The organism is Streptomyces sp. NPDC057253, from assembly GCF_042669125.1.
In the GTDB taxonomy this organism is placed as follows: Bacteria; Actinomycetota; Actinomycetes; order Streptomycetales; family Streptomycetaceae; genus Streptomyces.
Window position 1 is genome coordinate 1 of sequence record NZ_JBHUXV010000019.1, and the last position, 110235, is coordinate 110235.

The 110235-nt window shown below is 71.7% G+C and carries 108 protein-coding genes and 4 pseudogenes (1 of these 112 only partly in view); 44 read left to right on the forward strand and 68 right to left on the reverse strand.

The window, feature by feature from the left end:
- Positions 1 to 43: 43 nt before the first annotated feature.
- Entirely contained in the window at positions 44 to 877 is an 834-nt protein-coding gene (locus ACFULQ_RS13045; RefSeq protein WP_383542204.1) for a PIG-L family deacetylase, read from the reverse strand.
- Between the two features lie 154 nt (positions 878 to 1031).
- Positions 1032 to 1637 (reverse strand): TetR/AcrR family transcriptional regulator, encoded by a 606-nt coding sequence (locus ACFULQ_RS13050; RefSeq protein WP_383542207.1) that lies wholly within the window; start codon positions 1635 to 1637, stop codon positions 1032 to 1034.
- Between the two features lie 106 nt (positions 1638 to 1743).
- Between ACFULQ_RS13050 and ACFULQ_RS13055 the strand changes: the two genes are divergently transcribed.
- Positions 1744 to 2697 (forward strand): NAD(P)-dependent oxidoreductase, encoded by a 954-nt coding sequence (locus tag ACFULQ_RS13055; RefSeq protein ID WP_383542209.1) that lies wholly within the window; start codon positions 1744 to 1746, stop codon positions 2695 to 2697.
- An 18-nt stretch (positions 2698 to 2715) separates the two neighbouring features.
- Here the strand turns inward: ACFULQ_RS13055 and ACFULQ_RS13060 are convergent, their stop codons facing one another.
- The 3 genes from ACFULQ_RS13060 to ACFULQ_RS13070 all read right to left on the reverse strand — a co-directional run bounded on the left by ACFULQ_RS13060 (position 2716) and on the right by ACFULQ_RS13070 (position 7301).
- On the reverse strand, positions 2716 to 5685 hold the full coding sequence (locus tag ACFULQ_RS13060; protein WP_383542212.1) for an aminotransferase: 2970 nt from the start codon (positions 5683 to 5685) through the stop codon (positions 2716 to 2718).
- 49 nt (positions 5686 to 5734) lie between these two features.
- Positions 5735 to 6175, reverse strand: coding sequence for an Lrp/AsnC family transcriptional regulator (locus tag ACFULQ_RS13065; RefSeq protein WP_383542215.1), 441 nt, complete (start codon positions 6173 to 6175; stop codon positions 5735 to 5737).
- A 160-nt stretch (positions 6176 to 6335) separates the two neighbouring features.
- The gene (locus ACFULQ_RS13070; protein WP_383542218.1) at positions 6336 to 7301 is read right to left on the reverse strand and encodes a pirin family protein; all 966 of its coding nucleotides are present in this window, start codon (positions 7299 to 7301) and stop codon (positions 6336 to 6338) included.
- A gap of 136 nt (positions 7302 to 7437) precedes the next feature.
- On the opposite strand from ACFULQ_RS13070, the gene ACFULQ_RS13075 reads away from it, so the two are divergent.
- Together ACFULQ_RS13075 and ACFULQ_RS13080 are read left to right on the forward strand one after the other, a co-directional pair.
- Complete coding sequence (locus ACFULQ_RS13075; RefSeq protein ID WP_383542221.1) at positions 7438 to 7941, forward strand: MarR family winged helix-turn-helix transcriptional regulator; 504 nt, start codon at positions 7438 to 7440, stop codon at positions 7939 to 7941.
- Positions 7938 to 8384 (forward strand): MarR family transcriptional regulator, encoded by a 447-nt coding sequence (locus ACFULQ_RS13080; protein WP_383542223.1) that lies wholly within the window; start codon positions 7938 to 7940, stop codon positions 8382 to 8384. Before ACFULQ_RS13075 ends, ACFULQ_RS13080 begins: the two co-directional genes overlap by 4 nt.
- Positions 8385 to 8391: 7 nt before the next feature.
- Here the strand turns inward: ACFULQ_RS13080 and ACFULQ_RS13085 are convergent, their stop codons facing one another.
- Positions 8392 to 9786, reverse strand: coding sequence for a PepSY-associated TM helix domain-containing protein (locus ACFULQ_RS13085; RefSeq protein ID WP_383542226.1), 1395 nt, complete (start codon positions 9784 to 9786; stop codon positions 8392 to 8394).
- A gap of 120 nt (positions 9787 to 9906) precedes the next feature.
- Here ACFULQ_RS13085 and ACFULQ_RS13090 point away from each other — a divergent pair, with 120 nt between their 5' ends.
- Complete coding sequence (locus tag ACFULQ_RS13090; RefSeq protein ID WP_383542229.1) at positions 9907 to 10554, forward strand: peptide deformylase; 648 nt, start codon at positions 9907 to 9909, stop codon at positions 10552 to 10554.
- On the opposite strand, the gene ACFULQ_RS13095 is transcribed toward ACFULQ_RS13090, so the two are convergent.
- Positions 10551 to 11981 (reverse strand): dihydrolipoyl dehydrogenase family protein, encoded by a 1431-nt coding sequence (locus ACFULQ_RS13095; RefSeq protein WP_383542232.1) that lies wholly within the window; start codon positions 11979 to 11981, stop codon positions 10551 to 10553. The two genes, ACFULQ_RS13090 and ACFULQ_RS13095, sit on opposite strands and share 4 nt — an antisense overlap.
- A 144-nt stretch (positions 11982 to 12125) precedes the next feature.
- Here ACFULQ_RS13095 and trxA point away from each other — a divergent pair, with 144 nt between their 5' ends.
- Positions 12126 to 12512 carry a thioredoxin gene (gene trxA, locus ACFULQ_RS13100; RefSeq protein WP_383542235.1) on the forward strand — a complete coding sequence of 129 codons (387 nt, stop codon included), beginning with the start codon at positions 12126 to 12128 and terminating at the stop codon, positions 12510 to 12512.
- Between the two features lie 9 nt (positions 12513 to 12521).
- On the opposite strand, the gene ACFULQ_RS13105 is transcribed toward trxA, so the two are convergent.
- From ACFULQ_RS13105 to ACFULQ_RS13120, 4 genes are read right to left on the reverse strand one after another with little or no spacing between them, the layout of a single operon-like run.
- Entirely contained in the window at positions 12522 to 13958 is a 1437-nt protein-coding gene (locus ACFULQ_RS13105) for a benzaldehyde dehydrogenase (protein WP_383542237.1), read from the reverse strand.
- A gap of 30 nt (positions 13959 to 13988) precedes the next feature.
- A complete protein-coding gene (locus ACFULQ_RS13110; protein ID WP_383542239.1) occupies positions 13989 to 15167 on the reverse strand; it encodes a 4-hydroxybenzoate 3-monooxygenase in 1179 nt (392 codons plus the stop codon).
- Positions 15168 to 15187: 20 nt separating this feature from the next.
- Complete coding sequence (locus ACFULQ_RS13115; protein WP_383542242.1) at positions 15188 to 16228, reverse strand: LacI family DNA-binding transcriptional regulator; 1041 nt, start codon at positions 16226 to 16228, stop codon at positions 15188 to 15190.
- 48 nt (positions 16229 to 16276) lie between these two features.
- Positions 16277 to 16957, reverse strand: coding sequence for a TetR/AcrR family transcriptional regulator (locus tag ACFULQ_RS13120; RefSeq protein ID WP_383542244.1), 681 nt, complete (start codon positions 16955 to 16957; stop codon positions 16277 to 16279).
- A gap of 99 nt (positions 16958 to 17056) precedes the next feature.
- On the opposite strand from ACFULQ_RS13120, the gene ACFULQ_RS13125 reads away from it, so the two are divergent.
- Positions 17057 to 17620 (forward strand): NAD(P)H-dependent oxidoreductase, encoded by a 564-nt coding sequence (locus tag ACFULQ_RS13125; RefSeq protein WP_383542247.1) that lies wholly within the window; start codon positions 17057 to 17059, stop codon positions 17618 to 17620.
- A 123-nt stretch (positions 17621 to 17743) separates the two neighbouring features.
- On the opposite strand, the gene ACFULQ_RS13130 is transcribed toward ACFULQ_RS13125, so the two are convergent.
- Positions 17744 to 18649 (reverse strand): LysR family transcriptional regulator, encoded by a 906-nt coding sequence (locus tag ACFULQ_RS13130; protein WP_383542249.1) that lies wholly within the window; start codon positions 18647 to 18649, stop codon positions 17744 to 17746.
- 117 nt (positions 18650 to 18766) lie between these two features.
- Here ACFULQ_RS13130 and ACFULQ_RS13135 point away from each other — a divergent pair, with 117 nt between their 5' ends.
- Entirely contained in the window at positions 18767 to 18973 is a 207-nt protein-coding gene (locus ACFULQ_RS13135; protein WP_383542251.1) for a hypothetical protein, read from the forward strand.
- Here the strand turns inward: ACFULQ_RS13135 and ACFULQ_RS13140 are convergent.
- Together ACFULQ_RS13140 and ACFULQ_RS13145 are read right to left on the reverse strand one after the other, a co-directional pair.
- On the reverse strand, positions 18970 to 19851 hold the full coding sequence (locus ACFULQ_RS13140; protein WP_383542254.1) for an LLM class F420-dependent oxidoreductase: 882 nt from the start codon (positions 19849 to 19851) through the stop codon (positions 18970 to 18972). The two genes, ACFULQ_RS13135 and ACFULQ_RS13140, sit on opposite strands and share 4 nt — an antisense overlap.
- A gap of 84 nt (positions 19852 to 19935) precedes the next feature.
- The gene (locus tag ACFULQ_RS13145; protein ID WP_383542256.1) at positions 19936 to 20907 is read right to left on the reverse strand and encodes a TerC/Alx family metal homeostasis membrane protein; all 972 of its coding nucleotides are present in this window, start codon (positions 20905 to 20907) and stop codon (positions 19936 to 19938) included.
- A 246-nt stretch (positions 20908 to 21153) separates the two neighbouring features.
- Between ACFULQ_RS13145 and ACFULQ_RS13150 the strand changes: the two genes are divergently transcribed.
- Positions 21154 to 22137, forward strand: a complete 984-nt coding sequence (locus tag ACFULQ_RS13150; protein ID WP_383542259.1) for an alpha/beta hydrolase — start codon at positions 21154 to 21156, stop codon at positions 22135 to 22137.
- A gap of 271 nt (positions 22138 to 22408) precedes the next feature.
- On the forward strand, positions 22409 to 23440 hold the full coding sequence (locus ACFULQ_RS13155) for a helix-turn-helix domain-containing protein (protein ID WP_383542261.1): 1032 nt from the start codon (positions 22409 to 22411) through the stop codon (positions 23438 to 23440).
- A gap of 18 nt (positions 23441 to 23458) precedes the next feature.
- Here the strand turns inward: ACFULQ_RS13155 and ACFULQ_RS13160 are convergent.
- Together ACFULQ_RS13160 and ACFULQ_RS13165 are read right to left on the reverse strand one after the other, a co-directional pair.
- Positions 23459 to 23707: pseudogene (locus ACFULQ_RS13160) on the reverse strand (hypothetical protein); the annotation flags it as partial.
- 25 nt (positions 23708 to 23732) lie between these two features.
- Positions 23733 to 24266: a 2'-5' RNA ligase family protein gene (locus ACFULQ_RS13165; RefSeq protein WP_383542264.1), complete on the reverse strand. Its 534-nt coding sequence runs from the start codon at positions 24264 to 24266 to the stop codon at positions 23733 to 23735.
- A gap of 135 nt (positions 24267 to 24401) precedes the next feature.
- Between ACFULQ_RS13165 and ACFULQ_RS13170 the strand changes: the two genes are divergently transcribed.
- The 3 genes from ACFULQ_RS13170 to ACFULQ_RS13180 all read left to right on the forward strand — a co-directional run bounded on the left by ACFULQ_RS13170 (position 24402) and on the right by ACFULQ_RS13180 (position 26536).
- On the forward strand, positions 24402 to 24860 hold the full coding sequence (locus ACFULQ_RS13170; protein ID WP_383542267.1) for a MarR family winged helix-turn-helix transcriptional regulator: 459 nt from the start codon (positions 24402 to 24404) through the stop codon (positions 24858 to 24860).
- Between the two features lie 134 nt (positions 24861 to 24994).
- On the forward strand, positions 24995 to 25261 hold the full coding sequence (locus tag ACFULQ_RS13175) for a hypothetical protein (RefSeq protein ID WP_383542269.1): 267 nt from the start codon (positions 24995 to 24997) through the stop codon (positions 25259 to 25261).
- 81 nt (positions 25262 to 25342) lie between these two features.
- Positions 25343 to 26536 (forward strand): CaiB/BaiF CoA transferase family protein, encoded by a 1194-nt coding sequence (locus ACFULQ_RS13180; RefSeq protein WP_383542272.1) that lies wholly within the window; start codon positions 25343 to 25345, stop codon positions 26534 to 26536.
- 37 nt (positions 26537 to 26573) lie between these two features.
- Here the strand turns inward: ACFULQ_RS13180 and ACFULQ_RS13185 are convergent, their stop codons facing one another.
- On the reverse strand, positions 26574 to 27281 hold the full coding sequence (locus tag ACFULQ_RS13185; protein WP_383542274.1) for an SDR family oxidoreductase: 708 nt from the start codon (positions 27279 to 27281) through the stop codon (positions 26574 to 26576).
- A 102-nt stretch (positions 27282 to 27383) separates the two neighbouring features.
- Between ACFULQ_RS13185 and ACFULQ_RS13190 the strand changes: the two genes are divergently transcribed.
- Positions 27384 to 28247, forward strand: coding sequence for a helix-turn-helix transcriptional regulator (locus ACFULQ_RS13190; RefSeq protein WP_383542277.1), 864 nt, complete (start codon positions 27384 to 27386; stop codon positions 28245 to 28247).
- Between the two features lie 37 nt (positions 28248 to 28284).
- Complete coding sequence (locus ACFULQ_RS13195) at positions 28285 to 28887, forward strand: GNAT family N-acetyltransferase (protein ID WP_383542280.1); 603 nt, start codon at positions 28285 to 28287, stop codon at positions 28885 to 28887.
- On the opposite strand, the gene ACFULQ_RS13200 is transcribed toward ACFULQ_RS13195, so the two are convergent.
- Positions 28874 to 30934, reverse strand: coding sequence for a beta-galactosidase (locus tag ACFULQ_RS13200; protein WP_383542283.1), 2061 nt, complete (start codon positions 30932 to 30934; stop codon positions 28874 to 28876). The two genes, ACFULQ_RS13195 and ACFULQ_RS13200, sit on opposite strands and share 14 nt — an antisense overlap.
- Before the next feature lie 269 nt (positions 30935 to 31203).
- Positions 31204 to 32247, reverse strand: a complete 1044-nt coding sequence (locus ACFULQ_RS13205; RefSeq protein ID WP_383542286.1) for a LacI family DNA-binding transcriptional regulator — start codon at positions 32245 to 32247, stop codon at positions 31204 to 31206.
- Between the two features lie 277 nt (positions 32248 to 32524).
- Here ACFULQ_RS13205 and ACFULQ_RS13210 point away from each other — a divergent pair, with 277 nt between their 5' ends.
- Entirely contained in the window at positions 32525 to 33202 is a 678-nt protein-coding gene (locus ACFULQ_RS13210) for a LuxR C-terminal-related transcriptional regulator (RefSeq protein WP_383542288.1), read from the forward strand.
- Between the two features lie 105 nt (positions 33203 to 33307).
- Here ACFULQ_RS13210 and ACFULQ_RS13215 read toward each other — a convergent pair whose 3' ends face one another.
- The 6 genes from ACFULQ_RS13215 to ACFULQ_RS13240 form a co-directional block, all read right to left on the reverse strand.
- Positions 33308 to 34414: an NAD(P)/FAD-dependent oxidoreductase gene (locus tag ACFULQ_RS13215; RefSeq protein ID WP_383542290.1), complete on the reverse strand. Its 1107-nt coding sequence runs from the start codon at positions 34412 to 34414 to the stop codon at positions 33308 to 33310.
- A gap of 130 nt (positions 34415 to 34544) precedes the next feature.
- Complete coding sequence (locus ACFULQ_RS13220; protein WP_383542292.1) at positions 34545 to 34970, reverse strand: DUF3224 domain-containing protein; 426 nt, start codon at positions 34968 to 34970, stop codon at positions 34545 to 34547.
- A 50-nt stretch (positions 34971 to 35020) separates the two neighbouring features.
- Entirely contained in the window at positions 35021 to 35935 is a 915-nt protein-coding gene (locus tag ACFULQ_RS13225) for a YceI family protein (RefSeq protein WP_383542293.1), read from the reverse strand.
- 43 nt (positions 35936 to 35978) lie between these two features.
- Entirely contained in the window at positions 35979 to 37046 is a 1068-nt protein-coding gene (locus tag ACFULQ_RS13230) for a maleylacetate reductase (protein WP_383542296.1), read from the reverse strand.
- A complete protein-coding gene (locus tag ACFULQ_RS13235; protein ID WP_383542299.1) occupies positions 37043 to 37912 on the reverse strand; it encodes an intradiol ring-cleavage dioxygenase in 870 nt (289 codons plus the stop codon). The genes ACFULQ_RS13230 and ACFULQ_RS13235 overlap by 4 nt, the downstream gene beginning before the upstream one ends.
- A 48-nt stretch (positions 37913 to 37960) precedes the next feature.
- Positions 37961 to 39700 carry an FAD-dependent oxidoreductase gene (locus ACFULQ_RS13240; RefSeq protein ID WP_383542301.1) on the reverse strand — a complete coding sequence of 580 codons (1740 nt, stop codon included), beginning with the start codon at positions 39698 to 39700 and terminating at the stop codon, positions 37961 to 37963.
- A 165-nt stretch (positions 39701 to 39865) separates the two neighbouring features.
- Between ACFULQ_RS13240 and ACFULQ_RS13245 the strand changes: the two genes are divergently transcribed.
- The 3 genes from ACFULQ_RS13245 to ACFULQ_RS13255 all read left to right on the forward strand — a co-directional run bounded on the left by ACFULQ_RS13245 (position 39866) and on the right by ACFULQ_RS13255 (position 43877).
- Positions 39866 to 41578 (forward strand): sigma-54-dependent Fis family transcriptional regulator, encoded by a 1713-nt coding sequence (locus tag ACFULQ_RS13245; protein ID WP_383542304.1) that lies wholly within the window; start codon positions 39866 to 39868, stop codon positions 41576 to 41578.
- Positions 41579 to 41811: 233 nt separating this feature from the next.
- Positions 41812 to 42933: a PP2C family protein-serine/threonine phosphatase gene (locus tag ACFULQ_RS13250; RefSeq protein ID WP_383542307.1), complete on the forward strand. Its 1122-nt coding sequence runs from the start codon at positions 41812 to 41814 to the stop codon at positions 42931 to 42933.
- A 41-nt stretch (positions 42934 to 42974) separates the two neighbouring features.
- Positions 42975 to 43877 (forward strand): sigma-70 family RNA polymerase sigma factor, encoded by a 903-nt coding sequence (locus ACFULQ_RS13255; RefSeq protein ID WP_383542310.1) that lies wholly within the window; start codon positions 42975 to 42977, stop codon positions 43875 to 43877.
- Positions 43878 to 44295: 418 nt separating this feature from the next.
- On the opposite strand, the gene ACFULQ_RS13260 is transcribed toward ACFULQ_RS13255, so the two are convergent.
- Complete coding sequence (locus ACFULQ_RS13260; RefSeq protein WP_383542313.1) at positions 44296 to 45036, reverse strand: SDR family oxidoreductase; 741 nt, start codon at positions 45034 to 45036, stop codon at positions 44296 to 44298.
- A 179-nt stretch (positions 45037 to 45215) separates the two neighbouring features.
- Between ACFULQ_RS13260 and ACFULQ_RS13265 the strand changes: the two genes are divergently transcribed.
- From ACFULQ_RS13265 to ACFULQ_RS13295, 7 genes are all read left to right on the forward strand, one after another.
- Complete coding sequence (locus ACFULQ_RS13265; protein WP_383542316.1) at positions 45216 to 47345, forward strand: nitrate- and nitrite sensing domain-containing protein; 2130 nt, start codon at positions 45216 to 45218, stop codon at positions 47343 to 47345.
- 136 nt (positions 47346 to 47481) lie between these two features.
- Entirely contained in the window at positions 47482 to 48459 is a 978-nt protein-coding gene (locus ACFULQ_RS13270; protein WP_383542320.1) for an aldo/keto reductase, read from the forward strand.
- Between the two features lie 120 nt (positions 48460 to 48579).
- Positions 48580 to 49083 carry a MarR family winged helix-turn-helix transcriptional regulator gene (locus ACFULQ_RS13275; RefSeq protein WP_383542322.1) on the forward strand — a complete coding sequence of 168 codons (504 nt, stop codon included), beginning with the start codon at positions 48580 to 48582 and terminating at the stop codon, positions 49081 to 49083.
- Positions 49084 to 49206: 123 nt separating this feature from the next.
- The gene (locus ACFULQ_RS13280; RefSeq protein ID WP_383542325.1) at positions 49207 to 49845 is read left to right on the forward strand and encodes a DsbA family protein; all 639 of its coding nucleotides are present in this window, start codon (positions 49207 to 49209) and stop codon (positions 49843 to 49845) included.
- A gap of 9 nt (positions 49846 to 49854) precedes the next feature.
- Positions 49855 to 50661: an MBL fold metallo-hydrolase gene (locus ACFULQ_RS13285; protein WP_383542329.1), complete on the forward strand. Its 807-nt coding sequence runs from the start codon at positions 49855 to 49857 to the stop codon at positions 50659 to 50661.
- A 2-nt stretch (positions 50662 to 50663) separates the two neighbouring features.
- Positions 50664 to 51074 (forward strand): nuclear transport factor 2 family protein, encoded by a 411-nt coding sequence (locus ACFULQ_RS13290; protein WP_383542332.1) that lies wholly within the window; start codon positions 50664 to 50666, stop codon positions 51072 to 51074.
- Between the two features lie 41 nt (positions 51075 to 51115).
- Entirely contained in the window at positions 51116 to 51469 is a 354-nt protein-coding gene (locus tag ACFULQ_RS13295) for a VOC family protein (protein WP_383542335.1), read from the forward strand.
- A 71-nt stretch (positions 51470 to 51540) separates the two neighbouring features.
- Here the strand turns inward: ACFULQ_RS13295 and ACFULQ_RS13300 are convergent, their stop codons facing one another.
- From ACFULQ_RS13300 to ACFULQ_RS13335, 8 genes are all read right to left on the reverse strand, one after another.
- Positions 51541 to 51972: a tetratricopeptide repeat protein gene (locus ACFULQ_RS13300; RefSeq protein ID WP_383542337.1), complete on the reverse strand. Its 432-nt coding sequence runs from the start codon at positions 51970 to 51972 to the stop codon at positions 51541 to 51543.
- Between the two features lie 34 nt (positions 51973 to 52006).
- Positions 52007 to 53113, reverse strand: coding sequence for an LLM class flavin-dependent oxidoreductase (locus ACFULQ_RS13305; protein ID WP_383542339.1), 1107 nt, complete (start codon positions 53111 to 53113; stop codon positions 52007 to 52009).
- 112 nt (positions 53114 to 53225) lie between these two features.
- Entirely contained in the window at positions 53226 to 53693 is a 468-nt protein-coding gene (locus ACFULQ_RS13310) for a MarR family winged helix-turn-helix transcriptional regulator (protein WP_383542341.1), read from the reverse strand.
- A gap of 44 nt (positions 53694 to 53737) precedes the next feature.
- On the reverse strand, positions 53738 to 55168 hold the full coding sequence (locus ACFULQ_RS13315; RefSeq protein WP_383542344.1) for a GH1 family beta-glucosidase: 1431 nt from the start codon (positions 55166 to 55168) through the stop codon (positions 53738 to 53740).
- A 108-nt stretch (positions 55169 to 55276) separates the two neighbouring features.
- Positions 55277 to 56293 carry a LacI family DNA-binding transcriptional regulator gene (locus ACFULQ_RS13320; RefSeq protein ID WP_383542346.1) on the reverse strand — a complete coding sequence of 339 codons (1017 nt, stop codon included), beginning with the start codon at positions 56291 to 56293 and terminating at the stop codon, positions 55277 to 55279.
- 109 nt (positions 56294 to 56402) lie between these two features.
- Positions 56403 to 58061, reverse strand: coding sequence for an NAD-dependent malic enzyme (locus ACFULQ_RS13325; RefSeq protein ID WP_383542348.1), 1659 nt, complete (start codon positions 58059 to 58061; stop codon positions 56403 to 56405).
- Between the two features lie 93 nt (positions 58062 to 58154).
- A complete protein-coding gene (locus ACFULQ_RS13330; RefSeq protein ID WP_383542351.1) occupies positions 58155 to 59807 on the reverse strand; it encodes an amidohydrolase in 1653 nt (550 codons plus the stop codon).
- A gap of 21 nt (positions 59808 to 59828) precedes the next feature.
- Positions 59829 to 61334, reverse strand: a complete 1506-nt coding sequence (locus tag ACFULQ_RS13335; RefSeq protein ID WP_383542354.1) for an APC family permease — start codon at positions 61332 to 61334, stop codon at positions 59829 to 59831.
- A 355-nt stretch (positions 61335 to 61689) separates the two neighbouring features.
- Here ACFULQ_RS13335 and ACFULQ_RS13340 point away from each other — a divergent pair, with 355 nt between their 5' ends.
- Together ACFULQ_RS13340 and ACFULQ_RS13345 are read left to right on the forward strand one after the other, a co-directional pair.
- Positions 61690 to 62430, forward strand: coding sequence for a TetR/AcrR family transcriptional regulator (locus ACFULQ_RS13340; protein WP_383542357.1), 741 nt, complete (start codon positions 61690 to 61692; stop codon positions 62428 to 62430).
- Between the two features lie 633 nt (positions 62431 to 63063).
- Positions 63064 to 63969, forward strand: a complete 906-nt coding sequence (locus ACFULQ_RS13345) for a hypothetical protein (RefSeq protein WP_383542360.1) — start codon at positions 63064 to 63066, stop codon at positions 63967 to 63969.
- Here ACFULQ_RS13345 and ACFULQ_RS13350 read toward each other — a convergent pair.
- Positions 63962 to 64162, reverse strand: coding sequence for a hypothetical protein (locus ACFULQ_RS13350; RefSeq protein WP_383542363.1), 201 nt, complete (start codon positions 64160 to 64162; stop codon positions 63962 to 63964). The genes ACFULQ_RS13345 and ACFULQ_RS13350 overlap by 8 nt on opposite strands.
- A gap of 146 nt (positions 64163 to 64308) precedes the next feature.
- Between ACFULQ_RS13350 and ACFULQ_RS13355 the strand changes: the two genes are divergently transcribed.
- Genes ACFULQ_RS13355 through ACFULQ_RS13365 form a run of 3 tightly spaced genes read left to right on the forward strand, consistent with a single transcriptional unit; the run spans position 64309 to position 65841 of the window.
- Positions 64309 to 64671, forward strand: a complete 363-nt coding sequence (locus ACFULQ_RS13355) for an ArsR/SmtB family transcription factor (RefSeq protein ID WP_383542366.1) — start codon at positions 64309 to 64311, stop codon at positions 64669 to 64671.
- Positions 64655 to 65176 carry an SRPBCC family protein gene (locus tag ACFULQ_RS13360; protein ID WP_383542369.1) on the forward strand — a complete coding sequence of 174 codons (522 nt, stop codon included), beginning with the start codon at positions 64655 to 64657 and terminating at the stop codon, positions 65174 to 65176. The genes ACFULQ_RS13355 and ACFULQ_RS13360 overlap by 17 nt, the downstream gene beginning before the upstream one ends.
- Positions 65176 to 65841, forward strand: a complete 666-nt coding sequence (locus tag ACFULQ_RS13365; RefSeq protein WP_383542372.1) for a dihydrofolate reductase family protein — start codon at positions 65176 to 65178, stop codon at positions 65839 to 65841. The genes ACFULQ_RS13360 and ACFULQ_RS13365 overlap by 1 nt, the downstream gene beginning before the upstream one ends.
- Positions 65842 to 65848: 7 nt before the next feature.
- Here ACFULQ_RS13365 and ACFULQ_RS13370 read toward each other — a convergent pair.
- Positions 65849 to 66159 (reverse strand): annotated as a pseudogene (locus ACFULQ_RS13370) (alpha/beta hydrolase); the annotation flags it as partial.
- A 182-nt stretch (positions 66160 to 66341) separates the two neighbouring features.
- Positions 66342 to 67685, reverse strand: a complete 1344-nt coding sequence (locus ACFULQ_RS13375) for an MFS transporter (RefSeq protein WP_383542374.1) — start codon at positions 67683 to 67685, stop codon at positions 66342 to 66344.
- 204 nt (positions 67686 to 67889) lie between these two features.
- Between ACFULQ_RS13375 and ACFULQ_RS13380 the strand changes: the two genes are divergently transcribed.
- Positions 67890 to 68870: a LacI family DNA-binding transcriptional regulator gene (locus ACFULQ_RS13380; RefSeq protein ID WP_383542377.1), complete on the forward strand. Its 981-nt coding sequence runs from the start codon at positions 67890 to 67892 to the stop codon at positions 68868 to 68870.
- 96 nt (positions 68871 to 68966) lie between these two features.
- Here the strand turns inward: ACFULQ_RS13380 and ACFULQ_RS13385 are convergent, their stop codons facing one another.
- The 6 genes and pseudogenes from ACFULQ_RS13385 to ACFULQ_RS13410 all read right to left on the reverse strand — a co-directional run bounded on the left by ACFULQ_RS13385 (position 68967) and on the right by ACFULQ_RS13410 (position 75356).
- Positions 68967 to 69164: a hypothetical protein gene (locus ACFULQ_RS13385; protein WP_383542380.1), complete on the reverse strand. Its 198-nt coding sequence runs from the start codon at positions 69162 to 69164 to the stop codon at positions 68967 to 68969.
- A 160-nt stretch (positions 69165 to 69324) separates the two neighbouring features.
- Positions 69325 to 69807: pseudogene (locus ACFULQ_RS13390) on the reverse strand (ATP-binding cassette domain-containing protein); the annotation flags it as partial.
- Positions 69804 to 71552 (reverse strand): dipeptide/oligopeptide/nickel ABC transporter permease/ATP-binding protein, encoded by a 1749-nt coding sequence (locus tag ACFULQ_RS13395; RefSeq protein ID WP_383542383.1) that lies wholly within the window; start codon positions 71550 to 71552, stop codon positions 69804 to 69806. The pseudogene ACFULQ_RS13390 and the gene ACFULQ_RS13395, both read right to left, overlap by 4 nt.
- Entirely contained in the window at positions 71549 to 72490 is a 942-nt protein-coding gene (locus ACFULQ_RS13400) for an ABC transporter permease (RefSeq protein WP_383542386.1), read from the reverse strand. Before ACFULQ_RS13400 ends, ACFULQ_RS13395 begins: the two co-directional genes overlap by 4 nt.
- Before the next feature lie 9 nt (positions 72491 to 72499).
- Entirely contained in the window at positions 72500 to 74056 is a 1557-nt protein-coding gene (locus ACFULQ_RS13405; protein WP_383542389.1) for an ABC transporter substrate-binding protein, read from the reverse strand.
- A 292-nt stretch (positions 74057 to 74348) separates the two neighbouring features.
- Positions 74349 to 75356, reverse strand: coding sequence for a LacI family DNA-binding transcriptional regulator (locus ACFULQ_RS13410; RefSeq protein ID WP_383542392.1), 1008 nt, complete (start codon positions 75354 to 75356; stop codon positions 74349 to 74351).
- Between the two features lie 243 nt (positions 75357 to 75599).
- Between ACFULQ_RS13410 and ACFULQ_RS13415 the strand changes: the two genes are divergently transcribed.
- The 7 genes from ACFULQ_RS13415 (at position 75600) to ACFULQ_RS13445 (ending at position 80437) form a co-directional block, all read left to right on the forward strand.
- Positions 75600 to 76376 carry an alpha/beta hydrolase gene (locus ACFULQ_RS13415; RefSeq protein WP_383542395.1) on the forward strand — a complete coding sequence of 259 codons (777 nt, stop codon included), beginning with the start codon at positions 75600 to 75602 and terminating at the stop codon, positions 76374 to 76376.
- A gap of 105 nt (positions 76377 to 76481) precedes the next feature.
- Complete coding sequence (locus tag ACFULQ_RS13420) at positions 76482 to 76667, forward strand: hypothetical protein (protein WP_383542397.1); 186 nt, start codon at positions 76482 to 76484, stop codon at positions 76665 to 76667.
- 112 nt (positions 76668 to 76779) lie between these two features.
- The gene (locus tag ACFULQ_RS13425) at positions 76780 to 77148 is read left to right on the forward strand and encodes a BlaI/MecI/CopY family transcriptional regulator (protein ID WP_383542399.1); all 369 of its coding nucleotides are present in this window, start codon (positions 76780 to 76782) and stop codon (positions 77146 to 77148) included.
- Positions 77145 to 78059: a M56 family metallopeptidase gene (locus tag ACFULQ_RS13430; RefSeq protein ID WP_383542401.1), complete on the forward strand. Its 915-nt coding sequence runs from the start codon at positions 77145 to 77147 to the stop codon at positions 78057 to 78059. Before ACFULQ_RS13425 ends, ACFULQ_RS13430 begins: the two co-directional genes overlap by 4 nt.
- A 143-nt stretch (positions 78060 to 78202) precedes the next feature.
- Entirely contained in the window at positions 78203 to 79231 is a 1029-nt protein-coding gene (locus ACFULQ_RS13435) for an NlpC/P60 family protein (protein WP_383542404.1), read from the forward strand.
- A 102-nt stretch (positions 79232 to 79333) separates the two neighbouring features.
- The gene (locus ACFULQ_RS13440) at positions 79334 to 79693 is read left to right on the forward strand and encodes a hypothetical protein (RefSeq protein ID WP_383542406.1); all 360 of its coding nucleotides are present in this window, start codon (positions 79334 to 79336) and stop codon (positions 79691 to 79693) included.
- Between the two features lie 66 nt (positions 79694 to 79759).
- Complete coding sequence (locus ACFULQ_RS13445; protein ID WP_383542408.1) at positions 79760 to 80437, forward strand: DUF3105 domain-containing protein; 678 nt, start codon at positions 79760 to 79762, stop codon at positions 80435 to 80437.
- A gap of 63 nt (positions 80438 to 80500) precedes the next feature.
- Here the strand turns inward: ACFULQ_RS13445 and ACFULQ_RS13450 are convergent, their stop codons facing one another.
- Positions 80501 to 82105, reverse strand: coding sequence for a multicopper oxidase family protein (locus ACFULQ_RS13450; protein ID WP_383542411.1), 1605 nt, complete (start codon positions 82103 to 82105; stop codon positions 80501 to 80503).
- A gap of 92 nt (positions 82106 to 82197) precedes the next feature.
- Positions 82198 to 82629: a DUF6153 family protein gene (locus ACFULQ_RS13455; RefSeq protein ID WP_383542414.1), complete on the reverse strand. Its 432-nt coding sequence runs from the start codon at positions 82627 to 82629 to the stop codon at positions 82198 to 82200.
- 182 nt (positions 82630 to 82811) lie between these two features.
- Here ACFULQ_RS13455 and ACFULQ_RS13460 point away from each other — a divergent pair, with 182 nt between their 5' ends.
- Positions 82812 to 83735 (forward strand): DUF5134 domain-containing protein, encoded by a 924-nt coding sequence (locus ACFULQ_RS13460; RefSeq protein ID WP_383542417.1) that lies wholly within the window; start codon positions 82812 to 82814, stop codon positions 83733 to 83735.
- Positions 83736 to 83755: 20 nt separating this feature from the next.
- Here ACFULQ_RS13460 and ACFULQ_RS13465 read toward each other — a convergent pair whose 3' ends face one another.
- The 11 genes from ACFULQ_RS13465 to ACFULQ_RS13515 all read right to left on the reverse strand — a co-directional run bounded on the left by ACFULQ_RS13465 (position 83756) and on the right by ACFULQ_RS13515 (position 94427).
- Entirely contained in the window at positions 83756 to 84616 is an 861-nt protein-coding gene (locus ACFULQ_RS13465) for a F510_1955 family glycosylhydrolase (protein ID WP_383542420.1), read from the reverse strand.
- 141 nt (positions 84617 to 84757) lie between these two features.
- Positions 84758 to 85438, reverse strand: coding sequence for a DUF305 domain-containing protein (locus ACFULQ_RS13470; protein ID WP_383542423.1), 681 nt, complete (start codon positions 85436 to 85438; stop codon positions 84758 to 84760).
- A 94-nt stretch (positions 85439 to 85532) separates the two neighbouring features.
- Positions 85533 to 85997 (reverse strand): hypothetical protein, encoded by a 465-nt coding sequence (locus tag ACFULQ_RS13475; RefSeq protein WP_383542426.1) that lies wholly within the window; start codon positions 85995 to 85997, stop codon positions 85533 to 85535.
- 108 nt (positions 85998 to 86105) lie between these two features.
- Positions 86106 to 87527 carry an NADH-quinone oxidoreductase subunit N gene (locus ACFULQ_RS13480; RefSeq protein WP_383542501.1) on the reverse strand — a complete coding sequence of 474 codons (1422 nt, stop codon included), beginning with the start codon at positions 87525 to 87527 and terminating at the stop codon, positions 86106 to 86108.
- 5 nt (positions 87528 to 87532) lie between these two features.
- On the reverse strand, positions 87533 to 89041 hold the full coding sequence (locus ACFULQ_RS13485; RefSeq protein ID WP_383542429.1) for a NuoM family protein: 1509 nt from the start codon (positions 89039 to 89041) through the stop codon (positions 87533 to 87535).
- A 5-nt stretch (positions 89042 to 89046) separates the two neighbouring features.
- Positions 89047 to 90897, reverse strand: coding sequence for an NADH-quinone oxidoreductase subunit L (locus ACFULQ_RS13490; RefSeq protein WP_383542431.1), 1851 nt, complete (start codon positions 90895 to 90897; stop codon positions 89047 to 89049).
- Positions 90894 to 91199: an NADH-quinone oxidoreductase subunit NuoK gene (gene nuoK, locus ACFULQ_RS13495; protein ID WP_383542433.1), complete on the reverse strand. Its 306-nt coding sequence runs from the start codon at positions 91197 to 91199 to the stop codon at positions 90894 to 90896. Before nuoK ends, ACFULQ_RS13490 begins: the two co-directional genes overlap by 4 nt.
- Positions 91196 to 91759, reverse strand: a complete 564-nt coding sequence (locus ACFULQ_RS13500) for an NADH-quinone oxidoreductase subunit J (protein ID WP_383542434.1) — start codon at positions 91757 to 91759, stop codon at positions 91196 to 91198. The genes nuoK and ACFULQ_RS13500 overlap by 4 nt, the downstream gene beginning before the upstream one ends.
- Positions 91760 to 91769: 10 nt before the next feature.
- Positions 91770 to 92714, reverse strand: a complete 945-nt coding sequence (locus ACFULQ_RS13505) for an NADH-quinone oxidoreductase subunit H (RefSeq protein ID WP_383542437.1) — start codon at positions 92712 to 92714, stop codon at positions 91770 to 91772.
- Between the two features lie 4 nt (positions 92715 to 92718).
- Positions 92719 to 94053, reverse strand: coding sequence for a hypothetical protein (locus tag ACFULQ_RS13510; protein ID WP_383542440.1), 1335 nt, complete (start codon positions 94051 to 94053; stop codon positions 92719 to 92721).
- Positions 94054 to 94076: 23 nt separating this feature from the next.
- On the reverse strand, positions 94077 to 94427 hold the full coding sequence (locus ACFULQ_RS13515; protein WP_383542442.1) for an NADH-quinone oxidoreductase subunit A: 351 nt from the start codon (positions 94425 to 94427) through the stop codon (positions 94077 to 94079).
- An 86-nt stretch (positions 94428 to 94513) separates the two neighbouring features.
- On the opposite strand from ACFULQ_RS13515, the gene ACFULQ_RS13520 reads away from it, so the two are divergent.
- Positions 94514 to 94732: a heavy-metal-associated domain-containing protein gene (locus tag ACFULQ_RS13520; RefSeq protein ID WP_383542445.1), complete on the forward strand. Its 219-nt coding sequence runs from the start codon at positions 94514 to 94516 to the stop codon at positions 94730 to 94732.
- Between the two features lie 154 nt (positions 94733 to 94886).
- Here ACFULQ_RS13520 and ACFULQ_RS13525 read toward each other — a convergent pair whose 3' ends face one another.
- From ACFULQ_RS13525 to ACFULQ_RS13545, 5 genes are all read right to left on the reverse strand, one after another.
- On the reverse strand, positions 94887 to 96188 hold the full coding sequence (locus ACFULQ_RS13525) for an MFS transporter (protein ID WP_383542449.1): 1302 nt from the start codon (positions 96186 to 96188) through the stop codon (positions 94887 to 94889).
- Positions 96185 to 97309 (reverse strand): PLP-dependent cysteine synthase family protein, encoded by a 1125-nt coding sequence (locus ACFULQ_RS13530; protein WP_383542452.1) that lies wholly within the window; start codon positions 97307 to 97309, stop codon positions 96185 to 96187. Before ACFULQ_RS13530 ends, ACFULQ_RS13525 begins: the two co-directional genes overlap by 4 nt.
- Before the next feature lie 138 nt (positions 97310 to 97447).
- On the reverse strand, positions 97448 to 97801 hold the full coding sequence (locus ACFULQ_RS13535) for a hypothetical protein (RefSeq protein ID WP_383542454.1): 354 nt from the start codon (positions 97799 to 97801) through the stop codon (positions 97448 to 97450).
- 215 nt (positions 97802 to 98016) lie between these two features.
- Positions 98017 to 98472, reverse strand: a complete 456-nt coding sequence (locus tag ACFULQ_RS13540) for a hypothetical protein (protein WP_383542456.1) — start codon at positions 98470 to 98472, stop codon at positions 98017 to 98019.
- 199 nt (positions 98473 to 98671) lie between these two features.
- Positions 98672 to 99919, reverse strand: a complete 1248-nt coding sequence (locus ACFULQ_RS13545) for a DUF418 domain-containing protein (RefSeq protein ID WP_383542458.1) — start codon at positions 99917 to 99919, stop codon at positions 98672 to 98674.
- Positions 99920 to 100117: 198 nt separating this feature from the next.
- On the opposite strand from ACFULQ_RS13545, the gene ACFULQ_RS13550 reads away from it, so the two are divergent.
- Both ACFULQ_RS13550 and ACFULQ_RS13555 read left to right on the forward strand, forming a co-directional pair.
- A complete protein-coding gene (locus ACFULQ_RS13550; protein WP_383542461.1) occupies positions 100118 to 100786 on the forward strand; it encodes a response regulator in 669 nt (222 codons plus the stop codon).
- Positions 100783 to 101910 carry a sensor histidine kinase gene (locus ACFULQ_RS13555; RefSeq protein ID WP_383542464.1) on the forward strand — a complete coding sequence of 376 codons (1128 nt, stop codon included), beginning with the start codon at positions 100783 to 100785 and terminating at the stop codon, positions 101908 to 101910. Before ACFULQ_RS13550 ends, ACFULQ_RS13555 begins: the two co-directional genes overlap by 4 nt.
- Before the next feature lie 82 nt (positions 101911 to 101992).
- On the opposite strand, the gene ACFULQ_RS13560 is transcribed toward ACFULQ_RS13555, so the two are convergent.
- The 6 genes and pseudogenes from ACFULQ_RS13560 to ACFULQ_RS13585 form a co-directional block, all read right to left on the reverse strand.
- Positions 101993 to 102676 (reverse strand): response regulator, encoded by a 684-nt coding sequence (locus ACFULQ_RS13560; protein ID WP_383542466.1) that lies wholly within the window; start codon positions 102674 to 102676, stop codon positions 101993 to 101995.
- Positions 102677 to 102788: 112 nt separating this feature from the next.
- Complete coding sequence (locus ACFULQ_RS13565) at positions 102789 to 103457, reverse strand: potassium-transporting ATPase subunit C (protein ID WP_383542469.1); 669 nt, start codon at positions 103455 to 103457, stop codon at positions 102789 to 102791.
- Between the two features lie 5 nt (positions 103458 to 103462).
- Positions 103463 to 105574: a potassium-transporting ATPase subunit KdpB gene (gene kdpB / locus ACFULQ_RS13570; protein ID WP_383542472.1), complete on the reverse strand. Its 2112-nt coding sequence runs from the start codon at positions 105572 to 105574 to the stop codon at positions 103463 to 103465.
- Positions 105571 to 107235 (reverse strand): potassium-transporting ATPase subunit KdpA, encoded by a 1665-nt coding sequence (gene kdpA, locus ACFULQ_RS13575; RefSeq protein ID WP_383542475.1) that lies wholly within the window; start codon positions 107233 to 107235, stop codon positions 105571 to 105573. The genes kdpB and kdpA overlap by 4 nt, the downstream gene beginning before the upstream one ends.
- 8 nt (positions 107236 to 107243) lie before the next feature.
- Positions 107244 to 107333: a K(+)-transporting ATPase subunit F gene (gene kdpF, locus ACFULQ_RS13580; protein WP_009326374.1), complete on the reverse strand. Its 90-nt coding sequence runs from the start codon at positions 107331 to 107333 to the stop codon at positions 107244 to 107246.
- A 226-nt stretch (positions 107334 to 107559) separates the two neighbouring features.
- Positions 107560 to 108219 (reverse strand): annotated as a pseudogene (locus ACFULQ_RS13585) (amino acid permease); the annotation flags it as partial.
- 144 nt (positions 108220 to 108363) lie between these two features.
- Between ACFULQ_RS13585 and ACFULQ_RS13590 the strand changes: the two are divergent.
- Positions 108364 to 108885, forward strand: a complete 522-nt coding sequence (locus ACFULQ_RS13590) for a hypothetical protein (protein WP_383542478.1) — start codon at positions 108364 to 108366, stop codon at positions 108883 to 108885.
- A gap of 53 nt (positions 108886 to 108938) precedes the next feature.
- Positions 108939 to 109283: a hypothetical protein gene (locus ACFULQ_RS13595; protein WP_383542481.1), complete on the forward strand. Its 345-nt coding sequence runs from the start codon at positions 108939 to 108941 to the stop codon at positions 109281 to 109283.
- 131 nt (positions 109284 to 109414) lie between these two features.
- Here the strand turns inward: ACFULQ_RS13595 and ACFULQ_RS13600 are convergent, their stop codons facing one another.
- A protein-coding gene (locus ACFULQ_RS13600; RefSeq protein WP_383542484.1) for a hypothetical protein crosses the window boundary here: on the reverse strand, positions 109415 to 110235 show its 3' portion. 565 nt of this gene lie beyond the right edge of the window; 821 of the gene's 1386 nt are visible here — the last part of the coding sequence; its start codon lies off the right edge, out of view — the gene reads right to left on this strand; the stop codon is at positions 109415 to 109417.

Genomic DNA, 110235 nt, shown 5'->3' on the forward strand with positions numbered 1-110235 from the left:
GAGGGACGGGGCGGGCCCGGCACGCGGGCCCGCCCCTCGCTGTTCAGCGCAGTCCGGCGAAGAGATCGTTCTCGGGCAGGGGCGCTCCGGTGGTGTCCCGGACCCGTACGAAGGTCTCCGTGCCCATCAACTCGCCGAACGTCTCCCTGCCCATCTTGAGGAAGAAGATGTTCTCGCCCTGGCTGGCGTGCGCGGCCAGGGCGTCGAACTTCTGGTCGCTGTACGCGGTGGTGTCCACCCACGTGGTGATCTCTTCGTCGGGGAGACCGATCTCGGCCTGCGCGGCCGCCTCGGCGGGGTCCGGCTCCGGCACGTCCTCACCGGACTCGCGCAGGAACTCGCCGAACCGCCGCATCGCCGAGTGGGGCATCGTCGTCCAGTACACCTTGGGGGAAAGGTCGGTCATCTCCAGCGCCGCCATCGTGATGCGGTGGGCCTGGATGTGGTCGGGGTGCCCGTAGAAGCCGTTCTCGTCATAGGTGACGACCACGTCGGGACGGTAGTGCTCCATGAGTTCCGCGAGTCGGGCGGCGCCTTCCTCCACGGGGGTCCGCCAGAAGGATCCGGGGGCGTCGTTGGTCGGCCAGCCCATCATTCCGGAGTCGGCGTAGTCCAGCATCTCCAGGTCACTGATCTTGAGGACCTCGCAGCTGTCCTCCAGTTCACGGTGACGCAGCGCCGCGACCGCCGCCGGATCGTGCCCGGGCTCGCCCGGCTTGACGCCCCCCGGTCCGTCTCCGCAAGCGCCGTCGGTACAGGTCACGAGGACCGTGCGGACTCCTTCCGCCGCATACCGTGCGAGAACCCCGCCGGTCCCGGTGGCCTCGTCGTCGGGGTGGGCGTGCACGGCCATGAGCGTCAAGGGCCGGTCGGTCATGAGAACAGTCCTCCTGCAGGAAATACGTCGTACGTCTCGCCCGCTGCAACCGTGCCGACCGAGTCCCCTGTTCCCGACGTGACCGCGCAACCGCCATGACGTCCGACCGCCCGACCGCTCCACCGCTCCACCGCTCCACCGCCCGACGGTCAGGTCAGCCGTTGCGCGTCACCTCCGTCACCGCCGCGTCCAGCAGCGGGGCAAGCTCTCGCGACACCGTCGTCAGAGCCCGGACGTCCCGCTCGGCGCGGACGAGGAGGATCGCCCCCTCCAGGGCGCTGAGCATGAGCGTGGCGAGCGCGGGCGCCCGTTCCTCCGGTACGCCCATGTCCACCAAGGCGGCCGCCACCGAGCCGTGCCATTCGGCGAAGGCGCCGGCCACGGCCTGTCGGGTGGAGTCGACGCTCTCGGCGCAGTCCGCGGTGGCGGCGGCGACCGGGCAGCCGGCCGCGAAGCCGGACGTCTCGTACTCGTCGGTCCACTGACGCACCATCTCGGCGAAGAGCCCACCCGGCGTCGGTGTCGGCAGGGCGGCCAGGAAACGGGCGACCCGTCCCGAGGCATACCGGCCGGCCCAGCCCACGGCCTCGTTGACCAGCTGTTCCTTGCCGCCGGGGAAGTAGTGCTGAAGCGAGCCGCGCGGCGCCCCGGCATGCGCGGCGACGTCCCGCATCCCGGCGGCCGAGACCCCGCCGCGCCGGAGCAGCTGGGCCGCGCTGAAGACCATCCGCTCGCGCGGACCGCGTTCGGACACCGCCATGTCCGGCCTCCCGCTCCTCGATCCGTTGAAGCCTCACTCTATGACCGCCGTCATAGACACAGCTACTATGACCGCTGTCATAGTCCGATGGAGGCGGTGGAGCGTCATGGCGCACGTGGGTTTCGTCGGACTGGGGGTCATGGGGCAGCCCATGGCCCTCAACCTCGCACGCGCGGGGACCCCGCTGGTGGTCTGGAACCGCTCTCCTGCCAGGTGCGCTCCCCTGCTCTCCGCAGGTGCCGAGGTCGCGGCGAGCGCCGCCGAGGTCTTCGAGCGGGCCGGAACGGTGTTCCTCATGCTGGCCGACGAGACCGCCGTCGACGCGGTCCTGGGGCGTGGCACCCCGGACTTCCCGGGACTCGTGGCCGGCCGCACCGTCGTCCACATGGGCACGACCTCGGCGGAGTACTCGGGCAGCCTCCAGGACGACATCCGGGCCGCGGGCGGGCGGTATGTCGAGGCACCGGTGTCCGGTTCCCGGGTTCCGGCCGAGCAGGGCGAACTGGTGGCCATGCTGGCGGGCGACGGGGACGCGGTGGCGGCCGTACGCCCGCTGCTCGCGCCCATGTGCCGGGAGGCGTTCAACTGCGGGCCCGTCCCGGACGCCCTGTTGACCAAGTTCTCGGTGAACCTGTTCCTGATCACCCTGGTCACCGGTCTGACCGAGGCGTTCCACTTCGCCGAACGGCAGGGGCTGGACGCACGGCTGCTCCGGGACGTCCTGGACGCGGGTCCGATGGCCAGCGCTGTCTCCCGGATGAAGGCACCCAAGCTGCTGGCCCGCGACTTCGCCGTGCAGGCCGGGGCGGCGGACGTCCTGAAGAACAACCGCCTGATCGCCGAGGCCGCCCGCAAGACCGGCGTCGCCTCCCCGCTCCTCGACGTGTGCCACGCCCTGTTCACCGAGACCGTGGAGCAGGGCCACGGCGACGAGGACATGGTCGCCGTACTGCACGCCCTGGAGACCCGCACCGCCGTGGGCGACGGGGACCGACAGGGCCGACGGCCCGACGCAACCCGGTCCGAACCGCACGTACCGCGGGCCGCGTGGCCGGACTGATGTCCCCGGCGTGCGGCGTCAGCGGAAGTGGCCGAGCTGAGTGAGGGCCAGGTCGAGCATGTCGGCGAAGAAGTCGGCCGCGGTGGTGTCGATGCACAGCGGCGGCTTGATCTTGAGGATGTTGAGGTGGTCCCCGGTGGGCTGGACGATGACGCCGAGGTCCAGCATCCGGTCGCAGAGTTCGGCGGTCTCCTCGGTGGCGGGTTCCAGGCCGACGCGGTCCCGGACGAGTTCGAGGCCGAGGTAGAGGCCCGAGCCGTGGACGGCGCCGATGATGCCGTGGCGGTCGGCCAGTGCCTCCAGCCGGCTCTTCAGATGGCCGCCGACACGCGCCGCGTTGCCCTGGAGGTCCTCGTCGCGCAGGGTGTCCAGGACGGTGAGGCCTACGACGCTGGAGACGGGGCTGCCGCCGGTGGAGGAGAAGAAGTACCCCTGGTCGCGGTACCGGTCCGCGACCGCCCTGGACGTGATGACGGCGCCGAGGGGGTGGCCGTTGCCCATGGCCTTGGCGACACAGACGATGTCGGGCACGACCTGCTGCTGCTCGAAGCCCCAGAACCAGTGGCCCAGGCGGCCGTATCCGACCTGCACCTCGTCGGCGACCGCCAGCCCGCCATGACGCCGTACCGCCGCGTACACCTGGGCGAGATAGCCGTCGGGAAGGGCGACTCCGCCGGCGTTGCCGTAGAAGGTCTCGCCGATGAACGCTCCCGCCGGGCGGCCGGCGGCGGCCAGTTCGTCGATCACCTGGGCGGCCTCGGGTGCGTAGCGCACGGCGTCCGGCCCGCGATGGCGACCGCGGTAGGAGTTGGGCGAGTCCACGGTGTGCACCCAACTCGGCCGGGTGGCAAGGGCGTTCGGGTTGTCCTGGAGCGAGGTGGAGACCGCGTCGGAGGCGTAGGTCCAGCCGTGGTACGCCTCGCGCAGCGCCACCACGTCCTGTCGGCCGGAGGTCCCGATGGCCAGGCGGAGCCCCAGATCCACCGCCTCCGAACCGGAGTTGACGAGGAACACCGTGTCCAGGGGGTCAGGGAGGAGCGCCGCGAGCCGCTCGGTGAACTCCACCACGGAGGCGTAGTGGAAGCGCGAGTTGGTGTTGAGCCGCCGCAACTGCCGGGAGACCGCCTGCTCGACGCGCGGGTGGGCGTGGCCCAACGGGGTGACGTTGTTGACGATGTCGAGGTACGACCGGCCGTCGGTGGACAGCAGATGGTGGCGCCAACCACGTTCGATGCGGGGTGGGTCGGCGTAGTAGTGCTCCTGCACGGTGGCGAACGCGGCGGCACGCCGGTCGAGCAGGTCCTCCCCGTGCGTACGGCCGGATGCGGCCGGGAGGCCGAGGAGCGGAGCGGGATCGGCGGTGAGCGCGAGCCAGCCGGCGGCGTACTCGGGACGCACCAGGCGCGGGGCGGCGGGGCCGTCGGCCTCGCGCAGCGCCACGTGGACCGCGGCACCGGAGGTGAGGTGGGCGATGTCCTCGCCCACCTGCACCGTCGCACCGGTGGTGACCACGGGCCCCACCTCGCGGGGGAAGGTCAGCGACAACACCTGCGCGTCGTAGGTGAGTTCCACGTGGCCCGGCGTCGCGGCGAGGACCTTCCCCGCGGCGGGCGCCTGCACCACGGCGTCCCGGCCGAGCCAGAGGTCGATTCCGGTGGGCACGGTGGGGGCGGACATGGCCGACAGCGCCGGTGTCCCGGTGAGCCGCGCCCGGGCATACCGGGTGGCGACGGCGGCCGCTCCGTCCGCGAGCGCGGAGGCGACCAGCCGGGCCTCGGTGCCGGTGTCCGTCCAGGCACCGTGGTCCATGGAATCGGCGTCGGTGGACAGGTCGAGGACAGTGATGCCGGTGGCGGCGAGATCCCGCAGAAGAGGGCGCACCGGCGCACCGACCTGCGCGGCGCGGGCAGGCACGTCGGCCGTGCCGGTGGCGTCCCTGATGAGGCGGTTCATCACCGGCAGGGGCAGCGAGGTGGCCTGTTCGAAGATGCGCCATTCGCGGTCGAGCGCTGCCTTGGCGTAGGCGTTGTCCTCGTCGACGGCTGCCTGGTGGCGCCCGCTGGCCACCAGGACGGCGGCACGCAGGACCACGAGCGGCCACACCGCCTCGGCCTCCTCGCAGGAGAGCGGGCGAACGGCGTGGAAGGCGCGGACGGCCGGCAGCACATGGTGCGGCTCCATACCGTCGTGATGGAGCATCGAGGACAGTGACACGGCGAGCTCACCGACCGCCCAGCTCAGGGTCACGTCACCGAAGTCGATCACCCCGTCCGGCAGGGGCGGACGGCTGTCGGGACGGCGGATCAGGTTGTCGTCGGTGAGGTCCAGGTGCACGGCCTGCGACGGCAGGGCGGCGGCGAGCGTCTGGACATGTGCCCAGGCCTCGGCGGTCGCGGTCCGGACGGCGGTGCGCCGGTCGGGTTCGTCGATGTGCCCGGCCAGCTTGGCGACGACGCGATCGGCGTGCTGCGGGTCCCACTGGAGCACGCGATCGAGGCCCGGGTGCCGGAAGTCGCGCAGGGCGGTGCTGACCTTTCCGACGATCGTGCCCATGGCCGCCACGGTGCGGGGGGACAGGTGCCGTGGCCCCGAGAGCGTGCCGCCTGGCAGGTAGCGCAGCAGACGCGCGGTGGCCGGACCGCTCCCGGTATCCACCGTGGTGCTGCGCGGGGAGCCGTCGGGACGGCGCAGAACCGTGGCGATGCGCAGGTCCGGGCAGGCCGAGGCGATCAGGTCGGCTGCCGCGTCCTGGGCTTCGATCTCCACGGTGCCGAAGGCGGGGTTGGCGATCTTCAGAACCGCCGCGGGCGTGCCGTCCTCGGCATGCAGCAGGAAGTTGGCGTCCTGCTGGCTGCCCAGCGCCTGCGCGCGAGCGGTGATGCCGAGGTGTCCGGCAGCGATGAGTTCGGCTTCGGCCGCTGTCGTGCGGGGCGCGGGAAGGGCGCCCTCGGTGAAGAAGTCGATCGTGCGGTACTCGTCGGGCTGCATGCGGTTCCTCGGCTGGTGCGGGCGAACAGGGCTCGGACGCTCGGACGTCTCAGTCGACGTGCCACAGGAAGCGATGCGTGTGAATCGCGAAGTAGGGGAAGTTGGCCACGGACACGACACCCTCGACGGGCCGCACGACGTCGTTGACGAAGTCCAGGAGATCCCGGGGCTGAGGGCACACCACCTCCGCGAACAGGTCGAAGCCACCGGCCGTCAGGACCGTGTACACGACCTCGTCGTGCCGGGACAGTTCATCGGCGACCGCGCGGGAGTCCCCGTCGATGCGCAGACCCAGGAGTGCCATCGCCTGCTGGCCCAGCGTCATCGGGTCGGTCACTCCGACGACCTGGACCGCCTTGGCGTCGATCAGCCGCTGCAACCGGAGCCTCGCGGCCGAGGGTGACAACCCCACCTTCGGCCCCAGATCGGCGTAAGGAATCCGGCCGTCGACCTGTAGCTCCCGCAGGATCGCCCGGTCGATGTCGTCCATGCAGCATCTCCCTCTCCTGCGTGAACGGCAGGCGTTGCACTTGTTTCAAGCACGATGCCGGAAGCATGTGCTCGATTCAAGCGTAGGGACGATGGAATCGAGCGAATCGAGTGGGCGGGAGCCATCGAAGCAGTCACCCGGACTCAACCATCACCGCAGGTCAGCGCACCCTCCCTCGCGGCTTCAGCCCAACCGGCGGCAGCTCCGGCGCCGGCAGCGGAGCGCCGTCGTACCCCTTCACCTCGCCGAAGCGGGACCCCGTCATCCAGTCCGCACGCGCCTGCTCGATCTCCGCCTGGGACCGCCCGATCCAGTTCCAGAACATGACGAGCTCCTCCTCGAACGGCTCGCCGCCCAGGAGCATCAGGCCCGCGTCCGACTCGGCGCGCAGCGGGAGTTCGGTGCGACCGCAGCCGAGGTAGAGCATCGAGCCGGGCAGCACCGGCACCCCGTCCACGTGGGTCTCGCCGGACATCGCCAGCACGGCGTACTCGAAGTCCGGTTCCAGCGGCAGGCGTACGTCCGCGCCGCCGGCCAGGGTCAGGTCGGCGCCGACGATGGGGGTGTACGCCGTGCCGGGTGAGCGGGCGCCGTCGAGGTCGCCCAGGATGAGCGTGGCCGTCAGCCCCGGCGCCGTGATCTGCGGCAGCTCGGCGTGGTGCTCGAAGCGCGGGTCGGTGTGGCGGTGGCCGTCCGGGAGGGCGACCCAGAGCTGGGCGCCGTGCAGGAAGCGGGCGTGGGACTTGGGGCTCTCCTCGGAGTGGCTGATCGCGCGCCCTGAGGTCATCAGGCCCAGCTCACGGGGCCGGATCGTCTGGAGGCTGCCGGTGGAGTCGCGGTGCAGCACCTCGCCCTGGTGCAGCCAGCTCACCGTCTGGAGGCCCATGTGCGGATGCGGGGGCACCTGCATGCCGGGCTCGTCGGCGATGTCGTCGGGACCGTAGTGATCGACGAAACACCAGGCGCCGACCATCCGGCGGCCCAGGTTGGGCAGCAGTCGGCGCACCTCGCTGGACTCACCGAGCTTGACGCGGCGAGGGCTGAGGAGTTCGCGCACGGGTTCCGCCACCACGAAGCCGCGGCCACCGCACAGGGCGGGAACCGCCTCGCGATCAAGATTGCTCATACCGCCCAACCTAGCCCCGTGCGGCGTCTCCCGTCAGGCCGTCCCCCAGGCCGTCCCGCGGTCCGACGACCCGGGCGCGGGGGCGGACCATCGTAAACAGTAGCCATGGACATAGTAGCCATGTACTGTATCGAGCATGAGCACGACTCCCGAAGGCGCGAGCCCCGGTTTCCTCGTCTGGCGACTGTCGATGAAGTGGCGGGTCGCCGTCGACCGCGCGGTGGCCCCGCTCGGCCTGACCCACGCCCAGTACTCGCTGGTGGCCTCGCTGTACGGCATGCAGCGCGCCGGCGAACGGCCCAGCCAGCGACGCCTCGCCGACCACACCGGCCTCGAACCGCTCTACGTCTCCAAGCTCGCGCGCTCCCTGGAGAGCGCGGGGCTCCTGGAGCGCACCCGCGACCCGCGCGACCCGCGCGCGGTGCAACTGGCGCTCACCGAGGAAGGCCGCGAGCGGACCCGGCAGGCCATCGAGGTCGTCCAGGGGCTGCTGGAGCAACTGCTGGCGCCTCTCGGCGGCCTGGACAGCACGCGCACACGGGAGTTCAAGCGCGAGCTGTCGACCCTGCTCGACACACCTCTCGACCCGACGCACGAGACCAGGAACGCGACGCACGAGACCAAGAAGGAGCAGTCATGACCACCACCTCTCCCACCCTCAACCCCCGAGTCATCGCCCTGGCCCACTACGCGGCCCGCGCAGTCCTGGAGAACGTCCTCGCCCGCCACGGCGTGACCTTCCAGCAGTCCGTCACCCTGCGGCTGGCCGCGGTCGCCGAGAGGCCTGTCGAGAGGCAGCACCTCGTGGACGGTGTCGTCGACTCCCTCAAGATCGACGCCGCGGAGGCACACGCCGTCGTCGACGAACTGATCGCCGCGGGCGCGCTGACCCCCCAACAGCCGTCCCGGGTGCGGATCACGGACGCCGGACGGCAGCTGTTCGAGACGACGTCCGCCGAGACCGCACCCATCACCGCCCGGGTCTACGAGGGCATCCCCGAGGAGGACCTCGCGGTCGCCGGGCGGGTGCTGAGCCTCGTCACCGAGCGGGCCAACGGGGAACTCACCGCACTGACCGCGTAGTCCGGTCTCAGACCGCCGCCGTCTTCTTCCCCTTCCGGTGAGCGATCTCGCCCAGAATCACATCGGCCACGATGAACCCGGCCAGCGGGATGCCGAGCAGCGGCACGAAGTAGCCGAGGACGGCGACGGCCACCACACCCGGCACCAGGATCTGCGGCGGCACCTGCTGCCAGGCGCCGCGCGGGATCGGCCGTCCGAAGGCGGAGCCCCGGCCGCGCTGCCACCACATCCGGTAGCCCCACACGATCAGCAGGACGAGGGACAGCGCGAGGATCATCAGGGCGACCTGGTTGACCAGCCCGAACAGGACGCCGGTGTGCAGGTCGATGCCCCAGCGGGTGAGCTTGGCGAGCAGCGGGTAGTCGGCGAACCGCAGGGTGTCGGTGACCTCGCCGGTGGTCGGGTCGACGGCGACGGAGTCCTGCTTCTCGGGCCAGCTGCGCTGCACCTGTCGTACGACATAGGTGGACGACGCGTCGGCCGGCGGGACGATCTCCACGGGGTCGCCGAGGCCTTCGGCGCGGGCGGCGGCCAGCACCTTGTCGAGACCGGCGCCGTGCTCGGCGTCTCCCGCCGAGGCGGAGGCGCCGTGGCCGGAGTGGTCGCCGGCCGCCGAGGACGAGACGGAGGGGGTGGACTGGTTGAGCGAGGTGCGCAGTTCGTCGATGTTGGCGCCCGCGTAGGTCGACCAGGTCAGTCCGGTGGCGGACAGGAAGAAGAAGCCGGCCGCGGCCCACACGCCGACGCTGCCGTGCAGCCCGAGGGTGCGGCGCCGCCCGCTGGTGCCGCGGACCTTGCGCAGGGCGCGGCGGCGGGTGAACCACAGCACGATGCCGCCGCCCGCGATGACCCACAGCCAGCTGGCGGCGAACTCGCTGTAGAGGCGGCCGTTCTCGCCGAGGTGGAGGTCGCGGTGGAACTCGTCGATCCAGGTGCGCAGCGGCAGCGCGCCGGTGGAGCCGTACTGCTCCAGCGCGCCGCGGACCGTGCCGGTGTAGGGGTCGACGAACACGGCGAGCGTGTGGTTCGGGTCGACGCCCTTGACGCCCGACAGCATCACCCGGGTCGTCGCGTCGGCCTCGGGAGAGGGCCGTACGGCCGAGACGGTGCCCTCGGGGTGGGCCTTGCGGGCGGCGTCCACCTGCTGGGAGATCGGGAGCCTGCTGTCGCCGACGGCGGCGACGGTCATCTCGTCGCGGTAGACGATCCTCTCGGCCTGGAAGGCTCCGGCGTACAGGAAGCCGGTGACGGCGGCGATCAGCAGGAAGGGGGCGACGAACACGCCGGCGTAGAAGTGCAGACGCAGTACGAGCGGGCGCAGCGTGGCCCAGCTGCCGCGGGCCGGCGCCGGAGCGGCCGGGCCGGGGGCCTCGTCCGTGGTCGTCGTGGGAGCGGTGGACATCGGCGGCTTCTCCGGGGGCTGGGGACGGTAGCGGTCCAGTAGTCGGAGAGAGGGGTCGCCGAGTTCCCGGCCCTCCAGGTGACCTGCGTCACAGCGCTCTTCTCATGACATCCTGACGCGATGGCAACTCCGAGCCCCCGCAAGCCCCTTGCCGACCTGGTCGAGGAACTCCTCACCACGGACGGCCCGCTCCCGATCGTCGCGGCCGGCGATCCGGTACTGCGCCAGAACATCCAGCCTTACGACGGCCACCTGGACGCCGCCCTCTTTTCCCGCTTCGTCGAGGCCCTCCGCATCACGATGCACGCGGCGCCCGGCGTCGGGCTCGCCGCCCCTCAGGTCGGGGTCCCCCTGCGGATCGCGGTGATCGAGGACCCCGCCCCGGTCCCGGAGGAGGTGCGGCTGGCGCGCGGACGCGTCCCGCAGCCGTTCCGGGTGCTGGTCAACCCGTCGTACGAGGCGGTCGGGCCCGAGCGGGCCGCGTTCTTCGAGGGCTGTCTGAGCGTGCCGGGCTGGCAGGCCGTGGTGGCACGGCCCGCCTCGGTCCGGCTGACCTGCGAGGACGAGCGGGGCCGCCCGGTGGACGAGGTGTTCGGCGGCTGGCCCGCGCGGATCGTCCAGCACGAGACGGACCACCTCGACGGCACGCTGTACCTGGACCGCGCGGAGCTGCGCTCGCTGTCCTCGAACCAGGCGATGGCCGAGCGCTGGACGCAGCCGACGCCGGAGCGGGCGGCCGCGTCCCTCGGTTTCGAGCTGCCTTCCTAGTTGTCCCGGTAGGCCTCCAGAAGGCGCAGCCACACCTCGCTGATCGTCGGGTAGGCCGGGACCGCGTGCCACAGCCGGCTGATCGGGACCTGGCCCGCGACCGCGATCGTGGCGGAGTGGATCAGTTCGCCGACGCCGGGGCCGACGAAGGTGACGCCGAGGAGGATCTCGCGTTCCAGGTCGACGACCATGCGGGCACGGCCTCGGTAGCCGTCGGCGTACAGGCCCGCGCCCGACACCGAGGCGAGGTCGTAGTCGACGGCGCGGACGCGGTGGCCCGCCTGTTCGGCCTCCGCGAGGGTGAGGCCGACGGAGGCCGCCTCCGGGTCGGTGAAGACGACCTGGGGCACGGCGTCGTGGTCGGCGGTCGCGGAGTGGGCGCCCCAGGGGTCGGCCTGGACCGAGGTGCCGGAGGCGCGGGCGGCGATGGCGGCGCCCGCGATGCGCGCCTGGTACTTGCCCTGGTGGGTGAGGAGCGCGCGGTGGTTGACGTCGCCGACCGCGTAGAGCCAGTCGGTGCCGGTGACGCGGAGGCTGTCGTCGACCTCCAGCCAGCTGCCGGGTTTCCGGCCGATGGTGTCGAGGCCGATGTCGTCGGTGTGCGGGGCCCGGCCGGTGGCGAAGAGGATCTCGTCGGCCTCGATGCGGTCCCCGGTGCCGGTGACGACCACGACCGTGCCGTTCTCGCGGGTCACCGCCTCGACCGAGGTGCCGGTGCGGACGTCGACGCCCGCCTCGGTGAGCGCCTCGGCGACGAGCTCGCCGGCGAACGGCTCCATGCGGTTGAGCAGGCTCTTGCCGCGCACGAGCAGGGTCACCCGGGAGCCGAGGGCCTGCCAGGCCGTGGCCATCTCGGTGGCGACCACTCCCCCGCCGACCACGACGAGCCGGCCGGGGGCCGCCTTGGCGCTGGTGGCCTCGCGGCTGGTCCAGGGCCTGACCTCGTCGAGGCCCGGCAGGCCGGGCAGCACGGCCGTGGTGCCGGTGCAGACGGCCACGGCGTGCCGGGCGGTCAGCACCTTCCGGGTGCCGTCGGGCGCGGTGACCGTGACCGTGCGCTCTCCGCTGAGACGGCCGTGACCGCGGTGCAGGTCGGCGCCGATGCTGTCCAGCCAGCCGACCTGGCCGTCGTCCTTCCAGTTCGAGGTGAAATAGTCCCGGCGGGCGAGGACCGCGGCCGTGTCGAGGGGGCCCTGCACCGAGGCGCTCAGGCCGGGCAGGCGGCGCGCGTCCGCCTGGGCGATCACCGGCCGCAGCAGGGCCTTGCTGGGCATACAGGCCCAGTACGAACACTCTCCGCCGACCAGTTCGCTCTCCACGACCGCGGTGGAGAGGCCGGCCGCGCGGGTGCGGTCGGCCACGTTCTCCCCCACGGGCCCGGCACCGAGCACCACTACGTCGTACGCGATGTTTTCCGTTTCCGTCATGGGCCCAGTCTGGTGGGTGGTGTGCGCTCGGGCCACCAGGGGTACGCGCGCCGGATACCGAGAGGTGACGGCTGTGGAATACCCGGCCGACAAGCCGTGTTGTGCCGACGGCTTCGCTCCGAGACCAGGAAGAGGGATCACGTCATGAGCAGCACCGTGGAGCTCACCAAGGAGAACTTCGACCAGATGGTCACGGACAACGAGTTCGTCCTGATCGATTTCTGGGCGGCCTGGTGCGGTCCTTGCCGTCAGTTCGCGCCGGTCTACGAGAAGGCCGCCGAGGACAACCCCGACCTGGTGTTCGGCAAGGTGGACACCGAGGCGCAGCCGGAGCTGGCCGCGGCCTTCGGCATCCAGTCCATCCCGACGCTGATGATCGTCCGCGACCAGGTCGCGGTGTTCGCCCAGCCGGGCGCGCTGCCCGAATCCGCCCTGACGGACGTCATCGGGCAGGCCCGCAAGCTGGACATGGACGAGGTCAGGAAGGCCGTGGCCGAGCAGCAGGCCCAGGCCCAGCAGAACGACCAGTAACGCCCCTGATCAGAAGGGGTAGGTCGCCACGTCCGCGCGTACCGTCGTCCAGCGCACGTCGGTGAAGGCCTCCACATTGGCCTCGCCGCCGAAGCGGGCGCCGGTGCCGGACGCGGCGATCCCGCCGAAGGGCGCGACCGCCTCGTCGTTCACGGTCTGGTCGTTGATGTGCACGATCCCGGTCGGGATCCGCTCCGCCAGGTCGAGACCGCGGGCCGCGTCCCCGGTGACGATGCCGAGCGAGAGGCCGTAGGGCCCCGCGGCGGCCAGCGCGGCGGCCTCGTCGACGCTGCTGAAGGACCGGACGGGCGCGACGGGTCCGAAGACCTCCTCCGCGTAGGCGGGGGTGCTGTCGTCGAGGCCCGCGAGGACCGTCGGCCGGTAGAAGAGCTTCTCGTGGGTGCCGCCGGCGGCCAGCTTGGCGCCCTGGGCGGTGCTGGCGTCGACCAGGCCGCGCACCTTGGCGAGCTGGTTGTCGTCGATGATCGGGCCGAGGTGGACCTGCTCCTTGTTCGGGTCGCCCACGGCGAGCGAGTCGGCCTTGGCGGCCAGCCGCTCGACGTACTCCGCGTACAGCGACTCGTGGACCAGGTGGCGGCCCGTCGTCATGCAGATCTGGCCCTGGTGGAAGAAGGACCCCCAGGCGGCCGTGGAGATCACGGCCTCGATGTCGGCGTCCTCCAGGACGATCAGGGCGGAGTTGCCGCCGAGCTCCAGGTGGGCGCGCTTGAGGTGGCGTCCGGCCGCCTCGCCCACGGCACGGCCGGCCGCGGTGGACCCGGTGAAGGAGATGACGGGGACCCGCGGGTCGGCGACCAGGGCCTGGCCGACGTCCGGGCCGCCGGGCAGCACATGGAACAGTCCCTCGGGCAGTCCGGCCTCGGCGAAGACGGCGGCGAGCGAGAGACCGCCGCAGACCGCGGTGCGCGGGTCCGGCTTGAGGATCACCGCGTTGCCGAGGGCGAGAGCCGGGGCCACGGAGCGGATCGAGAGGATCAGCGGGGCGTTGAAGGGCGAGATCACGCCCACGACACCGACCGGCACCCGGCGGGTGTACGACAGCCGCGGCGCCTCGCTGGGCAGGACCTGGCCGGCGGGGCGGGACGCGAGGGCGGCGGCCTCGTAGCACTCCTGGGCGGCGACGTGCAGTTCGAAGTCGGCCTTGCCGGGAATGGACCCGGACTCGCGGACGAGCCAGCCGCGCAGCTCGTCGGCGTGCGCGGCGAACAGGTCGCCGGCCTTGCGCAGGACCCCGGCCCGGACGAAGTGCGGGAGGCGGGCCCACTCGGTCTGTGCGGCTCGGGCGGCCTCGGCGGAGCGCTCCACGTCCTCGCCGGTGGCGAGGGTGACGGTGGCCAGGGTCTCGCCGGTGGCGGGTTCGGTGACCGCGTACTCAGGTCCCGACAGGGGGTGGGGCTGCCAGCTCTTGGGGTCGAGCAACGACATGACGGCTCTCCGTTCGATCACCGGTGGGACTCACCCGGAAAGCGGTAGTCCCGTGTAGTTCGCGGCCAGTTCGGCGGCCGCATGGCGGGATGCGGTGATACGGCGCAGCCGTGCGAGCTGCATCCGGCTTTCGAACGCATCCCCGTTTGGTTGAGCGTGCAACATCCTAGTCATGTCATACGAGAAGCGCGTGGCCTGCCACACACGAGAAAGACACATCTCCGAATATCCGTCGATCAGTTGTGTCGATCCTGTGCGGTGCACCTCGGTCAGGGCCCGGGCGAGGACGGACACGTCCGACACGGCGAGGTTGAGCCCCTTGGCCCCGGTCGGCGGCACGATGTGCGCGGCGTCCCCGGCGAGCAGCAGACGGCCGTGGCGCATCGGCTCGTGGACGTAACTGCGCATCGGGGTCACGGACTTGGCGGTGATCGGACCCCTGGCGAGGGTCCAGTCGGCGTCGATGGCGAAGCGGGCGGCGAGCTCGTCCCAGATGCGCTCGTCGGACCAGTCGGCGGCGTCGGTGCCGTTGGGGACCTGGAGGTAGAGGCGGGAGACGGCCGGGGAGCGCATGCTGTGCAGCGCGAAGCCGCCCTCGCCGCGGGCGTAGATCAACTCCTCGCAGGAGGGCGGCACATCGGCCAGGATGCCGAGCCAGGAGTACGGGTAGTCGTGCTCGTACGTCCGGCTCGCCGAGGCCGGGAAGGCCTCGCGGGAGATGCCGTGGAAGCCATCGCAGCCGGCGATCCAGTCGCAGGTCAGCGTCTGTTCGCGGCCCTCGTGCCGGAACCGCACCACGGGGGCGTCGCTGTCCGGCTTCTCGACCGCGAGGGCCTCCGCCTCGAACAGCAGCGGGGGCCCCTCGGCCAGTTGGAGCGCGACGAGGTCCTTCACGATCTCGGTCTGGGCGTAGATGGTGACCGTACGGCCGCCGGTGAGCGCGGGGAAGTCGATGTGGTGCCGCTCCCCCGCGAACCGCAGCTCGATGCCCTGGTGGACCAGCCCCTGCGCCTCCAGCCGGTCGGCGGCGCCGCACGCGCGCAGGGCGTCGACCGTGCCCTGCTCCAGCATTCCGGCGCGCTGGCGGTGTTCGACGTACTCCCGTGTCCTGCTCTCCAGGACCACGCAGTCGACGCCGGCGCGGTGCAGCATGCGCGCGAGGAGCAGTCCGGCGGGGCCGCCGCCGATGATCCCGACCGTGGTGCGCATGGCAGGCCTCCCTGCGTCAGTCAGCTGGAGTCGCGGTGTACCACCGTCGCTCCCAGCACCGTGTGCGTCTCGGTCGCGGCGCCCGGCTCACGCACCGCGCGGTCGACCAGTTCGGCCAGGTCACGGCCGGACGGCAGCTCGATGTGGACCGTGCTGAGCCGGGGCCGCAGCAGCCGGCCGAGGAGCAGGTCGTCGGCCCCGATCACCGCCGTGTCCTCCGGAATGCGCAGCCCCTCGTCCTGAAGGGCTCGCATCAACAGCATCGCGTATTCGTCGTTGTATGCGAACACGGAGTCGAGACCGAGGTCCCGCCAGCGGGCGGCGAGCTTGATCGCGGACTGCTCCTCGAAGGCGAGGGGCAGCTCGGTGAGCGTGGCGTCCGTGCCGAGCAGGGCGCGTCGCACCCCCGCCAGACGGGGCAGCGAGAAGCCCTCCAGGCCGCTCTCCTCGGGCACCACCACGCCGATGCGGCGCCGGCCGCGTTCGTACAGGTGGGTGCCGGCGCAGTGGCCGACGCGCTCGTGGTCCATGAGCAGGGCGTGGGCGCCCTCGACCGCCTCGGGGGCGAGCGTGACCACGGCCCGGGCGCCCGAGCGGCGGAGCAGGGAGACGCCCTGCGGGCCGAGTCCGGTGCCGGGCACCAGGACGGCGACCGGACGCAGCTCGGCCCAGGCGCGGGCCGCCTCCTCGCCCTGGAGGCCGACACTGCCGTACTGGACGACCGTGTAGTCGAGGCGGCCGAGGGCCCACTGGAGTTCGTTGATGAACTGGCTGTAGAGCGGGCCGACCGGGATGGACGGGGCGGGCATCAGGACCATGCGGCTGTGGCCGGCGCGCAGGCTGCGGGCGGCCGCGTGCGGGACGTACCCGAGTTCCTTCGCGGCGGCGTGGACGCGGCGGCGGGTGGGCTCGCTGATCCGGACGGCGCTGGTGTTGTTGAGGACGTAGGAGACGGTCGCACGCGAGACGCCGGCGAGGCGGGCCACATCGGCACTCGTGGGCACGGACCGCGGTAAAGAGGACGCGGACGTGTTCTGTATCTGCACCATGACGATCGTCATCTTTGCAGAAGCTGTGACGACGCCCACATGTGGGGTTGCCGCTTCCGCTCAGCGCAGCGGATCGGTGCCGGTCAGGCGGGCGACGAGGTCGTTCCAGCCCTTCTCCAGGCGCTCCAGCGGCATGCCGCACTGCCGGGTCAGGTGGTGGATGAGGGCCGGGTCGAGGTAGGCCATCAGTGTCTGGGCCAGCAGTTCGCAGTCGGCGTCCGGGAGGATCTGCCGCAGCAACATCGTGGTGTGCATCTGCAGGGCCCGGGCCGACGGGTGGGAGAGGCGGCGGGTCGGTTCCGCCTGCGCGGCCAGCAGCAGGTCGAGCTGTTCGGCGGAGCGGTACAGCACGGCCACGCCGAGCGCCCGCAGCCGGTCCACCGGAGGGGCTCCGGGGCCCAGCGGGGGCGGGCCGCCCATGAAGTCCGCCTGGAGGGTGTGCGCGGAGTGGTCCAGGAGCGCCATGAGCAGTCCGGTGCGGTCGCCGAAGCGGCGGAAGACGGTGCCCTTGCCCACCCCGGCCGCGGTAGCCACCGCCTCCATGGTGACTCCGGCCACCCCGTGCTCCGCGATCAGCCGGGTCGCGGCCTCCAGCAACCGGGCGCGGTTGCGGGCCGCGTCGGCACGCAGGCAGGGCTCGTCGGGGGCGGAACCGACCTCCAGAAGCTGGGGCTTGTCGAAGGGCTCCTGAGGCTTCGGGAACGGCGGCAGGGTCGCGGACATGAAGCCAGCGTAAAGCATCGGGAAGAAAACTGGACCTCGGTCCGTTTGGGATGCTAGAAACTAAACGGACCCCGGTCCGGAACATTAACGGAGTGTTTCACCCCCCTGGAGTTACGCATGTCTGTTCGCATCCTTGCGCTCGTCGGATCCCTTCGCGCCGGTTCGCACAACCGCCAGCTCGCCGAGGCGGCCGTCAAGCACGCTCCCGAGGGCGCTGAGGTCGTGCTCTTCGAGGGCCTGGCCGAGATCCCCTTCTACAACGAGGACATCGACGTCGAGGGCAACGTCCCGGCCGCCGCCGCCAAGCTGCGCGAGGCCGCGCAGGCCTCCGACGCGTTCCTGTTCTTCTCCCCCGAGTACAACGGCACCATCCCGGCCGTCCTGAAGAACGCCATCGACTGGCTGTCGCGCCCGTACGGCGCGGGCGCCTTCGGCGGCAAGCCGGTCGCCGTGGTCGGCACCGCGTTCGGCCAGTTCGGCGGCGTGTGGGCGCAGGACGAGACCCGCAAGGCCGTGGGCATCGCCGGCGGCAAGGTGCTCGAGGACGTCAAGCTGTCCATCCCGGGTTCCGTGGTCCGGTTCGCCGAGACGCACCCGGCGGACGACGCGGAGGTCGCCGCGCAGCTGACCGAGGTCGTGGCGCAGCTGCACAGCAACACGGGTGAGGTCGCGGCCGCCTGAACCTGGGGTGCTTGAACCGTTTCTCTCGAGGGGTCGGAGTTCTTTGCACTCCGGCCCCTTTGTGTGTCGCCTGCGGGCCGGTGGGGGTTGATCGCGCAGTTCCCCGCGCCCCTACGGGGCTCGTCACGTCACCGTCGTCGGAGCCAGATCTCCGAGTTCCCTGAGCGCCGCCGCGATCGCCGGGCGCTCGTGGGCTCCGGTGCGGGTGCAGGTCAGGATTTTCCGGTGGGGGTTGCCCGCGCAGCGGATCCTCACGATCCGCAGGCCGGGGGTCAGGTGGGCCAGGCGGGGGATCAGCGCCACGCCCAGGCGGTGGGCGACCAAGTGAGCCGTGACGTTCCACTCCACGGCCTGGTGGACCACGCTCGGGGTGAAGCCGGCCGCACCGCAGGCCGACATGACGTGGGTGCGGCAGGCACTGTCCACCGCGGGGGCGATCCAGTCCTCGTGAGCCGCGTCCGCGAGATCCACGCGCTCACGCCGGGCCAGCGGATGGTCCGCGGGGACGACCAGGTCGAACGGGTCGTCCAGCAGGGGCTGTTGGTCGTAGCGGGTGTCGCTCATGGGCGGGTTGTACGGGGTCGCCTCCACGACGGCCAAGTCGATCGCCCCCTCGAAGAGCAGGTCGAAGCTCTCCGGCAGGCCCAACTCCTGGATGCTGACGGTGAGTCGGCCGTGCCGCTCGCGCAGCCGGACCGCCATCGGGGCGAGCAGCGCCGAGACGGCACCGGCCAGGCCGCCCACCCGCAGGGGCCCCGCGGGCTCGTCCCGGTCGGCGCGCAGCTCCAGTTCGGCCTGCTCCCAGCGGGCCTGGATCGCGTCGGCGTGCGCGAGCAGGCTCTCGGCGGCCGGGGTGAGACGGACCCCGCGGCCCTGAGGTTCGAGCAGGTCGACGCCCAGGTCGCGGGCGAGCTGGCGGATCTGCTGGGAGGCGGCGGACGGGGTGAAGTGCAGGGCTCGGGCGGCCGCGGTGACCGTGCCGTAGTGGGCGACCGCCCTCAGGACATGGAGCCGGCGCAGGTCAATCATGAAGCCCACGCTTCAAGGTGACGTCCGGGAAGTCAACCTGGACGTGAACGAAGACTCCGCCACATGCTGGCTGTGTCGCGACGGCCGTACCCAGCCAGTGAACGCGAAGGAGTCACCATGAACAGCACGACCCGCGCCGTCTGCCCGCACTGCGGATGGCCGGACGACGCCGAGCCCTTCCAGGTGGTGTCCCGGCACGGCACGGCCGGCGGCGGCACGATGTGGACCCGGTGCGGCTGCGGTTCGTTGCAGGTCCGGGTGGTCGACGGCGCCGGCACGCGTATCGTCTCGCGCAGCCGCCCCGCCGCCGCCACGACCGGTTAGTCCAGTTCCGCGAGCCTCTGCACGGCGGGTGACGCGAAGCGTTCGATCCACTCGGCGGGGGCACCGGTGCGCGGGCCGAGGATGACCGTGTCGATGCCGAGCTTGGTGTAGCGCGCGATGTCCTGGGTGAACCCGTCGAGGTCGCCCTCGGTTGCCGACTCTCCCGTGTAGAGGACGGTCTTGCGGATCTCGTCGTAGTCGCGTCCCTCGGTGTCGCAGTGGCCGCGCAGCACGTCGAGCTTGTGGGCGACCTCCTCGGGCGAGGAGGTGAAGAGGTTGCAGGCGTCGCCGTAGCGGGCGACGAGGCGGAGGGTCTTTTTCTCGCCGCTGCCGCCGATCATGATCTCCGGGTGCGGGGTGCTGACCGGGGCCGGCACGCACAGCGTCTCGGCGAGCCGGTAGTGGGTGCCCTCGAAGGGGCCGTTCGCCGCCGGGTCCCACATCCGGAGGCAGATCCGCAGGGTCTCCTCCAACCGCTCGAAGCGCTCCGCGACCGGCGGGAACGGCACGCCGAGCCCTTCGTGCTCACGGTCGTACCAGGCGGCTCCGATGCCGAGGGTGGCGCGTCCGCCGGAGAGCACGTCGAGCGTGGTCACGATCTTGGCGAGCAGGCCGGGGTGGCGGTACGTCACTCCCGTGACCAGCGCGCCGAGCTGGACCGTCTCGGTGTGGGCCGCGAGGAAGCCGAGCGTCGTGTAGGCCTCCAGCATGGGGTCCTCGGCGCCGCCGTTGAACTCCATCTGGAAGTAGTGGTCCATCACCGACAGCCGGCTCACCCCGGCCGCCTCGGCCGCACGGCCCGCCGCGGCGAGTTCGGCGCCGAGAGCGGGGCCGCCCGCGGGATGGTCGAACCGGTTGATGTGCACACCCACGCGCATGTCGTCTCCGTTCGTGGGACTTCGCCGATGACGGCGACGCTACGACGTGGAGCGCTCTCCAAGTCAAGGGCGGGCGACGCCCCGTCACGCCGCTCGTTCCACCTCCGCCGCCTCCTCCTGGCGCCTGGCGGCGCGCAGGCTCGTGAGGGTGGTGACGGTGAGGACGAGGACGATGAAGCCGAGGGAGAAGGGGATGCTGATCTCGGGGACGTGGACGCCGGACTCGTGCAGGGCGTGCAGGACGAGTTTGACGCCGATGAAGCCGAGGATGATCGAGAGGCCGTAGCTGAGGTGGACCAGCTTCTTCAGCAGGCCGCCGATGAGGAAGTACAGCTGGCGCAGGCCCATCAGGGCGAAGGCGTTGGCGGTGAAGACGATGTACGGGTCCTGGGTGAGGCCGTAGATCGCGGGGATGGAGTCGAGCGCGAAGAGCACGTCGGTGGAGCCGATCGCGAGCATCACGACCAGCATCGGGGTCATGACCCGCTTGCCGTTCTCCACGATCCACAGCTTGGTGCCGTGGTAGCGGTCGGCCACGCCGAAACGCCTCTCCACCGTCTTCAGCAGCTTGTTCTCCTCGTACTCCTCCTCGTGTCCGCCCTTGCGGGCGTCCTGCACGAGCTTCCAGGCGGTCCAGATCAGGAAGGCACCGAAGAGGTAGAACACCCAGGAGAACGCGGAGATGATCGCCGCGCCGGCCGCGATGAACCCGGCGCGCAGCACCAGCGCCATGATCACGCCGACCATCAGCACCCGCTGCTGGTACTGCGAGGGCACCGCGAACTTCCCCATGATCAGGACGAACACGAAGAGGTTGTCCACGCTGAGGGACTTCTCGGTGATGTACCCGGCGAAGAACTCGCCCGTGGGCTTGCCGCCGCCGAAGAGAAGCAGGCCCAGTCCGAAGAGACAGGCCAGGACGACCCAGACGACGGTCCAGACACCGGCCTCCCTCACCGACACGTCGTGGGGTTTGCGGCCGATGAAGAAGTCGGCGCCGACCAGGACGCACAGGGCGAGCACGGTCAACAGCCAGACGCTGAGAGAGACGTTCACTGGTTCTCCTGGTGCGTGGGGGGCATCGACAGCGTGGTCACCTCGGGGCATCCCTTCCACCTACGGAAGGTGAACAACAGGTCATACGAGGGCAAGGAGTCGCAGGTCGCGCGCGGACGTGACGGGTTGTCGCCGCCATGACCCGCCGTACGGCGGGCAGGTTCCGCCGTACGGCGGCGCCCCGGACGGACGCCGATGCCCCGATCATGGCGCCAAGAGCCGCCGCGCCCCGCGTGAGGAGAAGCCATGACGCTTGTGCCGCCCCCGTTCGACCCCGAGCTCGGTGCCGCCCTGGACCTGATCAAGGACCTGATCTCGCCCGGCCTCACGCTGGACGAGATCGACCTCGTACGGCAGGGACCGGGTATCCAGATGCTGGCCGACCTAGACCTGACGCTGGACGGGTTCTTCGCGGTGGAGGACCGGTCGGTGCCGGGGCCGGTGGGTGCCCCGGAGATCTCCCTGCTGATCGCCCGGCCGGTCACTCCGGCTCCCGCGGGTACCGGGCGTCCGGTGATCTACCACGTCCACGGCGGCGGCATGATCATCGGCAACAACCGTGTCGGCGTCGACGGCCCGCTGGCCTGGGCGAAGGAGCTGGACGCGGTGGTGGTGTCGGTGGAGTACCGGCTGGCACCCGAGCATCCGCATCCGGCGCCGGTGGAGGACGTGTACGCCGGGCTCGTGTGGACCGCCGAGCATGCCGGGGAGATCGGTGGCGACGCCGAGCGGATCGTGATCGCGGGCGCGAGTGCGGGTGGCGGCCTCTCGGCGGCGCTGGCGCTGCTCACCCGGGACCGGAAGGGGCCCCGGCCGATCGGTCAGCTGCTGATGTGTCCGATGCTGGACGACCGCAACGACAGTCCCTCGACCTACCAGATGGCAGGGCTCGGGGTGTGGGACCGTACGGCCAACGAGACCGGGTGGACGGCGTTGCTGGGCGAACGGCGGGGCGGCCCGGATGTACCCGCGTACGCCGCCCCGGCCAGGGCCGAGGACCTCTCGGGCCTTCCGCCGGCCTTCCTCGACGTGGGCTCCGCGGAGACGTTCCGCGATGAGGTCGTCACGTACGCGTCCCGGATCTGGCAGGCGGGCGGCGTCGCGGAACTCCACGTCTGGCCCGGCGGCTTCCACGGCTTCGACGGCTTCGCCCCCCAGGCAGCCCTGTCCCAGGCGGCGCGGGCGGCGCACGTGGCGTGGTTGCGGAGGTTGCTGGGGAGCGAAGGGTGACAGGAGGGTAGGGGCGCGGGAGGCAGCGCGGGGCGGGGGGTGACGTGTCGGCTACGGCAACTGCGGCCGGGCCGTGCGGCGGTGCCCGTCGATCAGCCGCGGCTCCGCCGGGCCCGCCGTCGCGTTGCCCCGTCGAGGAGCCACAGCACCCCGGGCGGCTGGGGCCGCGGCTCCGGCTCCGGCTCCGGCTCCGGCTCCGGCGAGGCCGAGTGGCCCGGTTCTCCGTGGTCGTTCAGGGTGCTTCGGCGCTTGTATGGCGCACCATAGCCGTATGAAAGAGCTGGCCGGGCGCCTGACCGCGCTGGATCCGGACGCCGGTGCCGCCGTGCGGGTCATTGCCTACTTCGATCGGCTGTCCGAGTCCCGGGCGGGGCTGGAGGCCCTGGTCCGGGGTGCCGCCGTACTCGCCGGGGTGCCCGCGCTGCTGGTCGACGCGGAGCGGCGGGTGCGGGTGCGGGTCCAGGCCGACGGGACCCGCCGGGACTCCGGGGCGCCGCCGGATCCCGGCTGGCCGTCCGCCGCGCTCGCACCCGGCGGTGCCGCCGCGTTGTGGCTGGAGCGGGCCGAGGCGGCGCCCAGTGTCGTCGACGCGGTGATTCTGGAGCGCGCCGCGGGGGCCGTACGGCTCGTGCTGGACCGTACGCGCGGACGGGCTCCCGTGGACGACCCCGCGCTGGTCGAGACCCTGCTGGACGCCGCCGCGCCGGAGGCGGCCCGGCTGCACGCGGCGCGCGGGCTCGGGCTGGACCCGGCCGGGACCGCCCGCGCACTGGCCCCGCTCGACGGGCGGCCGATGGTCGTGGCGGGGCGGGCGGATGCCGGGCGGGCCGATACCGAACCGCTCACCGCACAGACGATCGCCGGCCTGCCCGAAGGGCGGGTCGGTGTGGGGCCCGAGGTGCCCGTGCTCGACCTGCCGCGCTCCTGGGCCGACGCCCGCACCGCGCTGCGGTTCACCGCGGAGGGCACGGCCCGGGATCCGGGGCCCAAGGTCGTGCACGCCGACGAGCTGGGCGGGGTCGCGCTGCTGGCCGACCTCGTCGCACCGGGTGCGCAGGCACCGCCCGATGTCCAGGCCCTGGAGGCGGCGGGCGCGAGCACACCTTGGCTGCTGGCCACACTGCACGCCGTGGTCTCGACGGCGAGCCTGCGCGCGGCCGCCGCCGAGATCAACGTCCACCACTCCACGCTCCAGGACCGGTTGTCCCACGCGGAGCATCTGCTGGGCTGGCCGCTGCGCACGCCCCAGGGCCGACTGCGGCTGCAACTGGCGCTGGCGATGCGGCACTTGGCCCGCTCGTAGCGGAACCCCGCGCTCGGGCGCGTTGAACTCGTCCAACTCCTCCGCGGGTACCCACAGTTCGAGGATCGTCCGGCCGCCCGCCTGCTGGACGGGGTAGCGGCTCACGAAGTCCGACTCGATCTCGAAGCGGGTGACGAATCCGGCGCCGTCGTGCTTTACGTTCCAGTCCCGGGCGATCCTGATCGCGTAGTCGTCGTCGAGGACCAGATCCAGTTCCACCGGTCCGGTGGGGCGCCAGAGGGTGGTCGTCGGTGGCCGGCCGGTCATGGGTTCGTTTCGCACCGACGAGAGGCTACTTGAGCGCGAAGGCCGCCATCCGCTGCCAGTCGGTGCCGGTGTAGGTGACGAGGTCGACCTTCGACACCCGGGCCGTGACGGGGAGGCCGGTGCGGATGTCGGCTTCGGCCTCGTCCAGTACGGCGTCGTCCTCGGACTGCGCGACCGTCAGGTGCGGGTGGGGCTCGTACTTGCCGCCGTACGGCGGGGCTTCCGGCCAGCGTGCGACGACGGAATCGGTGAGCCGGCGGAACGGTGTGTCGGGGTCGGGGGCGAGATAGAGCAGCCCGGGGAAACGTCCGCAGTCCTCGAACCGCACGTCGAAGGAGGGATGCCGGCCGAAGATCTCCTCCAGGGCGGCGCGGGTGTCGGCGTTCACGAGCGGCTCGGGCAGGAACGGGAAGACGACGGTGACATGCGCCGGGACGCCGACCCGGGCCGCCGGATCGAAGCGGTCGCGCCAGGCCCGTACCGTCGGCTCGGCCGCCGGCACGGGCACCACGAGCGCCGTCTGGCCGCTGACGAACGGGGCGGATGCGTCGACTGTCATGTCTTGGTTGTACCCGACCGGAGTCCGGCGACCGCGACCCGACACAACTTGCACGCACACAAAGCACGCTTACGCCGACTATTTCATCGATGACATATTCTGGATCCCACCACTTCGGGACGGAGGCCCAGCCCCATGACCGCGACTGACCCGGCACTCACCGCCCTCGCCCAGGGCTGGTGCGCGCTCTCGCTCCTGCACGGCAGGATCGAGGCCCACATCGAGCGCGCCCTCCAGGCCGGGCACGACCTGAGCGTGCGGGAGTACTCCCTGCTGGACGTGTTGAGCCGACAGCACGACGGGGACGGCGGGCATCTCCAGATGAAGCAGGTCGCCGACGCGGTCGTGCTCAGTCAGAGCGCCACCACCCGGCTGGTGACCCGCCTGGAGGACCGCGGGCTGCTGACCCGCTATCTGTGCCCCACCGACCGGCGCGGCATCTACACCAATGTCACCGACGCCGGCCTGACCCTGCTGGAGGAGGCCCGCCCCACCAACGAGGCGGCCCTGCGCGAGGCCCTCGACGAAGCGGCCCGCGATCCCGAGCTCGCCCCGCTGGTCAAGGCGGTCGAGACCCTCGGCGTGCCCGCCTGATCGGTGACCGTCGTCCGCAACTCCTGGTTCCGGGACGCATTCCCACGGACCGCCACGGGCAAGGTCTTCAGGGACCAGCAGTGAAGGAGCGCACCGCGTTTCGCGCGACTCGCGCACAGGAACGGAGTTTCAGCGTGACGACGAACCAGGCCACCGCCCCCGGGGACGACGTGTCACTCACCCGGATAGAGCGTCTCGACGAGGAGATCATCGCGCTGCTGGCGCGGCGTCGCGCGATGGCTCAGGAGCTCCCCGCCCCGGCCCGGGCCCGTGTCGTGGACCCCGGTTTCACGGAGACCGTGCGGGAGATCACGGACCGCTACCGCCAGGAGCTCGGCGGGGCTGGTGAACTCGTCGCCCGCGCGGTCCTGGTGCTGTGCACGCCCGGCCGCCAGAACTGAGGAAACGGCGCATCGACCTGCCGGACCGTGGCCCACAGTGATCGTTGACACCCTGTCCGGCTCGACCGTACAAAGAGCCGCATGAGTCCCCCGCAGCTTCCCCTGTCCGGCATCACCGTGGTCAGCCTGGAGCAGGCCGTGGCCGCGCCGTACGCGACCCGGCAGCTCGCCGACCTCGGGGCCAGGGTGATCAAGGTGGAGCGGCCGGGCGAGGGTGACTTCGCCCGCCGCTACGACACGACGGTGCACGGCCACTCCAGCTATTTCGTGTGGCTCAACCGGTCCAAGGAATCCCTCACCCTGGACCTCAAGGACCCGCGCGGTCTCGCGATCCTGCACCAACTCCTCGACGGCGCCGACGTGTTCGTCCAGAACCTGGCTCCGGGCGCGGCCGACCGGCTGGGCCTCGGTCCGGCCGCCCTCGCGGAGCGGTGGCCACGGCTGATCCCGTGCACCATCTCCGGGTACGGCACCGACGGGCCCTGGGCGGACCGCAAGTCGTACGACCTTCTGGTGCAGTGCCAGACCGGGCTGGTGTCGCTGACCGGGACCGCCGAGGAGACCGCGCGGGTCGGGATCTCCGTCGCCGACATCGCGGCCGGGATGTACGCCTACAGCGGTGTCCTGACCGCCCTGTACACCCGCGCCTCCACCGGCAGGGCCCACCCGGTGGAGGTGTCGCTGTTCGAGGCACTGGCCGAGTGGATGAGCCAGCCGGCCAATTACACGCGATACGGCGGCACCCAGCCCCAGCGCCTGGGCACCCAGCACGCCACCATCGCCCCGTACGGCGCCTTCACGGCCGCCGACGGCAAGGACGTGCTCTTCTCCATCCAGAACGAACGCGAGTGGTCCGTCCTGTGCGCCGATTTCCTGCGGCGGCCCGAGCTGACCGGGGACCCGCGCTTCGCCACCGGGTCCGCCCGGGTCGCCCACCGCGAGGAGATCAACGCGGTGGTCGCCGAGCGGATCGCCCGTTCCGACGCCGACGAGGTGCTGAAGGACCTGGAGGAGATGGGCATCGCCTGCGCCGGGGTCAACGACGTGGCCGCGTTCCTCGACCACCCGGTCCTGGCCGCCCGCGGCCGCTGGCACGAGGTCGCCCTCCCCGGCGGGGCCACGGTGGAGGCCCTGCTCCCGCCGGCCGACCTCGCGGGGCTGCCCGCTCGCATGGAGCCGGTCCCGGCGGTGGGCGAACACACCGAGGCCATCCTCACGGAGCTCGGCCGCAGCGCCGAGGACATCGCGGCGCTGCGCACGGACGCGGTCGTGTGAGCGTCGTCGGCCGTCGGGGGCCAGACTCAGCCGTGCGTCACCACGGCAGTGGACCGTTGACGTCGAAGAAGCCCCCGGTCGGGCCGTCCGGGGCGACCTGCGCCATCCGTACGATGATCTCGGCGCCCTCCGCCACGGTCTGCGTGCCCGTGTTGCCGTTCAGGTCGGTCTTGGTGAAGCCGGGCTCCACCGCGTTGATCCGCAGGTCCGGGAACGCCTTCGCGAACTGCACGGTGAGCATGTTGACCGCGGTCTTGGAGGTCGGGTAGGCGATGCCCGGATAGAAGTGCGCGGGATGGTCCGGGTCGGAGAGGTGGGTCAGGGAGGCCAGTCCGCTGCTGACGTTGACCACGACCGGGGCGGCGGAGCGCCTCAGCAGCGGCAGGAAGGCGTGCAGGACGCGGACGACACCGAAGACGTTGGTCTCGAAGGTGGTGCGCATGTGGTCGGCGGTGACGGTCTCGGCGACCGGCACGCTGTTGTCGTCGGTGCGGGTCTCGATGCCGGCGTTGTTGATCAGGACGTCGAGGCCGCCGTCGGCCTCGACGGTCTTGGCCGCGGCGGCCACGGACGCGTCGTCGGTGACGTCGAGCTGGACGAACCGGGCGCCGAGCTCGTCGGCGGCGCGGCGGCCGCGCTCGGCGTCACGGGCGCCGATGTAGACGGTGTGACCTGCGGCGACGAGCCTGCGGGCGGTCTCGTGGCCGAGACCCTTGTTCGCTCCGGTGATGAGTGTTGTCGTCATGTCACCCACCTTCCTGCGCCGTCGCGGAGTCAGCCAGAAGACCCCTCTTCCTGGGACTGGCGGTACCAGGCACATCCGCGGCCGGCGGTGTTCACTGGGGACATGGCGGCGACGGAACTGGGACAGGCACTGCGGCGCTGGCGTGACCGGGTCGCCCCGGACGCGGCCGGGCTGCCCTCGGGCGGTCACCGGCGGGCGGCCGGACTGCGCCGCGAGGAACTGGCCCTGCTGGCCGGCATCTCGGTCGACTACGTGACGCGCCTCGAACAGGGCCGGGCGGTCAACCCGTCGGTGCAGGTCGTCGAGGCGCTGGCCCGGGCGCTGCGGCTGTCTGGGGACGAGCGGGCGTATCTGTTCGGGCTCGCGGGGCAGGTGCCACCGGGACCCGATGTCGTGCCCGCCTTCATCACGCCCAGTGTGCAGCGCCTGCTCGACCGGCTGGTCGACACCCCCGTCGCGGTCTCCGACGCGGCCATGACGCTGCTCATGGCCAACCCGATGTACGCGGCGCTGCTGGGCGATCCCTCCGGCCTGCGCGGTTTCGAACGCAACAGCGTCTGGCGCAACTTCACTGGCGTGCCGACGCGGGTGCGGCACACTCCGGAGGAACGCGCGGCCTTCGAGGTGGGCATGGTCGCCGAACTGCGCGCGACCGCGGCCCGCTATCCCGCCGACCGCCAACTGACGCTGCTCGTCCGGGAGCTGCGCGGCCGCAGCGAGCGGTTCGCCGAACTGTGGGACGCGGGGGTGGTGGGCCGTCTCACCGCCTCCCGCAAGACGGTCGAACACCCTCAGGTCGGCACCCTCACCCTCGACTGCGACCTGCTCCGGGTGGAGGAGAACGACCTCCACATCCTCGTCTACTCGGCCGATCCCGGCGCCGAGGCGGCCGAGAAGCTGCGCCTGCTCTCGGTGCTCGGCACGCAGAGCCTGGTCGAGCAGGGCCGGCAGCCCGCGTCCGGCTGAGGGCGCCGTTGTCGGTGCCGCGTGGCAGCCTGGCCGTATGACGAGGGAAGCGTTTCGGGTGCGGCCCCTGGACGAGGGCACCTGGCCGGACTTCGCCGCGCTGGTCGAGCGGCACAACGGCGTGTGGGGCGGCTGCTGGTGCATGGCCTTCCACGAGGAGGGGGTGAGCGACAGGAAGCCCCCGGAGCGGAGCCGGGCGGAGAAGGAGCAGCGGGTGCGTGAGGGCAGGGCGCATGCATCGCTCGTGTACGACGGCCCGCTGTGCGTCGGCTGGTGCCAGTTCGGGCCGACCGCCGAACTGCCCCGGATCAAGCACCGGCGTGTCTACGAACAGGGCCTCGACACCCTCCCCGACTGGCGCGTCACCTGCTTTTTCGTCGACAGGACCCACCGGCACGAGGGGGTGGCGTCGGCCGCTCTCGACGGCGCCCTGGACGAGATCGCCCGCGGGGGCGGGGGCACCGTGGAGAGCTACCCCGAGGACACCGAGGGCCGCTCGGTGTCCTCGTCGTTCCTGCACAACGGCACGGTGGCGCTCTTCGAGAGCCACGGCTTCGAGCGCACCCGCCGGATAGGCAAGCACCACTGGGTGGTCACCCGGGTCGTGCCGGGCCAGGCCCGGCCGTTCAGCCCTCGATGAGCAGGACCTTCACGTCCCAGGGCCCGAGGGCCACCTCCTGCGGGTGGGTCGTGTCCGTGAGGACGTCGCGGACGGGCTCCGGCACCGGCACCGTCACCTCGTCCCACGACCAGTTGTGCAGGAAGCGGACCCGGCGGCCGTCCCGCGCGGTGGCCGAGGTCGCGGTGACGCTCGGGTGGCCGGGGCGCCAGGGGTCGGGGGCGGCCCAGTCGAACAGCGCCCGCGCGAAGGCGGGGTCGGGCACCGTGCCGACGTAGGTGATCCGGCCCTCGCCGCAGGTCCGGGTCGTGGCGGCGGGCCAGCGGCCGAAGTGGGGGTGCTCGTAGGTGGCCACCTCCTCGGCGCCCCGCGGCTGGAGGCCGTCGGCCCAGTGCAGGGCGTGCGCCTCGGGCGGCAGCGGCAGTACGGCCGTCCCGGTCACCTGCACGGGTCCGCCGAGGTTGCTGAACTCGTCGTACGTCACCCCGGCGGCCTCGGTCAGCCGCCCGGGCTGCACCTCGGTGCGGGCCCGCGCCTCGGTGTCGCCGTACGCCGTGCGGGGGCCCACGACCAGGTGACCGCCCGCCTCGGCGTACGCCTTCAGCCGGTCCAGGACCGCGTCGTCGGCCGCGTAGTAGGCGGGGACGACCAGCACCGGCGGCAGGTCCGTGCCGGGGAGTTGCATGGGGTGCAGGATGCGGGACTGGAGGCCCGCGTCGAAGGCGCCCCGGTAGAACGCGTCGAAGATCCGCTCGTACGACCGCTCGTCCCCGTCCCCGTCCCCGTCCGCCGTGGGCAGCGGGGGCTGGCCCTCGAGCGCCCACTTGCTGGGGCCGTCGTACAGGAAGGCGACGTCGGCGTCCGGGGTGAGGGACGCGGTCAGGTCGCCCGCCTTCTCCAACTCCGCTCCCAGCGCGGCCAGTTCCCGGTACACCCGGCCGGGGCGGCCGTTGTGCGGGAGGACACCGCCCCAGTAGGTCTCGGCACCGAAGTGCAGGGTGTGCCAGTGCCAGTACTCGATCATGGAGGCGCCCCGGGAGATCAACGCCCAGGCGGCCTGGCGCCATTGGCCGTCGTAGGCGGGGCGGTTGTTCCACGGGTGGCCGATCGCCTGGGCGTTGGTCTCCGTGACCAGGAAGGGCTCCTGGCGGGAGGAGTACATGCGGTCGGCGCTGCGGTAGAGCGCCCAGGTCCCGTTGGTCGTCCAGTCCTGTGCGCGGCCGCCGCGGTCGGGCAGTTCCAGGGCGTCCTGCATCGTGTAGTACGGGTTGCCCGCGGTGACGTCGAGGCGTGCGGTGAGCTGGTCGTCCTCGACGCCGGGACGGTCGTAGGAGATGCAGGTGGTGACGAACTGGCCGGGGCGGGCGTACTCGCGGACGATGCCGGCCTGCCACTCGATGAACTCGGTGACGAGCCGGGCCTGGAAGCGGCGCCAGGCCAGGTCGTACTGGGGCTGGGCATTGCCGTCGGGCGTCCACAGGTCGGCCCAGGTGGAGAGCCGGTGCGACCAGTAGACCAGGCCCCATGCACGGTTGAGGGTCTCCACGTCGCCGTAGCGCTCGCGGAGTTCGTCGGTGAAGCGCTGGAAGACGCCGTGGTTGTGCAGGAGGTGGAGGCCGGGTTCGTTGTCGACCTGGTAGCCGATCACGGCCGGGTGGCCGGCGTACCGGGCGACGATCCTCCGGATGATCCGTTCGGCGTGGAAGCGGAACGCCGGGTGGGTGAGGTCGACCTCCTGCCGGGCGCCCCAGCCGATGCGCTCGCCGGTGCGCGACTCCCCCGCGATCTCCGGGTACTGGCGGGCGAACCATGGCGGCACGGCGTACGTCGGCGTCCCGAGGATCACGGAGATGCCCCGCTCGTGGGCGCCGTCGAGGACGGGCTGGAGCCAGTCCAGGTCGAAGCGGCCGTTCTCGGGCTCCCAGGTCGACCAGACCGACTCGCCCACCCGGATCACGGTGAAGTGCGCCTCGGCCATCAGGTCGAGGTCGTCCTTCAAGCGCTCGTACGGCTGGTACTCGTGGTAGTACGCGGCTCCGAACAGGACCCGGGGTGGCAGCTGGAACATCCTTCTCCCATACGGTGGTTGAGTCTTACTTCGGTGACCCGTCAGCCCTTCACGGCCCCCGTGGACAGCCCTTCGAGGAGCTGCCTGCGCAGGACCACGAAGAGGGCGACCGCGGGCACCACGGCGATGACGGCTCCGGCGAGCGCGCACGTGACCCCTCACGTGGTGCGGCTACGGGGGTGCGCGGGTGCGGCCGTTCCTGGCGGCACGCGCGGGCAGGGCGGAGCGGGCCGGCGGCATGGTGGGCCGCGGGCCGTCGCGCCGACGGTTCAGCGAAGGGGTGGTGCGGGTTCGCGTACCGGGCCGCTGGAGGCCCGTACGGTCAACTCGGTGGCGGCGGCCGCCTGTTCGGGCGGTGCGGGTCGGTCCTCGATCATGGCGATGAGGACGTCCACGGCCCGGTCGGCGACCGCGGTGAAGTCCTGGCGGACGGTGGTCAGGGGCGGGGCGAGATAGGCGGCGGCGGGGATGTCGTCGAAGCCGACGACGCTGATGTCACCGGGGACGGACCGGCCCGCCTCGGCGAACGCCCGCAGTGCCCCGATCGCCATGTCGTCGTTGGCGGCGAACACAGCGGTGACGTCGGGGAGTTCGGCGAGCCGGCGCCCGGCGGTGTACCCGGAGGCGGGGCTCCAGTCGCCCTCGGCCGCCAGCGGGGGCTCGGGGGCACCGGCGGCGGCGAGGGCCTCGCGCCAGCCGCGGACACGGTCACGGGCGGCCCACCAGTCGAGCGGTCCCGGGATGTGCCAGACGGTGCGGTGTCCCAGGGAGAGCAGGTACTCGGTGGCGGTCCGGGCGGCCGTGACGCCGTCGGCGCCGACGACGGCGGTGTTGGCGTGACCGACCTCGACGCCTTCGGCGAGGCTGACCACCGGTACGTCGGCGCTGACGCGCAGGGGTGTCCCGTCGTCGATCGGCTCGGACAGGACGATGCCGTCCACGCCCTGTTCGAGGAGCGCCTCCACCGCGACCTGGACGGGCTGGCCCTCCAGGGTGCCGGCCAGGGTGAAGGCGTAGCCCTTGCGGTGCATGGCCCGCTCCAGGGCGAGGAGCAGGGTGGCGGGGCCGTAGAGGGCGGTGCCGAGCGAGACCACGCCGATGCGCCGGTAGCGGCCGAGGAGCAGGGCGCGCGCCGCGTTGTTCGGGCGGTAGCCCAGCTCCTCCACGGCCCGGAGCACGCGGTCGCGCACCTCCGGGCTGACGTGCGGTTCGCCGTTGACGACCCGCGACACGGTCTTCTGGGAGACGCCGGCGGCCCGCGCGACCTCGGTCATGCCGGGGCCGCGGCGAGGACGGCGGGAGCCGGGTGTCATCGTCTGCTCTCCTTGTCGACTACGTAGTCATACAACGCGGCAGCATGGCCGCATCACTGGATGACTACGTAGTCAAGACAGTGACACCCTTCTCCGGACCGCGTCAACGCCTCGTACGCGGCCGAAGGTTCCTGGGGCAAACCGAAGCGGAACGTGAGCCACCCCACAATCGAGACGCTCCCGTTTCGATAGTGGCGGAGTTAGGCTGAGATCCACGAAAACGAAACCGTTTCGTTTAGCACGATTGCCCGCTGGGCGAGGATGGAGCACGCACGCCATGACCAGCATCCTCATCGCCACCGGCCAGGCACTTCAGCGTGTCGGCCTCCGTATGCTCCTGGAGTCGCAGCCCGACCTGACCGTGGTCGGCGAGGCGCCTCCCGGACCCGAGACGGTCCGGCTCAGCGCCCTGCTGCGGCCGGACGTCGTCCTGCTGGACGGCCGTAGCTCCGACCCGGACACCGCCGAGACGGTCCGGCGGATCACCCACGCGCCCGACGGGCCCGCCGCCCACGTCCTGCTGCTCACCGCGGCGGACGACACCTCCCCCTACGCCGCCCTGCGCGCCGGGGCCGCCGGGCATCTGCACGAGGGCGCCACCGCCGAGGAACTCGTCGCGGCCGTCCGGGTGGTGGCCGCCGGTGACGTGGTCGTCTCCCCCGGGCTGACCCGGGCGCTCATCGACGCCGTCCGCAACCAGCGGGCCCTGGACGGCCCGGGGCCCGGCAACCGGCTGGGCAGCCTCACCGAACGCGAGCGCGACGTGCTCGCCGCGGTCGCCTCCGGCGACTCCAACTCCGAGATCGCCGACCGGCTCTCCATCGCCCCCACCACGGTGAAGTCCCACGTCAGCAACATCCTCACCAAGATCGGCGCCCGCGGCCGGGTCCAGGCGGTCGTCTTCGCCTACGAGTCGGGCCTGGTCAGACCGGCCCAGCACGTCCTGCACGCGTGAGCACCACGGGCTCATCCTGACGGGTGCCGGCCCCTGGACCTCGGCAGTGCGCCCGAGTCGGTCCGGCCGTCGCCGGTCACGCCGTTTCGAGGCCGCCGTCGCCAATCAAGCCGCCGTATAGCCGAGTTGGCGTCGCATGTACGGCGTCATGAGGGTCTTCGCCTTGGCCAGAGCGGTCGTGCGGCCGCCCAGGACCGCGGTCTCGCCGCCCGGCACGGGGAGCATGGTCACTCCGTCGGCCGGGCCGAAGGGCACGATCAGCGGGGTGCGGTGGATCGGCCGGTAGAAGCGCGGCTCCTTGCGGTGCCGGCCCGAACTGTTCAGGTGGGCGCGGATGTTCCAGGCGGCGAGGTCCGCCTGCGCGAGCGCGGCCGGGGTGATCTTGAGCTCGCTGGCGTCGTTGACGTCGCCGACCGCGAAGACGTCCAGGTGCCCCTCCGCACGCAGCGCGCGGTCGACCTTCACATGCCCGGACGGGTTCAGCCAGTCGCCGTGTCCCGCGAGACGCAGCCAGAGCGTGTTGGGGGTGGTGCCGGTGGCCCAGAAGGAGAGGTCGGCGGCGATGACGTCGCCGTGGGCCTCGCGGTAGGTGCCGAAGTCGTTGCCCGGGGACATGAAGGAGTTCAGCCGGACCTCCACGTCGTGGGCCTCCAGCCAGGTGAGCGCCCTGCGTCCGGCCCGCTCGCTGCCGGTGTTGTCGAGCAGCGCGGGACCGGAGTGCGCGAGCGTGACCCGGGCCTCGGGCCGGGCCAGCCGGATCTCCGCGCTGAGTTCGACGCCGGAGGGTCCGCCGCCGACCACGAGGATGTGCTCGGCGAAGGCGATCTTCTGCTGGTGGTCGTTGAAGGTCTTCACCGCCTCCTCGGTGGTGGTGCCGCCGAACCGGGCGGGTGCCGGGTAGTCGGCGCCGGTCGCGATCACCACCACGTCGTACGGCAGCCGCGTCCCGTCGGCCAGCAGCACCTGCCGTGCGGAGGTGTCGACGGTGACCGCCTTGCCGACGACGACCCGGCCGTGGCGCAGCAGCCGGTCGTACGGGATGAACGGGGTCACCGTCCACTCCCTGCGCACCCCGGCGCGCAGGGAGGAGATGCGGTGGAAGAAGACCTCCTTGCGGTCCACCAGGGTGACCCGTGCCGTGGGGTCCAGCCGTTTGGCGAGCCGGACGCCCGCATATCCGCCGCCGATCACCACTACGTCGCCGTCGCTCACCGAGTCTCCTGAAACCGTGGGGGGAGGAGTGCCATGACGGACAAGCCGCTCCCCCGAGCACTCGGATGACGGCGAGCGTAACGCTTGAAACATAAAGTGGCGGTCGGGTCCTGTGTGCTTTCCGTGAATGTCAGACGCCCGGGTCGTTGCCTCCGAGTTCGTACTCGAACCAGATGCGGTGGGTGCCGTCGGCGTCGACCGCGAGGCCGCCGCTGCCGGTGATGCCCGCCAGGTCGCCGGTGCCGCTGGCCGGGACTATGTGGAAGAACTCCGCGCTGCGGTCGCTGCCGGAGGTCGTCGCCGAGTGCACGAAGTTGAAGGCGCCGGACCGCTCGTGCAGGGAGCCCTCGAAGGACTCCATGGCCACATAGGTGCCGACGCCCGACTCCTGGTCGTACGCGGCGGTGAACAAGGTCGCCGCACGGCCGGCGACCTCGCCCTCGAAGTGCTTCTCGAGCGTGGCGACACCGACCGGGAGCCCGGTGGCCACGGGCGGCTCGGGCTTCAGCTCGGTCGGCACGAACGCTTTGACGCTGAACGTTCCGTTGGCTCTCATACGCCGAAGGTACCGACCGGGTCTGACAGTGCCCGGCCGCCCGTGCGGGCCTACTTGGGCGGGGTCGGCGTGTCGTGGGTGCGGTACATGGCCTGGACGTCCAGTTCCAGCTGCACCGTGGGCCCCACCACCGCGATGCCCCGGGCCAGCATCGACCGCCAGTTCAGGGTGTAGTCCTCGCGGTGCAGCTCCGCCGTGGCGAGGGCCGCACAGCGCAGTTCCTCGCCGTAGCCGCCGTTGACCGTGCCCAGGTACGTCGTGTCCAGGGCGACCGAGCGGCTCACGCCGTGCATCGTCAGGCTGCCCTGGAGGGTCCACTTGCTGCCGCCGCGGTAGGCGAAGCGGGTGCTGACGAAGTCGATGTGCGGGAAGCGCTCGACGTCCAGGAAGTCGCCGGAGCGCAGGTGGTTGTCGCGGGTGGAGTTGCCGGTGGTGATGCTGGAGGCGTCGATACGGACCTGGACCCGGGACTGGGACATGTCCTGCGCGACCTGGATGCCGCCCTCGAAACGCTCGAAGCGGCCGTGGACATGGGCCATGCCGACGTGCTTGGCGATGAAACGGATCGCGGTGTGCGGCGGATCGAACAACCAGACACCGGGAGTGGGGAGTTGGAGCGCCTGGGCGGGCTGGAGCCAGACCCGCTCGGCCGGCGCCGTACCGACCGACCCGACCTCGATGGTCTCGCGGTGCGGCTGGAGTCCTTCGGCCGCGGCCATCAGGCTGTAGCGGCCGGGCGGGAGCACGGCGACGAAGTAGCCGTAGGGGTCGGTCGTCCCACGAGCCGCGACGCGATGGGTGTCCAGGGCGGTGACGGTGACGTCGGCGCCCGCCATGGGCGAGCCCATCGGGTCGACGACCTCACGGGCCACGGCGCCCGCGCCCGCGGGGAGGGGGACGGAGAGGCCCGCCGCCTCGGCATGGGCAGTCTTGGACCGCCGGCGCCGGAGGAGTGCGAGGGCCATGATGTTCACCTTTCCTAGGGGACGTGCTGTTCTGCTGCGGGACTCACGGCCGGCGGCCCTCGAAGGCCGCCTGGAGCACCGCCCGCACACCCTCCGCCGTCACAGGACGCGGATTGGCGTACGGCTGTCCCGCCACCTGTACGGCCGCCTCGGCCACGTCGGTCTCCTTGAGGCCGAGTTCGGCGAGGGAGCGCGGAGCGCCGAGGCGTCCGGCCAGCTCCCACAGGGCTCGTGACGGGTCGTCGGTGTCGAGTGCCCGGCTCAGTGCGCTCAACGCCCCTGGGGCGGCGGGGGCGTTGTAGGCGAGGGCGTACGGCAGGACCACCGTGTGGGTCTCGGCGTGCGGCAGGCCGAAGGTGCCGCCGAGGACGTGGCAGAGCTTGTGGTGCAGGCCCATGGTGGTCGACCCGAGGCAGGTCCCGCACAGCCATGCCGCGTACAGGGCCCGGCCGCGCGCGTCCAGGTCCTCCGGATGCGCGGCGAGCAGCGGCAGCGCCTCGGCCATCGCCCGTACGCCCTCCTGGGCCATCAGCGCGATCAGCGGCGAGGTGTCCGGGGCGTAGAGGGCCTCCACGGCGTGCGCGAGGGCGTTGACACCGCTGGTCACCGTCAGGGGCACCGGCATCGAGACGGTCAGCTCGGGGTCGTAGACGACACTGCGGGGCTGGACCTTCGGGTCGCGGCCGGTGCGCTTGGCGCCGGCCTCGGTCAGGCCCCAGACGGGGGTCATCTCGGAGCCCGAGTAGGTCGACGGCACGGCGATCAGGGGCAGTCCGGTGCGCAGGGCGATCGCCTTGCCGAGGCCGACGGAGGAGCCCCCGCCGACCGCCACGACCCCGTCGGCCCCGGCCGCGCGCGCGACCGCGACGGCCCGGTCGGCGTCCTCGACGGGGACGTGCATCCGGGCCTCGGCGTGCAGCCCCGCGCAGGAGTCGCCGAGCGCGTCGGCGACCGCGCGTGCGACGGCCTCGCCGCGTCTGCCACACACCACCAACAGCCGTCGCAGGCCCAGGTGTTCGGCCTCGGCGGGGGTGGCGGCCACGGCGGCGCCGGGCCGGAAGACGACCCGGCCGGGACGGCTCTCGTAGGTGAAGTCGCCCGTGAACGTCATGCGTTCGGCTCCAGTACGAGGTCGAAGCGGGCGTGCCGGAACGGGTTCGGGATGCCGAACTCCGCGGCCAGGGACGGGTCGTCGGTCGTGGCGAAGTCCTGCACCAGGCTCTGCTTCACGGCGAAGACGGCGTCGGAGTCGAGGTAGTCGCTGCCCGCGACGAAGATGTGCGTGGTGACGGGGACGTGCCCCTCGGCGGCCACGATGAAGTGGATGTGCGCGGGCCGGTAGGGGTGTCGTCCGGTCGCGCTGAGAAGGTCGCCTACCGGGCCGTCGGTCGGGATCGGGTACGGCGCCGGGACACAGGTGCGGAACCAGAAGCGGCCCTCGGCGTCGGCGGTGAACAGTCCGCGTCCGTTGCCCGCGGGCTGCGCGTCGGGCTGCTGGACGTCGTAGAAGCCCCGGTCGTCGGCCTGCCACACGTCGAGGACCGCGCCGGGCAGCGGGGTGCCGTCCGCCGAGCGGACCCGGCCGCTGACCACGCACGGCTCGCCGCCGCCCACCAGGTCGATGTCGTCGCCGAGTTCCCGGACGGGCGACTCGGTCATGTGGAAGGGGCCGAGCACGGTGGACTCGGTGGTGCCCTGCACCCGGTCGCCGTTGACCGTCTCGACCAGCATGGAGACGCCGAGGACGTCCGAGAGGAGGATGAACTCCTGCCGGGTGTCGGTGCACTTCTGCCCGGTCGCCGTCAGGAAGGCGATCGCCTGCTCCCACTCCTGCTGGGTGAGCCGGGTCTCGCGCACGAAGTCGTGCAGATGTCCGATGAGCCCCGCGAGCAGCTCACGCAGGCGGGGGTCGGCGGTCCCCCGGAGACTGGCGACGGCCTCCTCGGTGACGGCGACTCCGATCGCGTCCGTGGTCATCCCGGCTCCTCCTCGTCGACGTGCGGGTTCTCCCATGGTCGCGCGTCCTCAGGCGTGTCCGAGGATCCGCCGCAGCGCGTCGGTCAGAAGTCCTTCGGCGTCGGGAGCGGCACTCGGGTGCCGGAAGGCCACGAACCCGTCGGGCCGTACGAGCAGGGCGCCCGCGTCCGAGATCTCGCTGAGCCGCGCCCAGTCGCCGTAGGGGTCCTCGTACTCCTGTCCGGGCCCGACGACGACGGTGGCGATGTCGACGTCCTGTGCCGCGGCGGCCCGCAGCCAGCCCTCGCCGCCGATGCCGGTGAGGAGGGTGAAGCGGCCCTTGCCGACGGTGTCCAGCGTGGACACCGTGCGGGTGCCCGAGGTGATCCAGGCGTGCGGGATGCGGGCGCCGGGCCGGGAGGTGGGCTGGTGGTGGAGTTCGGGGTCACGCGCGAACGTCTCCGGCGGGGTGCCGTCGGGGACGACCGCGTCCGAGGCGTAGCGCTGGTTGAGGTCGACGCCGTGCGCGTTGAACTCGTACACCTTGAAGGCGATGGCCTCGCGCAGTTTCGCCCGCTGCTTCTCGGCGGCCTCGGTGGCGTCCTTGCGGGCGGCGATGTTGGCCCACAGCTGTTCGGGGGTCTGCGGGGCGAGCCCGTCGAGCGCCTCGAAGATGGGCGCGGTCTCGCCGATGGACTGGTTGGCGCGGGTGACGACCTGCTTGCCGATCGGGGCGCGTTCGGCGGTGTAGGTGTCGAGGAGCTTCGGGGCAGCGGTGCCGTCGAGGACGAGCTTGAGCTTCCAGGCGAGGTTGTAGGCGTCCTGGATGGAGGTGTTGGAGCCGAGGCCGTTGGACGGCGGGTGCCGGTGGGTGGCGTCTCCGGCGCAGAAGACCCGGCCCTCGGAGTAGCGCTCGGCGTACATCTCGTTGACGGTCCAGGCCGAGGACGACTTGATCGTCACCGGGATCTCGTCGTCACCGACCAGCTGCCGTACGACCGACTCGGCGTACTCCGTGGTCAGGTCGGGGGCGCCCGCCGTGACGTCGTAGCCCCACACGATCAGCCACTCGTTCCACGGCCGCACGCAGCGCACCAGGCCCGCGCCGATGCCGCCGACGGTGGCGCCCGGGGCGAGGACCCAGTACAGGGTGGACGGGCGGTGGGCCGTGTACCGGGCCAGGTCGGCCTCGAAGACGATGTTGATGCTGCCGGCCACGCCCATCTGGCCGCCCATCGGCAGCCCGGCGTCCTCGGCGACCTTCGAGCGGCCGCCGTCCGCGCCGATCAGGTACTTCGCGCGGATCTCGTACGTGTCCCCGCGCAGGCGGTCCCGGACGGTGGCCGTCACGCCGTCCGCGTCCTGGGTGTGGGAGAGGTACTCGGTCTGGAAGCGCAGGCTGGTGCCGCGGGCGACGGCCGCGTCGACGAGGACCGGCTCCATGAGGTGCTGGGGCATGTCGCACATGCGGGTGGGGCTGGCGAGTTCATGGGCGGCCTGGACGAGCGGGTCGTTGCCCCAGGAGCGCACCCGGCCGAGTTCCTCACCGGCCAGGCTGGTGCAGAAGGTGGTGTTGCCCATCAGGTGCTGCGGGGTCGCCCGGGCGACGACCTCCTGCTCGACGCCGAGGTCCCGCAGCACCTCCATCGTGCGCTGGTTGGTGATGTGCGCGCGGGGCGTGTCGGCGAGGCTCGCGTAGCGGGTGACGACGATGTTGGGGACGCCGTAGGTGCTCAGGGCGAGCGCGGCCGAGGCTCCGGCCGGCCCGCTGCCTACGATCAGGACGTCGGTCTCGACGACGGTGGACACGGGCGCTCCTGGCGGCTCACGGACGACGGACAGTCTTGATCATGGTGGGGCGGGGCGGTGTGCGGGTGTCTCAATTCGATACATGGTCCTGCGCCGGCGGGGGATCCGCCTGTCGTACGGGGCAGTCGTTGCGCGTTCAACGGAACCCGCTACGGTGGGTGTGCCGTGACCACCACAGAGCACTCCCCCGCGCTCCACGCCCTCCCGCCGCTGGGAGTGGCGCGGGAGTACTTCCTGTCCGGACGCGAGGTGCCCGCCGGGGTTCCCGAGGAGGTGCTCGCGGCGTGGCGCCGGGCACGGTTCTTCGGTGTGCCGCACGACTTGAGGGAGCCCGCCGCGCCGGTGCCCCGGCCCGGTGAGACGCCCCTGCTCGGCGCCGCTCGGCCGGTGCTGGAACGGATCGCGCCCGCCCTGGCCTCCGGCCGCTCGGTCCTCTTCCTCACCGACGCGCGGCTACGGGTGCTGTGGACGTCCGGCGGGGCCCCCGGGCTGCCCCCGTGGCCCGGCCTGTCGGAGCAGGAGGTCGGGCACAACAGCGCGGCCCTCGCACTGCGCACCCGGCACCGGGCCGAGGTGCACGGGCCCGAGCACTTCCTCGACGTGTGGCAGGACGTGTCGGCGGTCAGCGTGCCGGTGCTCGCGCCGAAGAGCGGTCACGCGCTCGGCACGCTCACCGTCGCCTCGCACCTCGCCGGCGGCCGCCCGCCGCATCCGCAGGCGGCGCTCGCCGAGGCCGCCGCCACCGCGGTGGAGGCCGAACTGCTCGCCCGGGCGGGACGCCCCGAACAAGTGCTGCTCGACGCCTACTTGCGGGCCACCCGCGGCGAGGAGCGCGCGGTGGCCGCGCTGGACGGCCGCAACCGCCTGCTCAGCGCGGCGGCGGAGCGGCTCGCGACCGAGGAGGTGCTGCGGGCCCTTGAGCGTACGGCGGTGACGGCACGGCACTCGGACACGCCACCGGCCGCCACGCTGCCCGAGGGCGCCGGGTGCACGGCCCGGATCGAGGTGGTGCGGCAGGACGGGGCGGTCCTCGGGATCGTGGCCGTCCTGGAGCCGCGGGACGAGCACCCGCCGCGCTCCCGGCCACGGCACCTGCCCGCCCTGGCCGGTTCCTCGCTCCCCTGGCGGTTCGCCGTGGAGCGCGCCGCCGAACTGGCCCGTTCGCCCGAGCCCGTGCTGCTGACCGGTGAGCGCGGCACGGGCAAGACCGCGCTGGCCCGGGAGCTGCTCGGCCGCTCGCCCCTCCAGGTCGTCGACGCCGCCGAAGAGGGCGCGCTCGAAGGGGACTTGGCTCAGTGGGCCGCGCGGGGCCCGCTGCTCCTGCGGCACGCCGAACGGCTGACACAGCCCGCCGTGGCCGCGCTGAACTCCCTGCTCGACACCCACCCCGACGCCCGGCTGCTGGTCACCCACACCCCCGGCACCCCGCCCGGACCGTGCCTCCAGCGGCTCCTCGACAAGCTGGCGGCCCGCTCGGTCACCCTGCCGCCGCTGCGCGAACGCACCGAGGACATCCGGGAGTTGCTCGCCGCCCTCGCCCCGCGGCCCGCGGCGGGCAGTCCTCCGCTGACCTGGACCCTGGACGCCCTGCGCGCCCTGGAACAGCATCCGTGGCCCGGGAACGTCACCGAACTGGCCCATGTGGTGCAGGCGTTGGCGGAACACCGGCGGGCCTCCGGGCCGATCCGGCGGGCCGAGCTGCCGGACTCCCTGCGGGAGGGCCCCGCCGTCCGCCCGCTCAGCCCGATGGAACACGCCGAGCGCGCCACGATCCTCGAGACCCTGCACCGCCACGGCGGCAACAAGTCCCGCGCGGCGGCGGCCCTGGGCATCGGCCGGGCGACGCTGTACCGCAAGCTGCGGGAGTACGAGGGCTGACGCCGGTCACGGGCAGGAGCGGGACCCGGGGGACGGTTCGTCGGCGGCCGGGGGCAGCTCGTCCGTGCCTGGGGCGGCTCGTCGGCGCCGGGGGACGGCTCGTCGGCGCTCTCCCGTGCGCGGCCGGCCGCATCGGTGCCGGGGAGCTGCCGGGCCGATCGGCGGGGCGGGTCACCGAGTCACAGCAAGGCTGCATACCGTAGGAGGAGATCACCCCCTGCCCGGGAGCACCCATGACCGGTAGCCGTCGTAAGAGACCCGGCGACGCCTTCGACACCATCGCGCCCCCGGGCGATGCCGAGGTGGTCGTCGGGGTGGTGTCCGTGACCGTCCTCGTGGAGGTCCTCGGGGCGCTGTCCGGCTCCGAGGTGTGGCTCCTCGGGCTCCTGGTGTTCCTGCCGGGCGCGGCCTCGGCGCTGGGCACGGTACGGCAGACGACGTTCGTGGCGGTGTGGACCACGGTCGTCGTCACCGTCACCGTGCTGCTGCGGGACCGCGAGGCGGGCCACTGGTTCGACCGCCTCCTGCTGATCCTGTTCACCCTGGGCCTGGCCGCGACCTCGGTCTACGGCTGCCACCGGCGGATCCGACGCGAGGAGGCGATGCTGCGGCTGCGGTCCACCGCCGCGGCCATGCAGCGGCACATCCTGCATCCGCTCCCCCTGCTCACCGACGACGTCCTGGTCAACGGCGTGTACGAGCCGCTCCAGGAGGACCGGCTGGTCGGCGGCGACATCTACGACGTCGTCGAGTCGCCGTTCGGGACCCGGGTGCTGATCGGTGACGTGCAGGGCAAGGGGCTGACGGCCGTGGGCGCCGCGTTCGCCGTCATCGGCGCCTTCCGCGAGGCCGCCCACCGCGAGCCCACCCTCACCGCGCTCGCGGACGCGCTGGACGCGGCGGTCGTACGGCACAACTCCTACGCCACGCACACCGGCGACGACGAACGCTTCGTCACCGCGCTCGTGGTCGGCGTGGACGCGGACACCGAGGTGCAGGCCGTCAACTGCGGACATGTCCCGCCGTACGTCCTGTACGACGGCAAGGTCAGCGCACCCGTACTCGACACGGGTGTCCCGCTGGGCCTGGCCGAGCTCGCCGACGAGCCGACCACCGTCGGCTGGTTCGACTTCCCCGCGGGCGCGACGCTGCTGCTGAGCACGGACGGTCTGACCGAGACGCGCTCCGCGGACGGCACGTTCTACCCGGTCGACGAGCGGCTGACGAAGTACGTCGGCTTCTCCCCCACCGAGCTGCCGCAGGCCCTGCACGAGGACGCCCGTACGTTCGCCGGGGGTGGCGGCCAGCACGACGACGTGGCCGTCCTGACCGTGCGGCGCTCCCAGCGGCACTGAGCCGTGCCACGGCGGGGGTGAGGGCGCCGTAGCATCGGCTCATGGACAAGCCTCCGGTGCCCGCCGACGGTTCTCTCGACGAGGCGGCGGACGCGTTCCAGCGGCTGCGGCCCCGGCTGTTCGGGATCGCCTACCGGATCCTCGGCAGTGTCTCCGAGGCCGAGGACGTGGTGCAGGACGCGTGGCTGCGGTGGCAGGACACCGACCGGGGCGTCGTGCTCAATCCCGGGGCGTTCCTCGCGAAGACCACCACGCGGCTGGCGATCAACGTGGCCCAGTCGGCCCGGGTGCGGCGCGAGGCGTACGTCGGCCCGTGGCTGCCGGAGCCCGTGGACACCAGCGTGGACCCGCAGGTCGGCGCCGAGCGCGGCGAGGCGCTGGAGCTGGCCGTGCTGCTGGTCCTGGAGAAGCTGAATCCGGTGGAGCGGGCGGCCTATGTACTGCGGGAGGCGTTCGCCTACCCGTACGACGAGATCGCGGGCATCGTCCGGCTCAGTCAGGCCAATGTGCGCCAGATCGTCAGCAGGGCCCGCAAACGGCTGTCCGCGGAGCGCCGGGAACAGGTCGGGGCGGCGGAGCACATGCGGCTCCTGCACGCCTTCGTCGCGGCGGCGCGGCACGGTGACGTGGCCGCGCTGGAGAGCGTGCTGTCCGCCGACGTCGTCGCCTACGCGGACGGCAACGGGCTGCGGGGCGTGGCGCGGCTGGAGGTCGTGGGCGCCGGGCGCGTGGCGAAGATCAGCGCGTTCGTCAACAAGTTCCTCCCAGGCGCCGAGTTCACCTTCGCCGAGGCCAACGGCATGCCGAGTGTGCTGATCCACAGGGCCGGCGAGATCGTCGGCCTGGTGAGCGCGACGGCGGGTCCGGACGGGATCGACGGCCTGTACTGGGTACTGGCCCCGGAGAAGCTGCGGGCGTACGAGAGGTCTTCTGGGCGGGTGTAGGGCTGGAGGGGTGGACGCGGCGCGCGGAGGGGGCGGTGGGTACGGCCAGGGCGGGGGCATCCGGGGGGCTCCGGGGGCCTCCGGGGGGGGTCCGGGGCCCCCGGGGAGCGGGCTCCGGGGGGGCTCTCCACTGGTGCGACGCTGACGCGGGGCGGGAAGGGGCGCCGAGGTGTGCGCTGCCTGATCCGGCCTCCTGGCTCGGCTTTCCAGCTCGGCTTCCGGCTCTGCTTCCGGCTCTGCTTTGCGCCTGAGCAGCCGGGCCCGGCGTCATGGCCCATGCTCCTGGCTCCGCCGCCGGGTCCGGCCCCACGCCCCGGCCTGCAGGCGCACACCCCCTGACCCGCCGCGCCGGTCCCGGACAGCCCACCCGCCCCGCTGCCGGGACCGGCGTATCTCGATGCCGGCCGACCCGGCGCCGTCAGTTCCGGCTGAGCCAGTCCTCGTAGCGGGTCGGGGCCGTGGGGACCGTGTTGTCGCCGGTGAGGACGCCGTCCGGGATGCCCGCGAACATGCCGGCGTTCTCGTCGGTGACGACGGCTCGGCCGTCCGGCTTCGCGGCGAGGGTCAAGGCGGCGAGCTTGTCGAGGCGGTGGATCTCGGGGCCCGCCAGTTGGCGCAGGCCGTTCACCGGTTCGCCCTGAGCCGCCTCGGCGACCACGGCCGCGACGTCCGCCGCGGCGATCGGGCGCAGCCGGGTCGTCGGCAGGTGCACCTCCCGGCCCTCGGTGGTCAGGTCCATCACCGGCGCGATGAACTCGAAGAACTGGGCCACCCGCACGATCGTGAAGGGAATGCCGCTCGCCCGTACGGCGTCCTCCTGCGCGACCTTGGCCAGGTAGTAGCCGAGCCCGGGCACCTGGTCGACACCGATGATGGAGAGCGCCACATGGTGGCGGACCCCGGCCTCCTGCTCCGCCGCCGTGAGGTTCCGCATCGCCCGCGTGAAGAAGTCGAGGGCGGCCTCCTTCTCGAAGGACGGGGAGTTCGCCACGTCCACGACCACGTCCGCGCCCTTGAGCACGTCCGCGAGCCCCTCGCCGGTGAGCGTGTCGACGCCCGTGCTGGGCGCCGCCGCCACGGCCTCGTGGCCGTTGTCCTGAAGCAGCCCCACCACCTGCGTTCCGATGCGTCCGGTCCCTCCGATGACGACGATCTTCATCACTGTCTCCCTCTCGCCTGTTTCGGACCCCTCGGTGATCGGGTCCCTCGGGAACAGGACCGGACAGCGCCGGAATCTGTGACAGCAGACGAAAATCTCCGCAATCTGAACAACTCCACAGGTCCAGCACGTAGTTCAAGAGTGAAGGACCCGAGTGGAACCAGAACCGTGAGGCCATCTTGTCGAAGACACCGTCCGCCACCCGCCGGGGCCTCGTGACCCGCAACTGGCGTGTGGCGAGAAAACTCCAGGCCATCCTGCTCATCCCGGTGCTCATCGCCCTGGTCCTCGGCGGCATCCGGGTCAAACGCTCGGTGGAGACCTGGCAGGACGCCGACAAGGCGGTCCGGGTGGCGGAACTGGTCCAGGCCGCGAACAAGTACGCCAGCGACGCCATCAACGAGCGCGATGTCTCGGTCATCCCCCTGGTCAGGGGCGACCGGACGTCGACCGTGGTCGCCAAGGCCCGGGCGATCACCGACGCGGACGCGAAGGCGTTCGACGAGGCGGTCCGGCGGATGCCGCAGACCCCCGGACTCCAGCGCCGCGTCGAGCTCGTCCGCCAGGGCGAGAAGCAGCTCGCGTCGGTGCGCGCGAACGCCTTCACCGCCAAGCTGACCGGTGTGCAGACGGAGGAGAGCTACCACGCCGTCCAGCACCCGCTGATGGAGCTCTCCAACGAGCTGGGCTTCGGCAGCACCAACCAGGCCAGCTTCGGCCGCACCCTCTACGCGGTCTCCCTCACCCAGGCCGCCGAGTCCCTGATCCGGGCGATCGGCACCCACCTGCTGACCGAGGACCGCAGCAAGCTCGCCCCGGGCGAACTCCAGGCCCAGCTGGGCTCGTTCAGCTCGTACGTCTATCTCGAACAGGTCGCGCTCCAGGAGTACGCCGGCGCCGGGACCGCCGGTGACATGACCCGGCTGCGCAAAGCGCTGGCCGACGCGGAGCGGCGCGGCAAGGAGCAGGCGGCGCAGGCCCAGGGGGCGGCCGAGGCGGCCGGACGGACCTTCGTGGCCCCGCCGGGCCTGGAGCAGATGACCAGCGCGATCGCCTCGGGGAAGTCGGCGGCGCAGCTCGCCGCGCAGGGCATCACGCCCGAGAGCTTCTTCGCCGCCTCCACCCTCAGCTTCGACGCGTACCGCGGTGTCGAGGTGTACCTCACCGACACCGCCCTGGCGGACGCCCACAGCATCGCCGACAACGCCCGCAACGACGCCGTCATCAACGCCGCCCTGGTGCTGACCGCGGTCCTGGTCGCCTTCCTGCTCGCCGCGTGGGTGGCCCGGACGATGAGCACCAGCATGCGCCGGCTGAGCGCCTCGGCCCACGAGATCGCCGAGCAGCGGCTCCCCGCACTGCTCACCCAGCTCACCCGGGCCATCCCCGGCCGGGTGGACTCCCAGGTCGCACCGATCCCGATCACCACCACGGACGAGATCGGCGAGGTGGCCCGCGCCTTCGACCACGTGCACCGCGAGGCCGTCCGGCTGGCCGCCGAACAGGCCCTGCTGCGCGCCAACATCAACACGATCTTCAGCAACCTGGCCCGCCGCAACCAGTCCCTGATCGAGCGCCAACTCGCCCTGATCACCGGCCTGGAGGGCAAGGAGGCCGATCCCGACCAGCTGGCCAACCTCTTCAAGCTGGACCACCTCGCCACCCGGGTGCGCCGCAACGGCGAGAACCTCCTCGTGCTGGGCGGCGAGACCCCCGCGCAGCAGTGGAACCAGCCGCTGCCCCTGGTCGACGTGATCCGCGCGGCGGCCTCGGAGGTCGAGCAGTACGAGCGCGTCGAGCTGTCGGGCGTCCCGGAGGCCGAGATCCACGGCCGGGCCGTGACCGACCTGGTGCACCTGCTGGCCGAACTCCTGGAGAACGCGACGACGTTCTCCGCGCCGCAGTCCGCCGTCCGGGTCACCGCGGCGCGGCTGCCCGACGGGCGGATCATGGTCGAGATCCACGACCGGGGCATCGGGCTGCCGCCCGAGGAGCTGGCCGACATCAACCACCACCTGGCCGACCCGCCCACCGTGGACGTGGCGATCTCCCAGCGCATGGGCCTGTACGTGGTCGGCCGCCTGGCGGACCGGCACGGTGTCCGGGTCCAGCTGCGCCCGGGCGACGAGGGCCAGGGCACGACCGCGCTGGCGATGCTGCCCGACACCATCACCTACCGGGCCCCGGGAGCGGCCCCCGACCCCGACACCCTGGCCCTGGCCGCCCTCGCCGACCCCGGCCGCCAGGACGCCGCCACCCGCGGCTACGAGGCGTGGGACGACCGGCCGACCCACCGCGGACGGCGCTGAGGGACACCGGTCCTGGCCGGCGCCGCCGGGCACGTGTGCGGGCGGCACCGGCCTCGGGCGAGGAAATCCCTTTGTTCCGCGGCCACTTGCGTCGGCAGGATGCTCGTGTGACGTCGGCGGCAGGAGGGGGACCCGGATGAGGCGGAACCGGCTCGGGAGGACCGAGGTGCACGTCACCGAACTGGGCTTCGGTGGCGGCCCGCTCGGTGGACTCTTCGCACCACTGGACGACGGGACGGCGGCGGGCGCGCTGGAGGCGGCCTGGGACGGCGGGATCCGCTACTTCGACACCTCCCCGCACTACGGCATCGGCCACTCCGAGCGCCGCACCGGCGCCCTCCTGCAAGACCGTCCGCGTGCGGAGTTCACCCTGTCGACCAAGGTCGGCCGGCTGCTGGTCCCGCAGGACCCGGCGGGCCGTACGGACGAGAGCTTCGCGGTGCCCGCCACCCACCGCAGGGTCTGGGACTTCACCCGGGACGGGGTGCTGCGCAGCGTGGCGGACTCGCTGGAGCGGATGGGCGTCGACCGGATCGACGTGCTGTTCCTGCACGACGCGGAGGAGCGTTTCGAGGACGCGCTGCGCGAGGGGTACCCCGCTCTCGCCGAGCTGCGCGCCCAGGGCGTGGTGGGCGCGATCGGCGCCGGGATGTACCACCCCGGCAAGCTGACCCGGCTGGTCAGGGAGTCGGACGTCGACGTGGTGATGCTGTCCGGCCGGTACACGCTCCTCGACCACAGCGCGCTCGACGACCTCCTGCCCGTCTGCACCGAGCGGGGTGTCTCGGTGCTCGCCGCCTCGGTCTTCAACTCCGGCCTGCTGGCCACGGCCCGCCCCGCCGCGGACGCCACCTTCGACTACGCGCCGGCCGCACCGCGCCTGGTGGAACGCGCACATCGCATCGCCGACGTCTGCGAGGCCCACGGCGTGACCCTGCCGGAACTGGCGATGGCGTTCCCGCTGCGCCACCCGGCGGTCGCGGGCATCGTCGTCGGCATGCGCACGGCGGACGAGGTGCGCGCCAACATGGCGGCGTTCGAAGCGGAGATCCCGGCCCAGGTGTGGACCGACCTGCGGGGCGAGGGGCTGCTGTACGAACGGGCACCGCTGTGACGCGGCCTGTTCCGCACGCGTGAGCTGTGGCGGCTCTCGGATCCGGCGCGGGGACCCGGTCGAGCCGCCCCCGCGCGCCGGGCGCGATAGGTTCCGCCCCTGGGAACAAACGGAGGTGCCGTGGGCGAGCAGGACGCTCAGAGGGAGATCACGACCGCGAAGCAGGCGGCCGACGACGCGCTGGTGCTGGCGTTCGGCCGGCTGCAGGGCGCCGCGAACCGGCTGGAGTACATCCTGGGCCGGCGGATAGAGGAGGAGTGCGGGATCAGCCACCTGATGTACGAGGTGCTGCTGATCCTGGGCCGCGCGGGCGAGCCGGGGCTGTCGATGCGGGCGATCGGCCAGGAGCAGGTGCTCAGCACCGGCGGGGCGACCCGGCTGGTGGACCGGATGGAGGCGGCGGGACTGGTGCGGCGCGTCACGGACCCGGACGACCGCCGCGGACGCCTGGTGCGCCTGACCCCGCTGGGCGAGGAGACCGCCGTACGCGCTTCCCGCCTCCACGTCGAGAACATCAAGCGGTACTTCCTGGACCCCCTGCCCGCCGACCACCGGGAGCGCTTCGCGGAGGACCTGCGCATTCTCAGTCACGCGGCCCGGGACTCCCTGCCCCTGCTGCCCTGAGCCCCGCGCTGCGACGGGCGTCACACCGATGGACACTCCCGCGTTGAAATATCTGACGAGTCAGATAATGTTGGCCGGGTGAGTGCCCGCACCAGGCGGGCGCCACGTCCCCCGAGGTCCCCGATGAAGCTCGTCTACGTCTTCGACGCCTACTGCGGCTGGTCCCACGGTTTCTCGGCCACATTGCGCGAGATCGTCTCCCGGCACCCGGAGCTGCCGGTCGAGGTCGTCTCCGGCGGTCTGTTCACCGGCCCGCGTGCCGTGCCGATCCGGGAGTTCGGCTACGTACAGGGGGCCAACGCCCAGATCGCCGAGCGGACCGGCGCCGCCTTCGGCGAGGGCTACGAGCGGCTGATCGCCGACGGCTCGTTCGTGATGGACTCCGAGGCCGCCGCCCGCGGTGTCGCGGCCCTGCGCCAGGCGGCCCCCGACCGCGCGGCGGAACTGGCCACGGTCCTCCAGCAGCTCTTCTACGTCGACGGACTGAGCCTTTCCGAGCCCGCCACCTACCGCAAGCTCGCGGAGGCGGCCGGGCTGGACGCCGATGCCGTGGTCGCCGCGTTCCAGGACCCCGAGGCGTCCTTCACGGCGGCGGACGACTTCCACCGGGCAGCCGAACTCGGTGTCACCGGGTTCCCCACCCTCCTGGCCGTCGACGGCGAGCACATCGTCCCGCTGGCCCTGGGACACGGCACCGCCGACGAGGTGGACCGGCGTCTCACGGCCTTCGAAGCCTCCCTCACCTCCTCCTCCGACCACTAGGAGACCGTCATGAGCACCCTCGACTTCAAGATCCTCGACCTGGACTTCCCGGCCGGCAGCAAGAACAAGACCGCCACCCTGGTCACCGGTGAGCGGGAGGCGCTGCTGGTGGACGCCGCGTTCACCCGCGCCGACGGCCACCGGCTGGCCGCGGAGATCCTGGACTCCGGCAAGACGCTCACCACCGTGTTCGTCTCGCACGCCGACCCGGACTTCTACTTCGGCGCCGAGGTCATCGCCGACGCCTTCCCTGAGGCCGTCTTCGTCGCCACCCCGATCGTCATCGAGCACATCCAGCACTCCTACCAGGGCAAGCTGAAGGCCTGGGAGGCGCTCGGCCCGAACCTGCCCACCCGGCTGGTCGACCTCACCCCGCTCACCGGCGACCTGAGCCTGGAGAGCCACACCTTCCAGCTCAAGGGCGGCCCGGAGGGCCTGCCGGACCGGCACTACCTGTGGCAGGCCGAGCACCGCGCCCTGCTCGGCGGCGTCCTGCTCTTCCAGCAGGAGCACGTCTGGGTCGCCGACACCCCCACCCCCGAGTCGCGTGCCACCTGGATCGGCCTGCTGGACGAGATGGCCGCTCTGGAGCCGCAACTGGTGGTCCCCGGCCACCGCCTGCCGGACACCGCCGCCGACGCGAGCGCGATCACGGCCACCCGTGACTATCTGGTGGCGTTCGAGGAGGAGCTGGGCCGGGCGGCCGACGGTGCGGCGCTGACCGAGGCGCTGGTCAAGCGCTACCCGGAGAACGGCATGCTGATCGCCGCCCAGATCGGTGCGAAGGTCGCCAAGGGCGAGATGAAGTGGGGCTGACCATGAGCGAGTTCGCCGAGTCCGCGGCCCCCGCGGATGTCGTACGCCGTCAGTACCTGGCCTCCGCCGCCGGGGACCTGGAAGCCCTGCGCGCCACCCTCGCCCCCGACGTGGAGTGGACGGAGATGGCCGGCTTCCCGCTGGCCGGCACCTACCGCACCCCCGACGGGGTCACCTCCCACGTGATGGAGCGGCTCGGCAAGGACTGGGACGACTGGACCGCCCACGACGACACCTACGTCGTCGACGGCGAGAACGTCGTCGTCCTGGCCCGCTACACCGCCACGCACAAAGCCACCGGCAAGGCGATCGACGTCCGCGTCGCACACCACTTCGTCGTCCGCGGCGGCCTCATCGTCCGCTTCGAACAGTTCGTGGACACCGCCCTCGTCCGCGACGCCATGACCCCCTGAGTCTCCCGCTCATCCGGTCGCCGGCCTGGCAGGATGGCGGCATGGAACGTGTGCTTGGAATCGGCGGATACTTCCTGCGGGCCACCGACCCGGCGGCCCTGAGCGCCTGGTACCGCGACTGCCTCGGTCTGGAGGCCGACGAGAACGGTCTGTGGCGTCCGGATGCCGGGCCCACGGTGTTCGCGGCGTTCGAAGCCGAGACCGACTACTTCGGGTCCCGGACCCAGCAGACCATGCTCAACTTCCGGGTCCGCGACCTGGACGCGATGCTCGATCAGCTGCGCGCCCAGGGGGCGGACGTGGCCGAGGCGACCCAGGACATGGAGGGCGTCGGCCGCTTCGGCTGGGTCACCGATCCGGAGGGCAACCGCATCGAACTGTGGCAGCCCGCCTGACCGTGCGGAACGGGTGAGCGGCGGGCTCGCCGCTCATCAGCGTCGACACCCGCCTCACTCACCCGTCTCGCTCACTCGTCGTCCGGGAACTCGCCCGCGAAGGCACCCGCCATGCGCAGCCACGGCGCCGCCTCGTCCTGGCGTCCCTGACGCTGAAGGGTGCGGCCCAGCATCAGGTGGGCGTAGTGCTCCACCGGGTCCCGCTCGACGATCACCCGCAACTGCTCCTCCGCGCGCCGGAGTTGGGCCGAGTGGTAGTAGGCGCGGGCCAGCAGCAGACGCGGCCCGGTCTGCTCCGGGGCCTCCTCGACCACGGCGGCGAGCAGCTTCGCGGCGGCGCTGTAGTCCCGCGCGCCGAACAGCAGCTGGGCCCGCTCCCAGCGCTCGGCGGTGCTCTCCTCGCGCGTCCCGCCGGGGCCGTTGTCGAACAGGTGCAGCGCGCTGGCCCAGCGGTCGGGCGCGACTCCGTCGGTCGACGGGTAGGCGTTGAGGTTGTCGGTCATGGTTCCTTCCTCGGAAGAGCTCTGTCGTACGGCGTCAGACCGCGGGTTCGGCGTCCTGCGTGCGCTCGGCCTCCCGGGCGGCCAGCAGGGACGCGTGGGTGGGAGCCTCCGGGACGTCGGCGGGCCGCCGGGCGGCGAACTCCTTGCGCAGCACCGGTACGACCTCCTCGCCGAGCAGGTCGATCTGTTCCAGCGCGGTCTTCAGCGGGATCCCCCCGCCGTCCACCAGGAACAGCTGGCGCTGGTAGTCGCCGGCGTACTCGCGGAAGCCGAGCGTCTTCTCGATGACCTGCTCGGGCGTGCCGACGGTCAGCGGCGTCTGCTCCATGTACTCCTCCATGCTGATCCCGCCTCCCATCACCGGCGAGTGGTCGAAGACCGGGCGGAACTCCCTTATGGCGTCCTGGGAGTTGTGGCGCATGTAGACATGGCCGCCGAGTCCCACGATCGCCTGCTCGGGGGTGCCGTGGCCGTAGTGCGCGTACCGCTGCCGGTACAGCTCGATCAGCTTCCCGGTGTGCTCCTTCGGCCAGAAGATGTTGTTGTGGAAGAACCCGTCGCCGTAGTAGGCGGCCTGCTCGGCGATCTCCGGGGAGCGGATGGAGCCGTGCCAGACGAACGGCGGCACGCCGTCGAGCGGCCGGGGCGTGGCGGTGAACCCCTGGAGGGGCGTGCGGAACTTCCCCTCCCAGTTCACGACGTCCTCGCGCCACAGCCTGCGCAGCAACGCGTAGTTCTCGACGGCGAGGTCGATGCCGTCGCGGATGTCCTTGCCGAACCACGGATAGACCGGGCCGGTGTTGCCGCGGCCCGTCATCAGGTCCACCCGCCCGTCGGCCAGGTGCTGGAGCATCGCGTAGTCCTCGGCGATCTTCACCGGGTCGTTGGTGGTGATGAGGGTGGTGGAGGTGGACAGGATGATCCGCTCGGTCCGCGCGGCGACGTAGCCGAGCATGGTCGTCGGCGAGGACGGCACGAAGGGGCGGTTGTGGTGCTCCCCGGTCGCGAAGACGTCGAGCCCGACCTCCTCGGCCTTGCGCGCGATCGCCACCATGGCCTTGATCCGCTCGTGCTCGCTCGGTGCCCGACCGGTGCTCGGGTCGGTGGCCACATCGCCGACGGTGAAGATGCCGAACTGCATCGCGCTCACCCCTCCTTTTGTTGACGCATCAACCACTCCCTCGCAACACGGCCCCCCAGCCGGCTATTCCGCACCCGTGACAGCGGCGAGCCGACGACCGTCCGCTCCCGGATCAGGACGGCTCCTCGTCCAGTTTCCCGATGACCCGCTCGGAGATCTCGGCCAGGACTCGCAGCTCGGCGGGGGTGACATGGTCGAGGAACAGCTCCCGCACCGCCTCGACGTGCCGTGGGGCGGCCGCCTCGATGGCCGCGCGGCCGGCGTCCGTGATCCCCACGAACGCGCCGCGCGCGTCCTCGGCGCACTCCTCGCGCACCACCAGGCCCCGCCCCGCCATCCGCGCGATGTGGTGGGACATCCTGCTCTTCTCCCACTCCAGCGCCCGGGCGAGTTCCTGGTACCGCCGACGCCCCTCGGGGATGTCCGTCAGCTGGACCAGCACCGCGAAGTCCGCGGCCGACACCTGGGACTCCGCCTGGAGCAGACGCCCCAGGCGGCCACCGAGCCGCTCATGCAGCCGGACGAAACCTCGCCACGCGCGCTGCTCCTCCGGCGTCAGCCATCGCACCGTCTCTTCCATGGGGCGAGTGTAGGCATGGTTGACACATCACCCACGGGGTCGGCTCAACGCCCGCCGATCGGCGGGACGGTTCCCGTCGTCGCCAGTTCCCGGTACCACAGGGCGCTGTCCTTGAGGGTGCGGCGCTGGGTGTCGTAGTCGACGTGGACGATGCCGAAGCGCTTCGAATAGCCGTACCCCCACTCGAAGTTGTCCATCAGCGACCACACGAAGTACCCGCGCAGGTCGACGCCGACGGCGAGGGCCCGGTGGGCCGCGGTGAGGTGGCGGTGGAGGTAGTCGACCCGCTCGGGGTCGTGGACGGCGTGGGTGCCGTCGGGGCCGACGGTGACGCGGTCCTCGAAGGCCGCGCCGTTCTCGGTGATGACCAGGGGCTGGTCCGGGAACCGGGCATGGAGGTCCAGGAGCAGCTCTTCGAGCCCGTCGGGGTCGATGTTCCAGCCCATGGCCGTGTGCGGACCCTCCTGGGCGACGAACTCGACCTGCGGCGAGCCGGGCCAGGGCGAACCGCCCATGTCCTTGTGCCCGTCGTTGTTCTGACGCTCCGTCACGCCGTCCCACAGCCGCACCTTGGTGGTGGCGTAGTAGTTGACGCCGAGCAGGTCCAGGGGCTGGTGGATCCGGGCGAGGTCGCCGTCCCGCACGAACGCCCAGTCGGTGACGCCGGCGGTGTCCTCGATGAGGTCCTTCGGGTACTGGCCGCGCAGCAGGGGCTCGGTGAAGGCACGGTTGGCCAGCGCGTCGATCCGGCGTACGGCTTCGGCGCCGCCGTCGCCCTCGCCGCGCAGGACATGGAAGTTGAGGGTGATCGAGTACTGCGGATCGTTGGTGGTCACCGCCCTGAGCTGTTCGACAGCCAGCCCGTGGGCGAGGTTGAGGTGGTGGACCGCGGTGAGCGCCGCGGCACCGTCGGTGCGGCCGGGGGCGTGGGCGCCGGAGCCGTAGCCGAGGTAGGCGGAGCACCAGGGCTCGTTCAGCGTGGTCCAGACCGCGACGCGGTCACCGAGGGCCTCGCCGACGAGACGGGCGTACTCGGCGAAGGCCTCGGCGGTCGCCCGGTTCGTCCAGCCGCCCTCGTCCTCCAGGGCCTGGGGAAGGTCCCAGTGGTAGAGGGTCGCGACGGGAACGATGTTTCGCCGGAGCAGTCCGTCGACCAGGCGGCTGTAGAAGTCCAGCCCCTTGGGGTTGGCCGGGCCGCGTCCGGTGGGCTGGATGCGCGGCCAGGCGATGGAGAAGCGGTACGCCTTCAGGCCCAGCGAGGCCATGAGGTCGAGGTCGGCCTCCAGGCGGTGGTAGTGGTCGGCGGCCACGTCACCGGTGTCGCCGTTCCACGTCTTGCCCGGCGTGTGGGAGTAGGTGTCCCAGATGGAGGGACCGCGGCCGTCCTCGGTGGCGGCGCCCTCGATCTGGTAGGCGGCGGTGGCGGAGCCGAGAAGGAAGTGCGCGGGGAAGGACGGGGACTGGGATGTCGGCATGCGGTTTTCCTTCGGAGGATGCTGAGGGGGCGGCCGGGATCCACGGTGATGTTAACGTTAACAAGCTGTCAAGGTCTCACCTCGAAGAATCCCGCTCCAGCGGGCGCCTCAGGAGTGCGGGCGGGGCGCGGCGGTGCTGTGCCGTACCACGAGTTCCGGGGTGATGCTCCGGCGTTCCGCGCGCTCCCCGCCCAGCATCCGCACCAGTTGCTCGATGGCGCTCCGGCCGAGGTGGGCGAAGTCCTGCCGGACCGTGGTGAGGGCGGGCACCAGGTAGTCGGCGCCCTTCATGTCGTCGAAGCCGACGAGGGACACGTCCCGCGGCACCTTGACGCCCCGCTCGGCGAAGGCGGCCAGCACGCCCATGGCCATCAGGTCGTTCCCGGCGAAGACCGCGGTGGGCGGTCCGGCGTCGGCGTCGCAGAGTCGGTGGGCCAGGCGGAAGCCGCTCTCGGCGGTGAAGTCGCCCTCCAGCAGGGCCCCTTCGGCTCCCCCGGTGGCGAGTTCGGCACGCCAGCCGTCGACGCGGGCCCGGGCGTCGAAGGTGCGCAGCGCGCCCGTGAGGTGGGCGATGTCCCGGTGTCCGAGGCCGAGGAGGTGGCGGACCGCGAGCCGGGCGCCGAGTTCCTGGTCGACCTCGACGAAGCTCAGGTCGGGGTGGGGCACGCTGCCGGACATCACCACCGCCACCGGCACCTCGAAGGAGAGGCCGGACAGCGCCTCCACCGCGGCGGGCCGGTCGGTGACGACCGCGATCGCCTCCACCGACTGGTCGGTGAGCCGGCGCAGCGTCTCGACGAGGTCGGCGCTGGTGCTCTCGCCCTGCCGGCTGGCCAGGCTCACCCAGTAGCCGGCCGTCTTGGCGGCCGTCTCCACGCCGAGGAGGATGCGCGGCAGCTCGAACAGCTCGGACCCGACGATCACCACACCGATCGTCGAGGAGCGGCGGCTCTTGAGCGCCCTGGCGACGCTGTTGCGGCGGTAGCCCAGCTTCTGGATGGCCGCCTCGACGCGGGTGCGGGTCTCGGGGCGGACCGACGGGTGGCCGTTGATGACACGGGAGACGGTGATGTGCGAGACGCCGGCCTCCCGGGCCACGTCCATCATGCCTGGCGGCCGGTCCATGTCACTCGTCCTTCGCCCTCGACCCCCACAGGCGGCCTCGCGCCCGCCGCCGATACTGTCACAGGCCGGCGCGGAGGCCGGGCGGCGGGCGCGTCACCTGATCCCGGGGTCAGGACGCGTACCGCGGTGTCCACTGGGTCGCCGCGATCGCCTCGCGCAGCTTCGCCTCGGTCGCCTCGGGGGCGACGCCGTCCTCGACGGCCGTCCGGGCCACGGCGAGCGCGATGTCCCGGGCCGCGTCCCGCATGCTCGCCAGCGGCGGCAGCAGCGGGGTCGCCCCGTCGGTGCCCGCCCGGACCGCGCAGTCGCCGAGGGCACGGGCGGCCGCGACCATCATGCGGTCGGTCACCCGGGTGGCCCGGCAGGCGGCGACCGCGAGACCGACGGCGGGGAAGACGTAGACGTTGTTGGCCTGCGCGACCGGTACCTCGCGGTCCCCCACCTTCAGGGGCGGGAAGGGCGAGCCGGCGGCGATCAGGGCCCTGCCGTCGGTCCAGCGGGCGAGGTCGGCGGGGTCGGCCTCGGCGTTCGAGGTGGGGTTGGACAGCGGCAGGATCACCGGTCGGTCGCAGGAGCCGGCCATGGTCCGCACGATCTCCTCGGTGAAGGCGCCGTGCGCCGTGGACAGCCCGATCAGCACCGTCGGCCGCACCTCGCCGACGACGCGGGCGAGATCGGGGGTGTCCCCGCCCCACTGCCGTACCTCCGCGTCGTCGCGCGCGTAGACCCGCTGCTCGGGTGTCAGGTCGGTGCGGGAGCGCACCAGGAGGCCGTCGATGTCGACGAACCAGAACCGGTCGGCCGCCTCCTGCTCGGACAGGCCCTCCTCCACGAGTGCGGTACGGATCATGTCGGCGACCCCGATCGCGGCCGAACCGGCGCCCAGCACCACGATCCGGTGGTCGGTCAGGGCCGATCCGGCGACCTTGGTGGCGGTCGACAGCGCGCCCAGCGCCACGGCCGCGGTGCCCTGGATGTCGTCGTTGAAGGTGAGCAGGCGGTCCTGGTAGCGGGTGAGGATCGGGCGGGCGTGGGCGGTCGCGAAGTCCTCCCACTGGAGCAGCGTCCCGGGGAGTTCGGCCTCCACGGCGGAGACGAAGGCCTCGATCATCTCGTCGTACGCCTCGCCGGTCACCCGGTGCTGCCGGCGGCCCAGGTAGTGCTCGTTGGCCAGCAGCTGCTCGTTGTCGGTGCCGACGTCGAGGAGGATCGGGAGGGTGCGGGCGGGGTGGATGCCGCCGATGGCGGTGTAGAGGCTGAGCTTGCCGATGGGGATGCCCATGCCGCCGAGGCCCTGGTCACCGAGGCCCAGGATGCGCTGGCCGTCGGTGACCACGATGACGTCGACCTCGCCGCCGGGCCGGTTGCGCAGGATCTCCCGAAAGCGGTGCCGCTCCTCGTACGTCAGGAACAGTCCGCGGGGCCTGCGGTAGATCTCGCTGAAGCGGCGGCAGGCCTCGCCGACCGTCGGGGTGTAGACGACCGGCAGCATCTCCTCCAGATGCCGGGTGAGCAGGCCGTAGAAGAGCACCTCGTTGGTGTCCTGGAGCTGGCGCAGGTAGATGTGCCGGTGGAGTGGCTTGTCGTAGCCGAGGAACGCGTCGTACGCCCGGCCGGCCTGTTCGTCGAGGGTCTCGGTCGCCGGTGGCAGCAGCCCGTCCAGGCCGAGTTCGGCGCGCTCGTCGGGGCTGAAGGCGGTGCCCTTGTTGAGGAGGGGATCGGCGAGCAGGGCCGCTCCGCGGACCTGGGCGGGGCTGTGTGGTGCCATGACGTTCCTCGGGTCGGCGGGTTTCAGACCAGCTAGTCCTGTGCCCCGTCGGCCGACGTCCGAATCAGCGGCCCCACCCGTCCGTACGGCCGCTCAGGCGTCGTCGGCCGCGTGCACCCGCCGCCCTTCGACGAAGGTCTCCAGGACCCGCGTGGCGGCGATCTCCGCGGACGGGCCGGCGAAGGGATCCCGGTCGAGTACGACGAGATCGGCCGACTTTCCGACGGTGATGCTGCCGGTGATGTCGTCGAGGTGGTTCACGTGGGCGCTGCCCGCCGTGTACGCGGCGAGGGCCGTGCCCGGGTCGAGGCGCTGCTCCGGGAGGAACTCCGGGGTGCCCTCGGGAGCGCCCGGGGCGATGCGGTTGACGGCGACGTGGATGGCCTGGAGGGGGTCGGGGCTGCTGACCGGCCAGTCGCTGCCGGCGGCCAGGGTGGCGCCGGCCCGCAGCAGGTCGCCGAAGGGGTACTGGCGTGCGCCGCGTTCGGCGCCGAGGAAGGGCAGGGTCAGTTCGTCCATCTGCGGTTCGTGGGCGGCCCACAGCATCTGGAGGTTGGCGCTCGCGCCCAGGGCGCGGAAGCGGGGGACGTCGTGCGGGTGCACGACCTGGAGGTGCGCCAGGTGGTGCCGGGTGTCCCGCCACCCGTTGGCCGTGCGGGCGGACTCCACGGCGTCGAGGGCCTCGCGCACCGCGCGGTCGCCGAGCGCGTGGAAGTGGACCTGGAAGCCGCAGGCGTCGAGTTCGGTGACGTACTTCCTCAGCTCGCCGGGTTCGACGAAGCTGATGCCGCTGTTGTCGGAGGAGCAGCCGCAGCCGGTCAGATAGGGGGTGAGCATCGCCGCGGTGTGGTTCTCGGCGATGCCGTCCTGCATGACCTTCACGGTGCCGGCCCGGAACCGGTCCCGGTGCAACTCCTCGCGGCGGGCGACGAGTTCGGGGATCTGCTCGGCGCCGCGCTCCCGGTCCCACCACAGGGCGCCGACGACCCGGGCGGTGAGCAGGCCCCGGTCGAGGGCGGCCGCGTAACTGGGCGCCGGGTCGGTCATGTTGGCGTAGGCGCCCACGATGGCGTCCTGCCAGGCGGTGACGCCGTACGAGTGGAGTACGGCCTGCGCCCGCAGCAGCGCGGCGAGTTGGTCCTCGGGGGTGGGGTCCGGGACCAGCCTTCCGACCAGATGGACGGCACCCTCCTGGAGCATGCCGGTGGGGTTGCCGTCGGCGTCGCGTTCGATGCGGCCGTCGGCGGGGTCGGGGGTGCGGGCGTCGATGCCCGCGCGTTCCAGGGCCCGGCTGTTGACCCAGGCGCCGTGGTGGTCGCGGTTGGGCAGGAAGACGGGGCGGTCGGGGACGATCGCGTCGAGGGCGGCGGCGGTGGGCGCACCGCCGGGGAACGCCTCCAGGGACCAGCCGCCGCCGGTGATCCACTCGGCGTCCGGGTGCCGGCCGGCATACTCCTTGATCCGGCGCAGGTACTCGGCGGGGTCGACGGTGTCGGCGAGGTGGCACAGGCCGAGTTCGAGTCCGGCGCCCTGCGGGTGGACGTGCGCGTCCTGGAAGCCGGGCAGCAGCAACTTGCCTTTCAGGTCCACGACTTCGGTGCGCGGGCCGATCAGCTCGCGCACCTCGTCGTGGCCGACGGCGGCGATCCGCCCGTCGCGCACGGCCACCGAGGTGGCGCGGCTGCGGGCGGGATCGACGGTGTGCACGGGACCGCCGGTGAGGACGAGGTCCGCGGTGGGTGACATGGGGGTGGGCTCCAGTGGGGGTCAGACCGCCGTGCGGTCCATCGGCAGGGTCAGGGCGTCGGCGTCGGTGCCGCGCCCGGTGGTGAAGTACGGGGAGTGCCGCACGTACTTGGCGACCGCGGCCATGCCGAGGCCGGCGAGGACGATCGCGGCGGGCAGCGAGAACATGAACCAGCCGTTGTCCGGGCTCAGTTCGAAGTGGTCGCTCATGGTCAGGTACGAGTATCCGAGGTAACCGCCGAGGCCCAGCAGGATCAGGCCGGAGAGGGCGGGCACGGCGATGGCGAGCAGCGCCTCCCGCGCTCCCTGGTGGCGGGCGGAGCGGAAGCGGACGGCGCAGGCGAGTGCGGTGAGGCCGTAGTAGAGGGCGACGATCAGGCCGATGGCGTTGACCGCGGCCAGCAGCATGTCGCTGAGCTTGGGGATGGCGACGGCGAGCAGGGCGATCACCCCGGCGATGGCCATCACCACGGCCGTGCCGGCGGCGGGGGTGCCGTAGCGCGGGTGGATGCGGGTCCACAGCGGTCCCATGGTGCGGTCGCGGCTCATGGCGAACAGACCGCGGGCCGTCGGGATGAGGGTGGCCTGCACGGAGGCGACGGCGGAGAACATCAGGGCGACGACGGGCAGGGTGGCCCAGGGTTCGGCGGCCAGTTTCGCGCCGAGGTACGGGAGCGCCTGGGGGCCGTTGCGGACGAGTTCGGCGAGGCTCATCTCGCGCTGGAAGGCGACCGAGGCGAAGAGGAACAGGCCGAGCATGGCGAACAGGGCGATGAGGCCGCCGCGGGCCGCCTCGCCGGGGCTCTTCGTCTCCTCGTTGACGCTGAAGGCCGCGTCCCAGCCCCAGAAGAAGAACACCGCGAGGACCATGCCCTGGGCGAAGGTCTTGCCGCTGGAGATCTCCAGGGGGTTGAACCAGGACAGCGAGAAGGCGTGGTCGCCGGTGATCAGGGCCCAGCCGCAGAAGGCCAGCAGGACCGCGTACTCGAAGACCAGGAGGGCGAACTGGAAGCGGGTGGCGGCCCGGATGCCGGTGACGGCGAGGACGGTGAGGCCGACGAGGATCACCAGTCCGACGCCGGTGGTGACGCCGGTGGACGTCGGGTCGAGGGTGACGCCGGCGACGCGGTGCAGCCCCGCCTTGTTGGCGAAGATGAGGACGACCGAGCCCATGATCGCGCTGGTGTAGGCGCAGAAGATGACCGAGCCGACCAGGGTGACCCAGCCGGTGAGGAAGCCGGGCCAGGGGCCGAGGGATCTGCCGACCCAGACGTAGCCGTTGCCCATGTTGGGCTCGGAGCGGTTGAGGCGGGCGTAGGCGGTGGCGATGCCGAGCACCGGCAGGAAGGCCAGGAGCAGCAGGGCCGGGGCCTGGAGACCGACGATGGTGGCGATCGTGCCCATGCCGATGGCGATGCTGGTGGTGGCCGCGGTGCTGGAGGCGGCGAGGGCCACGCCGTCGACGACGCCGAGGGAGCGGCGCAGGGCGGTTCCGGGCGGGGTGGAGGCGGGCGGTGCTGAGGACATGGAGGGCTCCTCGGGGACGGGAGACGGGGGAAGAGCCGCGCGGTGAGGTGATGGAACAGGGGCGGGCCATGTTCGGTCAACCCTGTTGACGTAAGGGGGTGGGGGGCCGTTCACTGTGGGGACCGTTCACTGTGGGGGTCGGGCGAGGCGCGGGGTCGGCCTGGTGGGGTCGCTGTGCGGGGCCGGCAGAGCCAGGGTGCCGATCCGGTGGGGTCGCTGTGGCGGCCCGACCCGATCGCGTGCCGGCCCGGTGGAGTCACCGTGCCGGGTCGGTCGAGTCAGGGCGCCGACCTGGTCATCACTGCGGCAGCCCGGCCGGATCACCGTGCCGGCCCGGTCGAGAGGAGCTCGTCCCATGACCAGTCGTGTTCCGGAGGAGCGCCGGCGTCGGCGTCCCACCCGTTCCGGTGTCCTGCTGTCCGAGGACCTGATCGTGCAGACCGCGCTGCGGCTGATCGGCGAGCACGGCCCGGAGGCGCTGAGCGTGCGCCGGCTCGGTGCGGCCCTCGGCTGCGACCCGACCGCGCTCTACCGCTACTTCCACGACACCGACGACCTGGTCCTCGCGATCGCCGACCGGATCATCGGCGACGCCATGGAGGGCTTCGCGCCCGGGGACGACTGGGTGGCCTCGCTGCGCGAGATGGCCCTGCGGGTCCGCGCCGGGTACCTCGCCCATCCGCGGGCCGCCGCGCTGGCCGCGCACCGGGTCACCCGGCGCAGGAGCGAGATCCGGGCCGTGGAGATGGGCGTCGGGCTGCTGCTGTCCGCGGGCTTCGAGACGGGCGCCGCCGTGCGGCTCTACCTGGCCTTCATCGACACCGTGCTCAGCCACGCGGCCACCGACGCGGCGTTCCTGGCACTCCCCCGGCAGCAGCGCGAGGCCGATCACCGGGCCTGGCGGGAGGTCTACCAGAACCTGGACCCGGGGACGTACCCGGCGCTCACCGCCGTACGCCGGGAGCTGCCGGGGATGGCGGACAGCTCGTTCGAGGAGGCGGTGGAGCTCCTGCTGGAGGCGCTGGCGGCGCGGGCGGCACGGAATGCCCGGACGAAGACCGGCGCCGCGAACCGGTCGGGTCCAGTGAGCGGCTGAGGACTCGGGTGGCTCGCGGGCTCAGGGGTTGGAACGTTCATCGGGCGCTCTAGGGGTGGGCCGCGCCCGTCACCGTCGTATCCGAGGACGTCGTACTCGTCGTCGAGTTCGGCGAGCCGTGTGGTCAGGGGCAGCTCATGTCCGGGGCGGCGGTGGATACGGGAAGTTGGCCGCCTTCGCCGGCGAACGGGTAGAAGGTGAGGCCGAGTTCATGGAGCGCGGTGGGAAGCAGGTCGTCGACGGCGTGGTCCGCCTCGGCGCGCGTGGTGGGTCCTTCACCGGCATCAAGACGCTCTCCCGCGCCACCACGGCCCTGCGCTGCCGGGCATCGCGAACCCCGAGGTCCTCGACAAGCTGCTGTCGGCCGGGTCACCCGAACTCGGCCTGGGCCGCGGGGCCTGACCAGCCCGCACGCACGGTGGGGCCCGTTCACGGGCGGCCGACTCCCCTGGAGGGGCGACGCACGACGGACACCAGGGCGCGAATGCGACGTAAGGCCTTCGCGCCCACGTCACCCGTGTGACATCTGCGCAGGAGCATCACACAGGCTGCACACTGCCTTTCGAAAGCGTCGCTACTTTTACCTCGGCTCGATCCCCCGTGCGAACGAGACCGGCCACGGCCACTGGGCCGATGGTGCAGTCGACTCAGGAAGACCAGATGGACTACTGCTCCTCGTGCCGTCGGCATCTCAACGGCGCCCTGGCGTGTCCCGGATGCGGCGCCTACGCCCCCGACATCGCTCCCCCCGCCCACGTCTACGCGACGAAGGGCACGGCGGCACCGGCCTGGGACGAAGCACCCACCTGGCACGAGTCGGGCCTCCACCAGGAGCCGGCCGCCGGGACCGAGGCCGACCTCCCGTCCGAGGACGTGGCGGACGCACCGGTGGTCGCGGAGGGCCGGGCGGCACGGCGGCGTCAGCGGGCCCGCTGGAAGAAGAACCAGCGCAAGGCCGTCGTCGCGACCGCGGTCGCCCTCGTCGGCGGCGGTCTGACCGTCTCCGCGATGCAGCAGGGATCGGGCACCCGCGCCCAGGCGGCCACCTCGCCGGACAACCGGTCCATGGGCGTGGCGGAACTGCCCACCTCGGACGACGACGTCCCGGCCACCACCGCGGGCGACACGCAGCAGTCCGCCACGGACACGCCCGCCACGACGACCGCCAAGCACCGACGCACGGTCGACTCCGCGTCCACCACGAACGGCTCGTCGGTCCGCACGGACTCCGTCACCGCCCCCACGCCGACGGCGACGACCGCCTCCCGATCGCAGTCGCGGTCCACGCTCTCGACGTCCACGGGGGCCGGCACGGGCTCGACGAACACGTCCACCACGACGACGGCGCAGACGCCTTCGTCCACGGGGGCCGACAACTCGACGACGACCGACACGAGCACGACGACCACCACGGAGTCGGGCAGCAGCACGAACACGGGCACGAGCTCCGGCGACTCGCAGACGTCCGGGTCGACTTCCTCGTCCTCGTCGACGGATCCCGCGGGGCTGTGCGTGCTCAACCTCCTCTGCATCAGCTGAACACAGGCCGCCGGTGGTCCCGCGCGGAGGGACGCCGGTCGCAGCCGAGGTGGTCCAGGGCCGGGTCGTCGTAGCGCCAGTCGCCGACCCGGCCGTCACCGCGCGCGCCGCGGGTCCGCCATGCCGCCCCGGTCCGGGCCGACGTCAGGGCCACGGCGGCGATGAAGGTCTCCTCCGAGACCGAGTTGGGCATCCACGCCCACCACAACCTCGCGCTCGTTCGTCGCGGGCGCCGACGCCCGGCTGCGACCTGGGGCACCACGCGTCGACCGCGAGCCCCTCAGCCTCGACGCGCGCAGCACCCGTTGACGCATGCTGATATAGGCATATGATGACGTCATGGCACGAGCGGCGACGACCTCGGACGCGTTCAACGCGATCGCCGAACCGCAGCGGCGGGAGATCCTGGTGCTGCTGCGGGGCGGCGAGCGGCCGGTGACCGACCTGGCGCGGGACCTGGGGATGACCCAGCCGCAGGCGTCCAAGCACCTGCGGGTCCTCCGCGAGGTCGGGCTGGTGAAGGTCCGTGAGGCGGGCAAGCAGCGGCTGTACGGCCTGGACGCCCGCGGGCTGCGCCCGATCCACGAGTGGGTCGGCGGCTTCGAGCGGTTCTGGAACGAGAGCTTCGACCGACTGGACGAGTACGTGCAGGAGCTGAAGCAGGCCCAGCAGGAGGGATCACACCATGGCGACGACGAGTAGCGGCGGCGACCCCGCGTCCACGGACCGCGAGATCCTGATCTCCCGGGAGATCGACGCCCCGCGGGAGCTGGTGTTCGAGGCGTTCACGCGGGTGCGGCACCTGTCGCGGTGGTGGGGGCCGAAGGGGTTCACGACCACGACGCGGTCCTTCGAGTTCCGCGTCGGCGGGGCGTGGGACTTCGTGATGCACGGGCCGGACGGGACCGACTACCAGGAGTGGATCACCTGGCGGGAGATCGTCCCGCCGGAGCGGATCGCGCTGCTGCACGGTGAGTCCCGCGAGGACCCGAACGCCTTCGAGTCCGTCCTGACCTTCGAGCCCGCCGGCGAGCGGACCCGGATCGCGATGCGCACGGTGTTCCCCACCCGGGAACTGCGCGACGAGGCGGTGGAGAAGTACCACGCGATCGAGGGCGGCGAGCAGACGCTGAGCAACCTGGCGGCCTACGTCGCCGACCTCACCCGCACCGGGGCCGGGACCCCGCCGAAGGGAGCGGAGGACTGATGCCGGGCAAGGTGTTCTTCAGCGTGACGATGTCCCTCGACGGGTTCATGGCGCCGGAGGCCGTACCCGCCGAGGTCGTCTTCTCCTCCGAAGGCCGGCACGACCCGAGGGCGCGGCGCTGGCTGGCGCAGTGGTCGGAGCTCCAGGCGTGGGTGTTCCCGCTGCGGTGGTTCCGGGAGAACCTCGGGCTCGGCGACGGCGGCGAGGAGGGCCTGGACAACGACATCGCGCGGGCGACGTACGACCGCACCGGCGCGAGCGTGATGGGCAGGCGGATGTTCGACGCCGGTGAGCTGGCATGGCCGGAGGAGGCGCCGTTCCACACCCCGGTGTTCGTCCTCACCCACACCGCGCGCGCCCCGTGGGAGCGGCCGGGCGGCACCACCTTCCACTTCGTCACCGACGGCATCGAGAGCGCGCTGCTCCAGGCCCGCGAGGCGGCCGGTGACCGTGACGTGCGCATCTCCGGCGGTGCCGAGACGATCCAGCAGTACCTGGACAGCGCCCTGGTCGACGAGTTCTCGATCGCCCTCGCCCCGGTGCTCCTCGGCACCGGCATCCGCCTCTTCGACCACATCGACCCCGACCGACTGACACTGACCCAGTCCCGCGCGGACGCGTCGTCCCGGGTGACCCATCTGACGTACACCGTCGAGAAGCGGTAGCGGAGGGTCACTCCCCCAGCAGTCGGCGCAGCACCGCAGCCGTGCCGCGCGGGCGTCCTGGGAGAGGGCTGCCTGCGGCACCAGGCCGTCGAATCCATGGAAACCGCCCGGCCGCACGTGCAGTTCGGCGATGCCGCCCGCCTGCCAGATCCGGCTCGCGTAGGCGATGTCCTCGTCCCGAAAGGTCTCGGCCGAACCGACGTCGATGAGGGCCGGGGACAGTCCGGACAGGTCGTGCGCGCGAGCGAGGGCCGCCTACGCCGAGACGTCCTCGGTGCCCCGCGCGTCGCCCAGCAGCGCACTCCACCCCGTCTCGGCCGGAGATGCTTCGCGCAGGTCTACAGGGCAGGGGGCGTGGTCTGGGAGCGTCGAAGCGGAGGGCCGTGCCCGACGGGGGTTCCGCACGCGGAGGGCCGATCAGGCTCCCGTAGGTTGCTCGACGCGAGCATCCGGCCGCCCGCCCTCGACGACGTCCTCCCGCGCGGCGGACAGCCGGTGGGTCAGGCCGCCGAGGCGGACGGCTCCGCTGCCACGGGGTCGGTGAGCGAGGGGCGATCGGCTGTGCGGGTGGGCCGCTGTTCGGAGCGGGGGGCGGTGGGCAGGCGTGGCACCCAGGCCAGGCCGATCACCGCCGCGCACAGCGTGAAGCCGAACAGCAGGCCGAAGAAGAGCCGGGTGTGGCCGAGGGCGAACGCCGGCGTGCCCAGTGCCGCGAGTCCGGCGACGGCCCGGGTGAAGGCCATGGTCACGCCGGTGGCGGTGGCACGCAGCAGGGTCGGGAACAGCTCCTGGGTCCAGACCTTGTAGACGGCCTCGCCCGCGAAGGCGTTGCCCAGGCCGGACAGGAGCATGACGGCGATCAGCGTGAACCGGTTGGCGCCGAGCAGCGCGGGCAGCGCCCACGCGATGACGATCAACGCCGAGCCGGCGGCGAACCAGGTGTGACGGGAGGGCCTGTCGATGACCCGCAGGAAGACCAGACCGGCGAGGAAGCCGACGGGCAGTCCGAGCAGGGCGAGCCGGGAGACCTGCTCGACGTCTCCTCCGACGAGGCTGGTCCACAGGAAGGTGCCGAACTGGCCGAGGGTGTTCGCCCCGAGGTTCCAGGTCGCGTAGTACAGGCCGGTCGCGAGGAGGGCCTGGAGGACCGGCGGCCGGAAGAGCTCCCGGACGCGGCCGAACTCGACGTTCCCGGGGGCGGCCGAGGAGCGCGGGGCGGCTGCCGGGTGCGCGGCGGCCGTGTGCCGTGCGGCCGCCCACTCCGCGGACTCGGCGAGGGTCACGCGCAGCACCAGGACCACGATCGCCACCAGGAGCAGGTGGGCGAAGAGAATGCGGCCACCGAGCAGGCCCTGCGCGCCCATGAAGGAGCTCAGAGCGAGGACGACGACGATGCCGGCGAGCCAGAGCATGCCGGAGAACACCACCATCGTGCCCTTCCTGCCGGGGGGTGCCTCCTCGTTGGCGAGCGCCAGCGACACCGGCAGGTCGGCGCCGATGGCCACGCCGGTGGCCAGGACTCCGGCGTACAGCGGAACCGGTCCGGTCGCCGCGAGGAGCAGCACCATGCCGGCGGCGTAGAGCAGGAGGGAGAGGGTGAAGATCCTCCGGCGGCCGAACCGGTCGCCCAGCCGCCCGCCGAAGAGCGCGCCGGCCGCGAACGCCAGGGTCTGGAGTCCCAGCAGGGTGCCCACGGTTCCCGCGCCGAGGCCGAGGGGAGCCGCGTAGTAGCCGCCGATCGCGATGCCCGAGGTCACCAGCGCCCCGGCGTCCAGATAGGAGGCCATGCCGGCGAGGATCGCGGTCTTCCAGGGCCTGTTCGGTCCGGCCTTCACGTCGGACATGCGGCCTCCTCAAGGGAACCGGGTGGGGGCCTGGCCGCAGTGCGGTCCGGCATGCGCCGGACAGGTGCCGAGGTGCGGCCTACTCGTTTCACTTACGCGTGCCAGTGAGGCCGGTCTGGCAGGTAAGCTAACCCCGGCCATGGGCTTTGACAAGGGGCGGAACCGAGAGCGGGACTGGTGACCGGGGTGGCGGAAGGCAGAAGGGTGACCAGTGCGGACGTGGCCCGGGAGGCCGGGGTGTCCCGCGCGACCGTGAGCTATGTCCTCAACGACACTCCGCACCAGAAGATCCCCGAGGCCACCCGGGAGCGGGTCTGGGAAGCGGCGGACCGGCTCGGTTACGCGCCCTCGGCCGCCGCGCGAGCCCTGCGGACGGGGCGTTCGGACATCGTGCTCGGTCTGCTGCCGGACTGGCCGATCGAACACGTCCTCGGGCAGCTCATCCAGCAGTTGACCAATGCCTTCGCCGAGCACGGCCTGACCTTCGTGGTGCATTCGTCGGCTCGCCCGGCCCGCCCGCTGCGGGAGCTGTGGAAGTCCATGACGCCCGCGGCGGTCCTGGCGTTGCAGGACTTCCCCGAGCCGGAGGCCCGGGCGATGCGGGCCGCCGGGATCGAGGTGGTCATGGCGATGCACGGCACGGTCCCGGGCGAGAAACCGGCACCCCTGGTGTCCGAGCAGCCGATCGGCGCGGTGCAGGCCCGCCACCTCGCGGCGGCGCACCGGCGCCTCGGCTACGCCTACCCTGATCTGCCGGGGCTCGACGTCCTCGCACAGCCCCGGCTCGACGGTGTCCGCAGGGTCTGCGCCGAGCTGGGGCTGCCCGAGCCCGACGTGCGGACGGTGCCGCTGGAGGCCCTGGGGGCCGCCGAAGCGGTGAAGGCGTGGCTGGCGGAGGCGCCGGCGGTGACGGGTGTGTGCGCCTTCAACGACGACATCGCCCTCGCGGTGCTCGCCGGCCTCGGCCATCTCGGTCTGCGCGCTCCGCAGGACCTGGCGGTGATCGGTGTCGACGACATCCCCCACGCGTCGCTGGCGCAGCCGCCCTTGACCACGGTCTTCCGCGACACGAACACCATCGCGCGGAACATGGCCCGCCGCGTGGTCGACACCCTGGAGGGGAAGGCGGTCTCCACCGGGCCCGTCCAGGACGAGCTCGGCATCCGCATCAGACAGTCCGCCTGACCGTCCCCCCGGTCCCGGCTCCCTCCACGGCCAGCCGTCCTCCGGTTCGGCCGCCGACGGCCGGCACGTGGGGCGCCTCCCGTTCCGCCCAGCGGCTCATCGAGCGCTTGCCTCCAGTTCCGTGCGCTGCCTGCGGCGGGCGCGTTGCAGGACCGGGTCCGGGACCGGTGCGGCGGCCACCAGGCGGCGCGTGTACGCGTGCTGCGGGCGGTCGCACACGTCGACGCTGGGGCCCTCCTCGACGATGCGCCCGTGCTGGAGGACCAGGGTGCGGGCCGCGAACTCCTTGACCACGGCGAGGTCGTGGGTGATGAACAGGTACGAGCACCCGAGGGTCCCCTGGAGCTCGGCGAGGAGGTGGAGAGCGGCGGCCTGTGTGGGTCACGTCGAGGGCGCTGGTCGGCTCGTCGCAGATGATGATCCTGGGTCGGCGGGCCACCGCCCGGGCGATGGCGATGCGCTGTCGCTGGCCTCCGCTGAACTGGGCCGGGTACCGGTCGACCGCGTCCTCGGGCAGGCCTACGCGGCGCAGCAGCTCGGCGATGCGGTCGTGGACCTCCTGGCGCGGCAACGCCGAACCGGCGAGCAGGGGTTCGGCCAGGATCCGGCCCACGGGCAGCGACGGGTTGAGGGAGCCGTAGGGGTTCTGGAAGATGGCCTGGAGGTCGGAGGAGAGCAGCCGGCGGGCCCGTCCCCTGAGGTGGGATATGTCCCGGCCGTCGAGCAGGACGCGTCCCGCGCTGACCGGGGTCAGCCCCAGGACCGCCTTGCCGATCGTGGTCTTGCCCGAGCCGGACTCACCGACGAGGGCGACCGTCTCGGCGTGTCCGACCTCGCAGGAGACGTCCTCGATGACCGTGGTCGGGGGCTTGCGGAACCCGCGGGACGGATAGCGGACCGCGAGGCCGTCGAGTCGGAGTACGGGTGTTCCGGTCACGCGATCCTGCCCTCGGTGCGAGCGATGCTGGGGGTGCTGTCGATGAGTTTCCTGGTGTAGCTGTGCCGGGGCCGGTAGAAGATGTCCTCGACCGGGCCTTCCTCCACGATCCGGCCCTGCGCCATCACGATCGCCCGGTCGCAGGTGTCGGCGACGACCCCGAGGTCGTGCGTGATCAGGATGATCGCCATGCCGCGTTCGTCGCGGAGCGTCCGGAGCAGGTCCAGGATGCCCGCCTGCACGGTGACGTCCAGTGCGGTGGTGGGTTCGTCGGCGATCAGCACCTTCGGTGAACCGGCCAGCGCCATGGCGATGGCGATGCGCTGGAGCATGCCGCCGGACAGCTCGTGCGGGTACCGCCGTGCGACGTCGTCGGGGTCGCGCAGGTGGACGCTGGTCAGCAGCTCCCGGACCCGTACCCGTACGGCGTCCTTCCCGCCGGAGGTGTCGGCGGTGCGCCGGACCACCTCGGACAGCTGGGAGCCGATGGTGAAGTAGGGGTCGAGGGCCATCATGGGTTCCTGGGAGACCAGGGCGATCTCGCGGCCGCGGATCCGCCGCAGCTCGCGTTCCGGCAGGCCGCTGATCCGGGTGCCGGCCAGCCAGGCCGAGCCGCCCGTCACGGCACCGTTGGGGGGCAGGAGTCCGAGGAGCGACAGGCCGGTGACGGTCTTGCCGCTGCCGGACTCCCCCACCAGGCCGAAGATCTCGCCCGCGCGCACGCTGAAGCTCACCGAGTCGACGACACTGCGCTGCCCTTGTCCGGTGGCGAAGGCGATCGAGTAGTCCCGGACGGTGAGCACGGCTCCGTCCGAGGGTGCTACGGCGTCCTCGGCGACGACCACGGTCTCCGGTCGCCGGATCCGGCCGCCGGTCGCGCGCTTGCGGTCCTGCTGGAGGTCGCGCAGGCCGTCGCCGAGCAGCCCGAAGGCCAGGGTCATCAGGCCCAGCACGCCTCCGGAGACCAGGAGCAGGTAGGGGTCCTGCTCCATGACCTGCGCGGCGTCGAAGACCATGCCGCCCCAGCTCGGCGCGGGTGCCGGGGTCGAGAGGCCGAGGAAGCCGAGGCCGGTCTGGATGGCGAGGGCGTTGCCCGCGAAGAGGCAGACGGGGACGAGCAGTTGGCCGGTCAGTCCGGGGATGATGTGCCGTGCCATGATCCGTGCCGAGCTGAGCCCGGAGACCCTGGCGGCGTCCACGAACAGTTCCTCGCGCAGCGCCAGGCAGGAGCCGCGGATGAGCCGGGCGAGGTTGGCGGAGGCGAAGAAGCCGAGCGTGATCATGGCGGCGGCGTTGCTCTGGTGGAAGATCGCGAGCACGGCCAGGGTGAGGATGACGGCGGGGACCGACAGCATGACGTCCAGTACGGCGACGATGACCCGGTCGGTCCAGCCGCGCAGGTAGCCGGCGACCAGGCCGAGCGTCAGGCCGAAGGTGGCGTAGACGAGGACGGCCAGGCCCACGCCGATCAGAGTGGGGCGCCCGCCATGGAGCAACCGGCTCAGGACGTCGCGGCCGAGGCCGTCGGTGCCCAGCGGATGCCCGGCCGACGGTCCGGCCTGCGCATGCAGGAGGTCCTGGGCGAGGGGCGGGTGCGGGGCCAGGAGGGGGGCGAGGACGACGGCGGTGGTGATGCCGAGGATCACCACGAGTGCCGCGGCGGTGAGAGGACGGCGCCAGATCCCCGCGAGGGGGTTGTTCCTGGCCCGCGACGAGGCCGTCGGGGGCGGCTCAACTGTGGTCATTCCGTACGCACCTTGGGGTTCAGGAGGCCGTAGAGGACGTCGACGAGGAGGTTCACCACGATCACCATGGCGGTGAAGGCGAGCGCGACTCCCTGGACGACCGGCAGGTCGTGCTGGTTGGTCGCGTTGACGACCGTGGTGCCGAGGCCCGGCAGGGTGAACACGTTCTCGATGAGGATCGTGCCGGGGATGAACGTGATCATCGTGAGGCCGAAGGTGGTCACCACCGGCAGTCCGCAACTGCGCAGCGCGTGCTTCCAGATGATGGCGGAGGGCCCGATCCCGCAGGCCCGCAGCGTTCTGATGTAGTCGAGTCCGAGGGTGGTCAGCATCGCGTCGCGGGTGACCTTGGCGATGAAGGCGATCCCGCCGATCGACAGCGCGACCACGGGCAGGACGAGGCCGGCCGCCCACTGTCCGGGGGACTCGGCGAACGGGGTGTAGCCGGTGGCGGGGAAGACGGCGAACCTGACGGCGAACAGGGCCACGAGCAGCAGGGCGATCCAGAAGTTCGGCAGCGCGCCGCCCAGCAGGGACACCACGTCGACCACGCGGCGGCTGAACCTGCCGCGCGTCGCGCTGTAGACGCCGAGGAGCACACCCACCAGAGCGGCGAGCCCGGTGCCCCCGATCACCAACGCCAGGGTCACCGGCAGCCGTTGGCCGATCAGCCCGAGCACGGACTCGTCCGTGAACAGGGAGGTGCCGAAGTCGCCGTGCAGCGCGCCGCGCAGGTAGAGGCCGTACTGCGCGATGACCGGCTGGTCGAGATGGAGTGCGGACCGCAGCGCGTCGTACTGCTCCTGCGTCGCGTTGAGGCCGAGGAGCGTGCGTGCCGGATTGCCCGGCACGAACGACTCCAGGAGGAAGGTGATCGCCGAGACGACGATCAACAGGGGGACGGACAGGGCGAGTCTACGAACAATGATCGGCAGCATCGGTCCTCGTCACCGAGAGGTCCACAGGGTGTCGGAGGTCGCGAAGGCGGTGCCCGGGACGAACTTCACGCCCTTGAGCTTCGCGTTGTACATGAGGATCGTGTCGGCGCCGGACACCGGCAGGGCGAGCGCCTTGCTCGTGATCACGTCGGTGAGGGCCTGCGCGGCCGCTCCGGCGGACTGCTTGTCGGAGGCGGCGAGCTTGGTGAACGCGGCGTCGACGTCGGCGTCCTGGACACCGAAGACGTTCATGATGCCGGTCTTGGTGAACCCCGCCTGCTGGGCGTAGAAGTTCTCGTCGCCGCCCTGGCCGGGCGAGAGCACGGTGGCCGCCTGCTTCCTGGTCAGCAGGTCATTGATCCAGCCGCCGAAGTTGGTGGCGGCGGTCAGCTTCAAGTGGACGCCCACCTTGGCGAGTTGGTCCTGTACGGCCTGGACGAGCTTGGTGGTGGAGGCATCGAAGGAGCCGTAGTTGACGGGGATGGTGAGCCCGCCGGAGTAACCGGCCTCCGCGAGCAGCTGCTTGGCCTTGGCCGGGTCGTAGTCGTACATCTGCGCGGCCTTGGCGCTGTAGCCGTCGTAACCGGGCATCGCCGGCTGCTCGACCGGGGTTCCGTAGTCGCCGTAGACCGCCTTCGTGATCGCCACCCGGTCGACGGCGTAGTTCAGCGCCTGGCGGACCCGTACGTCGGCCAGCCCCTTGACGATCTTGCCGTCGCGGTCGAGGAGGAACAGACCGGCCCAGGTGGTGGGCTTCTTGATGGTCTTGAGCGCGGAGTCGCCGGCGATGGAGGGGGCCACGTCCGGGGAGCCGTACATGAAGTCGATCTGACCCGACTTCAGCGCCTGCACCTCGGAGTTGATGTTCGGGATCACCCGGACGGTGATCTTCTTGAAGTGGATGGCGCTCTGGTCGTAGAAGTTCTTGTTGGGCAGGTAGACGTAGTGGTCGCCGGAGACCGACTGGGCGGCGCTGTAGACGTAGGGCCCGGCGCCGAAGGTCGCTGAGGCCAGCTTCTGGGGCGCCTTCAGGCCCGCGGGGCTGATGACGGCGCCACCGAGGAACGCCGGGGTGAACAGCGCTCCCATGTCCGGGTTGGGTGTGGGGCTCTTGATCACCACGGTGGAGCTGTCGGGAGTGGAGAAGACCAGGGGGCGGAAGTAGGAGGCGGACGGGCCGCTGCCCTTCTGGACGTACTTCAGCGAGGCCACGACGGCGGCGGCGGTGACGGGGGTGCCGTCCGCGAACTTCGCGCCGCCGCGCAGGTGGAGCTTGAACTCGGTGTTGCCGGTGCCGACATAGCCCCACTTGTCGGCGAGTCCGGGCGCGAGGGCGCCGTCGGAGCCGCGGGTCAGCAGGGAGGCGTAGGCCGGGTCGAGGTAGTTGACGAAGGGGCCGGTGGCTATCTGGGCCGGGTCCAGGCTGTTGGGTGCCGAGGACATGCCGATCGTCAGGGTGGCCGAACCGGAGCTGCCGGTGCCGCTGCCGTTCCCGCCGCCGCAGGCGGCGAGCGTGAGCGCTGCGACCGCTCCGATCGAGGCGTGGAGGACGGTTCTTCTCTTCATCGAGTGCTCCGTTGTGTTCGGGAGGGTGCGGCTCGGCGCATCGCTGCTCGGAGGGGAGGTCGCGCGGGTCCCGGTGGCCGGCCGAAGGGCCGTGGACGCCGTCCGAGGGCCCGGGCCGGAAGGTGGACGCCGGGGCCTGTGTCGTCTTCGGGGGCAGTGCGCCCCGAAGGTGGCTTGCACGTTTCACTTACACGTTTAATCCGGTGCCGGGTAACGTAACCGTGTCGCCCGCATTGCGCAAGGGGTCAGAGGCGACGATTCCGGCGGACCCTCCGGCCCCCGTACGGCGCTGTCAGGCGGAGGCCCGCACCAGCACCCGGAGCGGGTCCCGCAGCGGCTCGACCGGAATCCGCCTCCCGTCGAGGGCGTCGACGACGCGCCGGGCCAGCTCGCGCGCGAGCGCGTCGGTGTCGCGGACGACCGTGGTGAGCGGCGGCTGCGCCAGGGCCGCCGCGGGGGTGCCGTCGACGCCGATCACGGCGATGTCCTGCGGAACCCGCAGGCCCAGGGAGCGCAGCGCGACCAGCACGGACAGGGCGACGGCGTCGTTGAAGGCGCAGACGCCCGTCACCGGGGGTGTCGCGGCACGCCATGCCCGCACCGCCTCCACAGCGTCCTCCAGGGTGAAGGAGACGACCCGGACGTCCGGCTCCGGGAGGCCGAGTTCGGCGCACACCTTGCGTACGCCGTCCAGCCGCGACCGGGCCAGCGCACCCAGGCCGGGCAGGTCCGGGCAGGCGTAGCCGAGTCGGCGGTGCGCGGCGGCGAGGTGGCGGGCCTGTGCCGCTCCGATCGGCTCCTCCGAGACGAGCGGGGGTCTGCTACGACCGTGCGGCGAGCCGTGCACCGCCATGACGACGCCGATCCCGGCGGACCGCATGGCGTCGGCCTCGGACTCGGGGAACTCGTCCAGCGACAGCACCGCCGCAGGTGTCAGGGCCTTCCAGATCTCCCGGACGGGGCGGGCGGGCCGCGCCGCCGAATGCACCAGGAAGGTGAGCCCGTGTTCGGCGAAGGCGCCGGTCAACCGCTGGACCAGGCGGCCGAGGACATGCTCGATCGGCCAGTCGGGCAGCAGTCCGAGCACGATGTCCGAGCGGCCCTTGCGCAGTGAACGGGCCGCCGCCGAGGGGGCGTAGCCGAGCCGGGCCGCGGCTTCCCTGACCCGCAGTCTCGTCGTCTCGGAGATCTTCTGGTGCGAGGTCTCGTTGAGGACATAGCTCACGGTCGCGCGGGAGACCCCGGCCTCCTGGGCGACGTCCGCGCTGGTCACTCGTCTGTGACGGGATACCTCGCTCATGGATCTCCCTCCGGCGGACGGCCTTGTCAAAGCCGGCGGCTGCGGCTAGGTTGCCCGCTCAGAATACCTACACGTTTAAGTGGCGCGAGTAAGCAACGCGACGCGGCTTCGGGCCCGGACCGCCCGTCCCCTCAAGATCCGCCGGTCTCGCCGGTGCCGTCGACGCCGGACGCGGGACGCGTCAGCAGCTCCCCGTGGTGTCCGAGCCCTCCCCGCACCCGACACGAACCGAAAGGCAGCCGCGTGATCCGCCCTCACGAATTCCCCCACAACGGCCTGATTCTGCGCTCCACGCTGCACGTCCCCGACGGACCGGCCGGCAGCACCTGGCCGACCGCGGTGTTCGTCCACGGCTTCACCTCCAACCGGCTCGAACTGCCCGACTTCGTCGCGATGTCCCGGCTCCTCGAGGCGAACGGCATCGCCTCGGTCCGCTTCGACCTCTCGGGGCACGGCGAGAGCGACGGCACGTTCTTCGACGTGACCATCAGCGGCGAGATCGCCGAGACGCGCGCGGTGCTGGAGGCCGTGCGGTCGCTCGACTTCGTGGATCCCGGGCGGATCGGCCTGGTCGGTATGAGCATGGGAGGTGTGGTCGCAGGGATCGTCGCCGCGGAGGAACCGGACATCGCCGCCCTGTGCCTGTGGTCCCCGGCGGCGGTCGCCCCCTTCGAGATCGGCCGTGGCTACCTCAAGGGACGCAGCCTCGCGGCGGAGATCGAGGAGAAGGGCTGGTTCGACGCCGACGGCCACCGGATGAGTGCCGCGCTCATCGAGGATCTCGCCGGACTCGACGTCTACGGACGGTCCGGCGCCTATCTCGGCCCGGTCCACATCCTGCACGGCACCAAGGACGAGATCGCTCCCCTGGAGTACGTCCGGCGCTATCTCGACCACTACGACGGCAACGCCGAACTGGAGGTCGTCGACGGCGCGGACCACGCGTGGGGCAGCGTCCCGCATCGCACCACGCTGCATGAGTCGACCTTGCGATTCCTCCGGAGGCACTTGCGGTCATGACGACGCCGAGCTCGACCGACGGGTCCTTCGACGCGGAGGTCGACTCCAGCCGCTCCTTCGCCGCACCGGCCATCGGCGGGTGGACGGCGTGGAGCGAGCCCGCCCGTGGAGGCCGCGCCCCTCGACGACGCGGACTGGACGGCCCGTCCGAGCGACACCTTGACGGTGGACCTGTCGCTGCCATCGGGGACCACCGGCCGGTTCAGCGCGCCCAGCGGATGGCGCCGCACGACCGGGGCCGACCCGCTCGTATCCGAACGGCACCGCCTGGTCCTCCGCTCCGGCTCCTGACAGGAGGTCCCTGCCGCAGAACGTCCTGGCCCCCGGCGGCAGCTCGGATGTGGGGCACCCAGGGGCGCGTTTTACGATGGCGCTGCGTACTGCAGGGGATGAGGAGTGGATCATGCGGCGGTTGGGCGACCTCGAGGCGGAGATCATGGACCGTCTCTGGCGATGGCAGCGCCCGGCCACGGTGCGGGAGATCGTCGACGACATCAACGAGGAGCGCCCGCTCGCCTACACCACCGTCATGACCGTGACGAACATCCTCTACACCAAGGGCTGGCTGCTGCGCACCAAGCAGGGCCGGGCCTGGCTGTACACGCCGGTCCGCAGCCGTGAGGAGTACGCGGCGGCGCTCATGGAGGACGCGCTCGGCACGAGCGAGGACCGCCCGGTGGCTCTGGCCCACTTCGTCCAGCAGATGGATCCCGACGAGATCAGCGCTCTGCGCAAGGCCTTGCGCACGGTGGGGCGGCAGGCCGAGTCGTGAACGCGGCGCCGGCCCTGCTCGGGTACACGGCAGGGGTCGGTCTCCTCGCGCCGCGGCTGATGCTGCGCAGCGCCTGGCCGCACCGAGCACCGGCGCTGGCCGTGGCCGTGTGGCACGGACTGACCGTGTCGTTCACCGTCGCCGCCGCCCTGGCCGCTTACCACCTGGCCGCACCCTCCGAGCATCTGCACGCCGACTTGATCGCCGTACTGCATTCCTGCGGTCTGGCCCCTACGGCCGGCGCCCCTGACCCCACCGTCGCCGACCGCTCGGCGATCGCTCTGCCGCTCTCGGTCGCGCTGGTCGTGCTGGGTGCCTTCGTCCTCGAAGTGCTCCGTGGCCGCCGCGCGCGCTGCCGCCACCGGGAGGTTCTGGACCTGGTGGGGCGACGCTCGCCGCACCTGCGCGCCACCGTCCTCGAACATGACCTGCCCGCGGTGTACTGCCTCCCCGGGTACAAGCCGCGGGTGGTGGTCAGTGCGGGCGCGCTGCGACTGCTGTCGCCGGGGCAGTTGGAGGCCGTGCTCGAACACGAGCGTTCCCACATCGCGGGCCGGCACCACCTGGTGATGGCCGCCGCGCAGGCGTTCGCCCGGGTCTTCCGACGTCTTCCGCTCGCCCGCCACGCGAAGGAGCAGACGTCCGTGCTCCTGGAGATGATCGCCGACGACCGTGCGCTGCGCCGCCGGTCCCGCGAGGAACTGGCCACCGCCCTGTACGAGATGGCGGCGGCGAAGTCCGCCCCGGCGGGCGCGTTCGCGGCGGGCGGTCCGAGCGCGGTGGTCCGGATGCGCCGGGTGCTCACACCCCAGCGGCGGCCGCACGTCGTGCTCCGCGGGACTGTTGCGGCAGCGGCAGTGGTGGTGCCGGTGGTACCGCTGCTGTTCGGGTGCGTACCCACCATCGGATAACCGGGCGAACGCGGCTCTTTCCGGCTCCGGATTGCCGCCTCATCTACGAACCTACTAAGTTGATAGCGCATTTGATCGAAGCCACGGCACCGTCCGGTACGTGTTCCGTCGCCCGCGTGGGCACACAGAGGAGTTGTCGAACGATGGGAAGCCACCGCCGACCGAAGCCGCCGACTCGTCCCCGGCTGGCCGTCCTGGCCGCCTCGGCGGGAGCGTTCTCCCTGTTGTCGACCGCGCAGAGCCAGGCCGAACCGAAGCCCTCCGTCGAGAAGGTCCGCCAGGAGGTCGAGGAGCTGTACCACGACTCCGAGGCCGGCACCGAGGAGTACAACTCCGCCCGGGGGAAGAAGGCGAGCCTTCAGAAGGCCGCCAACGACGCCCAGGAACAGGTGGCCGCGCAGCAGGCCCAGGTCAACGAGATACGCGCCGCGATGGGCCCGGTGGCCGCCTCGCAGTACCGGGACGGCGGCTTGGACCCGAGCCTGCGGCTCTTCCTGTCGGCCGACCCCGATGACTATCTGTCACAGGCGGAGCTGCTGGACCGCACGAGCTCCCGGCAGACCTCCCTGCTCCGCAGCCTTGAGCAGAAGCAACGGGAACTCGCCCAGACGCGTGCCGAGGCGTGGGAGAAGCTCGAGGCGGCCCGTGAGGCCCAGGAGCAGATGGCCGAGCGGAAGCTGGAGATTCAGAGCAAGCTCCGCAAGGCCCAGAAGCTCCTGAACAGCCTCACCGCCGAGCAACGCGCCGAACTCAGGGCCGCAGAAGCCGAGGCCGACCGAGCCTCCGGCAGCAGCGACGGCGCCGCCACCTACAACGGGCCCGCCAGTGGCCGCGCCAGGACCGCGCTCGAATTCGCCTACGCGCAGCTCGGCAAGCCCTACGAATGGGGCTCGACCGGCCCCGGCTCCTACGACTGCTCGGGCCTGACCGGTGCTTCCTGGCGGGCCGCCGGCGTCTCGCTGCCCCGGACGGTCAACGAGCAGTACAACGCGGGCCGGAAGGTCGCCCGCGCGGACCTCCAGCCCGGCGACGTCATCTACTGGTACAACAACAGCCAGCACAACGGCCTTTACGTGGGGAACGGCAAGGCCATCCATGCCCCGCGCACCGGCAAGAACATCGAGATCACCAACCTCGACTCCATGCCCTTCTTCGCCGCCACGCGGCCCTGAACGGCGAAGCGCTCCTGTAGAGGTCGCCCGCCGCCCCCGCCCGTCTCGTCCTCCGTTCGTTCACATACGCTGACCGAGCGGAGGCGGAGGCGGAGGCGGAGAATGACTTTTCGGCGGCGGACCGGAGCCGTGGCGCTGGGTCTGCTGATGGCCCTGGCCACGCTGTTCGGCGTGGCCTGCCTGTGCGTTCAGGGGCCCGCGACGCCCCCTGAACACACTGCCGTCGCCGCGGCCACCTCCGCGGTGCCCCAGGAGCACGTCTGCCCCTCCCCCGTCCACCGTCGCTGCGGCGCCGACGCCGCCGTCGCCACACCCGCGACCGGGCCCGGGTCGCACCCCCAGCCGCTCGTCCTCCCGACCCGCGTGGACACCCGGCCGCCGGTGGCCTTCCCTGCCGGCACCTCATATGCGGCGGGCCCTCGTGCCCCCGATCTTCATGTGCTCCAGGTGCTGCGGACCTAGAGCGGATGCCCTTCCCCACTGATCAACGGCATCCGTCAATCTCCGCTGCACACAAGGAACTTCACCATGGCCTCCGTCAACTCCAGAAGCACGCCCTCAGGCAAGAAGAAGGGCCAGAACACCAACAAGTCCAAGGCCGAGGCGCGCCGCGCCCGCATAGAGGAGCAGCGGCGCGCCGAGCGGGCCCGCGAACGCCGTAACCGGGCCATCACCATCGCCGTGTCCACCGCGATCCTCGTCGGACTGGTGGCCGGCAGCTGGTATCTGATCGGCGCCGCCGACGAGAAGGAACGGCAGCAAGCCGCCCCGGTCTCCGGCGAGAAGACGTGGTCGAAGCTGAGCCAGACCCACGTCGACACGAAGGTCGAGTACCCCATGACCCCGCCGGTCGGCGGCAATCACTCGTCCGTCTGGCAGAACTGCAACGGCGACGTCTACACCCAGCCCCTCCAGAACGAGAACGCCGTGCACGCCCTGGAGCACGGGGCGGTCTGGATCACCTACAACGACGAGGCGGCCGACGCCGACGTCAAGGCGCTCGCCGACAAGGTCGCCAGGACGCCGTACACGCTGATGAGCCCCTATGCGGACCAGTCGTCCCCGATCACCCTGAGCGCCTGGGGCCATCAGCTGAACGTGGCGAAGCACTCCGATCCCCGGGTCGCCGAGTTCCTCGACAAGTACGTCCAGGGCGCGCAGACTCCCGAGCCCGGCGCCGCCTGCACCGGCGGCAAGTCCTCGTAGCCGATCCACTGTTACCGGGGCCGACCGAAACAGTCGGCCCCGGCACGGGCGGCGCGTCAGAGGTCAGGTCCGGTAGGCGACCAGTGCCATCATGCCGACTTCGCCGTGGTAGGCGTTGTGGCAGTGGAGCATCCACCGGCCGGGGTTGTCGGCGTCGAAGAGGACGGACAGCTTCTTCTTCGGCAGCACGATCGCGGTGTCCTTGCGCGGGCCGGTGTCGCCGAGCTGGTAGGTGTGGCCGTGCAGGTGCATCGGGTGCCACATCGCGGTGGTGTTGACGAAGTCCAGCCGGACCCGCTGCCCTTCCTCGACCGTGAGCGGATGCGCGTCCGGGTCGCCCATGTCGTAGGCCTTGCCGTTGATCGCCCAGTTGTACGTGCCCATGCCGCCGGTCAGTTCGACGCGGTGCACCCGGTCCACCTTCCTGGACGGCAGGCGGACGTCGTCGTCCGCGCGCAGCTGGGACGCCGTCAGGATCCTGCCGTTCAGTTCCTTCGGGCGGACGGCCGGGTCCGGCGCGCTGCCCGATCCCGTGCGGACCAGGGCCATGCCGGTGGCGTCCTTGCCCTCGGCCAGCGCGACGAGCGGGAAGACGCCGTCCCCGAGGGTGACCAGGACGTCGTACCGCTCCCCCATCCCGATCAGCAGGGCGTCGACCTGCTGGTGCGCCACGGGGTAGCCGTCGGTGTGGGTGAGGGTCAGCCGGTGACCGCCGAGCGCCACCCGGTACGCGGTGTCGCCGCCCGCGTTGATGATGCGCAGCCGGACGCGCCTGCCGGGCTTGCCCCGGAAGACGGCGGGGTCGGCGGGGACGCGGCCGTTGACGAGGTGGTACGGGTACTTCACGTCGCCGGCGTCCCCGCCGAGCAGTTCGCTCTCGGCGCCCATCAGCATGAACTTCATCGACATACCGTCGGACGAGGGTGAGGCGGAGGGGGACGCCGAGTCCTCCCCCATGTCCATGCCGTCCATCTCCATGCCGTCCATCTCCATGCCGCCCATGTCCATGCCGCCCATGTCCATGCTTCCCATGCCGTGCCGGAGCTCGGCGAGGACCTCGTCGGGGGTGCCGGTGACTCCGTCGACCCAGTCGTCGAGGACGACGACCCATTCCTCGTCGTACGACAGCGGTTCCCCGGGGTCCTCGACGATGAGCGGGGCGTACAGGCCCCGGTCGAGCTGGACGCCGACGTGGGGGTGGAAGAAGTAGGTGCCGGGGGCGTCGGCGATGAAGCGGTAGGTGAGGTTGGCGCCCGCGCGTACGGCCTGCTGGGTCACCGGAGGGACACCGTCCATGTCGTTGCGCATGGCGATGCCGTGCCAGTGGATCGACGTGGTGGTCCGGTTCGGGAGCTGGTTGGAGAGTTCCGCGGCGAGGGTGTCGCCGGTGGACAGACGGATCTCCTTGCCGGGGACCTGACCGCTGAAGGCCCAGCTCCTGGCCATGACCCCGGCGCCGAGGTCGAGCAGGGCGGGCGCCGCGGTCAGGTTCACGTGCCGCGTCCGGCCGGTGCCCTTCCGCTTCCTCTCCGCTGCGGCGACCGCGGACCCGGAGGGGCTGACCAGGCCATGCGTGGTTTCGGAGCCGCTGCTGCACGCGGCGAGCGCGCCGGCGCCCGCGACGCCGAGCCCGGCGAGCAGGACGGAGCGGCGGTTGATGCTGTTCATGGGTGTCCTCGATCTCAGTGTGCGCACAAGGGAGTTGGCGTGCCGGTACGGCTTCGGCGTGACACGGGCACGAGGAAGCCGTCGGGCACGGCCTAAATGCGCAACTGAGAGAGAACGGACAGGTCCGGAGGCGCGCGGCACACCGTCCCGGCCGCCTTGGCCCCGGAGACGACCGCTTCGTGCGCGGCGGAATCCCGCGGCGCCGGCGACCGGCCAGGCGGCAGGAGCTTCACGACGTCGAGGCTCGCGGCCGAACAGTGCTGCATCGCCATGCCCTCGCACGCCGCGCCCTCGGCACTGATCGTCGTCGCCCTCACCGGAGCGGCAGGGCTCCCCGACATCGACATGCCGTACGTCATCACGTGTGCCGCCGACGCGGAGGCAGGGCCGGTCGCCACACCGGCCGACTCGTGGTGGATCAGTACGGCGAGTGCCGCGAGGAGGGCGATGACGGCAGCGCGCGTCCAGCGGACGACGCCGTGCGAGGCACGGGTCCGCGGGGCGCGGGCTCCCGGTGCTGTCATCACTTCCCTCTGCGTGTTCGATGGACGACCGCTCGCCAATATACCCGTAGGGGGTAATCCGCTCTCGCGGAACGGTCCGACTCGGAAGCCGCCGAGAGGCGTCCTGAACGCGCCTCCACCTCCGCACGTACTAAGGACATCAGTAGATAGAGGGCGACCGCCGATCGATGGAGAGGGCCGTAATGGGAAGTCCCGCCATGACCTGGACGCTGGCGGCGGTGGCCGCGCTCGTGGCTGTCGTGAGCGCGGCCAGACTGGCCGCGGCCGACAGCAGGGAGGCCCGGTTCGCGGCCGGCGGCGACGTCGTGATGGCCGGCGGCATGGCCGCGATGTTCCTGCCCGCGACCGCCGCCAGTTTCGGGGACCACAGCCTGTGGTGGGTGACGGGGTTCGCCGCCGTCGGCCTCGGCGGCGTGGCTCTCTCCGTGCGCCACGCCCGCGTGCACGGCTGGCGGCACGGCCGCCGCTGGACGCACCACGTCATCGGCAGTGCCGCCATGGTCATCATGACGCTCGCCATGCCGGGCACCGACTCCGGGCCCGTCCTCGCTCTGGGCGGCCACTCGATGGCCGGCATGGGGCACGGGCACGGATCCACCGGGGCCGCCTCCTCCGGCCACGAGATGGCGGGTATGGCCGGGGCCATGGACGGCATGGACGGCATGGACGGCATGGCGCACTCGGAGATGACCGCCCACGACATGACGACCGGCGCCGGCGAGAGCGCCGCGGCCGGTGGTTCGGCTTCCGTGTGGCGTGCCGTGCTGATCGCCCTGGCCCTGTACTTCCTGCTCTCGGTCGTCGCGTCCGTGTGGGCGCGGCTCCGCGGCACCGACCGGCGGGTGGGCACCGGCCGCGGATCGGGCCGAAGCCGTTGGGCGCGGCGGCTGCTCGCCCTGCCCGACGCGATCGTGGTGTTCGTGGCGTCCCTGGCCCTCTCCGTCTGGGACAGGGCCCGGTCGGGCCCGAGCAGGCGCAGGGCCCATGCGGCTGGGGGCGACCGGAGTCGGCGGCGGCCGCCGGGCACGTCGCCGGGGGCGGCCCTGACGGCGCACATCGGCATGGGCGGCACGATGTGCGCGATGCTCGTGATGATGGCCGCCTGAGCGCCGCGGTGTCCGGCTGATCAGTGGCCCCCGCTCGACGTCACGGCCAGGCGCTCCTCGAACGTCCTGCCTCCGTCCTTCGACTCGAACACGCCGGTCCCCGTGGCGGCGAGGACGTGCTCGGCGGCGACAGCGGTGAGCGCCTGCGGCCGGCCGCCCGGCACGTCGGAGACCTTCGTCCAGGTGGTGCCGCCATCGGCACTGCGGTGCAGGCCACCGGACAGGTCGATGCCGTAGAGAGCGGTCTTCGTGCTCCAGGAGAGGAAGGCCAGCACGGGCCTCTGTCCCTGGGCGAAGGTCTTCCCGCCGTCGCTGCTGCGGGCGACGCCCTCCTCCGTGGTGGCCACGACCACACCGCGGTCCGCGGGGCTGACCGCGATGTCCAGGGCTTGGAGCCGCGCCCCGTCCTTCCATGAGGCGCCGTCCTCGGTGGTGCGGACCAGGCCGTTGGTGGAGTCGTAGCCGTAGATCGTGCCGTGGGCGAACTCCAGGGCGTGGAAGTCGGATTCGCCGGTCAGGGACAGGGACGTCCAGGTCCTGCCCGCGTCGGTGCTCCTGATGAGCCCCTTGTTGCCGCCGGAGGTGGGGTGTCCGCCGGCGTAGAAGGTCCTGTCGCCTGCCACGGTGAACCCCATGAAGTCGTCCTTGCTGTCACCCACCAGTTCGGGCTCGCCGTGGGCGTCGGGGGTGTAGACGCCTTCGTGGGTGGCGACGTAGAGGCGCTGGTCGGCGGGGTCCAGACCGAGGCCGTGGATGTGACTCACCGTCGGGCCGGCTGCGGACTCGGCCGTCGGGTCCTCGGCGCCGCCGTTGGAGCAGGCGGCCAGGGCGAGGGTGAGAGCGAGTGCGGTGGCTGCGACGGTGGCAGGGTGCTTGTGCATGATTCCTCGGGAGAGTCCGGGTCACCGGGTGGGTCACCGGATCGGCGACGGCCGACCGCGGTCGTGACGGCATGGGAGACGACCGCCCAGGGCCCCTCGGTGTGCGCCTCGGAGCCCTGGGCGGTCTGGGGGTGATGCGGGTCAGATCCGGTCGAGGATCTTCCGGAACTTCTCGACCTCGGCGCTCTGGGTCTTCACGACCGCGGCGGCGAGCTTCTTGGCCTCGGCGTCACGGCCGTTCTTCTGCTCGTCCTGCGCCATGGTGATCGCACCCTCGTGGTGCTCGACCATCATCTCCGCGAACATCCGGTCGAACTCGGTGCCCTTGGCGGCCTTGAGTTTCTGCATGTCCTCGTCGGACATCATCCCGGACATCCCCGCCATGTCCTCCATGCCGCCGGAGCCGTGGTCCATGCCGGGCATGCCCGTCTCGGCGGACTCCGGCTTGCCCCAGGCCTTCAGCCAGGACTTCATGGTCGCGATCTCGGGGTCCTGGGCCTTCTCGATGTCCGCGGCCAGCGTCTTGACCTCCGCGTCGGAGGCACGGCCGTTCGCGAGCTCGGCCATCTCCAGGGCCTGCTCGTGGTGCGGGATCATCATCTGCGCGAACGTCACGTCCGCGTCGTTGAAGGCGCCGGGCGTCCGGTTCCCGCCCGCTGTCGGGGTGGACGCGGCGGAGGCGGAGCTGCCGCTCCCGTGGTCCATGCCCTCCATGTCGTCCCCGCCGCAGGCGGCGAGCAGCAGCCCGCCCGCGGCGGCGATGCTCACGATGGCCGTGCGGCGGCGAAGTCGGCGGCGCAGGGCAGGGGTGTAGACGGTCATGTGCGGATTACCTCGCTCGTTCAGGTCTGTCAGTGGATACGGCGGCACACGCGATGCGCGCGGGCAGGACGCAGCCCGCGCTGGGCGGGCCCGCCTATATGCGCAGGACTGACAGCTGAGCGAGGAGAGGTCTGGGAGGGGGCGGGAGGGGAGGCAGCACGGCCATCGCTCGGGCGAGCAGAGCCGTCAGCCGTTCCTTCCGGCGAGCCACGGCACGCAGGAACAACCAGAGCAGCCATCCGGTGAGCACCGCCAGGCACACGGACAGCACGTCCATGCCGGTCATGGGCCCGTATGCGGTGGGTGCGGTCGGTGAGACCGCTCCATGGTCCGCCTCCGCCATCGGATCGGCGGAGGTCCGGGCCTCGGCGGCCCCACGGCCCATGTCGCCCTGATGCGTGCCGAGCACGGCATGCGATGTGCCGACTGTGACCGGGCCGGAGGAATGCTCCGGGTGACCCATGGTGTGCATGGCGAAGACGCCGAAGGTGAGCGCGGCAACCAGCAGGAGGTACCCGAGGGCTCCTCCCACACGCAGCCGACTGCTCACACGCACCATGCGGGACATACTACTAAGCCGCTTCCGAGAACGGCGACCGGCTTGACGAGGTGTCTCCCCGTGCGCCGGTCGCAGAGCACGGGGCCCTCTCACGTGTCCCTCGGCCCGTCAGCGCGCGAGGGGTCCGCCCAGCACGTCCAGGACGGTCCCGCCGAGCAGTCCGAGGGCGACGGATCCGGCGGCCGCCCCGTACGCGACGACGGCAGCGGATCTCGACGTCGCGACCGGACCGCCCCCGTCCGCGTATGCGAGGAACGCCGGGGCGATCCAGCGCAGGTAATAGAACAGGGAGGCAACCGTGTTGACGGCCGCCACGACTGCGAGCCATGCGTAGCCACCGTCGAACGCCGCGCTGAAGGCTTCCAGTTTGCCGAGGAAGACGGCGGTCGGGGGCGTGCCCACCAGGCCCAGCAGGCAGACGACGAGTGAGGCCAGCAGCGCCGGGTGCGCCCGTGCCAGGCCCCGGTAGTCGTCGATGGTGCGGGCTCCGGGGAGCGCGCAGACCACGGCGAAGGCCCCGAGGTTCGTCACCGCGTACCCGGCCAGGTAGTACAGCAGCGCCTCCTGGTCGAGGTCGGTGCGTCCGACGACGGCCACCGGGAGCAGGAGGTAGCCGACCTGACTGACAGTGGAGTACGCGAGCAGCCGTCTGACGTCCTGCTGGAAGAAGGCCGCCAGGTTGCCCAAGGTCATCGAGGCGACCGAGAGCACCGCCAGCAGCTCGGCCCACGGCAGGCCGGCGTCCGCGAGCGGCACGGCGGCGAGCCGGTGGAACGCCGCCAGCGCGCCGATCTTGGGGATGGTGGTGAGGAAGGCGGCGACCGGTGCCGAGCTGCCCTGAACCGCGTCCGGGACCCAGAAGTGACCGGGCACGGCCCCGGCCTTGAACAGGATGCCGGCGAGCAGGGCGAGTGTGCCGACCGCGACCAGTCCCTGCGGCGCCCCGTCGAGTTCGGTGCGCAGCATCGGGTACGACGTGACCCGCCCCGCGGCGAGGAGGACCGTGATGCCGGCGAGCATCACCACTCCGAGGAGAGCGCCGACGACGTAGTACTTCAGCGCCGCCTCGGTGCCGGGGCCGTCCTTGCGGAACCCGGCGAGCGCGTAGGCGGGCACGCTGGCGAGCAGGTAACCGGCCGCGAGGAGGAGCAGGTCCTGGGCTCCGGCCATCATCAGGGCGCCGGCGGAGGCGAGTTGGAGCAGGACGTAGAACTCCGTCTCGCGCGGGTCGGCGTACAGGCGCGGCATGGCGAGGGCGAGGACCAGCAGGGTGGCGCCGAGGATGAGGATCCGGCTGGTGGCGGTGAGCGTGTCCAGGGCGAAGGACGCGCCGAAGGCCGTCTCCACGGGCTGGGCCGCGGCGATCGCGGCGGCCACGATCCCCACCGCACAGGCCGTGCCCGCCAGGGCGCCCGTCAGCCACTGGCGCCGGCGCGGCAGCCAGGCGCCGAGCAGCAGCCCGAGCACGGCCGAGGCGGCGAGCAGGACCTCGGGCAGGAGGTCGAGGGGGTTCTCGTTCATGCCGGTCATCTCGTTCATCGCGCCAGCAGCTCCAGCAGGGTGCGCGAGGCGGGCTCGATCACGTCGAGGACGAACCGGGGAGCGAGGCCGAGGACCACGCCCAGGAACAGCAGGGGAACAATCGCGAGCCCCTCATGGAGACGGATGTCCGGGAAGGGCCGGTCGGTGCCCGGTGCGGCGACCGGCAGGCGCAGCGGCCCGAGGAAGACCTGTTGCAGGGCCCGCAGGAACAGGCCGGCGGTGAGCAGGATCCCGAGCACGGCAAGGCCGGTGGCCACGGGCTCCGGTCCCAGGCTCCCGGTGAGGATCTGGAACTCGGCGATGAAGCCGGAGAAGCCCGGCAGCCCGAGGGAGGCGAAGGCGGCGACGCCGGTCAGTGCGGCGAAGACGGGCGCCCGCGCGGCCACGCCGGAGTACGCGGACATGTCGTACGTGCGTCCGCGCTCGTAGAGCACACCGGACAGCAGGAACAGCGCGCCGGTCAGCAGCCCGTGACTGACCATCTGGAAGACCGAGCCGGTGAGGGCCAGACGCCGGGCCTCCTCCTGGTTCGCGCCGACGGCCCCGGCCGCGCCGATGGCCAGGACGATGTAGCCCATGTGGTTGACCGAGGTGTACGCGACCATGCGCTTGAGATCGGTCTGCGCGAGGGCGACCAGCGCGCCGTAGAGCACGGAGACCACACCGACGACCACGAAGACGAGGGCGTAGCGGCGCCAGGCGTCGGGCAGCACCGGCATCGCGATGCGCAGGAACCCGTACGTCCCCATCTTCAGCAGCACTCCGGCGAGGATCGCGGACCCGGCGGCCGGGGCGTCGGTGTGCGCCGGCGGCAGCCAGGTGTGGAACGGCACGGTCGGGGTCTTCACCGCCAGCCCGACGGCGACGGCCAGCAGGACGAGAGCGCCGTACGTCGTGCGCCCGGCCAGGGGGTCGGTGTTCGTCAGCTCGACGATGTCGAAGGTGTGCGGATCGGCGGCAAGGTACAGGCCGATGAAGCCGAGCAGCAGGGCGAGGGAGCCGATGAAGGTGTAGAGGAAGAACTTGAGCGCCGCTCGGGCGGCACCCTTGTGTCCCCATCCGGCGATGATGAAGTACATCGCCACGATGGACAGGTCGAAGAAGACGAAGAACAGGATCAGGTCCAGGGCGACGAACAGGCCCAGGCAGATGGTCTGGAGGAAAAGGAACAGGGCCGCGAACTCCCTGGGCCGTCGGGTCTCGCGCCACGCGTACGCGGCGCAGGCGAGGAACAGCACGCACGTGACGGCCACCAGGGGCAGGGACAGGCCGTCGACTCCGACGTGGTAGCTGATGCCCGCGCTGGGGATCCAGCGGGCCCGCGTCTCGTACTGGATGCCGCCGTCCGTCCGGTAGCCCGCCCAGACGATCACCGTCAGGACCAGTTCGGCGGCGGCGGTCGCCGCCCAGGCCGTCAGGAACAGCGTGCGGGGCGCGCTGCGGGGCACGCACAGGAGGAGGGCCGCCATGGCGGTCGGGAGCAGGACGATGGCCGTGAGCACGGCGGTCACCTCACGAGGACGAGGACGACGGCGAGGACGGTGAAGGCGGCGACCGCCTGAGCGAGGTACTGGTGCACCTGCCCGGTCTGCGGCCGCCGCGCGAGGCTGCCCAGCACCCGGGCACCGCCCGCCACGGCCTCCACGGCGCCGTCGACGAGCCGCTCCACCCGGGCGTTGGTCCACTGAGCCAGCCGGACCGAGCCGCGCGCGGTGCCCTCGACGGCACGGTCCAGTACCCGGTCGTCGAAGGCCGCGAGCGCGTCGGCGAGGCGCAGCACCGGACGTACGAGGAGCGTGCGCGCCGCGGCCTCCAGGTGGAGCCATTGCGACGCCGAGGCGGTCAGCCGGCCGGGCAGAGCACGGAGTTGGGGACCTCTGACCCACACCACGGCCGAGACGACGACCGCGAGCGCGCCGGACAGAGCGAACTCCCATACGTGCGGGCTCACTTGCGCCTCGTCGCCGAGGACTCTCCCGACCGCGTCGCGCACGGGCGGGAAGGACGTGACCGTCAGCGCGGCGCAGGCGAGGGCCAGGGTCACCAGCGGCAGCCGTGTGGCGTACGGCATCGATTCCTCCTGGGCGGCCGGTTCGGGAGCGGGCTGCCAGACGAACCAGAGGGCCTTGGCGCTGTACATGGCGGAGATCACCGCGCCGGCCAGCCCGACGAGGTACAGCGCCGTGCTGTCCTCCAGGGCCCCGGCGAGGAGTACGTCCTTCGCCGCCCACAACGCGAGAGGGGGCACTCCGGCCAGCGCCAGGGCGGCGACGCTGAAGGTGATCCCGGCCGTACGGTGGCGCCGGGCCGCACCGCGCAGGGCGGGCAGCGCCTTGGAGCCGAGGGCCGTGAGCCAGGCGCCCGCGACGAGGAAGGCGAGGCTCTTCGCGGCGGCGTGCGCGATGAGTTGCAGGGTTCCGCCGGTGAGCGCGCCGGACCCGGCGGCGAGCACCATGAAGCCGATCTGCGCACAGGTGGAGGCGGCGAGCAGTTGCTTGAGGTCGGTCTGGGCGACGGCGACCAGGCCGAGCAGCACCGCGGTCACCGCTCCCGTCCACGCCACCAGGGGCCCGCCCCATCCGGACTGTGCGAGCAGTGGCTCCAGCCGCAGCAGCAGATACGCCCCGGCCACGACCATGGTCGCTGAGTGCAGCAGTGCGGAGACCGGGCTCGGGCCCTGCATGGCTCTGGACAGCCAGAAGCTGAAGGGCAGTTGGGCCGACTTGCCGAGGGCGGCCGCGATGACTCCGGCGGTGATGAGCGCCGACCACGCGCCGGTCGCGTCGGGGAGTTCGTCCAGGGCGAGGGAGCCCACCTGCCCGCTCGCGAGCGCCGCTCCGGCGGCGAGATAGAGGCCGAGGTCGGCGGTGCGGGTGGTGAGGAAGGCCGTGTCGGCGGCGTCCGCACGCTCCGGGTCCTGCCACCAGTAGCCGATCAGCGCCCAGGAGGTGGCGCCCATCACCTCCCAGGCCATCAGCAGGACCGGCAGCGTGGTCGCGGTGACCGTCGTGAGCATCGCACCGGCGAACAGCAGCATCAGCCCGAAGAAGCGGGCGCGTGCTTCGCCGGGCCCGATGTCCGCGACGCCGAACAGGAGGACGGCCGCGGTCACCGCCGTGACGGTCACGGCCATGAGGCCCGACAGTCCGTCGACCGCGAGCCCGGCGGGCAGCCCGTCGAGCAGCGGTGCCTGGACCCGAGGGTGCTCGAACGCCGCCGCGACGGCGAGTCCGAGGGCGGCGACGGCCGTACCGACCGCGGCGGCGGGGGCGTACCGGTCCGCCGGGCGGCCCGCGACCGCGAGCAGCGTCCCCACGGTCAGCGGCAGCGCGACGAGGGCCCACAGCAGGGCGCTCACTCCTTCAACTCCGCCGCCATGTCGGTCATGTCGACCTCGCGGGATCGGAACAGCGCGGTCACCACGGCGAACCCGACGGCCATCTCCACCGCCATGACGGTGACGGCCAGGACGACCAGCACCTGCCCGTCGGCGGCGTCCGGGGCGATGTAGTGCCAGACGGCCGCGGCGCCGACGATGATGCCGCCCAGCATCAGTTCCAGCCCCATCATCAGCATCACGATCGACTGCTGGGTGAGCGCGCCGAACAGGCCGATGCTGAACAGCGCGGCGGCGAGCAACAGGAACAGCTCAAGGCTCATCGGCCCGTCCCTCCCCGTACCGCGTCGTCGGCGGTCCGCGCCTTCAGGTCGTCGCCGAAGCGGTCGTAGCGGCCCCGGCGGGTGGCCAGGACGACGGTCGCGACGATGGTGGCGAACAGGGCCAGGCCCAGGGTCATCATGGTGAGCATCTGCGAGCCCATCAGCGACAGGCCGAGGTCCATGGTCGGATCGGACGACGGTGTGCCGCGCCGGGACGGCCACGGGGCGAGCAGGATCCCGGCGGCCAGGACGGCGAAGACCGCCCCGCAGATCACCGCCGCGCCCTTCTTGTTGTGCACCATGGTCATCGGCATGAGACCGGCCGGGTTCATCATGTACATCACCATGAAGACGGCCATGATGGCCATCTCGATGGTCATCATCAGCACGATCACGACGCCGAGGTAGTCGAGCCCGAGCAGCAGCACCTCGCCGCCGACACAGAGCAGCGAGGTCAGCAGGGCGTACGTGGCGCGCGCCATGGAGTCGAACCGGAACACCATGACTCCGGCGGCCACGGCGACCAGGGCCAAAGCCCAGAAGATCACTTCGTCAAGCATGGCCTCTCGCTTATCGGTTGAGGACGACCACGGCCACGAACAGCGCCTGGAGCAGCGTGACCGGGACCAGAACCATCCAGGCCACTTCCATGTACCGCTCCATCCGCAGGACGGGCACGGCCCGGCGCCCGGCCACCAGCAGAGCCAGGACGGCGGCCGTCTTGATCAGCGTCCACGCCCAGCCGGGCAACAACGGGCCGTGTCCGCCGCCGAGGAACAGCGGCACGCTGAATCCGGCGGTCACCACCAGCAGCAGCCGGCGCCCGCCCAGGAACACCAGCCGGTCCACGCCCGCGAGTTCGGCGGCCGCACCGCCGGCCGCGTCCCGGGACACCGGGTGGTCGAAGGGTCCCCAGAAGGCCATGGCGAGCGCGCTCAGCAGATAGACGACGAACGCGGCCGGCATCCACACCACGAACCACAGCCCGTCCTGGGCCGCGACCACCTCCCCCACCCGCAGGGACTCGGCTCCGAGGGCCGCCGTGGTGATCGCGAACATGTGCGGCAGCTCGTACGCCAGCCCCTGAGCCAGGAACCGGTACCCGCCGATCAGCGACAGCGCCGAGTTCGGCCCCCAGCCCGCCATCCACACCGCCGCCCAGGCCAGTGCCTCCATCGCGTTGAACCACACGACGCCGACGGACGGATCGCTCACGGCACGAAATCCCCACGGCAGCACGGCGCCCGCGAGCACCGCCGCCACCGGGACCAGCACCACACCCAGCCGTCCGAGCAGCCGGTCGGCGGCCGTCGTACGACGAGGCTGCTGAACGAGCAGCCGCAGGGCTTCCCGCAAGGGGGCCAGCGCCCGCGCCCCGGCCTCCCGGACGCTCCCGGCAGGACCACGCTCGGCCGCCCCGGACAGCACCGCGTCGCACCCGGCCGCGACCACGGCCGCCACCGCCAGGGCGAGGGGCAGGACGAGGGCCGCCCACAGGGGCGCTGCGTCAGGCATGGCGTCAGGCATGGGCCGCTCCGGACACGGGGGCGAGGGCGAGTTCGTCGAGGTCGGGGTCGAGACTGGCCACGATGATCCGGGCGCAGGCGAACTCGGCACCGGTCAGCAGGTCGGGGAGGACGTCGAGCAGCGCCCGCGACGGCGGCCGCGGTCCGTCCAGCCGGCCACGCGGGCCGGTCCGCTCGTCCGGCGCCAACGGCCGCGTGTCGCCGAGCTCTTCGAGACCGCGCTCGGCCTCGCTCAGCCAGCTCAGCAGCCGGTCGTGCGCGTCCCCGTCCGCGGCGAGCGCCGGTCCGGTCACTCCGGCCGCCCGCGCCCGGTCCGCCGGCAACTCCCCCAGTCCTGCGATCGACCAGCGCAGGGGCCGGGACCGTTCGACCCTGCGCACCGACCGGCGCAGTTCGCCGCCGATCGCCTCACGGGACGCCCCCGACAGCACCTCGTCCCGCAGCCGACGGCACCGCGCCGCGACGTCGTCCCAGCCGACGACGGCGAGGAGCCGTCCCGCACTGTCCAGATGCGCGGCACAACGCCGACGCGCCGCCCGGCCCCTGCTGACCTCCTCGCCCTGCGCGGCCCGCAGCCACGGCTCGTCCCAGAACGGCAGCCGAGGGCCGGGCGGTACGGGGAGGTGTGCCACCTCGACCTCCTGTACGACGTCTCCCTGCAGGGTGAGCCGGAGGACGAGCCCCGCCGGCCAGTCGCTCAGCGCGGGACCGAGCGGGACGTGCAGCCGGTCGAGCCTCAGCTCGTCCCGGTCGTCGCCCCTCTCCGCCATCGGAAGGCCTGCCACCTCGCCCATGGCGTGCATGTCGTGACCCATGTGATCCATGTGATCCATGTGACCGCCATGGCCTTCGTGCTCTGCATGGTCCATGTGGTCCATGTGGTCCATGTGCGGCGAGTGGTCGGCGGGTTGGGGATGATCGTAGTCCTCGTGGGATGCCCGGGTCGACGAGCCGTCGTGGTGCGTGCCGTGCCCGTGACCGTGCCCCTGGTGATCGCCGTGCTCGGGACCGACGTGCGCGTTCGCCACTCCGGCCCCGCGCGGAGTCGTCGTCCTGCCGATCAGGTCCCTCGCTCCCATGTCCAGGGCGTCGACCACCTGCCCGCCCTCACCCGACCCGACGCGCAGGGCAGGCTCCGGCATCGACCGCTCGATGCGGTCCAGCCACTCCGCGTCGTCCGGTGTCGGGGCGCCGCAGACGAGCAGCAGATCCGCGGCGGCCGGTGCCCCCACGACGGGCCAGCCCCGTCGACGCAGCTCCGCCTCGGCCTCCAGCCGGAGTTCGGTGGCTCCCGGCAGCGCGACCGGCAGCACCGCCGGTCGGCTCATCGCCGTACGCCGAAGAGCGCCTCTCAGGTCCACCGCAGGGCCCCCTCGCGCCAGGCGTATGCGACGGCCGTGAACAGAATGCCGAGGAAGAGGAACATCTCCACCACCGCCGGAGTACCCACGTCCGAAACGACCTTCACCCACGGGTACATGAAGAGCATCTCCATGTCGAAGGCCAGGAAGATCATGGTGACCGGGTACCAGCGCACGTGAAACCGGGAGACGGCGTGTTCACCCGGCTCGAGGCCGCCCGCGAAGGGACCGGTTTCCAGGGGGGCTCGCTGTGCCGCCAGCCACAGGCCCAGCCCGTACAGAGCGGCCAGCCCCGCGCCGACCACACCGAGAAGGACCAGCATCGGCTGCCATACGTCCATCCCGCCCGACCTCCGTTCTCGGCATCGTGACCAATGCGTACCCCCAGGGGGTATCATCATTCTTCTCTCTTGGGAAGGAGCGGCACATGGTTCAGAAGGTGTACGACGTGCAGGGCATGACGTGTGCTCACTGCGTTCAGGCCGTCAGCTCCGAGCTCGGCGGCCTGCCCGGGGTCAAGGACGTGCAGGTGGACCTGGGGTCGGGCAAGGTCACGGTGATGAGCGAGGAGCCGCTGGACTCCGCCGCGGTGGCCGCCGCGGTCGACGAGGCCGGCTACGAACTCGTGGGCGGCGAGGCGCGGTGACCCCGCGGGTGGAACTGCCACCGCGGAGAAGTGACGCAGGCGAGGAAGAAGCCGGCCCCGCGAAGGACGAACACACCCGCTGAGCGCAAGGGCAGAACCCGGCAGGGGCGGGGCACCGTGCGGTGTCCCGCCCCTGGGGCGAGGGCCCGGTGGGTCAGACGGTCGCGGCGAGCGGCTCGGAAGCCGGCTGCGCCCCGAGTCGGCCGGTGCGGTGCAGGCCGTGCACCGCGGCCGCGCACGCGAGGCCCAGGGCGGCCAGCGTGATCCACGGCAGCGCGGGAAGGCCGGCCGTGCGGGCGGTGTCGAGTGCGGCGCCGGTGCCGAGGTTCCCGACGGTGATGCCGATGCCGCAGATCGTGTTGTACAGCCCGTAGTGGGTGGCGACGAGTCGGTCACCGGAGAGCCGGACGATGGTGTCCATCTCGAACGGGTAGGCGATCATCGTGCCGACGGCCAGCAGTAGGGCGGCGAGCGCCGGGGGAAGCGCCGCGAGCAGCCACAGCCCGATCCCGGACCCCGGTACGGGTACGGCGGTGGCGAGCAGCAGGGGCACGAACGCCAGGCCCATGGCCGCCAGTCCCCGGGTCAGCGCCTGCCCGGGCTCGTACCGTGCCCTGCACCAGGCCGTCACCCGCGTCTGGCCGAGGATCGTGGCCAGCCCGGACACGGCGAAGAGCATCGCCACCGCCGCCGTGCCGAACTCCCCGTCGCCGCCGAGCCTGCGCACCTCCAGCGGCAGGGCCAGGTAGACCTGGAAAGACAGGACGTAGGAACCGATCATGGCGACGGAGAACAACAGGAACGGCCGGTTGGCCAGGATGCCACGCCATTGGGCGAGCACTCCCGGATCGCCGTCGCTCCCGCGCGGCTTGGCGTCCTCGGCCCGCCGGGAGGGCAGCGCGCGGATCTGAACGACACTCAGCAGGGCGAAGATCCCCGCCGCCACCAGGCAGGTGACGCGAAAGTCGACCCCGGTCAGGACCATGCCGACAAGCGGGCCCAGCAGGATGCCTGCTTGGTAGAACACGTTGAACAGGGCAAACGCCTCGACTCTCCGCTCCCCCGCATCGGCTGCCAGGTACGCCCGTACGGCCGGGTTGAACAGTGCCCCGGCCAGTCCGGTGGCCGCCGATGCGGCGAGCAGCGCGGGCAGCGAGTCCACCAGCCCGAGCGTCGCGAAGCCGACCGTGCGCAGCACACAGCCGGCGACGATCATCGGCTTGTAGCCGATCCGGTCGGCGAGTGTCCCGCCGACCAGGAACATGCCCTGCTGGCTGAAGTTCCGTACGCCGAGGACGAGTCCGACGATCCACCCGGCCAGCCCCAGTGTTCCGGAGAGGTGAGCGGCCAGATACGGCATCAGCATGTAGAAGCCCAGGTTGATGGTGAACTGATTCACCATCAGCAGTTGGACACTGCGCTCGTACGACCGGACCTGGGTCAACAGCCCCGTCACCGGCCCTCCTCGGGTTCGGCCGCGACCGGTGCGGCGTCCTTGGCGCCCCGCAGAACGAGGGGGTCGACCACAGTGGTGCACCGGGTCCAGCGGGTGACCTCCTTCTCGTCGAGGCGGCCGATCAGTTCCGGTTCGGGCGCCGGCGGGGAGCCCAGCAGGCCATGGGCGGCGCAGTAGTCGTCGTCGTAGACCGTCCCCAGGTAACGCTGCGGGCCGTCGGGAAAGACGGCGACGACACGTGCGTCGGCCGGCATGGTCCGGGCCAGCCAGCCCGCCACCAGCGCGACCGCGCCGACGCTCCATCCGCCGGTGGCGTAGTGGGACGCGGCCAGTTGGCGGCAGGTCCACACCGCCTCGGCCGGGGCCACCCAGTGCACCTCCGAGAAGTTGTCGTAGGCGACGTTGCGGGGGTAGATGCTGGAGCCGAGTCCGCGCATCAGGCGGGGGCGGGCGGGCTGGCCGAAGATCGTCGAACCGGGCGTGTCCACGCCGACGACGGTCAGCTCCGGGTAGAGCTGGCGCAGCACCCGGGAGACGCCCGCGGAGTGTCCGCCGGTGCCGACGCTGCACACCAGCACGTCGATGTGGCCCAGCTCGGAGGCGAGTTCGAGGGCCAGGGGGGTGTAGGCGGCGACGTTGTCGGGGTTGTTGTACTGGTCCGGGCACCAGGAGTCGGGGTGCTGCTCCAGCAGCCGCTGCACGCGGTCGCGACGGGCCTGCTGCCAGCCCCCCGTGGGATGTGGTTCGGAGACGACGTTGACCTGGGCGCCGTAGGCCGTCAGCAGGCGCGTCATGGACAGTTCCAGCCCCGGGTCGGTGACCAGGGTGACCGGATGGCCGTACACCATCCCGGCCAGGGCGAGTCCCAGTCCCAGGGTGCCGCTGGTGGACTCGATGATCCGTCCGCCGGGCCGCAGGTCGCCGCGGGCCCGGGCCCGCTCCACCATGTGCAGGCCGGGACGATCCTTGATGCCACCGGGATTGAACCCTTCGAGCTTGGCCCAGAAGCCACGTCCGGCGGGGGCCAGCGGCTCCGAGACCCGCAGCAGCGGGGTGTTGCCCACCAGCCCGGAGAGGGCGGACCGGCTCGGGGGGACCGCGGCCTTGGTCAATGACTGCATGTCTGTGTGTTCACTCTCGCTCGATGAATACCGGGTACGGGTTCATCTCGCGTGCGCTCGCCCTGAGGCGGACGAAGGTCCGCGTCAGGGCCGTGGGCACGCGGCAGCCGCGAAGTCGGCCGGCTGCGAACGAGTGGTCTAGATGCGCCACCGCGACGTCTGGACGAGCGCCGCGCGGCCCGTGCGCACACTGCAACGCCGTCGGCGTTCCTGCCGTACGAGGGGCCGCCCCTGCCACGAGGACACGGCAAGGACGGCGACGACGGCCGGTGCGCCGAGGGGGAGTTCCTCACCCGGCTGGGCCGCGCTGCGTACGATCACGTCCGCCGCGCAGTCGTCAGCCCCATGGGGTGCGTGAGGCCCCTGAGGATCGTCTCCCGCAGCCACCGCGGAGAACCCGGCCGGCGCGGACACCGGCATGTTCGTCGGCTCGGACAGGCCGTGCATGACGGCACAGAGAATGAGCGCCATCGCGAAGGCGGAGCGGATCACCGAGACCCATCGGTGCCGTGCGGATGAGTCGTACGGGGCCCATGAGGTGTGCGCGGGCGTACGGAAGTGTGTCGGCACAGGTCCTCGGAAAGGGGTGGGGGCAGGACGGTTTCGACGAACGTGACGACCCATCATGAGCAGGCGTCAGGACGCTCGTCGTGCGATGTCGGCCGAACCGGTGACAGTCGGAGGGGCCAGGTGGAGGAGCCCTGCTCCTAGACCTGCCGGACCACGGAAGCGGCTCTCAGGGCCGCGGCGGAGGCACCGTCCGCGGACCTGCCGACAGCGGACCCGCGCACATGTGCTGCCTCGTTGGAATCGGTCGATTCGCGAACCTTCGCTGCAAAGCAGGGCCCCATGAGAGGGGAACCCTGCTGCGGCTGTCCGGATGCGCAGTGTTCACCGGGGTGCGAAGCGTCATGGCTGCCATGACGCTCGTCGGCGCCGGCGGACAACCGCTCGGGCTCGCCGACCGCGCGGTGAACGTCCTCGGTGTTCAGTGCGGCAGGGGTGGTCACGCTGGTGGAGAAGTGTCCTGGGGCGCTCTCCACGTGGATGCCGCGCGTCATGAGGAAGGCGAACAGGAGGACGGCCAAGGCCGGCACACGCACCGACGGACCCGCACCGGAGCGGGTCCTGACGATGCGCCAGGGCAACCAAGCCGTAACCATGCCGTGATCCTAGCGGCCCGTCAGCAGTGATCGAACACCAGCTGCGCAACACTGCGACAACTCGCCGAACTTATGGCTTGTTTGCTTCGGCGAGTGTGCCACCACGGCCGCTCCACATGGGGCTCATGGAAGACACCGGCCACCAGGCGGTCGGCGACTGCACTCGGCCGGGCCCGGAAGCGTCATCCGCCGCCGGGCGTCACTTGACGTGCCGGGCCGGCCGGGTGGCGAGGTGCAGCAACTGCTCCAGGGGGCCGCGCCGGAAGTGGCGCATCCACGCGGTCGCCAGCAGCATCGCGGCCGTGATGAAGGCGAGCAGTACAGGGAGCGCGGACAGCGTCTCGCCCTCGACCGCTGGCACGTACCAGACGCTGGTCAACAGCCAGAGGGCGACGATGTGCGCGACGTAGACGGTCAGCGCCATCATGCCGACCGTCGACAGGGGTGTTGCCGACCGGGCGAGCCGCGGCATCCCGCCGGCCAGCGCCAGGCACCCGGCCACCACTACGAGCGCGACGCCCGTGTTGCCGAGAATGGAGAAGGTCGTCTGGCTGTGCGGAGCGGCCACCAGGAGCCACGACAGGGGTGTGCCGTCCTCGGGAGAGCCGACGGTGTCGGACCACCAGGCCGACGAGGCCGAACCGCCGTCCGTGGCGGCGGCGATCCCGGCCACGGCGTGGGGGGCGAGGCGCAGGGCCAGCCAGGAGCCGCCGTAGCCGAGGACGGCGAGGGCGCCGCCGGTGAGGACGAGACGGAGGTGGATCGTGGGGCGGGTGACGTCGAGCCGGGCGACCGCCATGCCCGCGATCAGGAAGGGCGCCCAGGTGAGGACCGGGTACGCGCCGGTGAACAGGAGGTCGACCAGGCCGTCCGTGCCGGTGACCCGGGCCAGCGGGTCATGGGCGATCACCTGGTCCGCCCACGTGCCCTCCTCGCTCGACTTCCTGATGACGTGGAGGACCTGGGGGAGCACGAGTGCGCCGCCGGCCGCGACGAGTGCGAGCGTGGCGGCGCGGAGCCGGTACAGCGGGAGCACGGCCAGAAAGAGCAGGCCGTAGGCGCTGAGGATCACGTCGACCTCGGTGTCCAGGGCGGTCAGGACGTACCCGAGCACGAGGAGGACGACCGCCCGGATCACGATCCTCGCCACCGCCTGCCGGCCGGCGCGGCCGGTCCGGGGCAGCGGCCGTCCGGTGATGATGATCAGTGAGATCCCGGCGAGGACGGCGAAGAGGGCCGAGGAACGCCCCCGTGCGGTCTCCAGCAGGAAACCCATCGGTCCGCCGACGGTGACGTCCGGGCCGACATGGGCGGAGTACATGCCGAACACCGCGAGGCCGCGGGCCAGGTCGATGCCGATCAGCCGACCGCTGAAGGCGGCGGTCACGGAGGCAGCGACCGTCATCTGCCCGGATGTCGCGGCGGCCGGGAAGGCGTCAGGTGTCATGCCTTCAGGGTTCGCCGGCCGCGGACCGCTCTCCCACCCGGCGACTGTCCGAAGCCACCCGGCCGACCGGACGGAACCGCACCGGCCACCCGACCGGTCCTTGCCGACGACCGGCCGGACCCGGAGCGCGGTCCGCCCCACGCGCCCCCTTCGACGTGGTACCCATCAACCGGCGGGCAAGCGAAGAGCGGAGCGCATGTGATCCGGGTACTGGTGGTCGACGACGAAGCCCTCGTCCGCACGGGCTTCACCCACATCCTCAACGCCGCGGACGACATCCAGGCCGTCGCAGCGGTCCCCGGCGGCCAAGCGGTCGCGTCCGTACGGGAACTGCGTCCCGATGTCGTCCTGCTCGACATCCGGATGCCCGACGTGGACGGACTGACCATCCTGGCCGAGCTGCGCCGGACCCCGGACTGCCCGGTGGTGGCCATGCTGACGACCTTCGACACCGACGAGTACGTCGAGGCAGCACTGCGCTCCGGCGCCGCCGGCTTCCTTCTCAAAGACACCGACCCCCAGCAACTGCCGTATCTGATCCGCACCTTGGCCGAGGGCGGAACCGTGCTGTCGTCGCAGGTCACCCGCGCGGTCGTGGACGGCTACCTGAGCCAGGCCGTCCACGAACCCCACGCCGCCCGGCTCGTCGACCAGCTGAGCCGGCGCGAGCGCGGCGTCCTCCTGCTGATGGCCGAAGGGCTCTCCAACACCGACATCGGCGACCGGATGCATCTGAGCACCGGCACCGTGAAAGGCCATGTCAGCGCCGTGTTCGAGAAGTTGGGCGTCGACAATCGCGTCCAGGCCGCGCTGATCGCCGAACGCTCGGGCCTGCTCAGGCCGCCCGAGGACGGGGGAGCACGATGACACCTCGTCGGCCATCCCCGCTTCTGCTGGACCTGGCGCTGATCGGCGTCGCGCTACTGGATCTGCGGGTCAACGTCGACGCCGAGGACCATCTCCCCTTCGGCTACGGCTTCCTCGCCGCCCTGGCCCTCGCCCTGCGCCGCCGCCTGCCCCTGCCGACCTTCGCTCTCACGCTCCCCGCCGCCCTGGTCGGCGACGCGGTCTTCGCCACCATGGCCGCGCTCTACACCCTCTCCTCGCTCAACCGGCACCGCTCCCTGCTCGCCGTCTGCGCTCTGGCGTTCGCCGTCTGCGACTTCATGCCCTGGCCCTGGACCGACGTGCACGTCGGGGAACTCTCCGAGTCCTCCAGTCTGATTCACCTCACCTACACCCTCGCCACGGCCGCCGCGCCGGTGTTCCTCGGGCAGCTGGTCCAGGCCCGGCGCGAGCTCTCGCTTCGCCTCGACGAGATATCCGAAGCTCGAGAGCAGGAACAACTTCTGGCCGGGCAGGCCGAGTTGGCGAAGGAACGTGCCCAACTCGCCCGTGAGATGCACGATGTCGTCTCCCACAAGGTCAGCCTCATCGCCGTCCAGGCGGGGGCTCTCCAGGTCGGCAACCCGGACGCCGACGCGAGGGCCGCCGCTGCCACGATCCGCGGACTCAGCGTGCAGACCCTGGAGGAACTGCGGCACATGGTCGGCGTCCTGCGCGCCTCCGGCAGTCGTCCCACCGAGCTCACCCCGCAGCCCTCACTGGCGGACCTGGAGCAGCTGATCGGTACGAGCGGCATCGAGGCCGACCTGGAGACGCACCTGCCGGACGGGGTTCCACCCACGCTCCAGCGGGCCGTCTACCGCACCGTCCAGGAAGCTCTGACCAACGTCCGCAAGCACGCCCCCGGCGCCACCGCGAGCGTCCGCCTCCACCACCGCGACGGGGCTCTGTGCACCACCGTCACCAACACCGCGCCGACCCGCCCCGCACTCCCCCTGCCCGGCGCCCACCACGGCCTCGTCGGCCTCCGCCAGCGAGCCGAGCTGCTCGGTGGCACGATCACCTCCGGACCGACGGCCGACGGCGGCTACGAACTCCGCCTGGAACTGCCGACCTACGACTCGCCCTGGCCACAACCATCGTGAGGTGCCTCAGAGAGCAGGGGCGGAGTCCTGCCCGCGCCGGGGGCCGCGCCGAAGTGCATGCGGAGCCTGCCGCGGGCCATGGTCAACCCTCGAAGCGGTAGCCCATGCCGGGCTCGGTGATGAGGTAGCGGGGGTGGGAGGGGTCCGCTTCCAGTTTTCGGCGCAGTTGGGCCATGTAGACCCGCAGGTAGTTGGTCTTGTTGCTCTGGGTGACGCCCCAGACCTCCTGGAGGAGGTGTTTCTGCGTGATCAGTCGTCCCGGGCTGGTCACCAGGATCTCCAGCAGGTGCCACTCGGTGGGGGTCAGGCGTACGTCCCGGCCCTCCCGGTGCAGCTTCTTCGCCAGCAGGTCGATGGTGAAGTCCGCCGTCTCGACGAGCGTCACCCCGGTGGCGAGCGGGGACTCCTCGGTGCGCCGGACGGCGGCCCGCAGCCGGGCAAGGAGCTCTTCCATGCTGAACGGCTTGGTGACGTAGTCGTCGGCGCCGGCGTCCAGGGCGGCGACCTTCTCGTCGGAGCCCTGGCGGGCGGAGAGCACCAGGATCGGCACCCGGGTCCAGCCTCTGAGCCCTTTGATGACCTCGACGCCGTCCATGTCGGGCAGCCCCAGGTCGAGCATCACGACATCGGGCTGCCGAGCAGCCGCCAGTCTCAGCGCGGTGGCACCGTCGGGGGCCGCGTCGACCCCGTACCGGCGTGCCTGGAGATTGATGATGAGGGCCCGTACGAGCTGCGGGTCGTCCTCCACCACCAGCACCCGTGTCATCGGCGTGCGCCTTCCTGTCGTACGTCGTCGTGACGTACCTGCTTCCTGACTGCGGGAGTCGGCGCACCCGGTCGTCCCGGGCCGCCGACTCCCCGTGGGGCGGGTGACGCCATCAGCTCTTGGCGGTGAGGGCCTTGAGCGCGATGTTGAGCTCCAGGACGTTCACCCGGGGTTCGCCGATGAAGCCGAGCGTGCGGCCCTCGACGTGCTCGTCGACCAGCTTCTGCACCTGCGCGACGGACAGGCCGTTCCTCTCCGCGATGCGGTGGACCTGGAGGTCCGCGTAGGCCGGGGAGATGTCCGGATCGAGGCCCGAGCCGGAGGAGGTGACCGCGTCGGCGGGGACCTGGGAGGCCCTGACGGTGTAGCCGGGCACCGAGTTGTCCTTGATCACGGCCGCTCGGGCGTCCTTGACCTGCTGGATCAGGTCCTTGTTGTCCGCGGACAGGTTGGTGGCACCGGACAGGATCAGCTTGTACCGCGTGTTGACGCTGTTGGTGCCGAGCCCGTTCTGCGGGCGGCCCTGGAACCACTTGAGATCGGGTTCGGGGGTCGTCCGGCCCTTCTTCAGCGGCAAGCTGTACGACTGCCCGATCAGCGACGACCCGACGACCCTGCCGTCCGCCGTGACCTGAGAGCCGTTCGCCTTGTCGTGGAACAGGGCCTGGGCCACGCCGGTGACGGCGAGCGGGTAGATGACGCCGGTCACCAGGGTCAGCACCAGCAGGGCCCGGAGTCCCGCCCACAGCAACCGGCCGGTGTTCGATACGGAGTTGTTCATGGCTGTCAGCCGATCCCGGGGATGAGGGAGATGAGCAGGTCGATGAGCTTGATGCCGATGAAGGGGGCGATCAGGCCGCCGACGCCGTAGACGGTCAGATTCCGGCGCAGCAACTTGTCGGCGCTGACCGGCCGGTACCGCACGCCCCGCAGGGAGAGGGGCACCAGCGCGATGATGATCAGCGCGTTGAAGACGACGGCGGACAGGATCGCGGAGTCCGGTGAGGACAGGCCCATGATGTTGAGCTTGTCGAGACCGGGGTAGACCGCCGCGAACAGCGCCGGGATGATCGCGAAGTACTTCGCGACGTCGTTGGCGATGGAGAACGTCGTCAACGCGCCCCGGGTGATGAGGAGTTGCTTCCCGATCTCGACGATCTCGATCAGCTTGGTCGGGTTGGAGTCGAGGTCGACCATGTTGCCGGCCTCCTTCGCGGCCGACGTGCCGGTGTTCATCGCCACGCCGACGTCCGCCTGGGCCAGCGCGGGCGCGTCGTTGGTGCCGTCACCGGTCATCGCGACGAGCTTGCCGCCCGCCTGCTCCCGCTTGATGAGGGCCATCTTGTCCTCGGGCGTGGCCTCCGCGAGGAAGTCGTCGACGCCCGCCTCCTCGGCGATCGCCTTGGCGGTCAGCGGGTTGTCACCGGTGATCATGACGGTCTTGATGCCCATGCGGCGCAGCTCGTCGAACCGCTCGCGCATGCCCTCCTTGACGACGTCCTTGAGGTGGATGACGCCGAGGACGCGGGCACCGCCGGTGTCCTCCACGGCCACGAGCAGCGGGGTGCCGCCGGCCTCGGAGATCCGGTCGGCGAAGGCGTCCGCGTCCTCGCCGACGCTGCCGCCGCGCTCCTCGACCCACCTGATGACCGAACCGGCCGCCCCCTTGCGGATCCTGCGCCCGTCCACGTCGACTCCGGACATCCGGGTCTGCGCGGTGAACTCGATCCACTCGGCACCGACGAGTTCCCCCTGGTGACGCTCGCGCAGTCCGTACTTCTCCTTCGCCAGTACGACGACGGAGCGGCCCTCTGGCGTCTCGTCGGCCAGCGAGGACAGCTGGGCCGCGTCCGCGACCTCGGCGTCCGTCACCCCTGAGACCGGTACGAACTCCGACGCCTGGCGGTTGCCCAGGGTGATGGTGCCGGTCTTGTCGAGCAGCAGCGTCGACACGTCACCGGCGGCTTCGACCGCCCGCCCGGACATGGCGAGGACGTTGCGCTGGACGAGGCGGTCCATGCCCGCGATGCCGATCGCGGACAGCAGCGCCCCGATGGTGGTCGGGATCAGACAGACCAGCAGCGCGACCAGCACCACCATCGTCAGGTGCGTGCCCGCGTAGTCCGCGAACGGCGGCAGGGTCGCGACCGCGAGCAGGAACACGATGGTCAGCGAGGCGAGCAGGATGTTCAGCGCGATCTCGTTGGGCGTCTTCTGCCGGGCCGCGCCCTCGACCAGGTTGATCATCCGGTCGATGAAGGTCTCGCCGGGCCTCGTCGTGATCTTGATGACGATCCGGTCGGAGAGCACCTTGGTCCCGCCGGTGACCGCGCTCCGGTCACCGCCGGACTCCCGGATGACGGGCGCCGACTCACCGGTGATCGCCGACTCGTCGACGGAGGCGACGCCCTCGATGACGTCACCGTCGCCGGGAATGACGTCACCGGCCTCGCAGACGACCAGGTCGCCGATCTTCAGCGAGGTTCCGGGGACCTCGGTGCCGTCCAGAAGGCGCGCCACCGTGTCGGTCTTGGCCTTGCGCAGGGTGTCGGCCTGCGCCTTGCCCCGGCCCTCGGCGACGGCCTCCGCGAGGTTGGCGAAGACGACGGTCAGCCACAGCCAGGCGCTGATGGTCCAGCCGAACCAGTCCCCCGGGTCCTTGAAGGAGAACACCGTGGTCAGCACGGACCCGATCCACACCACGAACATCACGGGCGACTTGACCATCACCCGCGGATCGAGCTTGCGGAAGGCGTCCGGCAGCGACTTCAGCAGCTGCTTGGGGTCGAAGAGGCCCGCTCCGACGCGGCCCTCGGCAGGCTTGTGGCCGGTGGGCGCGTCCTGGTGCGGCGCGCGGGTGGCAGTGGACATCTCGCTGCTTTCGGTACGGGTGGTCATGACGCCAGCCCCTCGGCCAGCGGCCCCAGCGCGAGGGCGGGGAAGTACGTCAGACCGGTGATGATGAGGATCGCGCCCACCAACAGCCCGGTGAACAAGGGCTTTTCGGTCCGCAGGGTGCCCGCGGTGACCGGCACCGGCTTCTGCTCGCCGAGCGACCCGGCCAGCGCGAGGACGAACACCATCGGCAGGAAGCGGCCGAGGAGCATCGCCACGCCGAGCATGGTGTTGAACCAGTCGGTGTTCGCGTTCAGCCCGGCGAAGGCGGAGCCGTTGTTGTTGGCGGCGGAGGTGAACGCGTACAGCACCTCGGAGAAGCCGTGCGCACCGGAGTTGAGCATCGAGTGCGGCGGGGTCGGCAGCGCCATGGAGATCCCGGCGAGGACGAGCACGAGCGCGGGGGTGATGAGGATGTAGCAGGCGGCGAGCTTGATCTCGCGGGTGCCGATCTTCTTGCCCAGGTACTCGGGCGTACGGCCGACCATGAGCCCGGCGATGAACACCGCGATGACCGCCATGATCAGCATGCCGTACAGGCCCGAGCCGGTACCGCCGGGCGCGATCTCACCCAACTGCATTCCCAGAATGGTGATCCCGCCGCCGAGCCCGGTGAAGGAGGAGTGGAAGGAGTCCACGGCACCCGTCGACGTGAGGGTCGTCGACACCGCGAAGATCGACGAGGAACCGACCCCGAAGCGGACCTCCTTGCCCTCCATCGCCCCGCCCGCGAGCTGCAACGCCGGTCCGTGGTGGGCGAATTCGGTCCACATCATCAAGGCGGTGAAGCCGAGCCAGATGGTGGCCATGGTCGCGAGGATCGCGTATCCCTGCCGGACCGAACCGACCATCACGCCGAAGGTCCGGGTCAGGGAGAACGGAATCACCAGCAGCAGGAAGATCTCGAAGAGGTTGGTGAACGGCGTCGGGTTCTCGAAGGGGTGGGCGGAGTTGGCGTTGAAGTAGCCGCCGCCGTTGGTGCCGAACTCCTTGATCGCCTCCTGCGAGGCGACCGCGCCGCCGTTCCACTGCTGCGACCCGCCCATGAACTGACCGACCTCGTGGATGCCGGAGAAGTTCTGGATCGCCCCGCACGCCACGAGCACGATCGCCGCGATGGCGGCGCCCGGCACCAGGATCCGCAGCGTGCCGCGGACCAGGTCGGCCCAGAAGTTGCCGAGCTCACCGGTCCGCGAGCGCGCGAACCCTCGTACGAGCGCGACCGCGACCGCGATGCCGACGGCGGCGGAGACGAAGTTCTGGACGGCGAGTCCAGCGGTCTGGACGACATGGCCCATGGTCTGTTCGCCGTAGTACGACTGCCAGTTGGTGTTGGTCACGAAGGACACGGCGGTGTTGAACGACTGCGCCGGGTCGACCGAGTCGAAGCCGAGCGAGCCGGGCAGGACGCCCTGGAACCGCTGGAGCAGGTAGAGGAAGAGAACGCCGACCGCGGAGAAGGCGAGGACCCCGCGCAGATACGCGGTCCAGGTCATCTCGGCGTCGGGGTCGGCACCGATGGCCCGGTAGGTCCACTTCTCGACGCGCCAGTGCTTGTCGGAGGAGTACACCTTGGCCATGTAGGTGCCGAGGGGTATGTAGGCGAGCGCCAGCGCCCCTGTGAGGGCGAGCAGCTGGAGGAAGCCTGCGAGTACGGGACCCATGGGGTGGCTCAGAACCTCTCGGGGAAGATCAGGGCGAGGACGAGATAGCCCAGCAGGGCGACGGCCACGACCAGGCCGACGACGTTCTCGGCGGTCACAGCTTCGTCACCCCCTTGGCGACAAGAGCCACCAGCGCGAACAGCGCGATCGTGGTGACGACGAAGGCCAGGTCGGCCATCGCGAACTCCTAGAAGAGGTTCGGAAGAGAGTCGGACAGAGAGAGCAAACCCCGCCCCCGGCCGGAATCCGGGGGGCGTTGACGGGTCCCATACGGCGGCCCCGACACCTTTGACGGGGCTCTTACGGCCCCGCCCCCGGGGGCCCTCACAGCAGCCGGAACCTCAGCCGGCAGATGACGGCGTCCGTCTCCCGCCGTACGGCATGGGCGACGACCGCGCCGCGCTGGTTCTGCAGCAGCCGCTGCCACAGCCGTTCCGGCTCCGCCTCCGGGATCAGCACCGTCACCCGGGTGGTGGGCTCGGCGGCGGCCGCCTCACGGACGTAGGCGGCGATCGGACGGCCCAGGGAGCGCCGCTCGCAGGACAGCCGGACCAGCTCCGCTCCGGGGTCCCACGCGGCCCAGGACCGCTCCAGGGCGTGCAGGGCGGCGCGGTCCTCGGGGTCGGGGCAGCAGACGGTCACCGCACGCACCTCGTCGCCGAGGGAGGCCGCCGCGGTGAGCGCCTCGGAGGTGAGCCGGGACAGGGAGGAGACGGGGACGATCACCAGGGAGCGTTCGCGGTGCGGGGTCTCGGGGATACGGCCGAGACCGAGCCGCTCGCCGATCCGGCCGTAGGCGCGGTGGACGGCGACGAAGGCCGCGACCAGCAGCGGCAGCGCGATCACGACGAGCCAGGCGCCCTCCTGGAACTTCTCCAGGGTGACGACGACGGTGGCCACGCCGGTGAGGACGGCCCCGAGGCCGTTCAGGAGCGCCTTGCCATGCCGGCCGGGGCTCCGCTCCAGATGCCAGTGCCGGACCATTTCGCAGTCGTGGGCGCTTCCGCCGAACCCGGCCACCGACTGAAACGGCGGCCCCGTATGGATTCCGTCAGGATGCGCACGTACGGCGTCAGGGCCTCGTCAGTGCCGGCCGCCGGACCCCTGAGGAGCCCTAGCGTCGGCGACATGCGACGTTCCGACGACCGGTGGGCACCGGCCGGTGACCGCCAATGGCGTGGCAGCGCACGGCTCGCGGCCGGCTGCGCCGCGCTGTTCGGCGCCCTGTCGCTGCTGGTCGACTGGGACGCGGGCAGCCTGTCACCCCTGCGGACCCTGCTCTGGCTCGGCATGGCGGCCGCCCTGTTCATGGTCCTGCTCCCGGCTCGGGTGACGGCGGGCACCGGCTGGTTGACGGTGCGGGGCCCGTGGCGCAGACGGACGGTACGCACGGACGCGCTGACGACCGTATGGCGCTACGACGACCTCTCGTCCCGCCTGGTCCTGCGCGACACCTACGGGCACCGCCTGGAACTGGACCCCCACGTCCTCACCGCCAACCCACTGATCTGGCACGAACTCGACACCGGGGTCCGGCGTTCCGTCGAGCGGGGCACGCTGTCGCAGGGCGCGGACGTCCTGAACCGCCTCGGCCGACGCATAGACGAGGAAACGGTGCGGGCGGTGCTCAGGGCGTCGGGGCTCCAGTGACACCCCGTCAGGCCCACCGACCCCGGACCACCCTCACGGAGAGGCCGCTCGCCATGTCTGAATCCGATCTGTCCGTCCTCCGGGCTCGCGCCGCGGCGGGGGACACCGACGCCACCGACGAACTCGTCCAGCTCGCCTCCGAACTCGGCGACCTGCACGAACTGCGCCGCCTCGCCGAGTCGGGCAGCTCCGACGCCACCGACGAGCTGATCCAACTCGCCTCGGAGCGGGGCGACCTGGCCGAACTCCGACGCCTGTCCGACGACGGCAACACCACGGCCACCGACGAACTGATCCAACTCGCCACCGAACAGGACGACTTGGCGGAGCTCCGCCGCCTCGCCGCCCTGGGCAACACCACCGCCGCGGAACAGCTCGCGGAACTCGACGCCCACTGACCCCGCCGAACCCGGGCCGGGTCAGCAGCGGTGCAGCTCACGCCGTGCGTTCGCCCAGGCGGCCTTGCCGGGGCGTCCTTGTCTGTGTTTTCGCATGGCCCAGCTCGAACGACGTCGATCCGCTCACCGCATCACACCCAGAGCTTGACGGCCTCGAGCCAGCGCGTGTTCTCCAGGGCGCCCCCGAAGATGTAGCCGGGACGTGGCTCGGTGCAGTCCTCACTGCCCCAGTCGTAGCCGTGGACCTTGGTCGACCGGCAGAGCCGGCCGCTGCCGATGTTGATGGCGAAGCCCGTCATGTAGGGGGCGCCCGACTTCGTACTGCCGATGTAGTTGTTCTTGCCGTCGCCGATGACGGCTGTCCACCGTGGATTCCACTTGCCCCGGCCGTCGGTCGACTTCGCATCGTGGACGAAGGCGTTGGCGGCCGAGCCGGCTCCGCCGTACACCGCGATGTTGAGGGCCTTGATGGGATGGGTCCCGCTCGTCGTCCCGGCGAGCGTGCCGTCGCACACGGGCTTCTGCCAACCCTGCCCGGAGAGGTACGCGCGGTAGCAGATGTGCCGCCCGGACGGGTCGCTCCGGTGGAGCCGGTTCACCGCCGTGGCCGCGGTCTCCTGCGCGGGCTTCGCCGTCACGGTGGCCCGCGGTGGCTTCGCGGTCACGGTGACGGTGACCCCACCGATGCCTCCGGCTCCCCCCTTCGCTTCTCCCTTCTTCTTCGGGGCCTTGGCACTCGCCGACGCTTTCGGCTTGGCGGACGGTGAGGCGGCTGTCGCGCTGGGCGAAGTCCTCACGCCCGAAAACGTGGCCGACGGGGTGTCCTCGGCCAGAGGAGTCCCCGTCTCCTTGCTCGAACGGGCTGTCTGCTTCTGGCGCCCCCCGTCGTCCGGTGCGCTGCTGCCCAGGATCACCAGCGGAACGATGACCAGGGCGGCCACGCCGAGGGCCA

Bases quoted from the DNA above. Each gene is read 5' to 3' on its own strand.
- ACFULQ_RS13270 (WP_383542320.1), top strand. From the start codon at position 47,482: ATGAGGCGGAACCGGCTCGGGAGGACCGAGGTGCACGTCACCGAACTG.
- ACFULQ_RS13195 (WP_383542280.1), top strand. From the start codon at position 28,285: ATGACGAGGGAAGCGTTTCGGGTGCGGCCCCTGGACGAGGGCACCTGG.
- ACFULQ_RS13280 (WP_383542325.1), top strand. From the start codon at position 49,207: ATGAAGCTCGTCTACGTCTTCGACGCCTACTGCGGCTGGTCCCACGGT.
- ACFULQ_RS13320 (WP_383542346.1), bottom strand. From the start codon at position 56,293: ATGGACCGGCCGCCAGGCATGATGGACGTGGCCCGGGAGGCCGGCGTC.
- ACFULQ_RS13070 (WP_383542218.1), bottom strand. From the start codon at position 7,301: ATGAGCAATCTTGATCGCGAGGCGGTTCCCGCCCTGTGCGGTGGCCGC.
- ACFULQ_RS13210 (WP_383542288.1), top strand. From the start codon at position 32,525: ATGACCAGCATCCTCATCGCCACCGGCCAGGCACTTCAGCGTGTCGGC.
- ACFULQ_RS13180 (WP_383542272.1), top strand. From the start codon at position 25,343: ATGAGTCCCCCGCAGCTTCCCCTGTCCGGCATCACCGTGGTCAGCCTG.
- ACFULQ_RS13440 (WP_383542406.1), top strand. From the start codon at position 79,334: ATGACTTTTCGGCGGCGGACCGGAGCCGTGGCGCTGGGTCTGCTGATG.
- ACFULQ_RS13300 (WP_383542337.1), bottom strand. From the start codon at position 51,972: ATGACCGACAACCTCAACGCCTACCCGTCGACCGACGGAGTCGCGCCC.
- ACFULQ_RS13330 (WP_383542351.1), bottom strand. From the start codon at position 59,807: ATGTCACCCACCGCGGACCTCGTCCTCACCGGCGGTCCCGTGCACACC.
- ACFULQ_RS13345 (WP_383542360.1), top strand. From the start codon at position 63,064: ATGGTGCAGTCGACTCAGGAAGACCAGATGGACTACTGCTCCTCGTGC.
- ACFULQ_RS13150 (WP_383542259.1), top strand. From the start codon at position 21,154: ATGACGCTTGTGCCGCCCCCGTTCGACCCCGAGCTCGGTGCCGCCCTG.
- ACFULQ_RS13445 (WP_383542408.1), top strand. From the start codon at position 79,760: ATGGCCTCCGTCAACTCCAGAAGCACGCCCTCAGGCAAGAAGAAGGGC.
- ACFULQ_RS13120 (WP_383542244.1), bottom strand. From the start codon at position 16,957: ATGCTTTACGCTGGCTTCATGTCCGCGACCCTGCCGCCGTTCCCGAAG.
- ACFULQ_RS13060 (WP_383542212.1), bottom strand. From the start codon at position 5,685: ATGCAGCCCGACGAGTACCGCACGATCGACTTCTTCACCGAGGGCGCC.
- ACFULQ_RS13295 (WP_383542335.1), top strand. From the start codon at position 51,116: ATGGAACGTGTGCTTGGAATCGGCGGATACTTCCTGCGGGCCACCGAC.
- ACFULQ_RS13350 (WP_383542363.1), bottom strand. From the start codon at position 64,162: ATGCCCAACTCGGTCTCGGAGGAGACCTTCATCGCCGCCGTGGCCCTG.
- ACFULQ_RS13200 (WP_383542283.1), bottom strand. From the start codon at position 30,934: ATGTTCCAGCTGCCACCCCGGGTCCTGTTCGGAGCCGCGTACTACCAC.
- ACFULQ_RS13435 (WP_383542404.1), top strand. From the start codon at position 78,203: ATGGGAAGCCACCGCCGACCGAAGCCGCCGACTCGTCCCCGGCTGGCC.
- ACFULQ_RS13335 (WP_383542354.1), bottom strand. From the start codon at position 61,334: ATGTCCTCAGCACCGCCCGCCTCCACCCCGCCCGGAACCGCCCTGCGC.
- ACFULQ_RS13510 (WP_383542440.1), bottom strand. From the start codon at position 94,053: ATGAGCCGACCGGCGGTGCTGCCGGTCGCGCTGCCGGGAGCCACCGAA.
- ACFULQ_RS13475 (WP_383542426.1), bottom strand. From the start codon at position 85,997: ATGGTGCGTGTGAGCAGTCGGCTGCGTGTGGGAGGAGCCCTCGGGTAC.
- ACFULQ_RS13065 (WP_383542215.1), bottom strand. From the start codon at position 6,175: ATGGACGACATCGACCGGGCGATCCTGCGGGAGCTACAGGTCGACGGC.
- ACFULQ_RS13115 (WP_383542242.1), bottom strand. From the start codon at position 16,228: ATGACGATCGTCATGGTGCAGATACAGAACACGTCCGCGTCCTCTTTA.
- ACFULQ_RS13595 (WP_383542481.1), top strand. From the start codon at position 108,939: ATGTCTGAATCCGATCTGTCCGTCCTCCGGGCTCGCGCCGCGGCGGGG.
- ACFULQ_RS13140 (WP_383542254.1), bottom strand. From the start codon at position 19,851: ATGCGCGTGGGTGTGCACATCAACCGGTTCGACCATCCCGCGGGCGGC.
- ACFULQ_RS13250 (WP_383542307.1), top strand. From the start codon at position 41,812: ATGACCGGTAGCCGTCGTAAGAGACCCGGCGACGCCTTCGACACCATC.
- ACFULQ_RS13055 (WP_383542209.1), top strand. From the start codon at position 1,744: ATGGCGCACGTGGGTTTCGTCGGACTGGGGGTCATGGGGCAGCCCATG.
- ACFULQ_RS13080 (WP_383542223.1), top strand. From the start codon at position 7,938: ATGACCACCACCTCTCCCACCCTCAACCCCCGAGTCATCGCCCTGGCC.
- ACFULQ_RS13560 (WP_383542466.1), bottom strand. From the start codon at position 102,676: ATGACACGGGTGCTGGTGGTGGAGGACGACCCGCAGCTCGTACGGGCC.
- ACFULQ_RS13505 (WP_383542437.1), bottom strand. From the start codon at position 92,714: ATGCCTGACGCAGCGCCCCTGTGGGCGGCCCTCGTCCTGCCCCTCGCC.
- ACFULQ_RS13410 (WP_383542392.1), bottom strand. From the start codon at position 75,356: ATGAGCGAGGTATCCCGTCACAGACGAGTGACCAGCGCGGACGTCGCC.
- ACFULQ_RS13405 (WP_383542389.1), bottom strand. From the start codon at position 74,056: ATGAAGAGAAGAACCGTCCTCCACGCCTCGATCGGAGCGGTCGCAGCG.
- ACFULQ_RS13315 (WP_383542344.1), bottom strand. From the start codon at position 55,168: ATGCCGACATCCCAGTCCCCGTCCTTCCCCGCGCACTTCCTTCTCGGC.
- ACFULQ_RS13185 (WP_383542274.1), bottom strand. From the start codon at position 27,281: ATGACGACAACACTCATCACCGGAGCGAACAAGGGTCTCGGCCACGAG.
- ACFULQ_RS13470 (WP_383542423.1), bottom strand. From the start codon at position 85,438: ATGACCGTCTACACCCCTGCCCTGCGCCGCCGACTTCGCCGCCGCACG.
- ACFULQ_RS13130 (WP_383542249.1), bottom strand. From the start codon at position 18,649: ATGATTGACCTGCGCCGGCTCCATGTCCTGAGGGCGGTCGCCCACTAC.
- ACFULQ_RS13090 (WP_383542229.1), top strand. From the start codon at position 9,907: ATGGCAACTCCGAGCCCCCGCAAGCCCCTTGCCGACCTGGTCGAGGAA.
- ACFULQ_RS13540 (WP_383542456.1), bottom strand. From the start codon at position 98,472: ATGGTTACGGCTTGGTTGCCCTGGCGCATCGTCAGGACCCGCTCCGGT.
- ACFULQ_RS13190 (WP_383542277.1), top strand. From the start codon at position 27,384: ATGGCGGCGACGGAACTGGGACAGGCACTGCGGCGCTGGCGTGACCGG.
- ACFULQ_RS13590 (WP_383542478.1), top strand. From the start codon at position 108,364: ATGCGACGTTCCGACGACCGGTGGGCACCGGCCGGTGACCGCCAATGG.
- ACFULQ_RS13155 (WP_383542261.1), top strand. From the start codon at position 22,409: ATGAAAGAGCTGGCCGGGCGCCTGACCGCGCTGGATCCGGACGCCGGT.
- ACFULQ_RS13325 (WP_383542348.1), bottom strand. From the start codon at position 58,061: ATGGCACCACACAGCCCCGCCCAGGTCCGCGGAGCGGCCCTGCTCGCC.
- ACFULQ_RS13355 (WP_383542366.1), top strand. From the start codon at position 64,309: ATGGCACGAGCGGCGACGACCTCGGACGCGTTCAACGCGATCGCCGAA.
- ACFULQ_RS13340 (WP_383542357.1), top strand. From the start codon at position 61,690: ATGACCAGTCGTGTTCCGGAGGAGCGCCGGCGTCGGCGTCCCACCCGT.
- ACFULQ_RS13460 (WP_383542417.1), top strand. From the start codon at position 82,812: ATGGGAAGTCCCGCCATGACCTGGACGCTGGCGGCGGTGGCCGCGCTC.
- ACFULQ_RS13050 (WP_383542207.1), bottom strand. From the start codon at position 1,637: ATGGCGGTGTCCGAACGCGGTCCGCGCGAGCGGATGGTCTTCAGCGCG.
- ACFULQ_RS13105 (WP_383542237.1), bottom strand. From the start codon at position 13,958: ATGTCGTTGCTCGACCCCAAGAGCTGGCAGCCCCACCCCCTGTCGGGA.
- ACFULQ_RS13545 (WP_383542458.1), bottom strand. From the start codon at position 99,919: ATGACACCTGACGCCTTCCCGGCCGCCGCGACATCCGGGCAGATGACG.
- ACFULQ_RS13425 (WP_383542399.1), top strand. From the start codon at position 76,780: ATGCGGCGGTTGGGCGACCTCGAGGCGGAGATCATGGACCGTCTCTGG.
- ACFULQ_RS13230 (WP_383542296.1), bottom strand. From the start codon at position 37,046: ATGACGTTCACGGGCGACTTCACCTACGAGAGCCGTCCCGGCCGGGTC.
- ACFULQ_RS13235 (WP_383542299.1), bottom strand. From the start codon at position 37,912: ATGACCACGGACGCGATCGGAGTCGCCGTCACCGAGGAGGCCGTCGCC.
- ACFULQ_RS13360 (WP_383542369.1), top strand. From the start codon at position 64,655: ATGGCGACGACGAGTAGCGGCGGCGACCCCGCGTCCACGGACCGCGAG.
- ACFULQ_RS13045 (WP_383542204.1), bottom strand. From the start codon at position 877: ATGACCGACCGGCCCTTGACGCTCATGGCCGTGCACGCCCACCCCGAC.
- ACFULQ_RS13565 (WP_383542469.1), bottom strand. From the start codon at position 103,457: ATGAACAACTCCGTATCGAACACCGGCCGGTTGCTGTGGGCGGGACTC.
- ACFULQ_RS13450 (WP_383542411.1), bottom strand. From the start codon at position 82,105: ATGAACAGCATCAACCGCCGCTCCGTCCTGCTCGCCGGGCTCGGCGTC.
- ACFULQ_RS13225 (WP_383542293.1), bottom strand. From the start codon at position 35,935: ATGGCCCTCGCACTCCTCCGGCGCCGGCGGTCCAAGACTGCCCATGCC.
- ACFULQ_RS13465 (WP_383542420.1), bottom strand. From the start codon at position 84,616: ATGCACAAGCACCCTGCCACCGTCGCAGCCACCGCACTCGCTCTCACC.
- ACFULQ_RS13220 (WP_383542292.1), bottom strand. From the start codon at position 34,970: ATGAGAGCCAACGGAACGTTCAGCGTCAAAGCGTTCGTGCCGACCGAG.
- trxA (WP_383542235.1), top strand. From the start codon at position 12,126: ATGAGCAGCACCGTGGAGCTCACCAAGGAGAACTTCGACCAGATGGTC.
- ACFULQ_RS13395 (WP_383542383.1), bottom strand. From the start codon at position 71,552: ATGACCACAGTTGAGCCGCCCCCGACGGCCTCGTCGCGGGCCAGGAAC.
- ACFULQ_RS13500 (WP_383542434.1), bottom strand. From the start codon at position 91,759: ATGCTTGACGAAGTGATCTTCTGGGCTTTGGCCCTGGTCGCCGTGGCC.
- ACFULQ_RS13205 (WP_383542286.1), bottom strand. From the start codon at position 32,247: ATGACACCCGGCTCCCGCCGTCCTCGCCGCGGCCCCGGCATGACCGAG.
- ACFULQ_RS13455 (WP_383542414.1), bottom strand. From the start codon at position 82,629: ATGACAGCACCGGGAGCCCGCGCCCCGCGGACCCGTGCCTCGCACGGC.
- ACFULQ_RS13555 (WP_383542464.1), top strand. From the start codon at position 100,783: ATGACACCTCGTCGGCCATCCCCGCTTCTGCTGGACCTGGCGCTGATC.
- nuoK (WP_383542433.1), bottom strand. From the start codon at position 91,199: ATGAGCCTTGAGCTGTTCCTGTTGCTCGCCGCCGCGCTGTTCAGCATC.
- ACFULQ_RS13075 (WP_383542221.1), top strand. From the start codon at position 7,438: ATGAGCACGACTCCCGAAGGCGCGAGCCCCGGTTTCCTCGTCTGGCGA.
- ACFULQ_RS13260 (WP_383542313.1), bottom strand. From the start codon at position 45,036: ATGAAGATCGTCGTCATCGGAGGGACCGGACGCATCGGAACGCAGGTG.
- ACFULQ_RS13095 (WP_383542232.1), bottom strand. From the start codon at position 11,981: ATGACGGAAACGGAAAACATCGCGTACGACGTAGTGGTGCTCGGTGCC.
- ACFULQ_RS13480 (WP_383542501.1), bottom strand. From the start codon at position 87,527: ATGACCGGCATGAACGAGAACCCCCTCGACCTCCTGCCCGAGGTCCTG.
- ACFULQ_RS13085 (WP_383542226.1), bottom strand. From the start codon at position 9,786: ATGTCCACCGCTCCCACGACGACCACGGACGAGGCCCCCGGCCCGGCC.
- ACFULQ_RS13520 (WP_383542445.1), top strand. From the start codon at position 94,514: ATGGTTCAGAAGGTGTACGACGTGCAGGGCATGACGTGTGCTCACTGC.
- ACFULQ_RS13170 (WP_383542267.1), top strand. From the start codon at position 24,402: ATGACCGCGACTGACCCGGCACTCACCGCCCTCGCCCAGGGCTGGTGC.
- kdpB (WP_383542472.1), bottom strand. From the start codon at position 105,574: ATGACCACCCGTACCGAAAGCAGCGAGATGTCCACTGCCACCCGCGCG.
- ACFULQ_RS13165 (WP_383542264.1), bottom strand. From the start codon at position 24,266: ATGACAGTCGACGCATCCGCCCCGTTCGTCAGCGGCCAGACGGCGCTC.
- ACFULQ_RS13530 (WP_383542452.1), bottom strand. From the start codon at position 97,309: ATGCAGTCATTGACCAAGGCCGCGGTCCCCCCGAGCCGGTCCGCCCTC.
- ACFULQ_RS13375 (WP_383542374.1), bottom strand. From the start codon at position 67,685: ATGTCCGACGTGAAGGCCGGACCGAACAGGCCCTGGAAGACCGCGATC.
- ACFULQ_RS13110 (WP_383542239.1), bottom strand. From the start codon at position 15,167: ATGCGCACCACGGTCGGGATCATCGGCGGCGGCCCCGCCGGACTGCTC.
- ACFULQ_RS13365 (WP_383542372.1), top strand. From the start codon at position 65,176: ATGCCGGGCAAGGTGTTCTTCAGCGTGACGATGTCCCTCGACGGGTTC.
- ACFULQ_RS13290 (WP_383542332.1), top strand. From the start codon at position 50,664: ATGAGCGAGTTCGCCGAGTCCGCGGCCCCCGCGGATGTCGTACGCCGT.
- ACFULQ_RS13310 (WP_383542341.1), bottom strand. From the start codon at position 53,693: ATGGAAGAGACGGTGCGATGGCTGACGCCGGAGGAGCAGCGCGCGTGG.
- ACFULQ_RS13125 (WP_383542247.1), top strand. From the start codon at position 17,057: ATGTCTGTTCGCATCCTTGCGCTCGTCGGATCCCTTCGCGCCGGTTCG.
- ACFULQ_RS13515 (WP_383542442.1), bottom strand. From the start codon at position 94,427: ATGGACGTATGGCAGCCGATGCTGGTCCTTCTCGGTGTGGTCGGCGCG.
- ACFULQ_RS13285 (WP_383542329.1), top strand. From the start codon at position 49,855: ATGAGCACCCTCGACTTCAAGATCCTCGACCTGGACTTCCCGGCCGGC.
- ACFULQ_RS13400 (WP_383542386.1), bottom strand. From the start codon at position 72,490: ATGCTGCCGATCATTGTTCGTAGACTCGCCCTGTCCGTCCCCCTGTTG.
- ACFULQ_RS13255 (WP_383542310.1), top strand. From the start codon at position 42,975: ATGGACAAGCCTCCGGTGCCCGCCGACGGTTCTCTCGACGAGGCGGCG.
- kdpA (WP_383542475.1), bottom strand. From the start codon at position 107,235: ATGGGTCCCGTACTCGCAGGCTTCCTCCAGCTGCTCGCCCTCACAGGG.
- ACFULQ_RS13135 (WP_383542251.1), top strand. From the start codon at position 18,767: ATGAACAGCACGACCCGCGCCGTCTGCCCGCACTGCGGATGGCCGGAC.
- ACFULQ_RS13305 (WP_383542339.1), bottom strand. From the start codon at position 53,113: ATGCAGTTCGGCATCTTCACCGTCGGCGATGTGGCCACCGACCCGAGC.